General features: G+C 56.0%; 89 protein-coding genes and 2 tRNA genes (2 of these 91 running past the window's edge). 59 read left to right on the plus strand and 32 right to left on the minus strand.

What is annotated here, in order from left to right; all coding sequences use genetic code 11:
- The 18 genes from MID00_RS09615 to MID00_RS09700 all read left to right on the plus strand — a co-directional run.
- Window positions 1–3,402, plus strand: the 3' portion of a protein-coding gene (locus tag MID00_RS09615) for an SDR family NAD(P)-dependent oxidoreductase (protein ID WP_254500238.1). The gene continues 285 nt to the left of window position 1, outside the view; the window shows 3,402 of its 3,687 coding nt (coding positions 286–3,687); its start codon lies beyond the left edge, outside the window; the stop codon is at window positions 3,400–3,402.
- Window positions 3,395–4,735 carry an aminotransferase class I/II-fold pyridoxal phosphate-dependent enzyme gene (locus MID00_RS09620; protein WP_247966317.1) on the plus strand — a complete coding sequence of 447 codons (1,341 nt, stop codon included), beginning with the start codon at window positions 3,395–3,397 and terminating at the stop codon, window positions 4,733–4,735. Before MID00_RS09615 ends, MID00_RS09620 begins: the two co-directional genes overlap by 8 nt.
- A 2-nt stretch (window positions 4,736–4,737) precedes the next feature.
- Window positions 4,738–5,937: a polysaccharide biosynthesis/export family protein gene (locus MID00_RS09625; protein ID WP_240688315.1), complete on the plus strand. Its 1,200-nt coding sequence runs from the start codon at window positions 4,738–4,740 to the stop codon at window positions 5,935–5,937.
- 42 nt (window positions 5,938–5,979) lie between these two features.
- Entirely contained in the window at window positions 5,980–6,768 is a 789-nt protein-coding gene (locus MID00_RS09630) for an ABC transporter permease (RefSeq protein ID WP_250756238.1), read from the plus strand.
- Entirely contained in the window at window positions 6,765–7,427 is a 663-nt protein-coding gene (locus MID00_RS09635; protein WP_250756237.1) for an ABC transporter ATP-binding protein, read from the plus strand. The genes MID00_RS09630 and MID00_RS09635 overlap by 4 nt, the downstream gene beginning before the upstream one ends.
- A gap of 101 nt (window positions 7,428–7,528) precedes the next feature.
- A complete protein-coding gene (locus tag MID00_RS09640; protein WP_254500239.1) occupies window positions 7,529–8,614 on the plus strand; it encodes a chain-length determining protein in 1,086 nt (361 codons plus the stop codon).
- A gap of 25 nt (window positions 8,615–8,639) precedes the next feature.
- Window positions 8,640–11,357, plus strand: coding sequence for a hypothetical protein (locus MID00_RS09645; RefSeq protein ID WP_254500240.1), 2,718 nt, complete (start codon window positions 8,640–8,642; stop codon window positions 11,355–11,357).
- Window positions 11,358–11,361: 4 nt separating this feature from the next.
- Entirely contained in the window at window positions 11,362–12,483 is a 1,122-nt protein-coding gene (wecB, locus tag MID00_RS09650) for a non-hydrolyzing UDP-N-acetylglucosamine 2-epimerase (protein ID WP_137430565.1), read from the plus strand.
- A 14-nt stretch (window positions 12,484–12,497) separates the two neighbouring features.
- Window positions 12,498–13,760: a UDP-N-acetyl-D-mannosamine dehydrogenase gene (wecC, locus tag MID00_RS09655; protein ID WP_254500241.1), complete on the plus strand. Its 1,263-nt coding sequence runs from the start codon at window positions 12,498–12,500 to the stop codon at window positions 13,758–13,760.
- A 69-nt stretch (window positions 13,761–13,829) separates the two neighbouring features.
- Window positions 13,830–15,791 carry a glycosyltransferase family 4 protein gene (locus MID00_RS09660; RefSeq protein ID WP_254500242.1) on the plus strand — a complete coding sequence of 654 codons (1,962 nt, stop codon included), beginning with the start codon at window positions 13,830–13,832 and terminating at the stop codon, window positions 15,789–15,791.
- Between the two features lie 21 nt (window positions 15,792–15,812).
- Window positions 15,813–18,584, plus strand: a complete 2,772-nt coding sequence (locus MID00_RS09665) for a heparinase II/III family protein (RefSeq protein ID WP_254500243.1) — start codon at window positions 15,813–15,815, stop codon at window positions 18,582–18,584.
- A gap of 125 nt (window positions 18,585–18,709) precedes the next feature.
- Complete coding sequence (locus MID00_RS09670; protein WP_254500244.1) at window positions 18,710–19,540, plus strand: polysaccharide deacetylase; 831 nt, start codon at window positions 18,710–18,712, stop codon at window positions 19,538–19,540.
- 14 nt (window positions 19,541–19,554) lie between these two features.
- Window positions 19,555–20,517, plus strand: coding sequence for a polysaccharide deacetylase (locus tag MID00_RS09675; protein ID WP_254500245.1), 963 nt, complete (start codon window positions 19,555–19,557; stop codon window positions 20,515–20,517).
- Between the two features lie 5 nt (window positions 20,518–20,522).
- Window positions 20,523–21,839, plus strand: a complete 1,317-nt coding sequence (locus tag MID00_RS09680; RefSeq protein WP_254500246.1) for a glycosyltransferase family 4 protein — start codon at window positions 20,523–20,525, stop codon at window positions 21,837–21,839.
- Entirely contained in the window at window positions 21,836–22,921 is a 1,086-nt protein-coding gene (locus MID00_RS09685) for a glycosyltransferase (RefSeq protein ID WP_021447224.1), read from the plus strand. Before MID00_RS09680 ends, MID00_RS09685 begins: the two co-directional genes overlap by 4 nt.
- A gap of 15 nt (window positions 22,922–22,936) precedes the next feature.
- Entirely contained in the window at window positions 22,937–24,415 is a 1,479-nt protein-coding gene (locus MID00_RS09690; RefSeq protein WP_254500247.1) for a glycosyltransferase, read from the plus strand.
- On the plus strand, window positions 24,402–25,175 hold the full coding sequence (locus MID00_RS09695; protein ID WP_088451897.1) for an SDR family oxidoreductase: 774 nt from the start codon (window positions 24,402–24,404) through the stop codon (window positions 25,173–25,175). The genes MID00_RS09690 and MID00_RS09695 overlap by 14 nt, the downstream gene beginning before the upstream one ends.
- Window positions 25,165–26,712, plus strand: coding sequence for an LTA synthase family protein (locus MID00_RS09700; RefSeq protein WP_254500248.1), 1,548 nt, complete (start codon window positions 25,165–25,167; stop codon window positions 26,710–26,712). The genes MID00_RS09695 and MID00_RS09700 overlap by 11 nt, the downstream gene beginning before the upstream one ends.
- A 20-nt stretch (window positions 26,713–26,732) precedes the next feature.
- Here the strand turns inward: MID00_RS09700 and MID00_RS09705 are convergent, their stop codons facing one another.
- From MID00_RS09705 to MID00_RS09775, 15 genes are all read right to left on the minus strand, one after another.
- Window positions 26,733–27,113 carry a PIN domain-containing protein gene (locus MID00_RS09705; RefSeq protein ID WP_254500249.1) on the minus strand — a complete coding sequence of 127 codons (381 nt, stop codon included), beginning with the start codon at window positions 27,111–27,113 and terminating at the stop codon, window positions 26,733–26,735.
- 5 nt (window positions 27,114–27,118) lie between these two features.
- Window positions 27,119–27,430 carry an antitoxin gene (locus tag MID00_RS09710; protein WP_254500250.1) on the minus strand — a complete coding sequence of 104 codons (312 nt, stop codon included), beginning with the start codon at window positions 27,428–27,430 and terminating at the stop codon, window positions 27,119–27,121.
- A 118-nt stretch (window positions 27,431–27,548) separates the two neighbouring features.
- Window positions 27,549–29,120: a glucose-6-phosphate isomerase gene (gene pgi / locus MID00_RS09715; protein ID WP_254500251.1), complete on the minus strand. Its 1,572-nt coding sequence runs from the start codon at window positions 29,118–29,120 to the stop codon at window positions 27,549–27,551.
- Window positions 29,121–29,215: 95 nt separating this feature from the next.
- Window positions 29,216–30,223, minus strand: a complete 1,008-nt coding sequence (locus MID00_RS09720) for an FAD:protein FMN transferase (protein ID WP_254500252.1) — start codon at window positions 30,221–30,223, stop codon at window positions 29,216–29,218.
- Window positions 30,224–30,255: 32 nt separating this feature from the next.
- Window positions 30,256–30,771, minus strand: a complete 516-nt coding sequence (locus MID00_RS09725; RefSeq protein ID WP_250756224.1) for a nitrous oxide reductase accessory protein NosL — start codon at window positions 30,769–30,771, stop codon at window positions 30,256–30,258.
- A complete protein-coding gene (locus MID00_RS09730; protein ID WP_009463485.1) occupies window positions 30,768–31,598 on the minus strand; it encodes an ABC transporter permease in 831 nt (276 codons plus the stop codon). Before MID00_RS09730 ends, MID00_RS09725 begins: the two co-directional genes overlap by 4 nt.
- A 3-nt stretch (window positions 31,599–31,601) precedes the next feature.
- Window positions 31,602–32,513 carry an ABC transporter ATP-binding protein gene (locus tag MID00_RS09735; protein WP_254500253.1) on the minus strand — a complete coding sequence of 304 codons (912 nt, stop codon included), beginning with the start codon at window positions 32,511–32,513 and terminating at the stop codon, window positions 31,602–31,604.
- Window positions 32,497–33,837 (minus strand): nitrous oxide reductase family maturation protein NosD, encoded by a 1,341-nt coding sequence (locus MID00_RS09740; RefSeq protein WP_254500254.1) that lies wholly within the window; start codon window positions 33,835–33,837, stop codon window positions 32,497–32,499. Before MID00_RS09740 ends, MID00_RS09735 begins: the two co-directional genes overlap by 17 nt.
- Window positions 33,838–33,844: 7 nt before the next feature.
- Window positions 33,845–35,749: a TAT-dependent nitrous-oxide reductase gene (gene nosZ / locus MID00_RS09745; RefSeq protein WP_021447219.1), complete on the minus strand. Its 1,905-nt coding sequence runs from the start codon at window positions 35,747–35,749 to the stop codon at window positions 33,845–33,847.
- 62 nt (window positions 35,750–35,811) lie between these two features.
- A complete protein-coding gene (locus MID00_RS09750; RefSeq protein ID WP_254500255.1) occupies window positions 35,812–38,073 on the minus strand; it encodes a NosR/NirI family protein in 2,262 nt (753 codons plus the stop codon).
- Between the two features lie 171 nt (window positions 38,074–38,244).
- Window positions 38,245–39,339: a tRNA 2-selenouridine(34) synthase MnmH gene (mnmH, locus tag MID00_RS09755; protein WP_254500256.1), complete on the minus strand. Its 1,095-nt coding sequence runs from the start codon at window positions 39,337–39,339 to the stop codon at window positions 38,245–38,247.
- Window positions 39,339–40,373 carry a selenide, water dikinase SelD gene (gene selD / locus MID00_RS09760; RefSeq protein WP_035270166.1) on the minus strand — a complete coding sequence of 345 codons (1,035 nt, stop codon included), beginning with the start codon at window positions 40,371–40,373 and terminating at the stop codon, window positions 39,339–39,341. Before selD ends, mnmH begins: the two co-directional genes overlap by 1 nt.
- Window positions 40,374–40,442: 69 nt before the next feature.
- A complete protein-coding gene (locus tag MID00_RS09765; RefSeq protein ID WP_254500257.1) occupies window positions 40,443–41,531 on the minus strand; it encodes a hypothetical protein in 1,089 nt (362 codons plus the stop codon).
- A gap of 175 nt (window positions 41,532–41,706) precedes the next feature.
- On the minus strand, window positions 41,707–43,689 hold the full coding sequence (locus MID00_RS09770) for a ligand-gated channel protein (RefSeq protein WP_009463473.1): 1,983 nt from the start codon (window positions 43,687–43,689) through the stop codon (window positions 41,707–41,709).
- A 234-nt stretch (window positions 43,690–43,923) separates the two neighbouring features.
- The gene (locus tag MID00_RS09775; protein WP_254500258.1) at window positions 43,924–46,182 is read right to left on the minus strand and encodes a FepA family TonB-dependent siderophore receptor; all 2,259 of its coding nucleotides are present in this window, start codon (window positions 46,180–46,182) and stop codon (window positions 43,924–43,926) included.
- Between the two features lie 359 nt (window positions 46,183–46,541).
- Between MID00_RS09775 and MID00_RS09780 the strand changes: the two genes are divergently transcribed.
- The 4 genes from MID00_RS09780 to MID00_RS09795 all read left to right on the plus strand — a co-directional run bounded on the left by MID00_RS09780 (window position 46,542) and on the right by MID00_RS09795 (window position 49,615).
- Entirely contained in the window at window positions 46,542–47,513 is a 972-nt protein-coding gene (locus tag MID00_RS09780) for a tripartite tricarboxylate transporter substrate binding protein (protein ID WP_342467175.1), read from the plus strand.
- A gap of 10 nt (window positions 47,514–47,523) precedes the next feature.
- Window positions 47,524–48,135, plus strand: coding sequence for a glutathione S-transferase family protein (locus MID00_RS09785; RefSeq protein WP_009463467.1), 612 nt, complete (start codon window positions 47,524–47,526; stop codon window positions 48,133–48,135).
- 30 nt (window positions 48,136–48,165) lie between these two features.
- Window positions 48,166–48,948, plus strand: a complete 783-nt coding sequence (locus MID00_RS09790; RefSeq protein ID WP_045929518.1) for an aldolase — start codon at window positions 48,166–48,168, stop codon at window positions 48,946–48,948.
- 67 nt (window positions 48,949–49,015) lie between these two features.
- Window positions 49,016–49,615 (plus strand): helix-turn-helix domain-containing protein, encoded by a 600-nt coding sequence (locus MID00_RS09795; protein WP_009463463.1) that lies wholly within the window; start codon window positions 49,016–49,018, stop codon window positions 49,613–49,615.
- 53 nt (window positions 49,616–49,668) lie between these two features.
- On the opposite strand, the gene MID00_RS09800 is transcribed toward MID00_RS09795, so the two are convergent.
- From MID00_RS09800 to fdnG, 7 genes are all read right to left on the minus strand, one after another.
- Window positions 49,669–49,764: transfer RNA gene (locus tag MID00_RS09800), tRNA-Sec, on the minus strand.
- An 87-nt stretch (window positions 49,765–49,851) separates the two neighbouring features.
- Window positions 49,852–51,771, minus strand: a complete 1,920-nt coding sequence (selB, locus tag MID00_RS09805; protein WP_254500259.1) for a selenocysteine-specific translation elongation factor — start codon at window positions 51,769–51,771, stop codon at window positions 49,852–49,854.
- Window positions 51,768–53,186: an L-seryl-tRNA(Sec) selenium transferase gene (selA, locus tag MID00_RS09810; RefSeq protein ID WP_254500297.1), complete on the minus strand. Its 1,419-nt coding sequence runs from the start codon at window positions 53,184–53,186 to the stop codon at window positions 51,768–51,770. The genes selB and selA overlap by 4 nt, the downstream gene beginning before the upstream one ends.
- Window positions 53,187–53,273: 87 nt before the next feature.
- Window positions 53,274–54,200, minus strand: a complete 927-nt coding sequence (gene fdhE, locus MID00_RS09815; RefSeq protein WP_021447215.1) for a formate dehydrogenase accessory protein FdhE — start codon at window positions 54,198–54,200, stop codon at window positions 53,274–53,276.
- Window positions 54,201–54,277: 77 nt separating this feature from the next.
- Window positions 54,278–54,931 carry a formate dehydrogenase subunit gamma gene (locus tag MID00_RS09820; protein WP_009463457.1) on the minus strand — a complete coding sequence of 218 codons (654 nt, stop codon included), beginning with the start codon at window positions 54,929–54,931 and terminating at the stop codon, window positions 54,278–54,280.
- A complete protein-coding gene (gene fdxH, locus MID00_RS09825) occupies window positions 54,924–55,841 on the minus strand; it encodes a formate dehydrogenase subunit beta (RefSeq protein WP_021447214.1) in 918 nt (305 codons plus the stop codon). Before fdxH ends, MID00_RS09820 begins: the two co-directional genes overlap by 8 nt.
- Window positions 55,842–55,844: 3 nt before the next feature.
- Window positions 55,845–58,919, minus strand: a complete 3,075-nt coding sequence (gene fdnG, locus MID00_RS09830; RefSeq protein WP_254500260.1) for a formate dehydrogenase-N subunit alpha — start codon at window positions 58,917–58,919, stop codon at window positions 55,845–55,847.
- A gap of 560 nt (window positions 58,920–59,479) precedes the next feature.
- Here fdnG and MID00_RS09835 point away from each other — a divergent pair.
- Window positions 59,480–59,899 carry a helix-turn-helix transcriptional regulator gene (locus MID00_RS09835; protein ID WP_009463451.1) on the plus strand — a complete coding sequence of 140 codons (420 nt, stop codon included), beginning with the start codon at window positions 59,480–59,482 and terminating at the stop codon, window positions 59,897–59,899.
- Window positions 59,900–60,039: 140 nt separating this feature from the next.
- Here the strand turns inward: MID00_RS09835 and MID00_RS09840 are convergent, their stop codons facing one another.
- Both MID00_RS09840 and MID00_RS09845 read right to left on the minus strand, forming a co-directional pair.
- Window positions 60,040–60,990 (minus strand): carbon-nitrogen hydrolase family protein, encoded by a 951-nt coding sequence (locus MID00_RS09840; RefSeq protein ID WP_021447211.1) that lies wholly within the window; start codon window positions 60,988–60,990, stop codon window positions 60,040–60,042.
- 20 nt (window positions 60,991–61,010) lie between these two features.
- Window positions 61,011–62,333 (minus strand): MFS transporter, encoded by a 1,323-nt coding sequence (locus MID00_RS09845; RefSeq protein ID WP_009463449.1) that lies wholly within the window; start codon window positions 62,331–62,333, stop codon window positions 61,011–61,013.
- Window positions 62,334–62,469: 136 nt separating this feature from the next.
- Between MID00_RS09845 and MID00_RS09850 the strand changes: the two genes are divergently transcribed.
- The 7 genes from MID00_RS09850 (at window position 62,470) to MID00_RS09880 (ending at window position 69,838) form a co-directional block, all read left to right on the plus strand.
- Window positions 62,470–63,369: a LysR family transcriptional regulator gene (locus MID00_RS09850; RefSeq protein WP_021447210.1), complete on the plus strand. Its 900-nt coding sequence runs from the start codon at window positions 62,470–62,472 to the stop codon at window positions 63,367–63,369.
- A 66-nt stretch (window positions 63,370–63,435) separates the two neighbouring features.
- Window positions 63,436–64,119 (plus strand): response regulator, encoded by a 684-nt coding sequence (locus MID00_RS09855; protein ID WP_254500261.1) that lies wholly within the window; start codon window positions 63,436–63,438, stop codon window positions 64,117–64,119.
- Between the two features lie 24 nt (window positions 64,120–64,143).
- The gene (locus MID00_RS09860) at window positions 64,144–65,550 is read left to right on the plus strand and encodes a sensor histidine kinase (protein WP_035270193.1); all 1,407 of its coding nucleotides are present in this window, start codon (window positions 64,144–64,146) and stop codon (window positions 65,548–65,550) included.
- Between the two features lie 123 nt (window positions 65,551–65,673).
- Entirely contained in the window at window positions 65,674–66,666 is a 993-nt protein-coding gene (locus MID00_RS09865; RefSeq protein WP_021447208.1) for a tripartite tricarboxylate transporter substrate binding protein, read from the plus strand.
- A gap of 94 nt (window positions 66,667–66,760) precedes the next feature.
- Window positions 66,761–67,198 (plus strand): tripartite tricarboxylate transporter TctB family protein, encoded by a 438-nt coding sequence (locus tag MID00_RS09870; protein ID WP_031232925.1) that lies wholly within the window; start codon window positions 66,761–66,763, stop codon window positions 67,196–67,198.
- Entirely contained in the window at window positions 67,195–68,718 is a 1,524-nt protein-coding gene (locus tag MID00_RS09875) for a tripartite tricarboxylate transporter permease (RefSeq protein WP_009463441.1), read from the plus strand. The genes MID00_RS09870 and MID00_RS09875 overlap by 4 nt, the downstream gene beginning before the upstream one ends.
- Before the next feature lie 79 nt (window positions 68,719–68,797).
- The gene (locus tag MID00_RS09880) at window positions 68,798–69,838 is read left to right on the plus strand and encodes an AbrB family transcriptional regulator (RefSeq protein ID WP_035270197.1); all 1,041 of its coding nucleotides are present in this window, start codon (window positions 68,798–68,800) and stop codon (window positions 69,836–69,838) included.
- 88 nt (window positions 69,839–69,926) lie between these two features.
- Here MID00_RS09880 and MID00_RS09885 read toward each other — a convergent pair whose 3' ends face one another.
- The 3 genes from MID00_RS09885 to MID00_RS09895 all read right to left on the minus strand — a co-directional run bounded on the left by MID00_RS09885 (window position 69,927) and on the right by MID00_RS09895 (window position 72,079).
- Window positions 69,927–70,454 carry a pyridoxamine 5'-phosphate oxidase family protein gene (locus MID00_RS09885; protein ID WP_026483698.1) on the minus strand — a complete coding sequence of 176 codons (528 nt, stop codon included), beginning with the start codon at window positions 70,452–70,454 and terminating at the stop codon, window positions 69,927–69,929.
- Between the two features lie 36 nt (window positions 70,455–70,490).
- Window positions 70,491–71,039, minus strand: a complete 549-nt coding sequence (gene sodC, locus MID00_RS09890; protein WP_009463437.1) for a superoxide dismutase family protein — start codon at window positions 71,037–71,039, stop codon at window positions 70,491–70,493.
- 275 nt (window positions 71,040–71,314) lie between these two features.
- Complete coding sequence (locus MID00_RS09895) at window positions 71,315–72,079, minus strand: class I SAM-dependent methyltransferase (protein ID WP_254500262.1); 765 nt, start codon at window positions 72,077–72,079, stop codon at window positions 71,315–71,317.
- Between the two features lie 120 nt (window positions 72,080–72,199).
- Between MID00_RS09895 and MID00_RS09900 the strand changes: the two genes are divergently transcribed.
- Window positions 72,200–72,943 carry a methyltransferase gene (locus tag MID00_RS09900; RefSeq protein ID WP_051316297.1) on the plus strand — a complete coding sequence of 248 codons (744 nt, stop codon included), beginning with the start codon at window positions 72,200–72,202 and terminating at the stop codon, window positions 72,941–72,943.
- Between the two features lie 144 nt (window positions 72,944–73,087).
- Here MID00_RS09900 and MID00_RS09905 read toward each other — a convergent pair whose 3' ends face one another.
- Entirely contained in the window at window positions 73,088–73,411 is a 324-nt protein-coding gene (locus MID00_RS09905; protein ID WP_254500263.1) for a hypothetical protein, read from the minus strand.
- A 445-nt stretch (window positions 73,412–73,856) separates the two neighbouring features.
- Here MID00_RS09905 and MID00_RS09910 point away from each other — a divergent pair, with 445 nt between their 5' ends.
- The 14 genes from MID00_RS09910 to MID00_RS09975 all read left to right on the plus strand — a co-directional run bounded on the left by MID00_RS09910 (window position 73,857) and on the right by MID00_RS09975 (window position 99,985).
- Window positions 73,857–75,395, plus strand: a complete 1,539-nt coding sequence (locus MID00_RS09910) for a ShlB/FhaC/HecB family hemolysin secretion/activation protein (protein WP_021447205.1) — start codon at window positions 73,857–73,859, stop codon at window positions 75,393–75,395.
- A gap of 51 nt (window positions 75,396–75,446) precedes the next feature.
- Complete coding sequence (locus MID00_RS09915) at window positions 75,447–77,393, plus strand: DUF2341 domain-containing protein (protein WP_254500264.1); 1,947 nt, start codon at window positions 75,447–75,449, stop codon at window positions 77,391–77,393.
- Between the two features lie 9 nt (window positions 77,394–77,402).
- Complete coding sequence (locus tag MID00_RS09920; protein WP_009461843.1) at window positions 77,403–77,816, plus strand: biopolymer transporter ExbD; 414 nt, start codon at window positions 77,403–77,405, stop codon at window positions 77,814–77,816.
- A gap of 19 nt (window positions 77,817–77,835) precedes the next feature.
- On the plus strand, window positions 77,836–78,555 hold the full coding sequence (locus MID00_RS09925) for a TonB family protein (protein ID WP_254500265.1): 720 nt from the start codon (window positions 77,836–77,838) through the stop codon (window positions 78,553–78,555).
- A 42-nt stretch (window positions 78,556–78,597) separates the two neighbouring features.
- A complete protein-coding gene (locus tag MID00_RS09930; RefSeq protein ID WP_009461847.1) occupies window positions 78,598–80,316 on the plus strand; it encodes a putative porin in 1,719 nt (572 codons plus the stop codon).
- 36 nt (window positions 80,317–80,352) lie between these two features.
- Window positions 80,353–81,033, plus strand: coding sequence for a hypothetical protein (locus MID00_RS09935; protein ID WP_009461849.1), 681 nt, complete (start codon window positions 80,353–80,355; stop codon window positions 81,031–81,033).
- Window positions 81,034–81,065: 32 nt separating this feature from the next.
- Window positions 81,066–81,599 (plus strand): YbjN domain-containing protein, encoded by a 534-nt coding sequence (locus tag MID00_RS09940; RefSeq protein ID WP_115634478.1) that lies wholly within the window; start codon window positions 81,066–81,068, stop codon window positions 81,597–81,599.
- Between the two features lie 14 nt (window positions 81,600–81,613).
- On the plus strand, window positions 81,614–82,594 hold the full coding sequence (locus MID00_RS09945; RefSeq protein WP_254500266.1) for a peptidylprolyl isomerase: 981 nt from the start codon (window positions 81,614–81,616) through the stop codon (window positions 82,592–82,594).
- A 133-nt stretch (window positions 82,595–82,727) separates the two neighbouring features.
- Window positions 82,728–83,198: a hypothetical protein gene (locus MID00_RS09950; RefSeq protein WP_250756209.1), complete on the plus strand. Its 471-nt coding sequence runs from the start codon at window positions 82,728–82,730 to the stop codon at window positions 83,196–83,198.
- A gap of 126 nt (window positions 83,199–83,324) precedes the next feature.
- A complete protein-coding gene (locus MID00_RS09955) occupies window positions 83,325–84,056 on the plus strand; it encodes an STN domain-containing protein (RefSeq protein WP_009461857.1) in 732 nt (243 codons plus the stop codon).
- A 3-nt stretch (window positions 84,057–84,059) separates the two neighbouring features.
- Window positions 84,060–84,614 carry an RNA polymerase sigma factor gene (locus tag MID00_RS09960; protein WP_009461859.1) on the plus strand — a complete coding sequence of 185 codons (555 nt, stop codon included), beginning with the start codon at window positions 84,060–84,062 and terminating at the stop codon, window positions 84,612–84,614.
- Between the two features lie 10 nt (window positions 84,615–84,624).
- Window positions 84,625–85,602 carry a FecR domain-containing protein gene (locus MID00_RS09965; protein WP_009461861.1) on the plus strand — a complete coding sequence of 326 codons (978 nt, stop codon included), beginning with the start codon at window positions 84,625–84,627 and terminating at the stop codon, window positions 85,600–85,602.
- A gap of 102 nt (window positions 85,603–85,704) precedes the next feature.
- Complete coding sequence (locus MID00_RS09970; RefSeq protein ID WP_254500267.1) at window positions 85,705–99,312, plus strand: filamentous haemagglutinin family protein; 13,608 nt, start codon at window positions 85,705–85,707, stop codon at window positions 99,310–99,312.
- Between the two features lie 22 nt (window positions 99,313–99,334).
- Complete coding sequence (locus MID00_RS09975; RefSeq protein WP_128831698.1) at window positions 99,335–99,985, plus strand: RNA polymerase sigma factor; 651 nt, start codon at window positions 99,335–99,337, stop codon at window positions 99,983–99,985.
- A gap of 203 nt (window positions 99,986–100,188) precedes the next feature.
- Here the strand turns inward: MID00_RS09975 and MID00_RS09980 are convergent.
- A tRNA-Phe gene (locus MID00_RS09980) sits at window positions 100,189–100,264 on the minus strand.
- Between the two features lie 295 nt (window positions 100,265–100,559).
- On the opposite strand from MID00_RS09980, the gene hemA reads away from it, so the two are divergent.
- From hemA to MID00_RS10005, 5 genes are all read left to right on the plus strand, one after another.
- A complete protein-coding gene (gene hemA / locus MID00_RS09985; RefSeq protein ID WP_021447198.1) occupies window positions 100,560–101,834 on the plus strand; it encodes a glutamyl-tRNA reductase in 1,275 nt (424 codons plus the stop codon).
- 98 nt (window positions 101,835–101,932) lie between these two features.
- Window positions 101,933–103,012 (plus strand): peptide chain release factor 1, encoded by a 1,080-nt coding sequence (prfA, locus tag MID00_RS09990; protein ID WP_009464100.1) that lies wholly within the window; start codon window positions 101,933–101,935, stop codon window positions 103,010–103,012.
- 2 nt (window positions 103,013–103,014) lie between these two features.
- Window positions 103,015–103,881, plus strand: coding sequence for a peptide chain release factor N(5)-glutamine methyltransferase (gene prmC, locus MID00_RS09995; protein ID WP_009464102.1), 867 nt, complete (start codon window positions 103,015–103,017; stop codon window positions 103,879–103,881).
- A 21-nt stretch (window positions 103,882–103,902) separates the two neighbouring features.
- Window positions 103,903–104,229: a Grx4 family monothiol glutaredoxin gene (gene grxD, locus MID00_RS10000; RefSeq protein ID WP_003804985.1), complete on the plus strand. Its 327-nt coding sequence runs from the start codon at window positions 103,903–103,905 to the stop codon at window positions 104,227–104,229.
- Window positions 104,230–104,255: 26 nt separating this feature from the next.
- Window positions 104,256–104,807 carry a UbiX family flavin prenyltransferase gene (locus MID00_RS10005; RefSeq protein ID WP_031232903.1) on the plus strand — a complete coding sequence of 184 codons (552 nt, stop codon included), beginning with the start codon at window positions 104,256–104,258 and terminating at the stop codon, window positions 104,805–104,807.
- 158 nt (window positions 104,808–104,965) lie between these two features.
- Here MID00_RS10005 and ttcA read toward each other — a convergent pair whose 3' ends face one another.
- The 3 genes from ttcA to MID00_RS10020 are packed head-to-tail and all read right to left on the minus strand — an operon-like array spanning window position 104,966 to window position 108,265.
- Window positions 104,966–106,021, minus strand: a complete 1,056-nt coding sequence (ttcA, locus tag MID00_RS10010; RefSeq protein ID WP_009464107.1) for a tRNA 2-thiocytidine(32) synthetase TtcA — start codon at window positions 106,019–106,021, stop codon at window positions 104,966–104,968.
- 57 nt (window positions 106,022–106,078) lie between these two features.
- On the minus strand, window positions 106,079–106,438 hold the full coding sequence (gene folB, locus MID00_RS10015; protein WP_009464109.1) for a dihydroneopterin aldolase: 360 nt from the start codon (window positions 106,436–106,438) through the stop codon (window positions 106,079–106,081).
- A 51-nt stretch (window positions 106,439–106,489) separates the two neighbouring features.
- Window positions 106,490–108,265 carry a M61 family metallopeptidase gene (locus MID00_RS10020; RefSeq protein WP_254500268.1) on the minus strand — a complete coding sequence of 592 codons (1,776 nt, stop codon included), beginning with the start codon at window positions 108,263–108,265 and terminating at the stop codon, window positions 106,490–106,492.
- A gap of 34 nt (window positions 108,266–108,299) precedes the next feature.
- On the opposite strand from MID00_RS10020, the gene MID00_RS10025 reads away from it, so the two are divergent.
- The 9 genes from MID00_RS10025 to atpD form a co-directional block, all read left to right on the plus strand.
- Complete coding sequence (locus tag MID00_RS10025; protein ID WP_009464111.1) at window positions 108,300–109,076, plus strand: enoyl-CoA hydratase; 777 nt, start codon at window positions 108,300–108,302, stop codon at window positions 109,074–109,076.
- A 282-nt stretch (window positions 109,077–109,358) separates the two neighbouring features.
- Complete coding sequence (locus MID00_RS10030; RefSeq protein ID WP_021447195.1) at window positions 109,359–109,844, plus strand: ATP synthase subunit I; 486 nt, start codon at window positions 109,359–109,361, stop codon at window positions 109,842–109,844.
- 56 nt (window positions 109,845–109,900) lie between these two features.
- Window positions 109,901–110,782: a F0F1 ATP synthase subunit A gene (atpB, locus tag MID00_RS10035; RefSeq protein WP_009464115.1), complete on the plus strand. Its 882-nt coding sequence runs from the start codon at window positions 109,901–109,903 to the stop codon at window positions 110,780–110,782.
- Window positions 110,783–110,886: 104 nt separating this feature from the next.
- Entirely contained in the window at window positions 110,887–111,129 is a 243-nt protein-coding gene (gene atpE, locus MID00_RS10040; protein WP_009464117.1) for a F0F1 ATP synthase subunit C, read from the plus strand.
- A 154-nt stretch (window positions 111,130–111,283) separates the two neighbouring features.
- A complete protein-coding gene (locus tag MID00_RS10045) occupies window positions 111,284–111,754 on the plus strand; it encodes a F0F1 ATP synthase subunit B (protein WP_009464119.1) in 471 nt (156 codons plus the stop codon).
- A 14-nt stretch (window positions 111,755–111,768) separates the two neighbouring features.
- The gene (locus MID00_RS10050; protein ID WP_003805005.1) at window positions 111,769–112,308 is read left to right on the plus strand and encodes a F0F1 ATP synthase subunit delta; all 540 of its coding nucleotides are present in this window, start codon (window positions 111,769–111,771) and stop codon (window positions 112,306–112,308) included.
- A gap of 35 nt (window positions 112,309–112,343) precedes the next feature.
- Window positions 112,344–113,885, plus strand: a complete 1,542-nt coding sequence (atpA, locus tag MID00_RS10055; RefSeq protein WP_003805007.1) for a F0F1 ATP synthase subunit alpha — start codon at window positions 112,344–112,346, stop codon at window positions 113,883–113,885.
- A gap of 94 nt (window positions 113,886–113,979) precedes the next feature.
- Window positions 113,980–114,888, plus strand: a complete 909-nt coding sequence (atpG, locus tag MID00_RS10060) for a F0F1 ATP synthase subunit gamma (protein ID WP_003805009.1) — start codon at window positions 113,980–113,982, stop codon at window positions 114,886–114,888.
- 44 nt (window positions 114,889–114,932) lie between these two features.
- Window positions 114,933–115,343 carry the start of a F0F1 ATP synthase subunit beta gene (atpD, locus tag MID00_RS10065; protein WP_003805012.1) on the plus strand. Its footprint extends 1,011 nt past the window's final position, so the window shows 411 of its 1,422 coding nt (coding positions 1–411); it begins with the start codon at window positions 114,933–114,935; the stop codon falls past the right edge of the window.

Consider the following 115,343-nt stretch of genomic DNA (forward strand, 5'->3'; position numbering starts at 1 on the left):
CCCGCCTCCCAGCGGCTGCGCGTACTGGAAGTCGCCGTAGGCCCAAGCGATTTGCCCAAGACTCTGGCTGCTTGCCTGACCGAAGACCAGTTTGAATACGTATTGGCTTTGCCAGATGCTGATTTGCAGGCTCGTCAGGCGACGCAGCACCATGCTTTGGCCAACGTGCAGGTGCTCGGTTTTGATCTGCAAGACTGGCAACTGGAGCAGGTCGATAAGCCCCAGTTCGATGTCGTGATTTTGCGCCACAGCCTGCACCGTACCGTGCATGTGCCTCCCGCCCTGATGCGGAGCAAGCAATGGCTGGCTACGGATGGAGTATTGCTGGTGGCCGAGTGTCACCCTGACTGGCATGCAGACTTCTTGTCCGGTCTGGACCAAAGCTGGTGGCACGCCGCCGGTGAGTCGCAATCCTCCTCCTTGTTGTCGCCCGAAGGCTGGCACACGGCGTTGGAGCAAGCAGGTTTTGAGCAGGTGCAAACTACGCAAGAGCCTGCCGCACAGGAATTGAGTGAAGGTGCCTATTTGTTGCTGGCCAAGGCCGCCACAACGCAGGCGATTCCAAACCAGGAAGCCGTCGCTGCAGCGAAATGGGTCTTGTTGTTTGATGAGGCTTCTCAAGTTCAAGCCCATTCGTTGCAAGCCCGTTTGGAAGCAGCTGGCCAAACAGTTAACGCTCAAATCTGGCCGCTCAGTGCAGACATTCTGGCTGATGAGAGTCCTCTGAATGTAGTGCAGATGCTGGGTTGGGCCGATACTGCTGCTGCGGTCAGCCAGACCAGCGCGCAACTGCTGAGCCTGACGCAGGACTTGTCCGCCCGTACCGTTGCAAGTCGCCTGTTCCTGGTGACGCAAGGCGGCGCCTTGCCGGCGATGGCAGAGGAATTGGATTGGACGGTGAATCCCGCCCAGTCGGCCTTGTGGGGCTTTGGTCGCGTCGTGATGAACGAGCTGCCCGCCTTGTCCTGCACATTGATTGATCTGGCCGGTGATGTGAATGCCAGCGATGTCGCTCAGCGTCTGGAACTGGAGTTGCTGTGGCCGGATGAAGCAACAGAAATTGTCTTGTCTCAAGACGCACGCCATACCTTGGTACTGGAAGAGGCTACTGCGGCAGCGACCGCCCAGCTAAGCCAGGATGCCCATTTCAAGCTGGACTTTCAGGTGCCCGGACAACTGCGCAATCTGGAATGGCAAGCTGTTCAAGCGCCGAGCCTGGCTGCAGATCAGGTTGAAGTCCGTACCATGGCCGCGGGCCTGAACTTCCGTGACGTGATGTATTTGATGGGCTTGTTGCCGGACGAAGCCGTCGAAAACGGTTTTGCCGGTGCCAGCCTGGGTCTGGAGTTCTCGGGTGTGGTTACACGCGTTGGTGCTGATGTCACCAATTTGATGGTAGGCCAGCCGGTGATGGGCTTTGGTTCCTCCTGCTTTGCCAGCCATGTGGTGACACGTGCGGATGCTATCGCTCCCATGCCTGAAGGCTGGGATTTTGAAGCTGCCGCCACCGTTCCAACGGTGTTCTTCACGGTCTACTACGCCCTGACGCATCTGGCTCATATCCAGCCCGGTGAAAAAGTGTTGATACACGGTGCCGCAGGTGGTGTGGGGATTGCTGCAATCCAGCTGGCCCGTCATTTGGGCGCAGAGATTTATGCCACTGCTGGCACGGACGAGAAACGCGTATTCGCCTCCTTGCTGGGCGCTGACCATGTGTTCGATTCGCGCAGCCTGAGCTTTGCTCAGGACGTGATGGACGCCACTGGCGGTGAAGGTGTGGACGTAGTGCTGAACTCGCTGGCGGGTGAGGCCATGCGCCGCAGTTTGGACGTCCTGAGTCCTTTTGGCCGTTTCCTGGAGTTGGGCAAGCGTGACTTCTTCGAGAACACGCCGATTGGTCTACGTCCCTTCAAGAGCAATATCAGCTACTTCGGTATTGATGCCGACCAACTGCTGACGGGACGCCCAGCTTTGGCGGGACGTTTGTTCAAGGAAGTCATGGAGCTTTTCCATGATGGCGCGCTGTTCCCACTGCCTTACCGCAGCTTCGGTGCCGAGCATGTGGTTGATGCATTCCGCGCCATGCAGCAGGCTCGTCACATCGGCAAGCTGGTGGTCTCCCTGAAGGATGCCCAACCCCGTTTGCCTGCAAAACAAATCGCTGCTCCTCTCGACTTGTCCGAACAGGGCACGTGGTTGGTTACGGGTGGCTTGTCTGGCTTCGGTTTGGCTTCCGCCCAATGGCTGGTCAAGCGTGGCGTGCGCTCTCTGGTCCTGGCTGGTCGCCGCGGTGCCGATACCCCTGGTGCACAAGAGCTGCTGAAGCAGTTCCAGGCACAAGGCTGTCGCGTGCAAATCGTGGCGTGTGACGTTACGGATTTCGCAGCAGTACAAGCTGTTGTCGCGCAGATTCAGGCGGGTGATAGCCCACTGACTGGCGTGCTGCATGCTGCCGCCGTGTTTGATGACCGCCTGATCGCCAATATGGATCAGGACAGCTTGAGCAAGGTGCTGCAAACCAAGTTGGTGGGTGCATGGAATCTGCACCTGGCTACTCAGGATTTGAAGCTGTCCCACTTCGTGCTGTATTCGTCTGTGACGACCTCCATTGGTAACCCCGGACAGGCGAACTATGTGGCCGCCAACGCGGGCCTGGAAGGTTTGACGCGCTTGCGCCAGAGCCTGGGTCTGGCGGCGTCCTGCATTGCCTGGGGACCGATTGGCGACGCAGGTTACCTGACCCGCAATGAAACCGTGAAGGACAGCTTGGGCAAACGTCTGGGCAAGGCGCCGTTGCAGTCGGATCAGGCACTGGATCAACTGGATCGCGTCCTGGCCGTCAATGGCGAAGTGTCCATTGTGGCCAACTTCGACTGGAATGCCTTGGCACGCTTGTTGGCCTCGGCCCAAAGTGAACGCTTTGCCATCTTGAACCGTGCCCGCAAGGATCACGACTCAGGCAGCGATGGCCAGGATATTCACACCTTGATCGCGGGTAAAACGCCCGAGCAAATTCACGCTTTGGTGGCCGAGTGGGTGGCGCAGGAAGTTGCCAACATTCTGCGCACCGAAGTAGACCGTATTGAAACCCAGCGCTCCTTGCATGATCTGGGCATGGACTCCTTGATGGCTGTGGAACTGGCCCTGGGGTTGGAGCAACGCTTTGGCGTGCAGTTGCCCGCCATGGTGCTGAATGATTCTCCCACCGTCTGGAACGTTGCGGCCCGCATTGTGGACAAGCTGACGGCCGGTGGCGAGGACTCGGCAGAGCAGGACGCTGGGCACTTGGTAGCCGATGTCGTACGTCAGCACGGGGACGATATGTCCGAGGCTGACTTGCAAGGCTTGGCAAAAGATGTACAGCGATTGGCAGAAACAGGAACATCACTGATCAATGAGTAAGAACGATCTAGCGCCAGGCAGTAAAGCACAACTGATACAGCGCATTCTGGGACGTAAAACCGGGCAAGCGGCCAGCAATGGCCGCATGGCCGAGCAGTCCGCCACCCATCAGGGGGCGGCCAGCCATATCCCGGAGTCCTACACCCGCTTTGACCGTCATCCCGGTTACGAAAAAATGCTGGTGCCCAAGGCCATGGCTGATCGTATGGGCGTGCGTAACCCCTTTTTCCGCAGCCACGATGGTGTGGCTGCTGCGCACACCCGTATCGACGGGCGTGACTATCTGAACTTTGCCAATTACAACTATCTGGGTCTTTCTGCACACCCGGAAGTGAATGCGGCCGCCAAAGCCGCGATGGATCAGTACGGCACATCGGCTTCGGCCAGCCGTTTGGTAGCAGGCGAGCGCCGCGTCCAGCGTGAGCTGGAAGAAGAGCTGGCGCAGAACTATGAGGTGGATGATTGCGTGGTTTTTGTCAGTGGACATGCCACCAACGTCAGCACCATTGGTTACTTGTTCGGTCCCAAGGATCTGGTGATTCACGATAGCCTGATCCACAACAGTATTTTGCAAGGCATCCAGTTATCGGGTGCCGCCCGCCGTTCCTTCCCTCACAACGACAGCGCCGCCCTGGAGCGCATTCTGGCCGAGATTCGTGGCCAGTTTGAACGCGTGCTGATTGTGATCGAAGGCTTGTACAGCATGGATGGCGACATCCCGAACCTGCCTGCATTTATTGACATAAAACGGCGGTATAAAGCGTTTTTGATGGTCGATGAAGCCCACGCCCTGGGCGTGCTGGGCAAGACAGGCCGCGGCTCGCACGAGCATTTTGGTGTGGCAGGCCGCGATGTCGATATCTGGATGGGCACCTTGAGCAAGACCCTGGCAAGCTGCGGCGGCTATATCGCTGGCGACCGCGCGCTGGTGGAGCTGCTCAAATACGCCGCCTCCGGCTTTGTGTACAGCGTGGGGATTTCTCCCGTGCTGGCGGCTGCTTCGCTTAAAGCCTTGCAGATCATGCGCCGGGAACCCGAGCGTGTGCATACCCTGCAAGAGCGTGGCAGCCAGTTTCTGAATTCGATGCGCTCGATGGGAATCAATACCGGCTTTGCCGAAGGCTACGCCGTGATTCCCGCGATTACAGGCAGTTCTCTTAAAGCAGTCAAACTGTCCGGCCAGTTGTTTGATGCCGGTCTGAATGTGCAACCCATTATCCATCCTGCAGTGGAAGAAAAAGCAGCGCGTTTGCGCTTTTTTCTGTCCTCCACGCATAGCCAGGATGACATAGACCTGGCGTGTGAAACCGTTCACACGCTCATGAAGAAATAAGCATGGCTCAATTACTACACACAGCAGTAAGCAAGATTGCAGCAATGGGACGGCCAGTACTGGCCAGCACCTTGGTCGCCGTACTGGCCGGATGTGCCACGATGCCTGATTGGATGCCTGCAGACGGCCCCAGCCGCCAGCAAGTACAGGAACGACGTGAAGGCCGTATTGAAGGAATCACCCTGGTCAACGTGACAGACGAGTTGACCAAGAAGTTGGCCGCTAAAAAGCGCATGGGTGACTTTGCCGCCCAGTTCCCCAGCACAGGTTCGAACAACTACCTGATTGGCCCTGGCGATGTGCTGGAAGTGTCAGTTTGGGAAGCACCGCCTGCCATGCTGTTTGGCAGCATTTCCCTGGATCCCAAGGCAACGGCAGCAACCACCAATGCCGTCGCTTTCCCCCAGCAAATGGTCACGCCCGACGGCATGATCAGCATGCCTTTCGCTGGCCGTATTGCCGTCAAAGGCCGCAACACCCAACAGATTGAAGAAAGCATTGCCAAGCGTTTGCAAGGCAAGGCCAATAATCCGCAGGTTCTGGTGCGTGTCATTCAGAACAACACCTCGAACGTGACGGTCGTGGGGGAGGTCAATCAAAGCGTCTTGATGCCCTTGACGCCTAAAGGTGAGCGTTTGCTGGATGCCCTGGCCGCAGGCGGTGGCGTCAAGCAAGCAGTCAACCGCATTGCCATTCAGCTCTCGCGAGAGCTGAACACATCCACCATGGCGCTGGATACGATCATCCGTAATCCAAACCAGAACATCATGTTGAAACCGGGCGATGTGATCACGGCGCTGTATCAGAACCAGAGCTTCTCCATTTTGGGTGCCACCGGCAAGAACGAAGAAATCCCATTTGAAGCTCAGGGCATTTCCCTGGTACAGGCCCTGGCCCGTTCGGGTGGCCTGGATACGTCACGAGCTGATGCCCGCGGTGTGTTTGTCTTCCGCTTTGAGGATGCTGCGTTGGTGGACGGTGCACCTGAATCGACACTGCTGGACAAGAAGGGCGTCGTGCCCGTGGTGTATGAAATCGACCTCCGTGACCCGGCTTCTTTCTTTGTCACACAGAACTTCCCGGTTCAGGATAAGGACGTGATCTACGTGTCCAACTCGCCAGCGGCGGAGTTCCAGAAGTTCCTGCGTTTGGTGGTGTCGGTGGCTGTGCCTAGTACGACCTTGAACAACATGATGAAGTGATCGTGCGCATGTTTAAGAACAACTCCTTCAACAGAGGCCGAGATGAATAAGCAGGTGCGCAGCCCAATGGCCGTCACTTGGGCGGTCTGGCGGGCGTTAGTTTTGCGAGAGTCCCTGGATCGCTTGTTTGATATGCGGGCTGCCTGGTTCTGGTTGCTGATGGAGCCAGTGCTGCATATCAGTTTCATCACGTTCATCTTCACAGTGATTCGTTTGCGTACAGTCGGTGGCATTGATGTCACTGTCTGGATTGTGGTGGGGATGTTGGCGTTTTTCATGTTTCGCCGTACAGCGATGCAGGTGATGTACGCGGTCGATAGCAATAAGCCTTTATTTGCATACAGACAGGTGCAACCTTTTGATACCTCTATAGCTCGTGGAGTCTTGGAAGCATTTCTAATGACCTTAGTGTCCGCAATTATTTTGACGGGCGCGGCACTGCTCGGGCATGACGTGCGGCCTGACGATCCTTTGCAGGTTGTGGTGACGATGTTCGGGTTATGGCTCTTTGGCGTGGGCTATGGCTTGGTTGCCTCTGTATTGATGGCCTTGGTGCGCGAAACTGAGCACATACTGAAAATCATGATGATGCCTTTGTATTTGATTTCAGGGGTCATCATGCCTATTTCTGCTGTTCCTCAACCTTATCGGGATCTGCTCTTGTTTAATCCTTTAGTGCATGGATTGGAGTTAGTGCGCAAAGGGTTTGCGAATTACTACCACATGGTGCCTGGCGTCAGCATGGGATACCTGTATCTGTGGGGGATCGTCAGTTTATTTCTGGGCCTGGTTTTGTATAGACGCTTTACACAGCAGTTGGTGATGAAATGATCGTCGTCAATGATGTTTATAAGCGCTACAAGACCGCCCATGGCGTGGGCCGTTGGGTATTGGAAGGAGTAAACCTGACAATCCCACCCAAGGTAAATGTGGGTTTGATTGGCTCTAACGGTGCCGGTAAATCTACCTTGCTGCGCTTGATCGGCGGGGTGGATCATCCCAATAAGGGGACTGTGCAGCGTTTGTGCAGGGTTTCCTGGCCTATGGGGAATGGGGGGCTGGAGGGTACCTTAACGGGCCGCCAAAACGCGAAGTTTGTGTGCCGAGTTCATGGGCATCAAGAGGATTTGGCAGATCGGCTCGTTTTCATTAAAGATTTTTCTGAACTGGGCCGAGCTTTTGAGGAGCCAGTCTATACCTATTCCTCTGGCATGCGCTCTCGCCTCCAGTTTGCCTTGTCGTTTGCTTTTAATTTCGATGTGTATATTTCGGACGAGGTGACGGCGGCGGGTGATGCGGCATTCCGTAAGAAAGCAGCTGATGCTTTCAAAACCATGACAAATCGTGCAGGCCTGATCATGGTGGCCCACGACAACAACACCTTAAGACAATTTTGCCAGGCTGGAGTCTGGCTGCATCAAGGGCGAGCGCACTGGTTTGACCAGATTGACGATGCGCTCAATGCCTACAAGGATTCACTTCCAAAATGACAGATACACCTCAAGTCACTACGCAGGCTGCTAGTGCCGCTCCCGATAAGGCTGTTTCAAAGAAACCTTCTTTTGGGGCCCGCCTCCGCTCATGGTTTTCATTGCGCTTATTTGATCATGCCGTACGTGTGATTCTGATCCTGGCTGTTTTGACGTCGGCGTACTGGTTGATCTTTGCCTCGAACCGCTATGTGTCCGAGGCAAACGTCATTATCCGAAAGACAGACTCGGTAGGGGCGCCGTCTTTTGATCTAGGAATGTTGGTATCGGGTGTAGCGACTGTTGATCGCGCGAATCAGCTGTTGTTACGTGATTACTTGCTGTCCGTGGACATGCTCAAGAAGCTTGATGAGTCTTTGGACTTACGTACGCATTACAGCTCCTCGGACCATGATGTTGTGTCGCGGATGTGGTTTCAGGACGCCTCGCTAGAGTGGTTTCATCGTCATTATCTGCGTCGTGTAGAGGTGGAGTTTGATGACTTCTCTGGTGTGTTGCGCATCAAGGTCCAAGCTTATAGCCCCGAGATGGCTCAGGCTATTACCCAGCAGTTGGTCCAGGAAGGCGAGCGTTACATGAACGTGCTTGGCCATGAAATGGCCCAGGTGCAGGTCGACTTCTTGGTTACCCAGGTTGACCAGGCTCAGGAGCGTTTCCAGAAAGCCAGCCAGGATCTGCTGAACTATCAGAATGAAGCCGGTTTATTGTCCCCTCAGGCCACAGCAGAAAGTATTAATGCGATTGTGGCTGCCTTGGAAGGGCAGCGGGCTCAGTTGCAGACCCAATTGGCCTCTTTGCCCAAGTCATTGGATCGTGATCATCCCAATATTCTGATGCTCAAGCAGTCACTGAGAGCAGTGGACCAACAGATCAAGCAGGAAAAGCTGAAGTTGGCGACGCCGTCAGGTGGAACTCTGAATGCCTATGTGGAAGAGTTTTATCGCTTGGATATGAATGTGAAGTTCACACAAGAGCTCTACAAGTCGTCTTTGACTGCTTTGGAGAAAGGCAGGATTGACGCCACTCGCATGTTGGAGAAAGTGTCTGTGCTGCAGTCCGCCACGTTGCCCGAGTATCCGATGGAGCCACGCCGCCTCTACAACACCTTGGTGACCTTGCTGTTGGCGTTGATCCTGGCCGGCATTTTGAAATTGCTCAAGAGCATCGTCCTGGACCATGTGGACTAATAAGAAAGATAGGAAATCTATTTAAATGTCTATGTCACCTGTTGTGCCTTCTGAATTAGGTCATGAGAAGCTGGTAACCACGCATGCACAATGTATGGAAGAGGAGAACCGGCTGTTGTTTGATCAACTGCAAGTCGTGCAGGAAGAGTTAGGGCGCTTGCACGATCATCCTCAAGGAGTTGGGAGTGACTTGAAGCCGACAGTCATTAATGTGGCACCTGTGGATGTGCGGCTTATCGAGGCCCAGGCGGAAAGTGTGCGCTTGGAGTGTTTGCTTAAGGTGCAAACCCAGCTACATGATTTAAAGACTCAATATGCTTTAGCTAAACAGCTTGGCGACATTTTGATTGAGGGTGTGCAGTCTACAGGCTCGTTGATCTCGGTGCCTGGGCGTTTGCGTCAGGCTTGGCGTCAAAGTCGTCGCATCCAGCCTCCTGCTGCATTGGGTGGGAAATCTTTCGACAAAGTTATTCAGGCGTATCAGCAAGGAGGGGACCAGCAGGTAGAGGCCTTGCTGAATCAGGCTTCAGTCTCAAAAAGCGTGCAAGCCAGTGCGTGGACAGCTGTGGCCCGGACGTATATGACGGCTGAGCCAACCTTGGTTGCGGCGATGGCGCGCCGTGCCTTTGCGTTGGAGCCACGTGGGTTCCGCCAAAAATGGTTGGCGTTCCGATTGCATGAGTCTGGTGATTTACTTGAGGCAGAAGCACTCTTGGCGCTCTTGCCCGAAGATGTGTCTTTTACTGACTCTGAGGCGCGTCAGCGTGATCGTTTGCTGAAGCAGGCGAAAGAGTTTCGTTTAGATCAAGTCCGCTCTGTATCTGAGGTTGAGGCGCAGCATGCAGCGGTGCAGCGTCAGTGGGCGGAGTTGGCTGAATCACGCAACGAGATGGTCAGTACTCTTAAACAGCAAGGAATACAGCTGTCTAGCGTGCGCGATGAGGTGCAGCGTCTGAATCAAGAAAAACAAGAGCAATTTGTAGTAGTTGAAGCATTGCGAGTACAGATCCAGCGATTACAGCAGGATCATCAGAAAACCCTTCAAGAGCGAGGCCAGCAAGAAGATCAACAGCGACAGCTCCTGCTTCAGGAGCAGGGCAATACGCAGGCAGCACTCAAACAAGTAGCGGATTTGAAGCGTGAGCTGGAGCAAGAAGAACAGTTGAAGTTACAGAAGCAACGTGAGTGCGTGGGTTTGCAAGCTGATCTGAAACGGATCAGGCAAGCTCTGGAGGGCAAAGAGGCACAAGCAGGGCAATGGTTTGAACAATGTGTCACTGTGCAAGGTGGCTTGGCGGATATGGCCCAGCAATGTGAGCAGCTTAAGGATGAGCTGCAGGTGCATCACCGCGAGAAAGAGGAGGCCTTGTCGCAGCTTCAGATTTTGCGTATCGCTCATGATGAGTCACTTGCAATTGCAGAGCAACGTTTGGAGGAGGTTGAGTCCCTGTTGGTGCAGTTACAGGAATCAGTTGCAGAGTGTGAGGAACTTCGGGTGCAACTGCGGGATACTCAGGAAGCAAGGGACTCTTTGCTTTTGCAAGTGCAGGAGTTGATGGAGGCCCGTGATGGGTTGGATGTGCTTGCTGGCCATCGCTTGGATGAAGTGCACGCGTTGCAATCTCAAGTGCAGGCAATAACGCAGGAACTAGATGAAGCAAGGCAGCAAATCAATGTGGAGCGAACAGACCATAAGTCTTTGCAGGCTCAATTGAATCAAGCTTTTCAAGTTCGTGATGAGTACATTGCTTTAGCCGCACAGCGTCAGGGAGAGTTGTTGCAGCAAGCTAAAGAGCAACTGAGCTTGGAAAAGAGTAAAGCCGCACTGGAGGCACGCCAACTTGAGTTACAGCAATCATTGTCGGCGCAGACTGCGCGTGAAACAGATCTGCTAGAGCGCTTGAGTGCTCAAGTGCAGTCCTTGGTCGCTCGTGACGTGGCAGCTCCGGGGATACAAGAGGAATTGTTTAAAAAACAATCCGAAGAGCTACTCCGTGTTCGTCGCCATCTTGAAACAGCAGTGAAGAAGAATAGTGCTAATGCTGTACGTCAGCTCCAGTCTTTTGTTGGGATGCAAGAGTATTTTGCCACTGGAGTGCTACCTGCATTTAACAGTGAGGCCCACAGTTGGCCAATCTCTGCAGACTTTGCATTATGTTTGATGCGGCAACTGGTGCTTATACCCTACGACCTTGTCATTGAGTTTGGGTCAGGTATGTCCACCGTTATTGTGGCTAAGACATTGGCGTTGATGGCGGAGCGAGGTGATGCCCGGCAGACCCAGTTCGTGTCCTTCGAGCATTTGGAGTCGTATTACGAGCAAACCTTAGCTCATCTCCAACAAGCAGGGTTGGAGCAGGCTGCACAGCTGACACTGGCGCCACTCAAGGACTGGCAGTCTGCGGACGGCCAAGTGTATCCGTATTACAGCTGCCAAAGCACCTTGGTCAAACTGGCCAAACAAAAGCAAGTTACTCGCAAACGCATTTTGGTGATTGTAGATGGCCCTCCAGCGGCTACGGGCCCTCAAGCTCGATACCCCGCAGGCCCTTTGTTGATGGAGCATTTCCCTAATGCCCAGATTGATTTTTTGATGGATGACTATATCCGTGAGGATGAAAAACAAATTGCTCAGCATTGGTTGGCAGATATAGAAGCCCGAGGACTTGCTGGTACATCCACTGAATACAAACTTGAAAAAGATGCCTGTTTATTAACTGTTCACCCTAAAGACACAAAGTAATTTTATGAAGATTTTGACTGTATTTGGCACACGACCGGAGGCCATCAAAATGGCTCCGGTTGTTAAGGCTTTGGCTGCCGACTCTGCATTTGAAGCACGTGTTTGCGTCACGGGTCAGCACCGTCAGATGCTGGATCAGGTTCTGGATATTTTTTCCATCAAACCTGATTTTGACTTGAACCTGATGAAGCCAGGTCAGGACCTGTATGACATCACCAGCAACGTGTTGTTGGGTATGCGTGATGTGTACAAACAATGGCAACCAGACATGATCCTGGTGCATGGTGATACGACCACCACCATGGCCGCAGCTTTGTCGGCCTATTACGCCAAGATCAAGGTTGGGCACGTAGAGGCTGGCTTGCGTACTCACAATAAGTACTCGCCTTGGCCAGAAGAAATGAACCGCCGCCAAGCAGGCGTACTGGCTGATGTGCACTTTGCTCCAACCGAGCAATCACAATCGCATTTGTTGCGTGAAGGTGTAGATCCCAAGACGGTACATATTACGGGCAATACCGTCATCGATGCGCTGCTGGATGTGGCAGCACGCGTACGTCAGGACTCGGAACTGCGCAGCCGTTTTGAGGCTCAGTTCTCTTTTATCAATCCAGCCAAGCGCTTGGTTTTAGTGACGGGGCATCGTCGCGAAAACTTTGGCTCCGGCTTTGAAAACATCTGCCTGGCCTTGCGCCAGATTGCCTCCCGTGGCGATGTGCAGGTGGTGTATCCAGTGCACTTGAATCCAAATGTTCAGGAACCAGTACGTCGTATCTTATCCGACGTTTCCGATGTTCATTTGATCGAACCACTGGATTATTTGCCCTTTGTTTACCTGATGGATCGTTGTGACCTTTTGGTCACCGACTCCGGGGGCATTCAGGAAGAAGCGCCTTCTTTGGGCAAACCGGTATTGGTGATGCGTGACACGACCGAGCGCCCTGAAGCCGTGGATGCAGGAACTGTGCGTTTGGTGGGAACAGAAACACAAGCCATTGTCAGCGCTGCCACGCAGCTGCTGGATGACGCTGCTGAATATGAGCGTATGGCACGGGCGCACAACCCTTATGGGGACGGCAAGGCCGCCACCCGCATTAGTGAAATTTTAAAAACCTTGATCTCTTGATTCGGAAGACCAGCATGTTTGAAACTCTCTCCATGATCGGCCTGGGCTATATCGGCCTGCCTACTGCAACATTATTCGCCTCACGCCGCAAAAAGGTCATTGGCGTTGATGTGAACGCTTACGCGGTTGACACGATCAATCAAGGCCGTATTCATATTGTTGAACCTGAACTGGATATGCTGGTGCAGGCCGCCGTGCACGGTGGTTACTTGCGCGCTACGCTGACCCCAGAACCTGCTGACGCGTTTCTAATCGCCGTCCCGACCCCCTTCCTGGAAGGCAACAAGCCTGACCTGAGCTATATCGCCGACGCCGCTAAAGCCATTGCGCCAGTGCTGGCCAAAGGCAATCTGGTTATTCTGGAGTCGACGTCTCCTGTTGGTACGACCGAGCAATTGGCGCAGTGGCTGGCTGAAGCTCGTCCTGATCTGAGCTTTCCTCAGCAGGCAGGCGAGGAGGCTGATATTCAGGTGGCCTACTGCCCAGAGCGTGTTTTGCCTGGTCGCGTAGTGCATGAACTGGTTAGCAATGACCGTGTTATTGGTGGCATGACTCAAAAAGCTACCGAGATGGCGATTGAACTGTATCGGATTTTTGTGGAAGGTGCCTTGGTACCAACCAATGCTCGCACTGCCGAAATGTGCAAACTGACAGAGAACAGCTTCCGCGACGTGAATATCGCATTTGCCAACGAGCTGTCCCTGATTTGCGATCGCTTGAATATTAATGTGTGGGAACTGATCAGCCTGGCTAACCGTCACCCACGCGTTAATATTTTGCAGCCTGGTGCCGGGGTGGGTGGTCACTGCATCGCCGTGGATCCTTGGTTCATCGTGGATAAGACGCCTGAAGAAGCTCGCATTGTGCGCTTGGCTCGTGAAATTAACGACTACAAACCTGAATGGGTTGTAGAGAAGGTTAAAGCGGCCATATTAGATGTACTAACAGCTAGAGTTGGTTCGAGCATGGGTGCAATTAAAGTAGCTTGCTTAGGGTTGGCATTTAAGCCTGATATTGACGATTTGCGCGAGAGCCCAGCTTTAAAGATTACAAAGAAAATTAGTGAAATTGGATGCCAGGTATTAGCTGTGGAGCCAAATGTAGATGTTTTACCTTCTAGTATAAAGGCTGAAAATATCAAGCTGGCTGCATTGCAAGAGGCTTTGATAGATGCAGATGTTATATGCGTATTGGTGAAGCATAAATCCTTTGTTGAGAACATTGATTTAATTCTTGGCAAGGAAAATATGATCGATGTTGTCGGTTTGGTTGTTTGATCTTGATCTAATATAAAAGGCATTTTTGTTCGGCTACTGAAAAGGTGGCCGAACAATAAAGAGTTGTATATGAACAATTCAAGTAAGCTAGTTTCGGATGCATATAATAAATATAAAAATGGGGATTTCCAAGGGGCTTTAGAGCTTTATCAGGAGGTTTCTGGTTTTTTGGGTGAGGAGTTTTTTAAAGTTAACATTTATTTCTGCAAAAAGAAATTGCAAGAAATTTCGGATTATCGTAAAGAAGAGCCAGATCCCGCTATTGCAGATCTTGTAGAGACGTTAGCTACTTTGAATAATGGATGGGTGAGCGATAGGGTAGAAAAATATAAAGGGTGTCGAAGTGCTGATGAGAAGATCTTGTTTGATTTTTGGACTGCTGCATCAAGTGGTTACGTTGCTGCGCTAAGTTTTTTTAAGTCAAATATAGCTAGTAGAGATAGTGTTAAAGAGCTGTTGTCCTTGGATTTGGTCGAATCTCAAAAATGGCTTAAAGAAAATAATAAAAATGAGTATATCTTTAGTGTTTTGAAATGCGCATATTCAATTCATGGAAATGAAAAGGTTTTAAGGTCGCTGTTTTGGGCTGCTTTAAAAATAGGGCAGTATGAAATAGCTAAGAATGCAGTCAATCTTATTTCAAAAATTGGTAAAAAGAGATTGAGTACTGCGGAGTGGTTGGAAAAAGCAAGGGAGAAAATAAGTGAAAGTTCAGGGGCGTATGATCTAATAAAAAGTAAATTATCAAAAACAGGCGACAAATCCTACACTCCAGTGTCAAAGAAAATAGCCTATTTTCTGCATAATAGTCTTCCTTACTCATCGGGAGGCTATGCTACTCGCGGCCATGGTTTGGCTGTGGCCTTAACTGAGCTAGGATACAACGTTGTCTGTGCTTCTCGACCAGGTTACCCATTTGATATACCAGGTGATCATGAAGGGAAGATATTGCCTTCAGAGGACGTTATTGATGGATTGCGATATCTAAGGATTTTTGATCCATCGCGCAAAGGTTTGAGTGCCGTGGATTATATGTTGTCAGCTTCTGAGAAAATTGTTGATTTTTTGAAGGAACACAGAATTGAAATTGTGGTTGCTGCATCTAATCATTTGAATGCAATTCCAGCGGCAATTGCTGCTAAACAAGTTGGAATTCCATTTATATATGAAGTTCGTGGTTTTTGGGAAATTACCCGGCTTTCTAGAGAGCCGGATTTTAAAAATACTAGATTGTATGTGACTCAAATAGAAAATGAGAAATTAGCAGCTACGTACGCGGATGACGTATTTACATTAACTTCACCGATGCGAGACGAGCTAATTAAAAGAGGGATTAGTCATAATAAAATTACAATCTTGCCTAATTCTTGCGATCCAAAAAAATTCTCTCCTAGAGGGCGGGACAGGGAGTTGGCGGCTAAATTGGGCATTCCAGATGATGTGCCTGTTATTGGATATATAGGAAGTTTTGTACAGTATGAAGGGCTTGATAATCTAGCACAGGCATGTGCGTTGCTGGTGAAAGAAAATATTGACTTTAGGCTATTGCTGGTAGGAAATGAAAATGCATCTGGATCCGAGCGTGGGCCGATAACAGCAGAGATATTGAGAGTTGCCGCTGAGGAAGGGTTGACAGAAAAATTAATTATGCCTGGACGTATTCCACATGAACAAGTTGAGGCATATTATTCATTAATCGATATTGCGCCATTTCCAAGAAAGCCGCAGCCAGTTACAGAAATGGTATCTCCGATGAAGCCTTTGGAGGCTTTGGCGATGCAAAAAGCGATTCTGGTGTCTTCTGTCCAGGCCTTAAGGGAAATGGTGATTGAGAACAAAACAGGCTTGGTTTTTGAGAAGGGAAATATTGAAGATTTAGCGGAAAAATTGAAAATTCTAATTAATAACGATGAGCTTAGAAAAAAACTGGGAGTGAATGGTAGGGCTTGGGTAGAAGATCAAAGAACTTGGGCTAAAACTGCTGAAATTGCTCAAAATATCTTAACTAAATACCATAGGTTTGATTCTTAGTGTTTTTCTAACATAAAAGATATGATTAAATTTTTTTTGGAAAATGGCTTGTTTTTTGTTCAGCCAAAATTAGATGATCGGTGCCAGGTTGCTTATAGGCTTTATAAAGATGGGGTCATAGTAGAAAAAATTGGCTATACAAATGACAAAAAAACCTCTGTTTTTAAAACTTTAGCTTCAATTGGAAGTTGGCGTGTATTGCTATATATTAAAACTACAGAAAGGGTTGAAAAAAAATGGTCCAATGAGATTTCTATAGAAAAATCAGAAATGATTTTCGTAGATAATTTTGATGGTGACTATTTAGATGATCGTCTTTATGAAATTAGAAGGTTTAAAAATGTAGAAGCTGAAATTAAGCGTTATAAGAGGGAGGGTTTTATCGCGATGGGCCGCGAAGATCTTAGGGCTCATAAACTCTCTTTTCCAATTAATTGGCTTGCTGACCCTTATAACGATAGAAATTGGATGTATCAGCTTCAGGCTTGGCGTGTGATTGACCCATTTTTATTGCGATTTGAGCCGCAAGATGTGTCTTATATTTCCCAAGTCATTAATGACTGGGATACTGCTGTTAGCGTTGCTGGTCAGGCTGATGATTGGTTTTGGTACGACATGGCTACCGGTATTAGAGCTTTGAAACTCACCTATTTTGTGTTGCGGTGTAAAGCTTTGCGTGTGTCCCACTGCATCAATAACCTTGATAGCCTTGTTGAGAAGCACATACTGAATTTATCAGACCCCAAGAATCTGAACTATGGAAATCATGGTTTGTTTCAGATTCATGGTCTTATGTCTTTAGTGTGTTTGGTTAAACAGGCGGATTGGCTGAATCTTCAACAGATAAGGGATTATGCAATATCTAGTATGGAGCAGTTGCTAAAGAACCAACTAGGTGAATATGGTGTGCATACAGAGAATTCCCCGGAATACCATTTTTTTGTTTTAAAAAAAATAGTATTTTTAACTAATGCCCCTTGGTGGAAGGGTATCGATAAGTCTAAGATTGATAAAATAATAGACAGAGGTAATCTTGCAAAGCATTGGTTGGTAACTCCAGCACTGGAATGTGTTCCGGTAGGAGATTCGGGGACGGCAAAAAAGCTTATAAATAATCGGTTTATTTACGATTGGGGGCATAATTCTAACGGGCGCTATATTTCTGCTCTATTGGATGGCTATATTGTTGTTAGGTCAAAGCCGACAGTTAAGTTAGATAAGAGCTCTTTTCTTTTCTTTCAAGGATCATTTCATAGTGGTGTGCATAAGCACTCGGATTGTTTATCTTTTATTTGGCAGGAGGGGGGTAAGTACTTGCTAATTGATAGTGGTAAATATGGCTATAAAAGTGATAGATTCAGGGCTTATTTCACTAGCGCGTATGCCCATAATGCTTTAGTTGTCGATAAGAAGAGTTCTAGTCGAAGTCCTAAAGATGTATATGGCTCTGGGTTTTCGGATAAGCCTATTTATTGCTCTGGGTATTGGATATCGAAAGGTACAGTCGATCATAAACGGGATTCATATATTCATACTAGGGTGATATTATTTAAGCCCTCAGTTGAGGTTTATGTGATTGACTGTATATGGAACTACTCAGATGTTAAGAAAGACAGGAAAATTGAGCTATCGTGGAATTTAGATCCGAGATTTAAATTGGAAGCTTCTGAGAAATCTGTTTTCGCCAGAAGTGCCGATGGCCTGGATACGGTTTCAATAAAAAGTGTGGATGAGGGTGGTGATTTAAATTTCCAATGCAATGTTGGATTTGATGATGGGAAGAATCTTTTAGGCTGGGTGTCGCCTTCGTATTTGAATGTTCAGCCTACAGTTAATTCTATTTTTGAATCGAATATGAGTTCAAAGAAGGTTGTTGTTACTAGAATTGTAGCTAATCCTGATGCTAATGACTCTTCGATCGATATGGTGGGGTTTCATGAGGGCAATTTCTATTGCTCTAATGAGGAAATTTCTTTAGAAATTGGCTTTGATGCGAAAAAATTAGCTTTTTTTGAACCTAAAATTGCTAGTCATTATGATGGTTTGAGGTATTTTGTTTTCGATGGATTAAGTCATTCGTTTAAAAATAATAATTCCCATAGCTTATTTGTTTCTTTTCATGGTGCTATTAAACCGCCAGCTTTGGATGATGCAGGAACAGCTTTGCCTGTTTTTAGATTAAATAACTTATCTTTTAATGGTGCTCCTAACATTCTTTGTTTTTCAGATATGCTTTTGGAGTTTTATAGAGACAGCTCTGTTTACCTTGGGTGGTTTTTGGATACAAAAAGGGTTAAGCAAAGAGATTTGATTGAATACGTTGTTTCTTATTATGTTAAAAAATATTCTATAAAAAATATTTTATTTTATGGCAGTAGTGGCGGGGGGCATGTAGCTTTAGATATGGCGGCTAGATTTAATCAAACGGCAATGGTGTCAAATTGTCAGTTTGATCCGAGAAAACACTCTCAGTTTTCTGACTTGGAAAAAGCTGTTTTTGCTAATGGTGATGAATTTGAGGACTTTAGTCTTTTTTCTATGTTTAGTGCTGTTCGAGGACCTAAAGAATGTTTGAGTTATTGTAATTTGGATGATTACACAATTAGCCACCATGTAATGATGGAAGATATTCTTGAGTCTAAGTTTCCAAATGTGTTGAGGAAAATTCATTTTAGTGGAAATGATGTGGCGCTAAAAAAGTCTATTCGGAATCATAGTGTTGGTTTTCCTGATGGTCTTGACGCAAAAGCAGCTATCAGAAAATATTATCAAGATGCTGAGCTCGTCGTTTGATTTCTAATAATCGTTTCCTAATCCTTTCGGTTGATACCGAGGCTCTCCCCAGGCGTGCTGAGGATAGCCATATCCAGCGTCTGGTGTGGGGAGAGTATTCATCGGGATCCGCTGGCATCCGCGAAATGTGTGCCATCAGTGACGAGTTTGGTGTCAAACACGTATTTTTTGTGGACCTGTGTGCCACGCTTGAGCATCAAACACAGATGTTGGATGCTGTCCGCTGGCTGGATCAACAAGGTCAGGATGTTCAGCTACATGCCCATCCTGAAACCTTGCCCAAGTCTTTCTGGGTGGACCACGGTTTGGACCATCGTCCAGCTTTAATGAATGAGTACAAAGACCAAGCCCGCGCCGAATTTGTCTTCCGACACTTCGGCAAGCTGATCTCTGACGTCACTGGCAAACCCATCCTCGCCCACCGCGCAGGCTCGTTTCGCTGGAATGCCCTCACAATCCGTGCTTTGCAGGCCGTTGGCATTCCTTTGTCCTTCAACCAGTCCATGCGGGCCGCCTTGTTAAAGCGTTGCCCAACAGGCCAGCCTGATTGCTTGCCTTACGCCTGGTCGAACGGAACGATTGAAGTACCGGTCACAGAGCGTTTTAAGCCCGGTGGACCGGGGGGTAAACCAGATCGCTGGTCCAGCCTGACTTATCCGGAATCTTCTTATTTTCAATATGGTTCGCGGCCTACGACATTCTGGAAGGACCCCTTGTGGTCCTTGCCCAAGGTCTCAGTGGTGTTGATGCACTCCTGGTCCTTGTTGGATCTGGATGAAAACGGTCATTTCCAGTACACGAACGACCGCTTGCTGGAGGGTTACCGACTGTTCTTGCAACGTGTTGTTAAGGATTACGACGTGATCACCACAGCGGATTTTTTAGATCTGCAGGCGCGGGGTAAAATCCGTCTTTCGCGAACAGTTAACTTAGAGCAGGTAGAAACACAGGTATGAGGGATCGCTACGCAATGATTACGGTCGACACAGAGGCGCTGCCAAAGCGGGCCTCTGACGACCATGTTAATCGTCTGATCTGGGGGCGATTTCCAAAGGGTACGGCCGGGGTGGCCGAAATGTGCAAGATCGGTGACGAGTTCGGTGTCAAGCATGTGTTTTTTACGGACTTGTGCGGGGCTTACTCCCGCCTTGACGAGCTGAAAGAAGTGGTGCGTTGGCTGGATGAGCAAGGTCAAGATGTACAACTGCATACCCACCCGGAGTACTTGCCCGACAGCTTCTGGAAAGAGCATGGTTTGTCGAACCGTCCGCAGTACATGAACCAGTACACCGAGCAGTCCCGTGCGGAGTTTGTGTTCAGGCACTTTGCAGGCGTGATGTCCGGGGTAACAGGCAAGCCGGTTCTGGCTCATCGGGCGGGTTCATTCCGCTGGAATGCGGATACGATTCGTGCTTTGAAGGCAGTGGGTATTCCTCTGTCCTTCAATAATTCTGTATGCGCTGTCCACAATAATCAGTGCGTTTACAGCAAACCCACAAATAATCCTTTTGTTTGGTCCAACGGCGTGATCGAAGTGCCTACGACCGAGAAGCGGATTTTAGGTAAGGTAGGCAAGCCTGAATGGTGGGCTCGCCTTACTTACCCAGAGTCCAGCTATTTCCGCTTCCGCCCCTGGTGGGGGCAGTTGTTGTTGAATACGCTTAGCGGCAACCCTTCATTTGCGGTTTTCTTGCTGCATTCCTGGTCCTTGTTGTTCTGGGACGAGAACGGTCTGGGTGAGTATCGTGACGATAGCCGTATGGAGGGGTATCGCAAATTGCTGGCCCGTCTGACTAAGGACTATGACGTGATTACGACGGCAGAGTTTCTGGATTTGAAGGCTCGCGGAAAAATTGTTGTGCCTGATACGGTGGACTTGTCATTGGCAGAGCTGAAGGCAGAACCGGACAATAAAATTCAGAAAAAGGCCTGAGGAACATGTTCTTTAAGTTATGGCGTGGGCTGGTGCGCGAGCCTTGGATGGCTTTGAGCCGGCGTTTGACCTTGTTTACTGTGCGTCGGCAAACCCGACGCGGTCAGCGTCGCCAGACACCTTACGAACCTGTGCCAGGACGTTTGCTGTATGTGCCGGCTAGTGCCTTGCCGTATCACATCAGTGGCTACACCACCCGAACCCATGAGATTATCCGTGCCATGCAAGCGGCAGGCGGGGATATCTGCGTGCTGACCCGCCCCGGCTATCCATGGGATCGTAAAGACAGACTGGTGGATGCCCAGCAGGATGAAACCTTGGTGGATGGGGTGCGTTACGCACATGCTCGTAATCCTTCCAACAAGCGCCCCGTCATGCAGTTCGCCATAGAAGCTGCCGCCTCCATTGCTCAGGAAGCCATCAAGCAGCGCGTTGCTGTCATTCATGCTGCCTCCAACCACGTCAATGCCTTGCCAGCCTTGATCGCCGCGCGCCAGTTAGGCATTCCGTTCCAATATGAAATGCGTGGCTTGTGGGAGCTGAGCCGAGCCTCCCGCATGCCGGAGTTCCGTGACTCGCAGGGCTTCAAGCAGGGTCTGGAGCTGGAAGGTCTGGTTGCCAGTCAGGCAGACCGCTTATTTGTGATTTCCGAGCAGTTGGGGCAGTACGCTCGCGAGCACTGGAATGTAGATCCTGCACGCATGGGCCTGATGCCCAATTGTGTCGACCCCTCGCGCTTTACCCCTGGCGCTGCCCAGGATGTGCAGCCCAACACGATTGTTTATGCTGGCTCCCTGATTGTTTATGAAGGGCTGGATGTCTTGATCGACGCCGTGGCGGATCTGGTTGGCCGTGGCAAGGATGTCACCCTGACCATTATTGGGGATGGGGAGGCGCGCGCTCAGTTGCAGGCTCAGGTGCAAAGCCTGGGTATGGAAAAGCATGTGCTGTTTGCTGGTCGGGTCTCGCCTGAGGAGGCTCGCGCCTTGCAGGCCAAGGCCGCGCTGGTATGTATTCCTCGCCGTCCCTTTGAGGTGTGCCGTATTGTCCCTCCCATCAAGCTGGTTGAGGCGATGGCGATGGGCAAGCCTGTTCTGGTGCCGGATTTGCCGGTGTTTCAAGACGAAGTTGGGCCATGTCGTTCGGTGCGTTTTTTTAAAGCAGGGGATGTGCAGGACTTGGCTCGTGTGCTGGAGGAAACGTTTCAGGCTGGTCCGGAAGTGTTGGCCCAGGATGGTGCCTTGGCACGTGAAGAGGCCACGCAGCGTCGCAGTTGGGCTGACTTTGTGGTGCATGCTTTGCCGGCCGGGGCTAATTCATGATTGGTCGCGCAATCCGGGCTTTGGGGGCGCGCATCTACACGCACCCAACCGTCAGTGAAGACGGCAAGCCCGCGGGGCAGTTTGGGCAATTGAAAGTAGCCTTGGTGTCGGACTATTTCACGGCAGACTGCCTGTCAGCCGAATGCTCTATCCGTATTCTGAACCCGCGCAATTACGAGGAGGTCATCTCCTCCTGGAAGCCTGATCTGCTTTTTGTGGAGTCCGTGTTCCATGGGCTGGGTGGCGCGTGGCGTTACGAGCTGGCCAAGCAGTCGCGACTGATCCGTTTGCGTACGCCTCGCACGATTTACAAGCTGGTGCAGTTCGCTAAGGATCAGGGTGTGCCCACGGTGTTCTGGAACAAGGACGATGGGGCGTATTTCGAGCACTTCATTGATGTGGCCAAGGCCTTTGATTATGTGTTCACCACGGACAGTGATTGCTTGCCGCGCTATCGCGCTCGCTTGAATCCTGATGTACCTGTGAACACCCTGAGCATGCCGTATCAGCCTGCATTTCATAATTTCACGGGCTTTGATTTCACACGCAAGGAAGGGTGCTTTACGGGCAGTTATTACCGTCGCATCCTGAGTGAACGTAGGCGCTTTCTGGACATGATTTTCGGGGCCTGTGAAGATGCGCAGATGCAGCTTAATGCCTACGACAGAAATCACGACAGATTGTCCCGGCATATCGAATTCCGCTTTCCGCGCTCGACGCATGTGCAGGTTCATGGTCAGGTTCCGCACCGCGAGACGGGGCGTATCTACAAAGAACATGTGATGTGCCTGAACGTGAACTCGGTCACGGATTCTGACACCATGTGCTCGCGCCGCTTGCTGGAGATTCTGGCCAGTGGGGGCATTGCGGTGACTAATCCCGGTCGTGCGGTGGATCGTTATTTCCGCGATTTCTGCCACGTGGTGCATTCCCGTGAGCAGGCCACTGAGTTGTTTGCACGTCTGCGCCAGGGCCCCACCGCGCAGGATTGCGAGCGTGCGGCGGCGGGGGCGGCGTATGTGCGTCAGTTCCACACCTGGGAGCATCGCCTCCAGGAGCTGGCTGATGTGGTCGGCTTCTAGGGTGCGCTTGTTTCCATGATTGTGAGCATTTTTGCGTACCTGATTCAGGCGCTGTTCTTGTTGGTTGTGGGGGCCTTTGCCCTATACGTGGTTCTGGAACTGCGGGTACTGCTGATCTCGCGACGGGTGGAGCGTCGCAAGCTAAGCGAGCTGGTGCAGACGTCCGCCTCCTTGCAGCAGGATTGGTATCCCAAGGTCAGCGTTTTATTACCGATTTATAACGAGGCCGCTGTTGTCGAGCGTTTGATCGATGCGGCTTGTCGTCTGGATTATCCGGTGTCCGCGCTGGAAATTCTGGTGCTGGACGACTCAACAGACAAGACTGCGCTGTTGGCCCAGAACAAGGTGGATCAGTGTGCTCGGCAAGGTGTGCCCATTCGCCGCATTCAGCGTGCTGATCGTGCAGGCTACAAGGCCGGGAATCTGGTGCAGGGCATTCAGCATTCCCAGGGCGAGTTTTTTGCGATCTTCGATGCGGACTTCTTGCCGCCTGCCGATTTTCTGCAGAAAACCATTCCGCCTTTCAAGGACGCGAAGCTGGGTTTTTTGCAGACGGGTATTGGCTATGAAAACCGTGACCACTCTTTTCTGACCCGTTTTCAGGCCATGGAGATGGGCCACCAGCAGTATGTGACGGTGGGGCTGAGTGAAGATGGGGACATGGCCTCGCTAAGTGGCAGTTCCTGTGTCTGGCGACGCGCTTGCGTGGAAGCCCTGGGGGGCTGGAATGCCTCTACCATTACCGAGGACGTGGACCTGGGCTATCGAGCCCAGTTTGGTGACTGGAAGTACGCTTATTTGCGCGATGTGGTGTCCATGTCCACCTTGCCCGAGAACATCAGCGCCTTCCGTGTGCAGCGGGAACGCTGGGGGCGGGGGCTGATTCATAGTGCCTTCAAGCACCTGGGGCAGATGTGGCAGCAGGACATGCCCTTGATGAAGCGCATGCATGCGTTTTCCATGATGTTTTCATCGGTCATGCTGGCGTCGATTTATGCCCTGATCTTGCTAAGCCTGCCGCTGAATTATTTGCTGAATTTTGATCATGTCGTCTTGCAGTGGGGCGCGCCGCTATTCTTTTTGCTGGTCGCTGTCTGGGCGTTGAATAATGCTTTCGGCGCTCGCAAGGGAGCACGTTTTGATGACAGGCCGGGGGTGTTGGGCACCTTGTGGCATACCTACTTGTATGTCGCCATGTTCCCGCCCATGGCTTGGTATTATTTTGTCGGTGGTGTGCGAGCCGCCTTCAAGGTCTACGGGGAATTTAATCGTACCCCCAAAGGGGAAGGTGAGAAGGTGGCAAGGCAGCCCCGCATCAATCTGTATTTGCTGATCGGCGAAGTGTTCACTTTCCTGTATTCGGCATTGGCCTTGTATGTGGCCATACGCATGGGCAATTACTTGTTGATTCCTTTGAATGCGACGGTTTGTGTCGGCTTTGGCATGGTTTTGTACTGGTCCTTCCAAGAAAGGAGAGCGCGTGGGCGTAGCTGAACCAGCAGAGCAGGAACGGATTCTGATTACCGGTGCCACCAGTGCCATTGGTGGCGAGCTGGCGCTTTACTACGCCAAACCCGGTACAGAACTGACTTTGCATGGTCGCAATGCTGCGATTCTGGAGCCTCTGGCCGAGCGCTGCCGTCAGGCGGGTGCGCAGGTACAGACGCATCAGCTGGATTTGCGTGATCTGGATGCCTTGCATGACTGGTTGTCGCAATGCGCAGCCTTTGATTTGGTCATCGTGAATGCGGGTATGAATATCCATGTAGGTCCCAATGGCGAGCCGGAGGCCTGGGAAGATACCGAGCTGCTGCTGGATATCAATGTGAAGGCCTCACTGCGAGTCGTGCAATCTGTGCTGCCCGCCATGCGGGCGAAAGGGCGCGGTCAGATCGCCTTGATGAGCTCCTTGGCCGCTTACTTTGGTCTGCCCACTACGCCGTCCTATAGCGCCAGCAAGGCGGCGGTCAAAGCTTATGGTGAAGGTTTGCGCGGCTGGTTGGCCCCGGAGGGGATCAAGGTCAATGTGGTGATGCCAGGCTACGTTAGCTCGCCCATGTGTGATGCCATGCCAGGCCCCAAACCATTCCTGTGGACCCCGCAAAGAGCAGCCAAGCGTATTGCCCGTGGCCTGAAAGCCAACAAAGCGCGTATCAGCTTTCCGTTTCCTTTAAACCTGGGTTGCTGGTTCCTCGCCGTCCTGCCCGCCCGGGTGTCTGTCTTTATTCTGAGCAAGATTGGCTATGACGCTTGAGCCCGGATTCTGGACTGCAATCCTGGCTGCCGTGTCGGGACTGGCCCTGACAGTCGGTCTGGAGCGTTTTCTGCAAACAGCAGCCAGCTTGCGTCGTCCTGCGGCGGCCTGGGCTCTGCATGTTGGCCTGTATGGTTTGGCGTATGTCGTGCTGGTTTTCGTGTTGGGGCGGCCTATCTTTGCCACGGCCTTGCTGTGCGCATTTTTCCTGCTGCTGGTCGTGGTCAGCAATGCCAAGTTCAAGGCGTTGCGTGAAGCCTTTGTGTTCCAGGATTACGAGTATTTTACGGATGCGATCCGTCATCCTCGGCTCTACATTCCTTTTCTGGGATGGGGAAAGTTCTTCCTGGCGGCAGCGGGTTTTATTGCTGCTCTGACGATTGGCTTATGGCTGGAGGCTGTGCCCGCCTTGCGGGCTGCCTGGACAGGGCAATGGGGAGCCTTGGCTCTGCTTGCTATGTTGAGTCTGGGCTTGCTGCTTTGGGGTAATAGCGCGCGTTTGATGGTGCAGATTGCCCCGGAACAGGACGTGCAGGCCTTGGGGCTGTTAGCCAGCTTCTGGCGATACTGGCAACAAGGCCGAGAGCGTCCAAGCTTGTCGTCCCCTTTTGGAAGTGTTGCCCCAAAGTCTGCGTCTGTTTTGTCTGGCGTGGGTTCCTTGGCTGACCTGCCTCATCTGGTTTCCATACAAAGCGAGTCTTTCTTTGATGCCCGGCGAATTTCTGACGGGATTCGACCAGAAATTCTGGCGGAGTTTGACCGCTTCAAAGCCGAAGCGGTTGCCAGCGGATACTTGCAGGTCCCCGCTTGGGGCGCGAATACCGTGCGCTCGGAGTTTTCCTTCTTAAGCGGTATTGAAAACAGCACTTTGGGCGTGCACCGCTTCAACCCCTATCGTGCAGTATGTGCGGGATGGTCTGTGGCGACTTTGGCTTCCTGGTTGAAGCAGCAGGGTTACCACACGATTTGTATCCACCCTTATCCCGCCAGTTTTTACCAGCGCAACCGTGTATTTCCGCTGTTTGGGTTTGACGAGTTTCTGGACATCAAGGCCTTTGCTGATGTGGAACGTACAGGCCCTTATATTGGCGATCTGGCGGTTGCGGATAAAGTCGCCAGTGTGCTGGAGCAGGCTACAGGGCCGGTATTCATACACGTGATTACGATGGAGAATCACGGGCCTTTGCATCTGGAAAAGGTTGCAGCGGGTGATATCGAGGCCTTGTACCATCAGCCACCTCCACCAGGTTGCGACGATTTGACGATTTACTTGCGCCATATTCGCAATGCCGATGCCATGCTTACACGTCTGCGCGGGGCCTTGATCTCGTCGGACAGGCCTGCCAGCCTGTGCTGGTATGGCGACCACGTTCCCATCATGCCTTCGGTCTACGCGGCGCTAGGTACTCCTTGTGGGGATGTGGATTACTTTATCTGGAACTCTACTCAGGGGCAGGCAAGAACGCCGCGTCGGGATGCGGCGATTCATGATCTGGCACGGGAGTGGATGGGCGCGAGTGGATTGATGAGCCAGTAGACGCTTTGTCTACTGTAGTCCTAGTACCAATCAACAACATTGCTTGCCAGGGCGTTATGCATTCCCGCATCGCTGGACACCAAGATGGCCCCTATTGAATGGGCATGGGCTGCAATCAGCATGTCCATATACGAGAGCGAGCGACCTTTGGCTTCTATGGCTACACGGAAAGCCGGATAAACATCGGAAACGGAATCGTCCCAATCCAGCACAGTCATCGTGCTTAGCAGGGCTTCTGTTGTCGCCTGCAAGGTGGGTCTGGACTTTTTGGCAAACCTATACATCAGCTCAGCGAGCACAATATTAGATACAAAAATATTGCTGGGACTGTGTCCCAGCATAGTTTCTCTTACTTTGCCCCTGTTCATGGCAGCATTGGAAACAGCATTGGTATCTAGCATGTAGATCATTCTTCCCACCCTGCGAAATGATCTTTCTCGGGGGCGGAGTCTTGATCTCTGTTCAGATCTTCCAGGAAACCTTCGAATTCAGCAGGGTCATTATTAGCGGCAACATTAAGGAAGTGATCCCAGCCTCTTGGCTTTGAGGACAGAATGACATCACCAGACTCCTGGTCTCGTCGTATGAAGACTCTTTTCCCTTCGAATCGAAAACCTTCAGGTAGACGAACCGCTTGACTATTTCCACTCATGAACACGCTTGTTGTCTTGCTGGTGGGGTGAACTTTCTTGGCGGGTAGTTTTACGTTTGTACGCATAGTTACCTCCATGGGTTTGGTATATACGGATAGTATACACGTGGAGGCTGATGAGAGAATAGTGCCCTAGGTCTTTGATAGATAATGAGATTGGGCAGGGGCAGCTAAGTGGACAGCCTTAGTTCTTGAAAGCCTCTATCCAATGCCGAGTAGACGCATCATGCTCAGCAGAGGCTTTTTTCTCTCCCGACAGCTCCTGCAAAATCCCGTTCGCCAGTACTTTCCCGTATTCCACCCCCCATTGATCGAAGGGGTTGATCCCCCAGATCAAGGCCTGCACAAATATCTTGTGCTCGTACAAGGCCAGCAGGGCGCCTAGCGAGAAGGGGTTCAGGCGGGGCAATACGATCAGCGTATTAGGGCGGCCGCCCGAGTGCACGCGATGGTAGGCAAGTTCGGCAGCCTGCTCGCCCAGACCTTGTTGTTCGCACTCGGCCAAGGCCTGTTCGTAGGTTTTGCCGCGCATCAAGGCTTCGCGCTGTGCCAGGCAGTTCGCCAGCAGCAGATTATGGTGCTCGGCCTGATTGTGATCTGCCTGCTGGCACACAATAAAATCCACAGGTGCGCCATCGCTGCCCTGGTGTAGCCACTGATAGAAGGTGTGTTGTGCGTCTGTTCCAGCCAGGCCCCAGACGGCTGCGCCGGTAGCGATTCCAACCGGCTCACCGCTGGTGGTGACGGACTTGCCCAACGACTCCATATCCAGTTGCTGAATGTAGGGCACCAGATTGCCCAGGCGGAAGTCGTAGGGGGAAATGTTCAGTGAGCCATAACCCAGCACACTGCGGTTGACCACGCCAGCCAGTGCCATTTGCACGGGCACGTTGGAGGCGATGGGGGCTTCCTGAAAATGCTGGTCCATGGCTGCAGCGCCTGACAACATCCCGGCCACCACGTCACTGCTAACCGCTAAAGCCGTGGTTAAGCTGACTGCCGACCACAGGGAGAAGCGGCCACCTACCCAGTCCCAGAACTGGAAGGTGTTTTTTTGTGGGACCCCCCACTGTGAGGCAGTTTCAGGGCGGGCGGTGACGGCAACGATTTGCTCGTAGGGATTCGCAACGCCAGCGGCTTGCAGCCATTCCAGGGCGCGCTGGCCGTTCTTCAGGGTTTCGGTTGTGGTGAAGGATTTGGAGGCGATCACGATCAGGGTGTCGTGAGGGTCCATACCCGACAAGGCATGCTCCAGCGCATGGCCGTCGATATTGGCCAGGAAGCGTACATTGCGCCAGCTGTGGCGATAACCAAAGGCCGCCAGGGACAGGCGTACGCCCCAGTCGCTGCCACCAATACCGATATGAATGATGTTGCGCCAGCGGCGTTCGGAGTCGGCGACACGTACAAAGTGGTTCATCCGTTCGCGCTCTTTCGCGACATCAGCGATGGGGGCAGGGGCACGCAGAGCGCTATGCCAGGCAGCACGTTGTTCTGTGCGGTTGACTAGGCCCCCCTCTAGCAGCTGTTTACGTGATTCGTCAAAATTACGTGCCATCAACAGCGCTTCACCTGCCTGCTGTAATTCAAGTGAGTGACGTTGGCCACTGAGGTCTACTTGCAGCCCAGCTGTTTTCAAGCAATGCAAATCCAGCGTATATCGATCGGCACTTAGTGCTGCCTCACAGAAGCGAGTCCATTCTGGTAGGCCTGTCAGGGGAGACGCAAGAGGCAGAGAGTGGGAACTGGTGGACATAGGGAGTGCTCAACATACAGTAGACTAGGGCGCCATTGTACGAGTCTTTAGACACACTTGAGCAGACTGGTCCGTAACTGATTCTGTCTTTGCCCTTATGAATGTATTGGGATCAGATTGTGTTCACCATAAGGCAGCACCCATGCTTGCAAACTGGGATCGCTAGCTAGCACCCGCGTAATCTCTTGTGGCGACATCCAGGAGAAGGCTGTGGACAGAGCGTCGGCTATCGTGGCGTTTCCAGCCACGACAGAGACACTGCGATACAAAGGCCGAGCCTGACCATTAGCGGGATTGAACAAATGGGTAATTGAACCGTCCCGACTAAGCACAGTTCCTGCGCCTGATGACGTACTGATGGCCTGGTTATGGACATTTAGATTCAGCAGGCTGGTGGTGTGGCTGGGATCGCCTGCCAGACCGACACGCCAGGGGCGGTTGCCCGGAGCCACGCCTAGACTGCGTATTTCTCCCATGTCGACCAAGGCGTGCTCCAGCCCAGCTTGTTTCAGCTGTTCGGTAATGCGATCGGTGATGTAGCCTTGGGCAATCCCGTTCAGGGTCAGGGCCATACCGGGATGCTGTAGCTGGATCGTGTCGTCCTGAATGTGGATGGCTTGATACCCGACTTGTTGCAGCGTTTGGCTAATCTCGGCGGCATCAGGAATGGATGTTTGAGTGTTGCGTTGAGCCGCTTGGCTATACAGCTCCCAGAGTACCTGCACGGTTGGATCAAAGGCCCCGTTCGTTAATTCACTCAGGCGCTGTGATTCCAGCAGCAGCCGCGTCAGATCGCCGGGGGCTTGCTTCAGATAGCCATCGCGATTCAGGCGGCGCAAGGCGCTGTCTTGTTCATACAGACTGAATATTCGCTCCAGCCGTCGCACTTCGGATAGGGCCTGATCAATCAGGGTTTGTGCGAAAACCGGGTCGGGATGGTGGATATGCAGTTGTGCGTCCGCACCTAAAGCCACCCCTTGCCAGGAGCTGAGCGGGGTAGTGGCTGCTTGCATCGCTTTGACGGCCCAGGGCACGCAAGTCAGGGCGCTGGTCGCGGCCACGATACCGATAAAACGACGGCGGGAAACAGGAGTAGAAGTCATGGCGAATACCTGGGATCAGGAAGATAAGCGTTTCAAGGCAGCGCGACCGCACCAAAGATGTAGTTCTCCGGCATCTCGGCAAAACGAACTACTTGGCCGCCATGTTGTTGCTGGAAGTCCTTGGCGGCCTGCTCCTGGCTAAAGGGCAGGGCATCGATGGTGCCCATACCGCCGGTATAGCGGCTATAGATCAGATACCAGGCATCTTGTGCTGGTATCCAGGCTTGTTCGGGGAACTGGCCGTCCTGATTGCGTTGGGCCATGTCTTGCACATAGGTGGCGGCAATGGCCTTGGATTCTTCAGGCAGCATGGTGTAGGCAAAGACCTCGCGTATGGTGGTGAACCAGAGCGGCGCTTCGCGTTCGCGCAGAAGGATTTGCCCTTTGGGGCCTTGATGCTCGAACAGGTACATGCCGCAGTAGTGGCCTACAGCCGTTTGCGGGATCTGGACGACGGGAGGCGGCGGGGCTTGCACCTGTTCCGGTTGGCCGCAGGCAGCCAGTATCAGACCCAGGCACAGCAACAGAAGAGTGCGCAGTTTTTTCATAGTGCTTTTCTTTTGAATACCAGGCTTGCCAGACCAAAAGGCACGGCGATCCACAGCAGCAGAACGCTCATCAACACACTGGCAGGCAGACGAGCCTGTTCGCTTAAACCGGCCATACCAGCAAACATGGCGACATTCTCGTAGCCGGTCAGATTCAGCAGGCGGTACACGTCGGTGGGGTTGAACAGCAGGATGATGTTCAGCCAGGAAGCGGTGATCATGGCACCTTGGTCAGCGACCAGAATACCCAGCAGAGCCATGTCATAAATCACCACGAAAAACAGCCAGATACCGATGGCCAGTCCGGCCGCAGTGGCACGCTCTCTGACCAGGGTGCTGATGAAATAGCCCATGGACAGGAAGCTGGCGCCGAGCAGAACGCTGGCACCCATCATGGCCAGAAAGGGCGTCCAGACGCTGAAGTCCAGGCCGCCATGTGCTACTTGCAAGGTAACGCCTGCCAAACCGTAGCCCACTACGGTAGATAAGCTCAGGATCAGGGCATGGCCCAGGAACTTACCAACCAGAACTTGCCAGCGATGGACGGGGTAACTGAGCAGCAAGGACATGGTGCCGCGTTCTATTTCACCCACAATGGCGTCGTAGGACAGCAGCATGGCTATTAGCGGGATCAGGAAAATAGACAGGCTGGACAGGCTGACAACCGTGACTGTCAAAGGATCTACCTTGACGCTGCCGGTGGGGGCGCTGCCCAGAAAACCCAAGGACAAAGCCAGTGCGGCCAGCAAGAGGGTGACGGCCAGTACCCAACGATTGCGCAATCCGTCGCGCACTTCCTTTTGGATGATGATCAGGACAGGGTTCATGGCTTAGTAATCCTCGCGCTTCAAAAAATGCGCATACAACTCGTCCAGACCGGGGGATTCCAGCTCCAGGTCGGTTAATCCTTGAATGGCATGCGCTTCGCGCAGAATCTGGATTTTTTCGGCTTCGGTGCAATGACGTTCCAGGCGATTGGCACCGATGACATTCCAGTGCTGTGGAACAGAGTCGGGGATTTGCTCTACGGTCAGGCGAATACGTACCGGCAAGCCAGCGTGTTGTCGCAGTTCGGATAAGGTGCCATCGGCAATCTTGCGCCCTTGCTGCATCACGATGATGCGGTCCGCCAGACGTTCCATCTCCGCCAGAGCGTGGGTACTGAGCAGGATGGTGGCCCCGGCATCGCGCAGTTCTTGGACGATCGCGTAGAACAGCAGACGGGAGGCCGGGTCCAGTCCAGTGGTGGGCTCATCCAGTAACAGCACACGAGGTTTGCCCAACAGGGTTTGAGCCAGTGCCAAGCGTTGGCGCATGCCTTTGGAATAGGTGCCCACGCGCTTGTGAGCCGCTTGTGCAATGCCGACACGTGCCAGCAAGGCTTGGTTGTCTTTAAGTGGCAGCCCTTTTAATCGAGCATAAAAGGCCAGCGTTTCCGTGCCTGTCAGTGCCGGGTGCAGGGCGACCGTTTCGGGCAAATAGCCGATGTGGGCGCGCAGGCGGGCAGCCTGGGGCGAACCGGCGTCATGGTCCAGCAACATGACCTTGCCTTCGTCGGCGCGGATCAGGCCCAGAATCAGTTTGATGACAGTACTTTTGCCTGCGCCATTGTGGCCAGCCAGTACCGTGCATTGACCAGGGTAAAGCTCGAAGTTCACCGCGTTGGCGGCACGCTGCTGGCCATACAGCTTGCTGACATTGGCCAGCGCGACAGGGGCCGTGCAGTTATTGGATGGAGTCATGATTGGCCTTGTAGCGCTCCCAGACGGGATTGTCGGGCGCACGCATCAGCGGTGCGCTATCGATGATGCCGCCGGGCAAAATGGCGGGAAATTGGGTTTGCGCCCAGCGCACAATGGAAACGGCGGGGCTGTTCAAGAGCACGCGGGCCGAAGGGGCTCGCCACACCAGTTGTTCAATCAGGCCATTGGGGCGATAAGCGGTGTCGCCAATGCCGTCACCGTTCAGGTCAAAGGCGCTGTGATCGCTCCAGTAATTGCCCCGGTCCTTGCTGGACCACTCCAGGTAGCGGGTACCCACATACTTCACCTGATTCTGGTTCTGGATGAAGGCGTTTTCCGTGATCTCATTGCCTTCGGAGCCGGCGGTGTAGTGCACCCCGATCTGGGTGTTCTGAATCAGGTTGCCGGAGATCTTGTTGAAGTTGGCGTTGTAGAGAAAGACGCCTTTTTCGGCACCGTCCACGATGTTGTCAGTAATGGTCGATTGCTGAGCGGCATTGAGCATCAAGCCTTGATGCGTGCTGTTGATGCTGATGTTTTCACGTACTGTCAGGAACTGCGAAAACATCAAGGCATAGGCAATGTCATTGCCTATGGAGACATTGCTGCTGACTTCGCTGTTATTGGTGTACATGTAGTGCACCGCATAGCGCAGCTGGGTAAAGCGGTTGTGGCTGAAAACATTGTCGCGGCTGGTATTGGAAAAAATGCCGTCGCGACCCCAAGAAATATCGTTGTACAAGATGCGTGAGCCGGGGGAGTTCCAGACGGTCACGCCATTGCCGCGCTCATTCAGACGCAGCTCTTTATTGCCTACGATGGTGTTGTGTTGCACCAGCGCGTTGTGGGGCCCCCAGACATATACCCCCACCAGATTGTCGAGGATGTCGTTGTTTTCAATCAGGGCGTTATGGGCGGGTTTATCCAGGAATATGCCTGCATCCATGTCGGGCAGGCTCAAGCCGGAATTACGCACGGTAATCTGACGTATCTGCACATCTTCCGCCTGCACCCACACCGTGCGGCCTTCACGTTCGCCCATCAATACGGCTTGCCGATTGCTGGGGCCTTGAAGCGTCAAGGGCTTGTTCACGATGATATTGCCCTGATAGGTGCCGGGAGCCAGCATCAGGATGTCGCCGGGCAGGGCGGCATCGATAACGGCTTGCAGCGATGTATCGGCAGGCACTTCAATGGTGGCCGCTTGCGCAGCCAGACCACTGGCCGTAAGGGCCAGGACCGTAAGCGGTTTGAGGGCCAGCCTCAGCACCAGGGTTGGGCTGAGGCAGCGTGCACGGGCGGGGAGCAGGCAGAAAGGCGTCATGTCACCGTCAGGCTTTGGGTTTCACGTTCATCTGACCGGACATTTCCATGTGCAAGGCGTGGCAGAACCACTGGCAGTAGTACCAATGCACACCGGGACGAGAGGCCGTGAAGGTGACCGAGCTGGTTTGCTGCGGTCCAATTTCCATGGCCACGCCGTAGCCGGACAAGGTAAAGCCGTGGGTCAAGTCCTCGATCATCTCCATATTGGTGACGACGACGGTGACCTCATCGCCCTGGTTGACCTCGAAGCTGGGCACGGAGAACACGGGTGCCACAGCGGTCATGTAGACCCGCACCTTGTTGCCATCCCGAATGACTTTGGACGCCCCCTCCAGGGTGACGCCGTCTTTTTCAGCCATTTTCCGTGCGCCGTCCCACCATGGGTCGTCACGAGTCCAGACGCGCTTGGGTCGTACTTTGTCAGCTGCAACCAGCAGCATGTCGTGTGGTTCGGCAAAGCTTGGGCCATCGTGGACCAGCTTCATCACGTCGCCCGAAATATCGATCAGCTGATCGTTTTCTGGTTTGAGCGGGCCTACGTTCAGGAAACGGTCTTTGGAGAACTTGTTCAGCGAGACCAGCCATTTACCATCGGCCTCTTTGGTCTCGCCCATGGTGGTGTGGTTGTGGCCGGGCTGGTAGTGCACGTCCAGTTTCTGGATGATGGGGTCTACGTCCTTGCCCTGGTAAGCCTCAATGGCTTTGGCCATATTCCACTTCACGATCTGGCTGTCGATAAACAGCGTGGTGTAGGCATTGCCGCGGCCGTCATAGGCCGTGTGCAGTGGGCCAAGACCCAGTTGAGGCTCTGCCACTACGCAGTCGCGTGGTTTGATCTTGTCGGCGAACAAGTCGTCCAGGCGGCGCACGTCAATCATGGTGACGGTGGGCGAGAGCTTGCCGTTAAACACCACGTGGATGCCATCGGGGCTGGCATTGCAACCGTGCGGGGAGTTGGGCACAGGAATGTAGCGGGTATAGCGCGAACCTTTGCGGCCATCCAGCACTTTGACGCCCTGCATCTCTTTGAAGTCGCCTTTCTTGACGCCGTCTTCAATGGCCTTCAGGTTGAACACCACGGCCCAGTCCTGCTCGTTGGCGCTCATCTCGCCGACGTCCAGCCCCTTTTCGGAGTTGTAGCAGGTGGAGAAGGCGTACTTGCCCTGGTAGTCGGCGTCGCAGTTGTCCAGGTTGCCATCCACGATCACCTGCCAGGCGATTTCCATGGTGTCGCCATCAATGGCGGTAAAGACAGAGAAGTAGTTCTCTTTGGGGTTGCCGAAGATGGTGCCGTTATTGGGCAGGGGGACAATGTGCTCGCCGTTGCAGAACACATAGCCGGTGCGGGGGTAACGTTGGGGGCGCAGGCCGTGGATGCCGTCGGCATTGGGGATCTCGATGATCTTGTCGCACTTCATGACATCGCAACGCACGCGAGCCACGCGGTTATTAGCCTTGTCGTTGATGTAGATGAAGCGCCCGTCGTAAGTCCCGTCGGTAAAGGACATATGGGGGTGGTGAGCATCGCCGTTAGGCAGGATGCCGCCCAAGGAGTCAGCAAAGGCCAGGGTTTCAGGCGTCAGGTTGGCGCGCATGATCTGGCGGCTTTCGTTGGTAATGCCCCAGCCCGTCGCGCTGCAAATGTTGAAAATCGGGATGCGCATCAGCTCGCGCATGGAGGGCAGGCCCATGATGCGGATTTCGCCGGACTGACCGCCGGAGTTGAAGGCGTAGTACTGGTCCAGTTCACCTGGCTCGATATGGGCGTTTTGCCCGTCCGGTGCTTTTTTCGTATCGGCCAGGGCATTGCCAATATGGGTGGCGCTGACGACTGCGGCACCTGACAAGGCGGCGGTGCCCAGAAAGGCGCGGCGACTCAAGCCGTGTTTATCCTGTGTGTTCTCGGACATGGTGTGATCTTCCTTTTGTGTGATGACGTGACCGACTTGGCGCTGGGGCGCGCCCAGCCGTCTCACGGCGTGGCTGGCGTGGAATCGGTACTGTCTACGCTGCGTGGACGCACGGTAGGGCGGGCAGCAGCATCGTCTTGCAGCGAGCTGGCAACGGCGACGGGGGCCGGTTTATCTCGCTTGCGCTTGGCGATCTTTTGAATCAGGTGCGGGCATTTTTTCTCGTGGTGATACAGCATCTGGCAATTCAGACACTGGATACATTCGTTGGGGTTGATGGGGCCTTCGGGCTCGATGGCTTGTACGGGACAGTCGGTCGCACAGCGCTGACAGGGGTTGCCACACATGGGGTAGCGACGCAGCCAGTCAAAAATGCGCAGGCGGGCGGGGATGGCCAGGGCAGCGCCCAGGGCACAGAGATAGCGGCAGTAAAAACGCTCGATGAACAGGCTGGCAATCAGCAGCAGTACGGCAAAGATCGTGAAGGGCCAGTCGCGGATGAATTTCAGGATGATGGCGGTCTTGAAGGGTTCGACTTCGGCCATCTTTTCCGCCACGGCCATGTCGTACAGGGCAAAGCCAAACAGCAGAATGAAGATCACGTATTTGATGGACACCAGGCGCTTATGGGCGCTGTAGGCTACCTTGATTTGCGGAATGCGCAGGAAGCGGGCCAGCTTGTTGGCTAGTTCTTGCAGTGCTCCAAAGGGGCAGAGCCAGCCACAGAAGGCACCTCGGTTCCAGAAGATCAGGGAGATGGCGGTGGCGATCCACAGAATGAAGACCAGCGGATCCATCAGGAAGTACTCCCAGCGGAAATCGGTGCGCAGTGCGTGGGAGAAAGTCAGTACGTTCACCACGGACAACTGGGCCGAGGCGTACCAGCCAATCCAGACCAGGGAGAACAGCAGAAAGCCGATGCGAAAGCGCTGGTAGAACACTTCGTGCTTGGTTAGCGTGTCCTGAAAGAAGAAGACTCCACCCAAGATCAGCAAGGACAGCAGCAGCACGGCAATCTGCACTTTCTTGCCCGCCCAGATTTGCTTGTACAAAGGCTTGCCGGCGGTGTCCAGGTCATGGTGCTCTGCGGTATCGGGGGCCGCTGCAACTGCTGCTGAAGGGGGCGCTGTCAAATAGGCATCAGGAAGCTGGTAATTCAGGTTCAGCGTGACAAAGGCTTTATCCTTGACGCTCAGCACGCGCTGAACCAGCAGTTGCAGCCGCCAGGGCTGGACCGGATCAAAGGTAGCAGTAGCCGGAATCTTGAACAGGGCGGCTTCTTTGAAGTCAGGGGCATTGGCGGCTTTCACGCCGGGCAGACGCTGGTGGTCCAGATCGGTGAAGTGAAAGCTGTCCAGATCCTGGACGATCTCGATACGGTCAAAAATCCCGCCGCGTACATAGCCTGATCCTTTGAAGGAATACAGCCCGTTCCCGACGACCAGCATGGCTTGCTGACCGGGTTTCAGCTCTTGTTGCAGGTACGTGTAGTCAGATTCGCCCAGCAGGCTTTTTCCAATGCTGGGCACGCTGACCAGGGCGGCGTACAGATCAATAAAAGTGTCTTGTGGGTCGCCTTCCTGCGGATGGGCGGCGGCTTCCGTGCGACCACTGTCGATGAAAGCCTGGTTGATGTCGGCCACGCTGACGTGCAGGCGTTGGATGGCACCGCTTTGGAGCAACTCATCCCAGCTGGCAATGGTTTGATTGCTGCTGTCTATGCTGCGTTTGACTGCCGCCGGTGCTGTGGCGGGGGCGGCAGGCTGGCCTATGCCTTCTTGCCGGGCCACCAGCTGGGAAGAGCGCATGATGCTGTCACCGACCACCATCAAGGTCACGGTGGCACCACTGATAATGTCGACAGGTGGTGGTGCGCCGGGTTTGGGACGGTTCTTGATGTAATTCTGGCCCACATAGCCCTGAATGAAGGCTTCTACCCGCGATTCGGGGATGCCGATCAAGACAATGGGTTCATGGTGTTCCAGCAGCTTGGCAGCGACGATGCTGCCATCCATGCTCATGGCGACCAGGGTGTCGATGGGGAAGCTGGAGTAACCACGGGTGTTAACGATGTCGGTCGTCACATACACATATCCTAGCTGTTCCTGATCCTTAAAGACCTTGGCAACAGGTAAGGTGCCCGCGGGCTCGCTGGTGTGGGTGGCGGTGGGAAAGATCTCGTTAAGGGCAATGTCCGGCAAGAAATGGGCAATGCGCGAACTGGAGTGTGCCGTAGGACTGCTCAGACAGGCTGCCAGTACAAAAAGCAGGAGCCAGATAATACGGAACTGAACATGCCGGGCAACGCGATTGAGGGACGTCATTTCTTACCACCTGCAACAAGATTCTTGCGAGATGGTAGGGGTTACCCTTTGTTTACTCTTTGTGTCAGAGCAAGGACAGATTCTGACAAGAGTGGATATGGGTCGGCGTCAGTCAGCCCTTGATCTGTGAGGAACGATGGCAGGCTTTGCTGGCCGGGCTTTAGATGAGGGTCAGCCTTGCTGATGCAAATAATTCAGGACCGCGTCGGCATCACCCTGAAAAATGATCCGTTCCGCTTTTTGTTCGCGTTGATAGGCGTACATGGGGTCGTAGTATTGCGTCAGCAAACCACCGATCCAGTCCCGGTGACCCTCCAGCGCGCCGCTGCGCTCCTGCTCCTTCAAGGCCTCGTCCATGATGGTGGCCAGTTGCTGGTAGCGTTGATGGCCCAGGCGCTTGGTAATGCGGGCCAGGCTTTGACGCAGTTGTTCGGCAAAGAGCGCAAAGCCTGTTTGCGGCTCGTATTGGGCTGTGTATTCCGCGTGCAGGTTCTGGACGTAATCGCGCACGATGCGCGTAATGCGGTTTTCCAGGCTATCTTCCAGCCAGATGATGGACCACTGCTGCATCCCCCGGTACAGGCCCAGTGGCAGGCTGCAACGGCCTATGGTTTGGCTTTCATCTTCCAGGACGAAGCGCTGGTGCCCTTGGGCCGTTTTTTTGAGCATGGCGATCGATAGCCTGTGCTCGAAGTCGATCTGGCTGGGTTGGCTGGTGGCGTGTTTGCCAAAGCTGGAACCACGATGATGTGCGTAGCCTTCCAGGTCCAGACTGTTATCAAGCTGCTGCAGGACATCGGTTTTGCCCGTGCCTGTCATGCCGCCCAGAACCTGAAAACGGGCGCTGCCGACGGTTTGTTCCAGATTATTCAGCAAAAAGCCACGCATAGCCTTGTAGCCGCCCACTACGCGGGGATAGGGAATGCCTGCCTCTTCGCGCAGCCAGGTTTGTGTGATCTGGCTGCGCAGGCCACCTCGAAAGCAATACAGGTAGCCGTCGGGATGGTCTTGCGTAAATTGTGCCCAGGCCTGCAGGCGAGCTTGCTTGAGTTGGCCACTGACCAGCTTGTTACCCAAGGCAATGGCGGCATCCTGGCCATGTTGCTTGTAGCAGATCCCCACCAGGTGACGCTCCTCGTCGTTCATCAGTGGCAGGTTCAATGCGCCGGGAAAGGCGCCTTTACTGAATTCGATGGGAGCGCGAGCGTCCATCAAAGGCACATCGTTCAGGAACAGCTCGCGGTAGTGGTGGGTATCAGGACGCATCAAGCGATTTCGACGGCGTGGGTTTTGGCGGGGATGAATTCCCCGATGGCTTCCAGGGTAAGGCCCAATTCCTGTGCTGTTGCCAGAAACTCGGCAGTGGCAGCAGGCTCTACGGCGATCAGCAAACCGCCGCTGGTTTGTGGGTCGCACAGAATGTTGATCTGATCCTGGCTGATAGGAGCGATGCGATGGCCGTAGCTGTCGAAGTTGCGTTGCGTGCCGCCGGGTACACAGCCTTCTTGCAGGTAGTATTCAATGCCGGGCAACAGGGGCACACGGTCCAGATTCAGGCGGGCGGTCAGGCCGCTGCCATCTGCCATTTCGATCAGGTGTCCCAGCAGACCAAAGCCGGTCACATCGGTCATGGCTTTAACACCGGGCAGCTGTGCAAAGCGGCTGCCGGGTTTGTTTAGCGTGCACATCCAGTCGCGGGCCAGGTTTTGATCTTCAGGACGAAGCTTGGCTTTTTTCTCGGCCGTGGTCAGCACGCCAATACCCAGAGGTTTGGTCAGATAGAGCTGGCAGCCTTCAGTTGCGGTGTCGTTGCGTTTTAACTGGCCTTTATCAACTACGCCAGTTACAGCCAGACCAAAAATAGGCTCGGGGGCATCAATGGAGTGACCACCGGCCAGGGTGATGCCAGCAGCATCGCAAGCAGCACGCCCACCACGCACGACCTCGCGGGCAACTTCAGGGGACAGGACATTGATGGGCCAGCCCAAAATGGCGATGGCCATGATCGGTTTACCACCCATGGCGTAGATGTCGCTGATGGCGTTGGTCGCAGCAATGCGCCCAAAGTCATACGGATCGTCCACGATGGGCATGAAAAAGTCGGTGGTCGAGACGACGCCTGTTTCCTCATTCAAACCGTACACAGCCGCATCATCACGTGATGTATTGCCTACCCACAGGTTCGGGTCCACGTTCTGGGCTCCGCTTCCCGCCAAGATAATGTCCAATACTTTGGGGGAAATCTTGCAGCCGCAACCGGCTCCATGACTGTATTGGGTCAGACGAATGGGAGTATCCATGAGCGCGTACCAAGAAAGAGGTTGAAGATGAAATGATACTAAATTGCCCCTATGCCCTGCAGGCTTTTGCTACGGAAAGGGCAGGGGTTGAACACGCTGGGCCAACTGGTCGGTGGCCACCCACTGTGCAAATTGCTCGCCCAGTCGCTGGCTTTGTTCGACGGAGTTTTGCCAGGCAATACGCCGGTCTGCGTCGGGCAGACGCTTGTAGTCGGAACGATCGGGGATTTTGCGGTCTTTTAGACGCCGATAGAAACGTTCGGTCGGGCACAGCAAAATCAGATTGTCCAGGTTGTGACGGCGGCGAGCCTTTTGCCAACGGGGCAGGTATTTGTCGAACCAGCTGGCGCTGATCTTTTGAGTGAAATGCGGAAACAAGGTCAAGCCTGGGCTATCCAGATCCAGAGCGCAGAAGTTGTAGTCGACTAGACCTCCATCCCGGTATAGACCGGCAGGCCAGTTATGGGCGGCATTCACACCGTCAATCACGAGTGGAATAGCGGTGCTGGCGGCCAAGGTCTCGAACAGATTGTGCTGATCCAGTGCGGCGTAGCGAGCCAGGTCTTGATGTCTGCCGTGAATGGGCAAGGGGCTGCGGGTGTCGTGCACAATAACCCGTTCGAAGAACCAATGCGGGATAGCAGGGTGCACATAATTGCCGACCATGCAGCTGAGCAGGGCTGCACCAAGCTGTTTGGGGTTGCGGGAACCCGCCCAGCCCTTGCTGCGTGCCACGGTAATGGCGAAGCGATAGCGTGGATGGTTCAGGATCGCAGCCTGTGAGTCGGCGTCCCCCAGCAAGGTTTTCAGCATGGTCTGGGTAGACCGGGTAATGTCAGCTACCGTGGATTTGGGAAGAAAGGGGCTGTGTATATAAAGCTGCGCAAAGTCCGCAAAGGCTTTGTGCGGATCGCTCTGGGCCGCACAGGCAAAGCGCCAGGAAGCGATGGAGCTGCCAAACAACCATAACGGCTCGTCATGCGTGTTGAGCCAGTCGCCAAACAAATACTGATCCAGCCCGGTTAGCGCCAAAGCCTTGGGCCCACCCGCGCTGCCAATCAGCGTGCTGATGTCCTTGGCATGCAAGCCATTGCTTTGAATATGACGATAAGCACGAGGCCCGGCATAGATCGCGAGATCAGACTCGGTGGACGACAAGATCAGCTCCCGAATGAGGTGATTCTGTAGCCAGAAAGCTGGCTAACCAGGCTTTAGTCTAGCGCTGTTATGGCTGAAGGAAGAGCCTATCGGTCAGGTGAGGTGGACGAATGCAGTGGAGAAATAAAAATGGCCGGCTCTAGAGGCGCCGGCCATTTGAAGGGACTATAGGTGTTTAGAAACGCAAACCTACACCCAGCCAGTAGCGACGACCATCTTCGACGTAGCCGTAATCATCGTAGCGGATTTGCTTATCCAAAATATTGTAGATACCCGCGTACAGGTCTACGTTTTTGTTCAGTTTGTAGGTGCCACCCAGATCTACAAAGGTGTAGGACGGAGCTCGTGTTGTCGAGGAAGAGGCAGAGGTGACTGGTTCACTTTCTTTGCCACGGTAGTTCACGCGAGCCCATGTGTTGATTTTTTCTGTAGGGTGCCAATCCAGACTGACATTTGCCATGTGCTTGGGCATTTGATTCAGAGGCTGACCCTCGTTAGGACCGCTCTTTTGCTTGGAATGGGTGTAGGTGTAATTGGCCTTCAAGGTCCAGTCTTGAGCCAGATCCCAGCTGAAGTTGGTTTCAATACCACGGGTTACCGCCTTGTCCACGTTCTCGTAAGTAGTGGGGTCGGAACCAAACTGGTTAGGGCCGTCGGTACATTTGCTGGCCGGACATGCAACGCGAGTGATCTTGTCCTTGAAGTCGTTATTAAACAAAGTCACGCCAGCGGAGAAGCCCTCCAGACTGTCATACATGACGCCGAGTTCTTGCGACAGCGATTTTTCTGGCTTCAGGTCAGGGTTACCGTACATATTGCCACCACGGCTGACTTGGCCCCAACCAGGGATGGTTTGACGCAGGTCAGGTGCACGGAAGCCGGTGGATACACCGCCTTTGATAGTCCAGTTGTCTGTGGCAGACCACACGCCATAGATACGTGGACTGAAGTGTTTGCCGAAGTTCTCGTCGTGGTCGTAGCGCAGGCCGCCGGTCAGGGCGAAGCTGTTGGTCAGGCTCCACTCGTCTTCCATGAATAGCGACCATTGGGTGCGTTTGATACGGTTGATTCCAGTTGTGAGCTGGTTACCAGTTTCGTCGTTCAGTTTTTGATGCTGGTAGGAGGCACCCAGCGTCAGCAGATGATCGCCCAGGGGGGCAACCCATGCAGTACGTGCATCGGTATTTTTGATACGCATGTCACGCGACTTGTTGTTGAAGTCTTCCTGTTGCACGTAGGTGTCAGAGGTTGCAAATCCCCAGTTGCCACTGTGAGTCAAAGAGACCTTTTCACCGCGGTAATCTGTCTCGGAACTGGCAGGGCAACCGGAGCGTCCGCAAGCAGTGCCGGGAGCAATTGGCTCAACGGTCTTGCCCAAGGTGGAATTGTATTTTTGACGCTTTGTGCTGCCTTCGAGCACAAAGCTGTGGTTTTCCGACGGGGTTAGGCTCAGCTTGGCACCGACTTCAAAGGACTCACGCTTGCGATAACCGTTGTAGATATCGTCTTCTTTGCGATTGGTTTGTTGTCCATAGACTTGCAAGCCCAGCACGCCATCCTTGATCGGGCCACCCAGCATGAAATTGCCCTGGAAAATATCGCCCGAGCGGCTGTGCGATTGCAAGGTGCTATCCAGGCGAATGGAACCGCCCCATTCCTTGGGCACTTTGCGGGTAATGATGTTGATCACACCGCCCATGGCGTCGGAGCCATACAGCGAGGACATGGGGCCGCGCACCACTTCGATACGTTCAATTTCGGACAGGGGAGGGGTCCAGCCGCCTTCCACACCGGAGGAGTCCGAGTTGGTGCGGGTTTCTGTCGAGCTTTGGCGTTTGCCGTCGATCAGGATCAGTGTGTATTTGGAGCTCATGCCGCGAATGGTGATGTCGCGACGGTCACCACCGCCAGTCACAATGACGCCAGGCACATCTTGCAGAGCGTCGTAGGCATCACGGTAGAACTTGTTTTCCAGGTCTTCGCGGGTAATGACGGTAATCGACGCAGGAGCTTCTTTAATGTCTTGCTCAAAGCCCGAGGCGGTAACAACCACTGGGCTGAGTTGGACGGGTGTGCTTTCTTGAGCAACGGCACCACTAGCAGCAAAAGCGCCTGCCAGAACGAGCGGCAAGCGCTTTACGGTAAATAGAGATTTCATTGACGACTTCCAATTTGTGTCTGTTTTTAGCGTGTGCTGCGGTTGCGTTGCTCTTGGCGGCAGTATTTTCCTTACAGCGGAAATAATGATACCGATTCTCATTATCGGTTCAAGCGTGAAACCTTATAACTCGAATAGAAATGAGAGTAATTATTATGTTGGTTGTGAAAAAGCGACGTTATGGCGTGCCAGACCTCCAGACTTCGGAGCAAGCCCGGAGGTCGGCAAGATGCATTAGAAGCTGGCAGTCAACGTTGCGTAGTATTGGCGACCAGGTTCGTTATAGGTGTTGGCACCTTGGCCGCTACCCGAGTCTTCACGGTACAAGCGTTTGTCGAACAGGTTGTTCACGCCAAGACGGATGTTGGTGGACTTGGTGACCTGGTAAGCGCCGCTCAGACCGAAGATGGCATATGAACCACGTTCACGCAGACCATCACCTTTCACTTCCGAGTTATTGGACAGGTTGTGCGAGCGTGGCTTTTGTTTGCCATACAGCGTGGCGGTAGCCAGCAAGGACAGCTTGTCGTTGACGCGCCAGTCCAGCGTACTGTTCAGGGTGTAGCGGGGGATGACAGTCAAAGGCTGATTGGTTTCCTTGGACTTGTTGGTGATCATGTAAGTCAGGTTGTTGCTCAGGCTCAGCGTGTCACCGTTCTCGCCCAGAATCGGGATAGTCAGGTTGCCTTCCAGACCACGGATCACTGCCTTGCCGGAGTTCACCCACTGGAATGGGCGGACCAGGGAGCCGCCAATGTACACCGCATCCGGAATGGTCTGGTCGCCCATATCGGCCACAATCTTGTTGCTGTAGTCGTTCTGGAAGTAAGTCAGACCTGCTGCCCAGCTCGCGTTGTCGTAGGCCAGACCGATTTCCTTGTTGATGCTGCGCTCGGGCGACAGATTGTCGTTACCGAAGATGTAGCAAGGACCGCTTACGCGTTGACCAGTTACCGGGTCGTACGGGCAACCGTTGCCGCGTGTCTGATACAGGTAGTTGGGGTTGGATTGATACAGGTTAGGTGCTTTGAAAGCGCGGGCGATACCGCCTTTCAGGGTGATGCTGTCGGTGATGAAGTAGGAGGCGTTCAGGCTGGGGCTCCAGTTGTCACCGAACTTGCTGTGATGGTCGAACCGCACTCCTGGTGTCACGGTCAAGGCGTCGGTCAGCTCGATATTGCCTTCCACATAGGCGGCTGTTGTACGGGCCTTGCTTTTGGAATCCGTGTTTTTGTTGATGGTTTGGCCAGAGCGAGTGGCGTAGTCATCATCCAGGCTTTGATCGCGGTGCTCGAACCCGACCGTCATCAAGACGTGCTTGCTAGCGATCTGCAGGGGTGTGTTGTATTCGCCTGAGATGTTCAGGGAACGCAGCTCGGAAACCGAGCCGGCACCGGGGTTGGAGATGCTGCCCTCAACGGCACCGGCCAGGCCCTCATTCAAACGTGAGTTGGTCGTGCCTTCATATGCAAAGGTCAGGCGGGAGCGGCTGCCCTGGCCGTAGTCACCATAGTGGCTGAGCGAGCCGGCGCGACGATACATGATGTTCGTTTCAGCCCCATCTTCGGCAAGTGATGCAATGGTTTGCGTGCTGCGGCTAAACAGACGCTCTCCTGAGTAGATATTGCCTTGGCGGCTGAATGAGCCTTCCAGCTCCAGACGGTGGTCCCGGTTGATATCCAGGCGCAGCAAGCCGTTAACGTCTTTATTGCGTACCCCCTCGCGGCCCGCTGGTGGCACGGTGGTCTCGTTCACCTCCATGCCGGAAGCCTGGGAGTTCAACGCGGGTTTGTCGGCATCTGTCTTGGCGATATTGCCGTAGACGCGGAAAGACAGCTTGTCGGCAATGGGACCGGACAGGTTAAAGCCGGTACGACGTGTGGAGCCGTAGTCGCTGTCCTCAGGAATCAGACCGTAGGCGGTTACCGAGCCGGAAAAAGTATCGGTAGGCGCTTTTGTGATGATGTTCACGACACCACCGGCAGCACCGGAGCCATAGCGAGCAGCAGCCGGGCCACGCAGCACTTCAATGCGTTCGATGGCGTTGACGGGCACCCAGTTGCTGTCACCACGGGTATTACGTTCACCGTCGCGCCCCATGCGAATGGAGTCGCGCGAGCTGACAGGTTTGCCGTCAATCAGGATCAGGGTGTTTTCCGGGCCCATGCCGCGCAAGTCGATCTGGCGGCTATTGCCGTAGGAACCGGATGGGCTGTTACCGGTCAGGTTCACGCCGGGCATGGTGCGGATCAGTTCGGACAGGTCGTTGGCGGGAGGGCGTTTTTCAATATCCTTGGCAGTAATTGTGGACACGCCAGGAGCCTGTTTGACGGCTTCTTCTGCCGAAGGCAAGACGCGAATTTCTTCCAGCGAGGTGACCCCACCACGGACGTTGGAAGTTTGTGCCTGAGCACTGAAACTGGCTGCCAAAGCCGTGGCGAGCAGGCCCAATGCAAAGATCGGGCGGCGAGCCGGAGGCGCCAATAAATTCATAATCACTTTCCTAGTAAACGATAAACAGAATGAGAATTGTTCGCGATAAGGATTGTGTTTAAAAATGTGACGGCTGTCGAGAAAGCTGACGAATGTGTGGTTTTTGAAACACGGGCAGAGAAGAGGGGCATTGAAAATGATCTGGACAGGATTTGTTCTATAGGAAAAGTTATTGAGTTCTCCTATGAAAATCAGAGGAGAAAAATAGTCTGAACCTTGTAGATGGTCGTCTTGATGTATTCATTCAGCGCCGCAAATAAAACTTTTAGGACAATAGTTTCTTTGTTTGACACGATGGGTCATTTTTGATGAGAATGTGTCCTGAACAATTCAAACTTAAAAAGTTCAGGAGACATCCAGTGAAAAAGACGCTTGGTTTGATGATGGCCGGGTGGGCGGCCTTGACGATGATGGCGGGTCCGGTACAGGCAACAACGTTCCCGGCACAGCCCGTACGTTTGATCGTGCCCTTTGGTGCAGGGGGGATTACCGATCTGGTGGCGCGCCTCCTTGCCCAGCAGTTGGGCAAGGAGTTGGGCCAGACTGTCATTGTTGAAAACAAGGCAGGAGCCGGGGGCATGATCGCCGCTCAGGCTGCACAAAATGCGAAAGCGGACGGTTACACCGTGTTCATGGGGACAGTAGGCACACAGGTGGTCAACCCGTTGATTCTTTCCAAAATCAACTACGACCCGCAGGCTTTTGTGCCTATCGGCATGGTGACGGGGTCTCCGTATGTTCTGGCGGTTCGTTCGGATTTGGGTACGGAGAACTATGCCCAACTGGTTGCCCATGCCCGTCAGGAGCCAGGGCTCCTTAACTTCGGATCGGCAGGGATAGGGAGTGCTCCGCACTTGGGGGTAGAGCTTTTCAAGTTGACCGAGAAACTTGATGTGCGACATATCCCTTTCAAGAGTGGAGGGGAGGCTGTCAGTGCCGTTGTGGGCCGTCATGCCGACATGGTGATGGATGCCATTCCCGTGATCATGCCGCAGGTGAAGGCAGGCAAGCTTCAGGCCCTGGTTCTGGCTGATAGCCAACGCTCCCCAGCTGCTCCCGACGTGCCTTCCAGCGCAGAGCTGGGGGCTGCTGAGCTACGCATCAGTTCCTGGAACGTGCTGTTGGCCCCGCCGGGCACTCCACAGGTGGTGACTGCGGTATTGGAGACGGCATTGCAAAAGACACTGGCCAACCCGGAGTTCAAAACCCATCTGGAGCAGCAGGGCAGCCAGGTCTACACCGGCACCCAAGATGAATATCAAACCTTCATCGCGGCTGAGCGCAGCAAGTGGCAGCGTATTGTTCAGACCGCAGAAATCAGCCTTGAGTGAGGTAACGATAATGAACCACGCCGCTCTGGAGCTTATCGACACGGTGCATACCGGCAATGGCTGGAAGGTACGATTGTTGTGCGGTTATTTGGGTATAGCGCTACAGCGGCGCAGCCTGTCTATTGTGGAGGGGGATCTGGATACCGAGGTGTTCCGGCAAATCAACCCCTGGGGACAGGTTCCGGTATTGCGAACCCGGGAAGGGCCCTGGCTGGCAGAGTCGGCCGCTATTTTGTGGTACCTGGCGCAGGGCACAGACTTTCTGCCCGCGGACCCGCTTGCGCAGGCTCAAGTGCTGCAGTGGCTGTCTTTTGAGCAGACTCAGCATATGACCAATCTTGCGCAGCCCAGACTGTGGGTGGCGTTGCGGGGGACGATGACGGTGGATGATCCTGCGGTGCTGGCGTGGCGCGAACAGGGCGATAAAGCTCTGGCCCAGATGGAGGTGCATTTGCAGTTGCATCGCTATTTCGTTGGGGGCAGACCCAGCATCGCCGATGTGGCCTTGTTTCCCTATACCTGCATGGCAGAGCAGGGAGGGTACGACCTGCGCCCCTATCCATCAGTACGACATTGGCTCGAGTGTATGCAGGCCCTGGCGGGCTATGTCCCGCTGTTGTGAGCAGGATATTAATTTACAAAAGGAGTTGTTATGAGTGACACCATGAGCTTGTCCAAGTCCGTGCTGATTGAACAGGCGCAAAGCCAGATGCAGGCCCTCTTCGAAATCCCTGAGCGCAGTGTTCCCGAGAAGCTCGCACTGACTTGCCGTATTCTTTTTGATGGCGGCCATGACTCTGGTTTGGCTGGCCAGATCACAGCACGCGGCGAACAGGAAGGCACGTATTTTACGCAGCAGCTGGGGCTTGGGTTTGATGAAATTACGTCGACCAACGTCTTGCTGGTAGATGAAGATTTAACGGTTTTGAAGGGATATGGGATGCCTAATCCAGCAAACCGTTTTCATTCCTGGGTGTATCGTGCCCGGCCGGATGTGAACTGCATCATTCATACACATCCCTTGCACGTGGCCGCCCTGTCCATGCTGGAGGTGCCCTTGATCGTATCCCATATGGACAACTGCCCCTTGTATGAGGACTGCGCGTTCCTGAAGGATTGGCCGGGTGTCCCTGTGGGCAATGAAGAGGGACAGATCATTTCTGAGGCCTTGGGTGACAAGCGCGCTATTCTTTTATCGCACCATGGAATGTTGGTGGCGGCGGCCTCAGTAGAAGAAGCCTGCGTATTGGCGTTGCAATTTGAGCGCACAGCGCGCATGCAATTGTTGGCGATGTCAGCCGGAACGATCAAGCCTATTGCGCCGGAACTGGGCCGGGAGGCACATGACTGGATTCTGAGACCTCGCCGCTCCCAGATCGGCTTTGAATACTATGCCCGCAAAGCGCTGAAACGCCATACGGATGTTTTTGAGTAGAATAAGAGGCCGCTTTTTTATATGCGCTCCGAGGCTGACCTCGGGCGCTACACCTCTTGTTTAACCCATGACCCATCTTCCCTTTCGCTTGCGCGCCCTGCGTCGCCAACATGGCTTGTCGCTGGAGCAGTTGGCCCAGCGCACCGGTCTGACTAAAAGTTATCTGTCCAAGCTGGAGCGGGCAGTCAGTGCGCCGTCCATCTCTACCGTGGTCAAGCTGGCCCAGGCTTATGGCATGGGGGTGTCGCAGTTGATTGGAGAGGGGGAACTGGATCAGGACGAAAGTGTGTGTGTCGTGCGTCGACACGAACGCATGCCCTTGCCCAGTGTGGCAGGTCATAGCGCCTACCGTTACGAGAGCATGGCCGGGCGGCGGCGCTTTCGTTTGATGGACCCCTTTGTTATCTACCCTCCACACGAACAACAGCAGCCAGCGCCAACTTTCCCGCATGGGGGAGAAGAGTTCTTGTTTGTGATCCAAGGGCAAGTGCAAGTCACCATTGCAGAGCACAGCATGACCTTGGAGACGGGTGATTCCGTGTATTTTGATTCGGAGCTACCCCACAGCGTGCTTAGCCTGGGGGATCAACAGGCGCAGGTATTGGCGGTGACTTGCTCTGACTCGGGGCCAACAGCAGGGCGTCCAACGTCCGATACGCCGGTTTAGTCAGTGAATACGTGCCTCTGGCATGTGTGTGGGGAGATTTTCTGCCAGCAAAGTGGCGGAAAGCAGCAGGAGTCGAACCTACCTGGGAACGTCTGACGCCCCCAACCGGGTTTGAAGCCCGGCCGTGCCACCGGGCACGGATGCTTTCCTTCAAGAGGCCCTATCATACGTTAGGGCCGGTGACGCTTCAACGATCAGGGCGTTGCCTGTTCTGGTTCCCGCATGAAGCTCCGGGTTCAATCCGCCGCTGCCCAGGCTTCACCTCGTAATACATGGCGATCACGCACACGTCGTGTATAGCCGACGCGATCAAAGAACTCCAGAATCTGAATGGCCCGTTTGCGGCCCAGTCCCGTTGCGTCCCGGAACTGCGCGGCGCTGACGCCTTGGCCGCTGTGCAGCTCCTTGACGATATTGGCTAGCACCGCGATTTGGCGGCGGTGATAGAACAGATCATGCACGATCTGAAACAGCTCGCCCTGGCGCACCAGTCTGCGCAGTACGTTGCGGGTCTGCTCTTCCGGGGCTTCGGTTTCTTTGGCCAGATCACGTGTCCATGGAGGATCGAAGCGGCCTGCCTCGATCAGGGGCAGAAGGGCGGTGGCCAGAGCTTGGTCTTCGGGGCTCAGGGTAACGCGGTGGCCTGGCGTATGCAGCCAGGCTCCTTGTTGGGCCAGGCGCTGTTCTGACAGCAGATATTCGGTCAGGAGCTGCCAGATTGCGTCGGGCATGGTGGGGGCGGCCATGCGTCGCAAGCGGCTGATGGACAGGCCCGGCTCGTCCGGATTGCGCTCGTGGAACTGCAGCATCACGCTTTCTATGTGCTGACACAGCGCTTCCAGGCGTGCATCGCTCAACAAGATAGGCTGACTTTGTGGGCGAGATCCGGTGTGCCAGCGGGCATTGGCGGGGGCGCTCAAGCCTTGTTGAGATCCTCCTGACAGACGCAGCAGTGTTGCTTCGTCCAGACCGTAAGGTGCTTGGGCCAGCAGGCCCTCCAACGGTCCGCCGCGCGTCCATTGTGCCAAGGCATCCAGCCAGGCAAGGCGTGTCGTAGAGCGTCGTTTGCGGTCCGGCGCATTTGGGTCCAGCACAATCCCGCCGCCGACGGTCTCGCTGGCCTGGGCGTTGCGCAAGATAAAGCGCTCGCCCGTCATGGAGCAGATCGGGCGGTCAAAGACCAACTGGACCTTGCCGGTCTGGCCGGGCTGCAAGGACTCGCCATCCAAAGGTACGGCATGGGCCGTCAGGTGCGCGGCACCCATGTGGATATGCCAGGGCGACCAGGTGCGTAGGGCGGGAATATCTTTGTCCAGCAGGCTCAGTTCCACATCGATACGAGTGGAGGAGATGAAGCAGCGGGCGTCGGCCAGCCAGTCGCCACGCTCGATATCCTGTACATCAATTCCGCCCAGGTTCAGGGCACAACGCTGGCCGGCACGGGCCTGGCGTGATGCCTGATTCTGGGCGTGAATGCTGCGCACTCGTACGGGTGTACCGCGTGGCATCAGGCGCAAGTCCATCGCCGGGCCATCCAGATCCAGCACGCCATCGTGCACTGTGCCGGTCACGACGGTGCCGTGACCTTGCAAGGTGAAGACACGGTCAATGGCCAGGCGGAAATAGCCTTGGCCATCCTGTTTGGTGGATTGCATGGCCTGTGCATGCAGATGCTGGCGCAGTGCTTCCAGGCCGGGTTTGTCGTCGGACAGGGCATCAACAACGAAGGTGGGGGCATTGTCCAGAAAGCTTCCTTGGACGAGTGCTTGCAGCTCGGCTTTGACGGATTCAATTCTGGCAGCATCAGCGCGATCCGCCTTGCTCAGGACGATGGCTCCCGCCTGCAAACCCAGCAATTGCAGTACGGCCAGATGCTCGTGGGTTTGCGGCATGACGCCGTCATCTGCGGCCACGATCAGCAGGCCAAAATCAATGCCGGTCGCACCTGCGACCATGGTGTGCACCAGACGCTCGTGACCGGGCACATCAATAAAGCCCAGGATCTGTCCGTCGGGCAAAGGCGTATAGGCATAGCCCAGCTGGATGGAGATGCCGCGCTTTTTTTCCTCTTCCAGACGATCGGTATCCACGCCGGTCAAGGCGCGGATCAAGGTGGTTTTGCCGTGATCGATATGTCCTGCGGTGCCAACAATCATGCTTGCTCGGGAATCAGTTGTGCGCTGAAGGCGGCCTCAAAGGGCTCTTCCAGGCAGCGCAAGTCCAGCCAAAAGGCATCTTGCGCAATGCGCCCGATGACGGGCTGGGGCAAAGTGCGCAGGCGTTTTTCCAGTTGAGTCAGATGGCGGCCCGGACGGCCTGTGCCTTGGTAGGCAAAGCGCAGTCCAAAGCTGGGTAGTACGTCTTCGGGCAACGCACCGCTGCCGATCTGGCTCAGCATGGCAGTGGGTTCTACAGCAAATTGTGTCCCCACCCATTGCTGCAAGACAGGGGCCAAACGTAGTGCTTGGGCACGCATTTCAGCCGAAGGTCGAGTCAGCAGACGCAAGGTAGTCAGGTGCTCGGGCAGGCGCTCTGGCGAACGGTACAAGGCCAGCACAGGCTCCAGTGCGGCCAGCGTAATTTTGCCCACGCGCAGGGCGCGTTTGAGCGGGTTCTTTTTGATCTTGGCGATCAGGTCTGCACGGCCTACGATCAGACCGGCCTGGGGGCCACCCAGCAGCTTGTCGCCGCTGAAGGTCACTATATCGGCACCGGCTTCGATGGTCTCGCGCACGGTGGGTTCAGGCGCCAGGCCCCATTGGCTCAGGTCCACCAAGGTGCCGCTGCCTAGATCCACGCTGGTGGGCAGGCCGTGTTTTTTGGCTATCTGTGCAACTTCTTCGACTGAAACGCTTTTGGTGAAGCCTTTGACGGCGTAGTTGCTGCAATGCACCTTCATCAACATGGCGCTGCGCTCGTTGATGGCGTTCTCGTAATCAGCTGCGTGGGTACGGTTGGTCGTGCCTACCTCATGCAGACGAGCACCGGCACGCTTCATGATGTCGGGAATACGAAAGGCCCCGCCAATTTCAACCAGCTCGCCGCGTGACACCACGGTCTCACGGCGGGGGCTCAGGGTGCTGAGCATCAGCAGCACGGCGGCGGCATTATTGTTGACGACTGTGGCGGCTTCAGCGCCGGTCAGTTCGCAGAGCAAGGGGTTGATCAGGTCATCGCGGTCGCCTCGGCCGCCGGTTTCCAGGTCAAACTCCAGATTGGCGGGCGAGCGCATGGCCTGGACGACAGCCTGTATGGCTTCATCCGGTAGCATTGCTCGCCCAAGATTGGTGTGCAGCACGGTGCCAGTCAGATTGAAGACCGGGCGCAGCTGCAAGCGGGATTCTTCTTGCAGCTTGGCCTGCAGTGCATTGGCGAGCTGAGCGGGCTCCAGGTCCTGAGGGCTTAGTGCTCCCTTCAACACGGCCTCCCGCAGTGCCTGCAAATGGGCACGAGTGCGTTGACTCAGGCGTGTGTGACCGAACTGGCTTAGCAAGGGCTCGAACTCTGGCGAGCGCAGCAAGCGATCCAGGGAAGGGATGTGGGCGGGGGAGAGTTCAGGCGTAGGGCTCATCATTCAAAGGCAGGCGTTTGAGTCTATGGGCAGGGTCCGTCAGCTACGCCTTGTGCTCGGGGCAGCAAGGCGTAGGGGAATCTTAGCTTAAGACTGGTGCCAAAGAAGTGGATTGCCGCTGGCGCGGGAATAGCCTTCTTCACCCATCAGAACGTCCAGAGCCAGACTGGCCAGGTCGTCTGCAACTGGATCAAGACCCAGCTGCTTTTCCTGATAGAAGATTTTGCGGTAGGTGTGGCAGTTGTCGCAGGACTCGGCCTTGATCCCTTCCGGGCCATCTTCAATGGCGTGATACGCCACGCTTTTGGTGCTCTCGCAGTGCGAGCAGGTGACGCGCACCAGATGCCATTCCACGCTACAACGCGGGCAGCACATGTAGCGGCAACCATCTTCACGACCACCCACACGCACCACACTGGATACGGGCAGGCTGCCGCAGGATGGGCATACGCCAAAGGGGCTGGTCACAGACAATTGGCCTTCGGTCAGCGAGCAGGCCAGATGTGTCCAGTAAACCTGCAAGGCGGCCATGACAAAAGGTGCCGCGGCACCGTCTTGCTCAGGCAATTGCTCGGCCAGAATCGCGTCAGCCAGATCTTCCAGTTTTTGTGGGTCAGACTCGGCTTTCTTGAGCAGGTCCTGACAGACTTCTTGGGCGGCTGCAGGCACGTCCGAAGTGTTGATCATGTGATTGAGCAGGCTGCTCAAAATGCTGAGCCACTGTGGATCGCGCTTCCAGCCCGATGCCAGCAGGGGCGGCATACCGTGTCTTTGCGCTGTTTCCAGCACCTCGGCGGGCAGTTCGGTCGGGGGCAGGGCATTGAGTTGTTTGTGCTGCCCATCTACCAGATGTGCCAGCAAGAGCAGGTAGGCACCAACGGGATTGCCGTCAGCCAATTGACGCAGACGTGCTGCCCGGTCAGCAAAGACGCTGGCTCGCACAGGCAGGCGCAGTCGGGGGATGGAGGTGTGGTCCAGACTTTCGATTTCGCCGCGCGGAAGGATGCGTTGCAAGACAGACTCCTGAAAACAAGGCTGCCATGCCCGAAATGGTGCATGGCAGCCGGGTTGCTTATGTACCAGAGCCCCGCTTATTCGGCAGGACGGCTGGGACCTTTTTCCATTTCTTCACGGAACCAGGCGCGGTGGTGCTTCCAGGCCCAGGCACGGGTAACCGTACCGCGGGTCATGGCTTTGACTGAACCTTTTACCCAGATACCGGCGTAGATGTGCACGATAATCGCGCAAATCATCAGCAGGGCGCAGACCGCGTGCAGCACGGAGGCCAGACGGATAGCCCAGATGGGGAAGAAGGCGGAAAAGTATTCGCGCCACATCACCACACCGGTTGCCAGCAGGCCGATCATGAAGATCACCAAAGCAAAAAACAGGATTTTTTGCCCGGCGTTATAGCGGCCTACTTCGGGAATGCGCTCGTCCTTGGCATTGAGCACGTCCTTGAAGTGACGCAGCCAGGCCGCGTCACCCTTGGAGAACATATTGTGCCGTACCATGCGAGCCGCAAACAGGAAAAAGCACACAAACATCACCACACCAATGAACGGGTGCAGAATGCGTGTCCACGGACCGCCGCCAAACAGATTGGTCAGCCAGAACATTGACGGATGAAACAGCGCCAGCCCGGACAAGGCCAGGAGCACAAAGCTCATGGCAATGATCCAGTGATTAATGCGCTGACTGGTGGTGTAGCGCTGAATCAAGCCCTTGCGGTTGTGATCAGTCATGGTGAGCCTCCTGGATCTTGCGTGCGTCCTCGTCGGCGCGGCGCTCGTCTTCCTCGTCAGTCTCGTTAGGACCGGTTCGGATGTAGTGGAAGAAACCAATCAGGGCGGTCAGTGCCATGGCAGCAACCCCCAGCGGCTTGGCCACTCCCTTCCAGAGCGAGACCATCGGACTGATTTGCGGGTCCTTGGGCAGGTCGCTGTACAGCTCAGGCTTGTCGGCGTGGTGCAGCACGTACATGACGTGGGTGCCACCCACTCCAGCCGGGTCGTACAAACCTGCGTTTTCAAAGCCGCGCGATTTCAGGTCTTCGATACGCTCTGCAGCGTGGTGCTGCATGTCTTCTTTGGTACCGAACACAATCGCGCCGGTAGGACAGGTCTTGGCACAGGCCGGTTCCTGTCCGACCGCCACACGGTCCGAACACAAGGTGCACTTGTAGGCTTTCTTGTCCTTTTCCGAAATGCGAGGTACATCGAAAGGACAGCCGGTAACGCAGTAGCCGCAGCCAATGCAGTTTTCCTCGTGAAAATCCACAATGCCGTTGGTGTACTGCACGATGGCGCCTGGCGAGGGACAGGCCTTCAGGCAGCCCGGGTCCTCGCAGTGCATGCAGCCGTCTTTGCGAATCAGCCATTCCAGATCGCCAGCGGGGTTTTCATACTCCGCAAAACGCATGATGGTCCAGGACTTGTCGGTCAGGTCGGCCGGGTTGTCATACACCCCGACGTTGTGACCGATTTCGTCGCGCGTATCGTTCCATTCCATGCAGGCGACCTGACAGGCCTTACAGCCAATGCACTTACTGGTGTCGATCAGCTTGGCCACTTCCCCGCCCACGGGCTCGCGCACGCTGGGCGATGGGGTGGTGGTTGCGGAGCGCCGTTTGATATCAAGTGATTGCAAGGCCATGGCTTACTCCTTAACCTTTTCAAGTTGAACCAGGAAGGCCTTGGTCTCCGGCGTTTGCGAGTTGCCATCGCCTACCGGCGGGGTCAGCGCATTGATCAGGAAACCAGGTCGGGCCAGACCCACAAATCCCCAGTGCAGCGGGATACCCACTTGGTGGACAACTTTGCCATCCACGTTCAGGGCTTTGATGCGCTTGGTCACCACCGCCACGGCCTTGATATAGCCACGGTTGGAGGACACCTTGACGCGGTCACCTTGCACAATGCCCACTTCCTTGGCCAGCTCCTCGCCAATTTCCACAAACTGTTCGGGCTGCACGATGGCGTTCAACTTCACGTGCTTGGTCCAGTAGTGGAAGTGCTCGGTCAGGCGGTAGGTGGTGCCCACATAGGGGAACTTGTCTACCGTACCCATGGCTGCCAGGTCGTCCTTGAAGATACGGGCTGCCGGGTTGGTCATGGCACGTGGTTCGTCAGGACTGAGCGGGTTGTAGCTCAGAGGGCTTTCAAAAGGCTCGTAGTGCTCGGGGAAGGGGCCTTCTGCCATGCCTTTACGGGCAAAGAAGCGGGCGACACCTTCAGGGTTCATGATGAACGGGCCCATGCCATCAGCCGGATTTTCATCGGCCTTGTAGTCAGGGATATCCGCACCACCCCAGCGCTTGCCATCCCAGTGAACCAGGCTGCGACGTGGGTCAAAGGGTTTGCCGGTCAGGTCACAGGAAGCACGGTTGTAGAGCACGCGGCGGTTTGCTGGCCAGGCCCAGGCCCAGTTCAGCGTCTGGCCGATTCCGGTTGGATCGCTATTGTCGCGGCGAGCCATCAGGTTGCCTTGCTGCGTCCAGGCACCGGCATAGATCCAGCAACCGCTTAGCGTGGTGCCGTCGTCGCGCAATTCGGCAAAGCCATCCAGCTGCTCGCCTGCCTTACGCGTGATCTTGCTTGGATCTTTGGGATCATGCAGATCCACCAGTGCGCGGCCCGAATATTCCTTGGCCAGTTCAGCGGCGGTTGGATCATCCGGGTTGGAGTAGGGCCAGGACAGGTTCAGGATTGGATCAGGGAAGGCACCGCCTTCTTTCTGGTACAGCGAGCGAATACGCGTGAACAGCGTACTCATGATCTCAATGTCGCTCTTGGCCTCGCCCGGAGGATTGGCGGCCTTCCAGTGCCATTGCAACCAGCGACCCGAGTTCACCAGTGCGCCTTCTTCCTCGGCGAAACAGGTGGTGGGCAGACGGAAGACTTCAGTCTGGATGGAAGCGGAATCGACATCATTGTGCTCGCCATAGTTCTTCCAGAACTCTGACGTTTCCGTAACCAGCGGGTCCATGATGACCATGTACTTGAGCTTGGAGAAACCACGCAGCAGCTTGGCCTTGTACGGTGCCGCCGCCAGGGGGTTGAAGCCCTGACAGATGTAGCCCGTCATCTTGCCTTCGTCCATCAGCTCGAACACTTGCAGCATGTCGTAGAGCTTGTCCAGCTTGGGCAGATAGTCGTAGGCCCAGTTGTTCTCGGCCTGGGCGGCATCACCAAACCAGGCTTTCATCAGGCTGACGTGGAACTTCTTGTAGTTGCGCCAGTAGCTGAGCTGGTTGGGGCGTAGCGGCTGTTGGGCACGTGCGCCGATGTAGCCGTCAAACTCTTTCTCGGCCTGGTTGGGCAAAGTCAGATAGCCGGGCAGCAGGTTGGACATCAAACCCAGGTCAGTCAGACCCTGAATGTTGGAGTGTCCGCGCAGCGCGTTCATGCCACCGCCGGCAATACCAATATTGCCCAGCAGCAGCTGGACCATGGCGCCGGTACGGATGATCTGCGAACCAATACTGTGTTGCGTCCAGCCCAGCGCATACAGGATGGTACCCGCGCGACCCGGTTCAGCGGTCGAGGCCAGCATTTCACAGACTTTCAGGAACTTGTCCTTGGGCGTGCCACAGACGCGTTCCACCATCTCGGGCGTGTAGCGCTCGTAGTGCTTGCGCAGCAGTTGGTAGACCGAGCGTGGGTGTTGCAAGGTGGGGTCCGTCTTGACGTAGCCGTCCTCGCCCAGCTCGTAGTCCCAGGAGGACTTGTCGTAGCTGCGTTTTTCTTCGTTGTAGCCCGAATACAGCCCTTGCTCGAAGTCAAAGTCTTCGCGCACGATAAAGGGCATATCGGTGTAGTTGCGCACGTATTCGTGCTGGATCTTGTCGTTGTCCAGCAGGTATTTGATGACGCCACCCAGGAAGGTGATGTCACTACCAGTACGTATAGGCGCGTAAAAGTCCGCTACGGATGCCGAACGCGTAAAGCGTGGATCCACAACGATCAGTTTTGCATTGTTGTGTGCTTTGGCCTCGGTCACCCATTTGAAACCACAGGGGTGCGCCTCGGCTGCGTTGCCGCCCATAATCAGCACAATATCCGCGTTCTTGATGTCGACCCAATGGTTCGTCATCGCTCCACGGCCAAACGTCGGGGCAAGACCTGCCACCGTCGGGCCGTGTCAGACACGTGCTTGGTTATCGAACGCCAGTACACCCATGCTGCGGATGACTTTATGGGTGACATAGCCCACTTCGTTACTACTTGCCGAAGCAGCCAGCATGCCGGTGGTCAGCCAACGGTTGACGACGGTGCCGTCTTCAGCAGTGGTCTGGAAGTTGGCGTCGCGGTCTTCTTTCATCAGCTTGGCAATACGCGTGAAAGCGTCTTCCCAGGAGATGCGTTCCCACTTGTCCGAGCCAGCGGCACGGTATTCAGGGTATTTGAGTCGGTTGGGGCTCTTGATGAAATCCACCAAGCCTGCGCCCTTGGGACAGAGTGTGCCGCGGTTCACGGGGTGGTCGGCATCGCCTTCAATGTGAACCACGCTGGGCTCGGCATTCATGGCGCCGTCACCACGGGAGTACAGCAGCACCCCACAGGCTACGGAACAGTAAGGACAGGTATTGCGCGTCTCTGTCATGCGGGTCAGTTTGTACTGCCTGACTTCCGCCATGGCGGGGGTGGGCGCAGCGCCCAGCAAGACCATGCTGGAACTGGCCAGCGAGGCCCCCGTCACTTTGAAGAACTGACGCCGATTCATGTTCACCATGCGGCTCTCCAATAGGATTGTGTTTTCGTGTTTGAAATCGTCAGGGGAGGCGCCTTGTGAGCTCTGCCCCTGTTTTATAGTTGAACAGTATAAGCGTTGAACTTATGGGCTACTGCCAAGAGGGCGTGTCTAATTGATCAAGGACAATCTTGATTCTATTGAGGTTTTCACGCCGGAGCCGCAAGTGTAGTCGGTGATGCGGGTATTCACCTACTATTTGCAAGGGATTTTTTCAATTTAGCGGGCTTGTTTGAAGTATTCGATCTGAAAGCTGCCGGGCAGTTCGAACTCCACGTGATGCAAAATTTGGGGTTCACAAAGTATTCATGCGTGAGTTGTAGTCGCAGATACGAATGTAAATATGCCCAATGCTGTGTTTTGAAAGCGCGCCTCTGACGTGTTCAGGGGCTTTTTTTATGGTCTGTTTGGATGTGTGTCTTGATCAGGATCAGCCGATAGGGCGGTCAGGGAGCACTTTCAGAATTATCTGACAGACCGGGATGGAACGGGACGGTAAGTTCAGGGTTCTCCGTTCTCTTACATCCTTAGGTTTGTCAGCCATGATGAATACATACTTGTTGACCACTGAAGATACTGATCCTCGTACCTTGCCCGAGCAGGCCGTGCTGTATGCCCATCTGTTGACACGAGATGCCATGAATGATGAGTGCGTGCGCAAGTTGATGGCCGCACCGCGTTTTGTGCGTTCGGACAAGGGGATTCCGTATGTGGTGCTCAAGGATATGCGAACGCATCGTTGGACCCTGATTCGTGCCTGGCGCGAGTATCTGGAAATCAAGCGCGAGCGTTTGGCCAGTCGCTTGGGAATCAGTGTGGCGGAATACAACGTGATTGAGAAAGGTCTTGTTCCATTGAGCCTGACGATGTTGGCTCTGTTGGCGCAGGGAATGGGTCTGGACGAGACGCAGTTGCAGATGTCTCCGTATCAGCCCGTGCTGGAACCTTTGGCTTTGAGCTAGTGCCAAGGGATCAAAAACAAAGCTACGACAGGAAAGAGCAGGTGCAGGCAGCAGCTTGTGCCAGGCTCGAAAGCAGTTCCGGCCCCATCACGTTTATCGCGTGATGGGGCTGGCTTTTTAAGTGCAGGATTTGGCTGGTTTTACTCGGCCGAGTCTTCGGTTTGCAGTTTCACTACCTGCTTGGCTCGGGTGTCGACATGCAGAGAGAAGATGTCGGGGCGCGAGTAGTGGCCGTAGACGTCAAAGTCCAGATTGGCCTGTTTGAGCAGGTCCATATCCAGTTCGGCGTACAGCTCGGTTTCTTCATCAAACACCGGGCCGGCCAGCACTTCGCCGGTGGGGCTGACGATCATGCTGCCGCCGTGCATCACGTAGCTGTCCGGAGCAAATTCGCCGGGCAGAGCAAATTCTTTCTGGAAGGACTCGGGGTAATTGTTCAGGCGGATGGCCTGGCAGGCGGACAGCACGAACACACGGCCTTCAACGGCGATGTGAATCATGGACGAGGCCCAGGTTGGGCGGTCGTCTGCCGTGGGGGCGCAGTACAGTTCGGTGCCTTGGGCATACATGGTCTGACGCAGGGTGGGCATGTAGTTTTCCCAGCAGATCACGTTGCCGATACGACCCATGGGAGTATCGACAGTGCCCATGGTGGAGCCATCGCCAAAGCCCCAGACCAGACGTTCCTGGCCGGTAGGCATCAGCTTGCGGTGGATGCCCACCACGCCTTTGCCGGGAGCCAGTGTCAGAGCGGTGCAGTACAGGGTGCGACCCATTTTTTCGATTACGCCCATGACGGTGTACACACCGGTTTGGGTGACTGCATCGGCCAGTGCTTCCAGTTCAGGGCCACCCAGGGTGACAGCGCCTTCCACATACATCTGGTACAGGGCACGGCCTTCGGGGCGGCGGTTGCCGATGACGCTGCCAAAGCTGATGCCTTTGGGATACCCGCCCAAAAAGGCTTCGGGAAAGACAGCCAGGGTGGCGCCATTGGCAGCCACACGCTGCAAGATGGCGGCGGCTTTTTCTACACTGCTGGCAGAGTCAAACGGGATGGATGCCGCTTGTATAACTGCAACTTTGCTCATAACTAGGTCTCCTTTAAAGGTCAGCCTGCGGACAAGTCCACGTTTTTGGTTTCAGGCAGGCGGGTATACAGGATCAGGAAGCACACCAGGGATACCGCAGCCAGGTACCAGGCCGGTACGTTGGGGTTACCTGTGTACTGGATCAGGGCAGCAGCAATGAAGGGGCCAGGGCCAGCCAGCAGTGCTGACGAGACGTTGTGGCCCAGTGCGGCGCCGGTCGAGCGAATCGAGGCGGGGAACACTTCCACCAGCAGCACCACGTTCATGACGGCAGAGATGGCCACCAGGAAAGCCATGATGATCAGGCCCAGCAGGATCAGCGCGGGTTTGCCGGAGTTCATCATGATGAAGATCGGGTAGGCCATGATGGTCAGACCCGCAGCGGCAAACAGCGCCAGTTTGCGACGACCGTAGTGGTCCGAGAAGCGGCCAACCAGCGGGTGCAAGATGCAATACACCACCAACGAGGCACTGCACAGCCACAGGGCCGAGGTCTTGCTCATGCCCAGGATGGAAACCAGGTGGTTATTGGCGTAGGTGATGAAGTAGTACAGCGACACCAGGAACAGGGCGGAGAACGCAAAGGACAGAACAAAGGCGTTGAACTTGTCCTTGGACGAGACGCGCTCCAGCGTGTTGTTGGCTTTCTTTTCCTGCAGCTCGTGGTAGACGGGGGTGTCGTTCAGTTTGCGGCGGATAAAGACCGCAATGAAGGTCATCACAATCGACAGCACGAAGGGCACACGCCAGCCCCAGCTGTAGACCTGGGCTTCGGTCAGCGTGGCGTTGATGGCGGCAGCCGTGGCCGTACCCATCAGGAAAGCGATACCGGCGGTAAAGGTCACCACGCTGGCGGCCGAGGCACGACGGTTGGAGGGGGCGCTTTCCACCAGGAAAATACCGGCAGCGGACCACTCGCCACCCACCATCATGCCTTGCAGGAAGCGCAGCACAACCAGCAAGATAGGAGCCGTAATGCCGATGGTGTCATAGCCAGGCAGCAGGCCAATCAGAGTAGTGAACACACCCATGCCAAAGACGGTAATCATCAGCACGGTCTTGCGGCCAAAGCGGTCGCCAATGGGGCCCAGAATCAGGGCGCCAAAGGGGCGCGAAACAAAGCCCACGGCAAACACGGCCAGGGACGAGAGCAGGGAAACGCCAGCGGCGTCGGATGGAAAGTAGATGCTGCCGATAATGGCTGCAAAGTAGCCATAAATCGCGAAGTCAAACCATTCCATAAAGTTGCCAATACCAACGGCAACAACTTGTTTTTTACTTAAGCCCGGCTGGCCTGGGGGGGCCGATTTGGCATGCGAAGGGGCGACGGTAGCAGTGCCCATAAAGATCTCCTCGAGCAGGGCAGGTGAATACCTGACCCTTATTGTGGTTGTGGCTGATTTTTAGTCTAATCAAGCCAAATAATTATTCAAACTAATTAGAAAAATGGCTTCCATTAATATTGCTAATATCAGGCGGATGGATCTGAACTTGCTGCTGGTGTTCCAGTGCTTGATGAACGAGCGCAGCGTGACCAAGGCCGCCAATGCCCTATTTCTGACCCAGGGCGCGGTCAGCGCGTCCTTGCGCAAGTTGCGGGTGGTATTCAATGACGAGCTGTTTACCCGTGGTTCGCACGGAATGACGCCTACGCATCGGGCCTTGGAGATTGCCCCGCAGATATCCGAGGCCCTGAAAAGCATCTCGGCGCTGGTCACATCCGAGCAGGAGTTCGATCCAGCTCGCTCCAGCCGGGTTTTTCGCATCGCTTTGTCCGACGATCTGGAAAATATGCTGGCCAAACGCATGATTCGCATGGCTGACGAGCAGGGCTGGACGATCAGTTTTTCCTTCTACCAAACCAATAGCTATTTGTGGCCGCAAAGCATGGTGGAGCATGGGGCGGATCTGGCGATTTGCTCCAGCCCTAAATTTCTGAGCACCATGCACAAGTCGCAAGTGCTGTTTTCCGCTTCCTATATCTGCATTTACGATAAGCAGTCCATTGCGTTTTCAACCCCCATCAGCAAGCAGGAGTATCTGCATGCTCATCATGGGCGGGTGTCCTTTGACGGCTTGCGCGGCTTTGTCGATGAACTCTTTGATGCCGAGCGACTGCAGCGCAAGGTCAAGGCCTCATTCACGCATTTTTCCGGGGCAATCAACGCCATTATTGGCAGCCCTTTGGTGCTGACCATGCCCGATTACGCCGCCCGCTCCTTTGTGGAATGCAATAGTCGATTAGCCGTCTCGCCGGTGCCATTGCGGGTGCCGTCTTTTGTGGTGTCCATGATTTGGGACATCAACAAGGAACATGATGAAGAAAGCCGCTGGTTGCGGCGTTTTGTGCTGGAGCTGACCGAGTCTGTCAGCCAGTGACGTGCTGCTGATACGATCCGGCGGCGTACTATTGCCCCTGTTCTGTTTTCTTTTCTACTATCCGCCATGCGAATTTTATTGATTGAAGACGAGCCTGATTTGGCCCTGTGGCTGACACGCAGCATGCAAAAGAAAGGGTTTGCAGTCGAGTGGTCCAACGACGGGATGGTGGCCTACCATCGTTTGCAGATCGAGGAATTTGATGCGCTCGTCCTGGACCTGGGCTTGCCGGGCATGGACGGACGTGCCTTGCTGGCACGTCTGCGTTCGGAGGATAACCGGACTCCCGTGTTGATCTTGACGGCTCGCGACTCCTTGCAGGAGCGAGTGGAAGCCCTGGAGTGTGGGGCGGACGATTTTTTGCCCAAACCTTTTCGTATTGAAGAGCTGGTGGCGCGCGTTAATGCCCTGATTCGTCGTAGCCGGGGCAAGGACAAACCGCGTATGGCGTGTGGCAGCCTGGTCTATGACTTGTCCACGCAGCGCTTTACGCTGGATTCGACGCTTCTGTCCGTGTCACCGCGCGAGGCCGAGGTGCTGCGTATTCTGGTGCAGCGTAGCGGAGAGCCAGTGAACAAGCAGTTCATCCTGGATCGGCTCAATGACAAGGATGAGGATGAAATCAATATCGAAGCTATCGAGGTATTGGTGCATCGCTTGCGCAAGAAACTGCAGTCCTCGGATGTCCATATCGTCACTTTGCGCGGCGTAGGTTATTGCCTGGAGCCTGTAAGCGATGACGAGCCTTAGCGTATTGCCTTATTGGGGGCAAATATGGCCTTAAGCAGTTTGCGTCGTACTTTGTTGTTCATGCTGATTCCTGCGGCCTTGCTGACCTCGGGCGTGTCCCTGTTTGTTTCCAGCATGACCCTGAAAGATCAGGTCAACGCCGCGTTTGACCGGGCCTTGGCCGGTGCCTTGAAATCAATGTCGTCCAATGTCTTGACCATCAGTGGCGGGCTGGCGATGGAGCAGTCTTACTACATGATGGAGTTCATGGAGTACACCATCAGCAGTCAGGTGTATTTCAGGGTGGCTACTGAAGATGGTTTATCGGAAATTGGCTTTACCGGTATGCCGCTGCCAGTGCGGCGTCTGCTCAGTAATCAGCCCGTTTTCTATGACGCTGAATATCTGGGAGAGCCCTTGCGCATCGCAGCAGTGGCGCTGGAATCGGATGGGCGCCTGCAGACTTATCAAGACAGCCGAATTCTGATTCAGGCTGGTGAAAACCTGAGCGAGCGCCATGCTTTCATACGCAAAGTCATTATCCAGAATTTGATTCAGGACGTGGCGGTGCTCAGCCTTTTCATTATTCTGATTCTGGTTGGCACCTTGCTGGCGCTACGCCCTTTGCGCAAGTTGAGCGCCGAGGTCCGGCATCGTTCCCCCGACAACCTGGAGCCGATCAGCGAGGCCAGCCTGCCGCGAGAGGTCCGGCCTTTGGTACAGACCATCAATTTGCATATGGATCGTTATGCACGCAAATCACGCGAGCAACAGCAGTTTCTGGACGATGCCTCGCACCAGTTGAAAACCCCCTTGGCTGTTTTGCTGACCCAGGTGGATTTTGCCCTGTCTCTGGCCAAGACCGATGAGATGAAGGAGGTGCTGGAGGCAATTCAATTACGCTTGAACAACACGGCTCAGATGACGCATCAAATGGTGGCCTTGTCCAGGGTTCGCGATGCTGCTGACCAGCTACGCACCCGCGCGGCCTTGGGCACAGTCGACTTGTGCCAGCAAGCCGGGCTGGTGGTGGATGAGCTCTGGAGCCTGGCGAGGTCCAAGCGTCAGGACCTGGGCCTGGACGCGCCCTCCACCCCTGTTCGGGTAGCCGGGGAGGCTTGGCTCTTGCAACAGGCTTTAAGCAATATGGTCAGCAATGCCATCAAGTACTGCCCACGTGCTGCATGCATTACGGTAACGGTGCGCAAGGAAGGGCCGGTGTGCAGCATTCAGGTTGAAGACGATGGTCCGGGTATGAGTGCTGATGATATGGCCAAGGCAGGCCATCGTTTCAGGCGCGGCGAGGCGGGGAAGGCCTTGCAGGGCTCCGGTTTGGGGCTGGCGATCGTACAGGCTATTGCACAGATTCATGGCGCCCGCATGAGCTTGCGGACAGGACCGCAGCAGCGTGGTTTGATCGTGCGTTTGGAGTTTGATTCGCTTGAACACTGATTGGATTTTCAGGGTATACCCTTGAAAATCGTGTTTTTTGGCGAAATTGAAAGGTAGGCGAAAGCTTCTCTCCGGTAAGGTCGCATCCATTACAACGACTAAGATCCTCCTGGAGGCGAATCAATGACTATCCACATGAAACTACGGGTGCTACTGGCCAGCAGTATTCTGGGCTTGAGCAGCCTGAGTGGCGTACAGGCTCAGCAACCCTCCAAGCCTGAGTGTATTGCTCCAGCACAGCCAGGCGGCGGGTTTGACCTGACCTGTCGTGTGGCCGTGAACGGTTTTCTGGAAACCAAGCTGCTGGAAAATCCCATGCGCACCGTCTATATGCCCGGCGGTGTAGGGGCGGTGGCCTATAACCATATCGTGGCGCAGCGTCCGGGCGACGGCAATGCGATTGCTGCTTTCTCGGGTGGCTCCCTGCTGAATCTGGCACAGGGCAAATTTGGCAAATATTCGGTAGAGGACGTGCGCTGGCTGGCGTCGATTGGCAGTGATTATGGCGTGACCATTGTGCGTGCGGACTCGCCTTATCAGGACCTGAAATCCCTGATGGAGGCCTTCAAGGCCGACCCGACCAAGATTGTTCTGGGCGCGGGTGGTTCCGTGGGTGGGCAGGACTGGATGAAGGCTGCGCTGACAGCCCGTGCTGCAGATGTGGATTTCCGCAAAATGCGCTTTGTTGCCTTTGAGGGCGGTGGCGAGGCGATGACGGCCCTGCGCGGTGGTCATATTCAGGCCTATATGGGCGATGCAGCCGAAGCTCACACCATGCTGGAGGGTGGGGCGCCTATTCGTATTCTGGCTGTCTTTAACGACAAGCGACTGGACGGTGCACTGGCCGAGATTCCCACGGCCAAAGAGCAGGGCTTTGATATTGAGTGGCCTATTATTCGCGGCTTTTATGTGGGCCCCAAAGTCTCTGACGAACAATATCAGTGGTGGGTTCAGGCGTTCGAGCAGCTGATGAAAACGCCCGAGTTTGCTCGCATGCAAACTCAGCAGGGCCTGTTTCCCTTCAATATGAGCGGCCAGGAACTGGATGCTTACGTAAAACAACAAGTACTTCAGTATCGAGAATTGGCTGACTCGTTTGGCCTGATCAAGAAGTAAGTTTTTACGCTACTCCCGGCCAGTTTGTGCCGGGAGTGCCGCCTGTCTGCCCCGTCGTCCATGGCGGGTGAATCCGGAGATTCCAATCATGACGCTGAATGATCGCGTACTAGGCGTGGGCGCGCTGGTGCTCGCTGCCTTGATCACCGCTTTTGGCTACGACCTAGAGCCCCCATTTTCCTATGAACCTGTTGGGCCCAAGGCCTTTCCCTTATTGCTGGCCTTGATCATTGCTTTATGCGGGCTGCGCCTGACTATCAAAGGTGGTGGTACTGTGCCTGCCAACCCCAATGGAGCCAATGGCCGCATCTTGATGATGGTGGCTTATCTGGCGGCCTATGCCTGGCTGTTTCAGTGGCTGGGTTTCATCATTGCCACCACGCTGATGGCTACTTTGGTAGGCCGTCTGTTTGGCGGTAGCTGGAAGCAGGCCCTGATTGGCGGGCTGGCGATGGGAGTGGGGCTGTTTCTGCTATTTGATTTGGGCCTGGATGTGGTTCTGCCCTACGGCATCCTGGGAGAGTGGTTATGAGCTCGATTCTTGATTATTTGAGCGTAGGCTTTGGTGTTGCTTTTTCTGCCCAGAATCTGCTGGTCGCCGCGATTGGCGCTTTTATCGGCACCATTGTGGGCGTGTTGCCTGGGCTGGGGCCGATTAATGGTGTAGCCATGCTTGTGCCCATTGCCTTTGCCATGAAGCTGCCCCCGGAGTCTGCTCTGATCCTGCTGGCCGCTGTGTATGTGGGTGCGGAGTATGGTGGTCGTATTACCTCCATTCTGATCAATGTGCCCGGTGAAGCGGCAGCGGTCATGACGACGCTGGATGGTTATCCGCTGGCGCGCAAAGGTTTGGCCAGCGTGGCTTTGTCCTTGTCGGCTTTTTCCTCGTTCATCGGGTCCACCATTGCCATCTGCGGCATTGTGCTGTTGGCTCCCATGCTGGCGGGTTGGGCGGTTGCCTTTGGCCCGGCCGAGTATTTTGTGCTGATGGTGTTTGCCTTTTGTGCGCTGACCAGTTTGTTGGGGGATGAGCCAGTCAAAGGTATCCTGGCCGCCATGCTGGGCCTGTTCATTTCTACGGTGGGAGTGGACGCCAACTCGGGGGTATATCGGTACAGCTTTGATATTCCGAACCTGGCTGATGGCATTGATTTTGTTGTTGTCGTGATTGGTTTGTTTGCTGTGGCAGAGATGTTGCAGATGCTGGAAAACCTGTTGGGTGGCGTGTCGATCGAAGTACCTAAAAGCAAGCGCAAGCTCTTTAACCTGAAAGAGCTGGGCATGACCTGGTGGAGCACCGTGCGTGGTGGCGTGATGGGTTTTTTCATCGGTATCCTGCCCGGTGCCGGGGCCAGTGTGGCCTCTGCAGTAGCCTACGCCAATGAGAAAAAATATATCGAAGGCAAAGATCCCAATGCCATGTTTGGCCAGGGCGATATGCGTGGCCTGGCTGCGCCAGAGGCGGCCAATAACAGTGCTGCAACCGGCTCCTTTATTCCCATGCTGACACTGGGCGTGCCAGGCTCTGGAACAACGGCGGTCATGATGGGTGCCCTGACGCTGTACAACATCACGCCGGGGCCGGTACTGTTTGAGTCGCAGCCACAGATTGTGTGGGGCTTGATCGCCTCCTTGATGGTCGCCAACGTCATGCTGTTCTTGATGAACGTGCCCATGGTGCGGGTCTTTGCCTCCATGCTGGCTATTCCTCCGCGCCTGTTGGTGCCTGGTATTTTGGCGATCAGCTATATCGGGGTCTATGCCATCAATGGCACGAGCTTTGATCTGCTGCTGGTCGTTGGTATCGGCGTTCTGGGCTACTTCCTGCGCAAGATGAACGTGCCCATGGCACCGATGGTGCTGGGAGTGGTTCTGGGCAATATGATGGAGCAGAATCTGCGTCGCGCGCTGTCCATCACGAACGGTGAAATCGGTATTCTGTTCGAGAGCAAAGTTTCAATTGCCTTGTGGATCGCGGCCGTTTTGGTTAGTGTAGGTCCGATCGTGCTGCGTCGTATTGCAGGGCGCAAGCAACTGCACGACGAGACATAAATAGGGAGACCCCACCGCTTCGGTGGGGCTTTTATCCGGAGAAAGTGCCAGGCTGCGGCCTGGCCTTGTTGTTTTTGTTATGGCTATCTGGTTTCGAATTGCCCTGGGTTTTGGGGTAGCCCTGCTTGGTGCCCTGGTGGCCAGTTGGCTAAGTATGCCTTTGCCCTGGATGTTGGGTGCCCTGATCTTGACGGCAGCTACCAAAATGGCAGGCAGTCCGGGGGCCTGCATGCCGCTGGCGCGCAACGCAGGTCAATGGGTTATTGGGACATCCCTGGGGCTGTATTTCACTCCGGCCATGGTGCATCTGATTGGCAGTAATGCTCTGTTTATAGTGATGGGCATGGTGTTTGCGCTGGTCTTGTGCTGCATAGGTACATTCATGCTGACCCGTTATGCCGGTACGGATCTGCGTACTGCCTGGTTTGCCAGTGCAGTAGGAGGAGCCAGCGAGATGACGGGGCTGGCGGAGCGTTATGGCGCACGTCCGGATCTGGTCGCCTCTGCACATGGTTTGCGGGTGCTGATGGTCGTAGTGATTATTCCCTTCGCGTTCGAGGCTTTGGGCTTTTCGGGGGAGCAGGCGGGAGCTGTCGTACGGCCTGATTTTTTGAACCTTCCTGGCCTGGCTCTGCTGGTGCTGTTAAGCAGTGTGGCCGGCTTCCTCTTTCAAATCTTGCGTTTGCCCAACCCTTGGGTGCTAGGCCCTTTGTTGGTGGTGGCCATTCTTACGTATAACGACATTATTTTGTCGGGCCTGCCGATACAAATTTCCAACTTGGGGCAGCTGTGCATTGGCTGGGCTCTGGGCGACAAGTTCGGGCCGGACTTTTTCCGTCGTGCTCCCAGGTATTTGGGGGTAGCTGCCATCAGTAACCTGATCAATCTGTGCTTGGCGTTTGCCTTCGCCTATGGCCTGTATAGGCTTTCCGATATTGCCTATCCCACGTTGGTGCTTGGCGTCAGCCCAGGCGGCATTGCAGAGATGGCGATTACCGCCAAAGTGCTGCAACTGGGAGCGCCGATGGTGACCTCCTTTCAGGTGGCGCGCATGGTTTGCGTGTTGGTGTTGACCGGACCTTTATATACCCGTCTTGCCCGCTACTTAAAACTGAGTTGAGGGCTGTTCGTATCAGCCTGATGAAAAAAGCCCGGTGTCTGACCGGGCTTTTTTTTTGCATCAAGAAAGGGTGGCTTGCGGCAGAGGGTTAGCGGCCTGGCGTGACTTTGCCATGCTCGCCGATCTCGGTCAGGCGCTCGCCCATCAGGGTGGCTTTCAGCATTTTTCCGGCTTGTGCCAGCTTGCCTTCGCGCACGCTCCAGTACTCCGCACTATCAATATGCACGCACACCAGCGCCAGATCGGGGTCGGTAATACCCTCGGCAAACCAGGCTTCAGTCATGGTGTTCCAGAAGCGTTCTTTCTGGTTCATGGAGTCGACCACGCGGGCCATACCGGACACCGACACATAGGTGTCGCTTTTAGGATCGGCATAGCTGACGTTCACATGCGGATTGGCGGTCAGATTACTGACCGGGTCACTGCTGCGCGACATGAAGAACCATAGCTTGTCATGCTCATAGTCCTCTTGGGTCGACCCCATTTTTGCCTTCTGGGTTGTCATGGGCCAGGCATGAAGTTCGCCATTGGCCGCATGGGTGACGAACATCGCAAAGCGGATGTCCTTGATAATCTCTTGCAGATGTTCAAAGGAAGATTCAATTGTTTCGTTCATGGCATCTCCTTGAGAAGGTTGAAGAGTTAAGACTGCTTACTTAATCACCCCGCAAGCAAAGCGTCCGCCACCGCCGCCCAGGGGCGCGGGGTGGTCGGAGTGGTTGTCACCGCCTTCGTGAATCATCAGGGAGCGGCCCTTGATCTGATCCAAGGACTTCAGGCGTGGGGCCAGAACGGGTGTGCTGGCGGTACCGTCAGCCTGTACATACAGGGCGGGCAGGTCGCCCAAGTGGCCGTTGCCCCATGGGAAGCCGTGCTTGCCGGTTTTTGCAGGATCCAGGTGGCCGCCCGCTGCTCCGGCAGGCGTTACCTTGCCGTCTTTTTCGCTGGGGGCGCAGCTGGCGTTCTCATGCACATGGAAGCCATGTACACCGGGTTTCAGGTTTTTCAGGTCTGGCGTGAAAACCAAACCATGCTCTGTCTGACGGACGCTAACCTGGCCGATCTGTTCGCCAGCACCGCTTTCGGTAGCCATATTCATGGGAATGATGACATCGGCCAGCGAGGGGGCGGATAAAGCAAGGGTGGCGCCTGCGGTGGCCAAGACCATTGCGCATCGCGCTTTGAAGGAAGAAAAACGCATAAGGCTGATTCCTTTGCTGAAATAAAACAGAAGGTTAGATCAGCCTAGCATTGCAGCCGCGCCATACAGTTAAGAGACGTTTCTCTTTGTCAGTAAAGTCGGCTCGGAAAAGAGATCAACCGTGGGCGGTACGCTGGTGGTTCCGAACGTGTCGACAAGCTGTGTCTTGGATTCCGTCATGCTGAAAAATATTTTGACGATTAGATGCCAGTTCCAAGCCGTTGCCCTGACTTCGTGCCAAAGCGATACAGTATGAAGAAAAAGGCCAGCCGGAATCAGTACTCTGCTTCCACCTCTTCCACGGACAGCAGTTCCTGGTGGTCGAAGTACAGATGGGAGCTGATTACGGGCGAGGATTCGTCGGCCTGCGCACTTAGTTCCAGGCAATCGCCGGACAGATAAAGATCAGTCAGCCGAGCGGGCTTGCCATTCATCCAGATTTTCCCGCTGACATCCTGATACCGCTGCTTGAGCTGCAAGCGATAGTCCGTCCCGTCCAGACCTTCCCATTCCCATTCGCCTGCCACCTGCGCGGGCACAATCCATTTGTAGATTTTGATGCCGCCTACATGCAGGATTTCGTCGGCTTCCCAGTCTCCCATATCAAAGGCGTGCGACACAATGCGCGCACCGGGTCGCAGCTCCTGCAACAAGCGCGGGCGCAGGATGGCATTGATGGTGTCCATCAAGTACAGCGTCACGATGGTGGCCTGGCTGAAGTCTGCGGTAAACAGATCCTCTTCCACAAAGTCCACCAGATACTCCACGCCGGCATGGCCGGCTTGCTCCATGGCATCGGCAACGCGCAGCGGGTCCAGTTCGACGCCTATGCTGGTGCAGTGGTATTTTTTGGCGGCCGCAATAACAATGCGCCCATCGCCACAGCCCAGGTCATACAAGACGTCCTTGCGCCCGGTTTGAGCCAGTTGCAGCATGGTGTCGATGACGCGGTCGTCGCTGGGGACGAAGGGTACGTCCAGAAAAATGTCAGGTTCCACGATGGAATGGTCGTCAAGGTCTTTAATCAGGTCTTTGAACAATAGCGGTCCTTATCAATGGTGTTGGGCGAAAATTCGTTTAAATTCGGCTATCTATAGTTTAAACCACAGCAAATTAAGCCAAAATTCGCTTTTTGTGTGGATATGGACGATCATCAGTCTATGTCAGACTTATATGGCTCGACCTCATCCACGCCCGCCAAGTTAAAAACCCGTCTCCAGCATATACGAATCTCGCCCAGAGAATCGTTACGTATTCGTTCCTTGGCCGATCACATGCAATATGCTGACCCGTTGGGACATGCACAGTCTCTGGGCATAGGCCCGGCTGTCTGGCCCTTGTTTGGCCTGGTATGGCCGTCCAGCATCCAGCTGGCGCGCAAACTGAAAAACCGCCCCATTCGTGCGGATGAAAGCATTCTGGAACTGGGCTGCGGATTGGGCCTGACCAGTCTGGTGATGCATAAACGTGGCGCGCAAATCCACGCCAGCGATTGCCATCCCATGGTGCCGCATTTCCTGAAGCTGAATCAGGCTTTGAATGGCTTGTCCGATCTGCCGTATGTCCATGCCCAGTGGGGGGAGCAATCTTGCCCTGATTTATTGGCTTCTTTGGGGCTGAAACCCGCCCGGCAGCGTTATGACCTGATCGTGGGCAGTGACCTGTTGTATGAAGGGAATACGCCCGCCCAATTAGCCCAACTGGTAGACCAGCGTGCGAAGAAACAGGCCGAAGTCTGGGTGGTAGACCCGGACCGGGGGCATCGCAACAAATTTACTCAGGAAATGTCGCGCTACGGTTTTGAGCTGGTACGACAGGTCTGCTTGCGCGATCGCCCCATTTTGATGCCCGAAGGCAAGGAGGTGTCTTACAAGGGGCGTTGTTTGCAGTATCAGCGCAGTTAGAAAAAACACATCATCTCAGGCTTTTTTACCTGAGGGGCTGGAGTCAGTCAGCGCTAGCAGAAGCCCCACACAAATCGGACAGGGGACCGATTTGTGTGGGGCTTTTTTATATTCAAACAGGTTTGCTTGAGGCCGGCTGCTTTCTCAGGGATTCGGCGGCGCAAAAGGCGAGGGGGCTGATGGCCGTGGCGGTCGTTGCGGATAAGCCGAGGTCCCGAAGTTCGAGCCCATGCGATTGCTGCTTGTTGCCGGATTGACCAAACCCATTGCATTCGGGCCTTTCTGGATGATGGCTTCAGACCCTAGTCCTGGCGCGCCGGGTGTTGTGCCTGCTTTGGGCTGCATTTGCTGGCTCAAGCAATCGTAGGACAGGGCCGCCTGTCCATCCACTACTACACTGACACAGCCGGGAGACACATCGGACGGGGGCCTTTTTGCGCCTTCAGTCTGCGTGTTTTCCTGGGCCATGCTGCCTGCCTGAACCAAAAACAATAAGAACAAAAGGAGAGGGCGCATAGGGTGGTGCCAATGAAAAGAAGTCACACCATAACGGCGTTCGGGTTCCACACACCCTAGCGCAAGCCTTCACTTTTCTGGGTGAAGTTTTCATGACAAAGGCGGCGTATTTTGCCGCTGTCATGGGGGCAGGCACCTCGTGCCGTTGGGGACGAGTCTTCCTGTTTGGCCCCCGCCGTCCAGAAAGAATTATGAAGTTTTTGTTACAAACGAAAGTTTTCGATTTCTGCTGCGTCTAGATGTCAACGAGTCGCGCGGCGTGTCGTCCCAGCAGGGGCACACCGAAACAGCGCTCATCAGATTGAGGATCGGAAGCATCGTGATGCCAGCAGAAATTTCAGGGCGCAACGTCCGTTTGTCCGGGTGGAGGGGCCACCCCTTTTGTGCTGCGCCAGTGATGGCGCTGGCTTTGTTGCTGCCTCATAGTGCCTTTGCGCAGGCTCAGGGCAAGGTCAACATCAATGAATACATTGTGCGTGGCAATACCGTGCTGGATGCCCGCAGCATTGAAAAAGCGGTCTACCCCTTTTTAGGCCCCGAACGCAGCCTTGAGGATATTGAAAAAGCGCGCGACGCCTTGCAGGAAGTCTATAACGCGCAGGGCTATCAGTCGGTTTACGTGGACTTGCCCGAGCAGGCGGTGGCCGATGGCGTGGTGTTTTTCCAGGTCACGGAAACCAAGGTAGGCCGTGTGCGCGTGGTCGGTGCTGAACACTATTCGCCGCTGGCCATTCGTGACGGCGTGCCGTCCTTGCAAGAAGGTCAGGTGCCGGATTTCAGCAAGGCGCAGGCGGAACTGGCGGAGCTCAATCGCGGCGCCAGTCGTCAGGTCATGCCGATGGTGAAAGAGGGGCGTGTGCCCGGCACCATGGACGTGGATCTGCGCGTTGACGACAAAAGCCCCTGGAGTGCCAGTGTGGGCTTGAACAATGATTACAGCGCCGACACCAGCAAGCTGCGCGGCATGGTCACTCTTGGCCACGACAATCTTTGGCAAAGCGGCCATACCTTCTCCCTGACCTACTTCACAGCTCCGCGTGATATGCAGGATGCCAAGGTCTGGTCGGCGGCCTACACCATGCCTTTGTCCCCGCGCTGGAGCCTGGCGTTCTCTGGCTACAAGTCTGACAGCGACGTCTCGACTGTTGGCGGTACCAATGTGCTGGGCAAGGGCCAGTCTTACGGCATTCATGCCACCTACACCTTTCCGCAGTCCGGCTCCTGGTATCACACCGCCTCGATTGGCATGGACTACAAGGATTTTGAAGAGCAAACCCGTTTTGGTGAGACCAGTGACCGCGTGCCGCTGACGTATCTGCCCTTCACGTTGGCCTACAACGGCTACCGCTATACCGAAGACTCGCAAACCAGTGTCGGCCTGACCTTGACGGGCGCCAGCCGCAGCCTGTTTGGCCTGAACAGCGAGTGGGAAGAGTTCGACTACAAGCGCTGGATGGCCAGCCCCAGTTTCATGGTGTTCAAGGGCGATCTGAACCACACCGAAACTTTTGCCAAAGACTGGCAGGCCTATGGCCGAGTGGGCTTTCAGATTGGTTCAGGTGCTCTGGTTTCCAACGAACAGTTTTCGGCCGGTGGCGCGACCAGCGTGCGCGGTTATCTGGCCGCTGAGCGCAGTGCAGACGATGGCTGGATGGCCAGCGTCGAACTGCGCACCCCCTCGCTGGCCCGCTGGATTGGCCCCTCGGTTAACGAGTGGCGCTTCTACGCCTTCAGCGACGTTGCGCGTTTGCGCTTGCGTGACCCCTTGCCTGAGCAGGAGTCCAGCTTTCATCTGGCCAGTGTGGGCATCGGTACGCGTCTGCAAATGTTTGACTGGCTGTCCCTGCATGCCGACTGGGCTTATCCCCTGACGCAAGGCGTCAACACCGAACGACACGATCCGCGTGTGCACTTCAGCCTGCGCGCCTCCTTCTGACCCCCTTAGCCAGAACAATCTGCCTGATTTTGTTCCCGGAGTAATTCGATCATGAAACGCCTTCTTCTTTTGATGCTTGCCATGATGGTGGGCTGGCTGCCCGCCGTGGCGCAGGCCTGGTGGCAGCCTGACTGGCAGTACCGCAAGCAAATCTCTGTTGATACTACGCCTGAAGGCGCGGCCATCAGCGAAAACGTAGGTCGCACCCCCTTGCTGGTGCGTCTGCATACTGGCAATTTTTCCTTTGATGGCACCAATGAAAATGGCTCGGACCTGCGCTTTGTGTTCGGTGATGATCAGACCGTGCTGAACCACCAGATCGAGAGCTTTGACCCCTTGATGGGCATGGCGCTGATCTGGGTGGATATTCCTGAGGTGATGGCCAGCCAGAAGCAGGATATCTGGATGTACTACGGCAACGAGAAAGCCCCGGTGGCTTCCAATGGCCAGATTACCTTCGATCCCAACTACACCCTGGTCTATCATTTTGATGGCGCTGCTGGTGCACCTTCGCGTGACAGTACGGCGTACACCAACCACGCTCAAACAGCCCCAGCGGGCGTGATTGACGGCGTGTCCGGACGTGCCGCCCAGTTTGTGGGTACAGCGCCCTTGATGCTGCCTGCCAGTCCTTCCCTGGCCGTGCCAGCAACCGGTGCTTTTTCGTTCAGCGCCTGGGTGCGTGCAGATCAGCCCCAAGGCCAGCAATTGGTCTATGCCCGTCGTGATGGTGCCAACAGCTTTCTGATCGGTCTGGACCAGGGCGTGCCCTTTGTTGAGATCAATGGCCAACGCAGTCCTGCCGGTGCCCCCTTGTCGCCCAGCACCTGGCAGCACCTGGCCGTGACAGCCGATGGCAGCCAAGTGATTCTGTACGTCCAGGGCCGTGCCACGGCTTCCCTGAATGCCAGCCTGCCACCACTGAACACGGTTGCCGCTTTGGGTGGTGATGTCCCCGGCACCTTGCTGGCCGCGCCTGCTCCTGTGGCGGCTGAAGTAGCTGACGGGGCCACGCCCGGTGTCGCTGCCTCTGCCGGTGCCGAGGCCACAGCGCCTGTCGCCGCTCCAGTCGCTAACTATGCTCCCTTTGTTGGCGCGATCGACGAGCTGCGCTTGTCCAAGATTGCTCGACCTGCTGCCCTGATCTACGCCGATGCCCTGGCACAAGGAGCCGAGTCTCGCCTGATTGCGTACGGTGCGGATGAAGAGCAGTCCGGCTTCGGTTTTGGTGCTCTGGGCTTTCTGTTGAAAGCTGTCCCGATGGACGCCTGGATTGTGATCGCCGTGCTGGTCTTCATGATGTTCCAGTCCTGGGTCATCATGTACCGCAAGAGCCGTCAGGTGGGCCGTGTGCAAGAAGCCAACCGTCAGTTCCGTGCTGCATTTGGTGAGTCCGGCGGCAAGCTGGATGCGGTACAGACCGACGCCAAGGCCGAACAGAACTTTGCCCATTCCTCTTTGTGGCGTCTGTACCGCATGGGGGTGAAAGAGCTGCACAACCGTCAGGCCCAGGGCATGAAGGCCTTGTCTCCCAACACCATCGAAGCCATCCGCGCTTCCATGGACGGTGTTCGCACACAAGAAAATCAGGCACTGGGTGCACGTCTGGGCATTTTGTCCAACGCGATTGCCGGTGGCCCTTACATCGGTCTGCTTGGCACGGTGCTGGGGATCATGGTGGTGTTCCTGGGAACCGCGATGGCGGGTGATGTGAACATCAATGCAATTGCTCCCGGTATGGCTGCTGCCTTGCTGGCGACTGCAATGGGTCTGTTCGTCGCGATTCCGGCCCTGTTTGGCTACAACCGCCTGATTGGCCGCAATAAAGACGTCAGCGCGGATATGCGTGTGTTTGTGGACGAGTTTGTGACTCGCCTGGCTGAAATTCATGGCCAGAACAGCGCGCCCGGCAAAACCAAACACGACAAGCACGAGGCGGCATTGGCTCAAGGCGCTGACCTTGATCTGGCCCACGCCCAGGCTGCTGGCTCGGCATAAGGAACGGACATGGCAGCCCTACGAGACGACGACGATGACGGCGCAGCCGTTGACGGCATCAACATTACCCCGCTGGTTGATGTGCTGATGGTGGTGCTGGTCATGTTCATCCTGACCGCCACCGCACAAATTTCCGGCATTCAGGTGAATTTGCCCAAGGCCAGTTCCACCGTATCCCTGGTTCAACCCAAAACCAAAGCCATCTCCGTGAACGAAGCGGGCCAGGTGTTTCTGGATGCCTATCCGGTGACCCTGCCCGAGCTGGAAGACCGCCTGCGTACCGAGAAAGCCCTGAACCCGGATTTCCCGGTCATTGTGCGCGGCGACAGCATTGTGCAGTACCAGAAAGTGGTGGAAGTGCTGGATGTGTTGCGGCGCTTGGAACTGTCCCAGGTCGGTCTGGTGACCGGCAAACCTCAGTAAGTTAATTGGTGTTCTAACGATGTTGCCAAACTCATCCAAACCGCAAGCCAACCAACGCGCACGCTGGCGTCGGCTGGCCATCAGGGGGCTGGTTGTGGTGCTGGTGGCGCTGCTGGGCTGGTGGGTCTGGAAATGGGCCAACGACATGGCAGGGATCAAGCGCCAGGTGCCCAAAGAGCCCATGTTGATTCCTTTGCCGCCACCGCCTCCTCCGCCGCCCGAACCCGAGCCGCCACCGGAGCCTGAAGAGCCCAAAGAAGAGGAAGTGGTCGAGCCGGAGCCTGAACCCGAGCCTACGCCGGTTGAAGAGCCCCAACCGCAGGATGAAGCGCCACCTACGCCATCGGACGATTTGTCAGACCCAATGCAGATGGACAGCGACGCCCAGGCCGGTACTGACAGTTTCAACATCAGTGCCGGACAGGGACGAGGCATGGGCGGCAGTGGCGGTGGCCGTGCAGGCAATGCCACCTATAGCCAGTACCTGGCCTATGCGCTGCAAAAAATCCTGCGTGAGGACAGCCGCACCCGCAACTTGCTCTACCGCGTTCAGGTGCAGTTGTGGTTGACCGAAGACGGGTCCATTACCCGTGTCGCCCTGGCGCAGTCCTCGGGCGATACCGAGATTGATGAGGCCTTGGTAGCTGCCTTGCGTGAAGTCGGGCGCTTGAGCGAGCGGCCACCGGCGTCGGTAAGCATGCCTATCCGAGCCCAGGTAACGGGTCGTAGGCCCAGTTGATTGTCTGCCTTTTTTGACCGAATGATTTGGAGTGCGCTTTTCATGAAAACCCATCCTAGTCGGCTGGCTTGCGCGGTGGCGCTGGCCTTGACCTGCACCGCTGGCCCTGTGCTGGCTCAGGCTCCATCCCAGAACGCCACCGTTAACCTGATTCGTCTGCTGGTGCAGCAAGGCGTCTTGCCCCAGGCTCAGGCCGATGCCCTGGTGGCTCAGGCCGAGGCGGAAGCGGCCCAGGCTCGTAAAGCCGATATTGGTGCAGCAGGTGCCGCCCAGGCCCGGCCAGGTGATGTGCGTGTCACGTACATCCCGGAGACGGTGCGTGAGCAGATCCGCGAAGAAGTGAAGAATGAAGTGATGTCGCAAGCCAAGGCCGAGAACTGGGCCCAGCCCAACACCTTCCCGGACTGGGTGTCGCGCATCACGGTTGAAGGCGATGTACGCGTGCGTAACGAGTCGCGCCTGATGGATGGCGCGAACAGTAACGAGTTGATCAACTTTGCGAAGTGGAACGACAACGGCCCCATTCCTACCGTGGTCGAAAACAAGCCCTATGGTTTGAAGATTCCTTATCTGAACAGTCGCCAGGACCGCCGCAACCTGTGGCGTATCCGTGCTCGTCTGGGTGTGAAAGCGACGCTGTCCGAGCGTTGGGAGGCCGGTATCCGCCTGGCTACGGGCAGCGATGACAATCCGGTGTCCACTTCCGATACGTTGGGCAACGGCATGGGCAAGAAGCACCTGTGGCTGGATCAGGCCTACTTGTCTTACCGTCCTGCCGATTGGGCCACCATTGTGGCGGGTCGTGCCTCCAGTCCCTTTGATTCCACGGATCTGCTGTGGTCGTCTGACTTGAATGTCGATGGGATTTCTGCTGCCTTCAAGCACGCGATGTCGGATCGTCCAGTGACCGTCTTTGGCAATCTGGGTGCCTATGCGCTGGAATACGCCAACACGCCATGGGATCGCAACAGCCTGTCCGAAGGCTCCAGCGAAAACAAATGGCTGCTGGGTGCGCAGATCGGTGCCGAATGGAAGATCAACCAGCGCAACAATCTGCGCGGCAGCGTAGCGTACTACCACTTTGACAATATCGCCGGCCAGCGCTCCAGCGCGTGTACTTTGTACTCGTCCAGCGATGTGTGTGACACAGACTGGTCGCGTCCGGCCTTCATGCAAAAGGGCAATACCGTCTTCCTCTTGCGTGACATCCGTCAGTGGTCGGCAGATCCCAAGAACTGGAACGAATGGCAATACGTGGGCCTGGCCTCCAAGTTCAACTTGCTGGACGTGAACATGCGCTGGGATACCGAAGTCATGAATGGCTTGAACCTGCGTTTGGCCGGTAATTACGTGCGTAACCTGGCTTACGACAGCAACAAGATGGCGGATCGTGCCGGTGGTTTGTACAACATTGCCTCCAACGGTACTTACGATGCCTCCGGTAACCCGACCGGTATCGAAAGCGGCGGCAATGCCTGGATGGTTCAAGCGACCTTGGGCAGCAGCCTGGGCTTGAAGGACAAGGGCGATTGGCTGGCTTTTGCGGGCTACAAGTACATCGAACCGGATGCCATGCCCGATGGCTATAACGATTCTTCCTTCCACTTGGGTGGCACCAATGCACGTGGCTACTTCCTAGGTGCAGGTTATGCCTTCGAGAAGAACGTAACCGGCCATCTGCGCTGGAGCAGCTCCAAGGAAGTCTATGGCGCACCGCTGTCTATCGACATCATCCAGCTTGAACTTAACGCCAGGTTCTAAGCCATGAAGATATTGAACTCATCCTGGAAGCCGTGTGTGCAGCCAAGTGGGCGCAAGCCTTTTCTCATGACGCTGGGCGCGCTGCTGCTGGCGGGCCTGGGCCAATGGGCTGGCCCAGCCATGGCACAAAAATCGGATATGGAGGAGCGGCTGCGCACGCAGTTGCGCTCCAGCACGCAGCAATTGCAGCAGTTGCAAAGCCAGCAAGCGCAGCTGACGGCCGCCAAGACGGCTGCAGAAACCGAACGTGATGCGGCCCGCAAGGAGGTCGAGCAACTGAAGGCCCGTTTGGACAAGGCCAGCAAGCAGGCGCAAAGCTTGCAAGACGAGCAGGAGGGCATCAAGACCTCTGCGCGTCAGCAAGTGGCGGCAGCGCAATCGCAATTAGGCCGTGCGCGTAACGAGTTTGAAACCTTGCAGGTGCAAGCTCGTGCCACTGAAACGCAGCGTGCCAGCCTGGCGTCCAGTCTGGCCCAGCGCGAAGAGGAACTGGGACTGTGCACGGCAAAAAACAAGGAATTGTATGCAGCCGGGAAAGAAATCCTGGCGGCGTATGAGCAGTTCAGCACGGGCGACTTGCTCAAGATCCGACAACCGCTGGCCGGCTCTGCACGCGTGAAGTTCGACGAGCACGCGCAGGCGCTGGGCGACAAGCTTTATGACGGCTTGTACACGCCCGGTGCCACGTCGTCGGAACAGCCGCCTGTCGCGCCCTGAGCCTTATTGATTGATACCCACAAGGAATATGTATGACTGACTCCCAAACCATCCAATCCGTCTCCTTGAAGCAATTGCAGGAGTTGTTGCAACAGATGGGCTATCGCGTGACCGAGTCCGAGCAGGCTGGGAATCGCCAGCTCTTGTCGGCTTCGCAAGGCATTGGTTTTGCGCTGCGCCTGGGTAATCCTGCGCATGAGGCGGACCAGGCACTGGATTACACCTTGAGCTGCGCTTTGCGCGTTCAAGGCGAGATGCCTGCCGGTATCGAATCGGCCTGGAATATTGGCAAGCGTTTTGCTCGCCTAGCGGTACAAGGCGAGTTTCTGGTGCTGGAAATGGACGTTATCGTGGCCGGTGGCGTTGCACCAAGCTACCTGCAAGCTACCGCTGAATTGTGGGACCGCTTGTTGCAGGAATTCCTGCTGTTTTTGCGTCAGCATGCGGCGGCGAATAATGAAGCCCAGAGTGCCGACAAGGGTGAAGCGGTTGCTGTTCAGCCAGAAGTAGCCCAAGAGACTACTGCGCCTGTCGACGCTGAACAAACTGAAGCGGCACAAGCTTGAATCAGGTGAGCACGATGACACACCCCAAATTTCTGCTGCAAAGTGTGCTGGCTCTGAGCCTGTCGGCCCTCTTGGTGGGTTGTGGGAAAAATGGCGATGCTCAAGCCCAGCAGCCGCAAGCTGCCGGGCAACAAAGCAGCGCTCCGGCATCGACGGCAAAAAGCAGTGCTGCGACGCCTGCGGTCGCCACGCTGGGACAGGTGGTGGTCAGCCAGGACGAGTTACAGCAGTTCCTGCAGGTTTTGCCCGCAGCACAGCGTGAAGCCATGCGTAATGATCGCGTGGTGCTGGAGCAGTGGCTGCGCAGCCGCCTGGCCGAGAAAGCCGTGGTAGAGCAGGCCAAGGCTCAGGAATGGGACAAGAAGCCCGAGATACGCAGTGCCATTGAAGAAGCGCAGAATCAGGTGATCCTGCGCAGCTATCTGCAATCCGTGTCTGAACCTGCAGCGGATTACCCGTCCGAGCAGGATCTGCAAACGGCTTATCAGGCCAATCAGGATCAGTTCCAGTTGCCGGCCATGTATCGCTTGAGCCAGATCTTTTTAAGCGTGCCGGACAAGGACGAACAGGCTTTGGCGCAAGCGAAGAAACGGGCCGATGCCTGGGTCAAGCAAATGCGCGAAGGCAAGGCGGATTTTGCGGCGCTGGCCAAAGAGCATTCGGACGAGAAAATCAGTGCCGAGCGGGGTGGCGACAATGGCTTTTTACCGATGAGCCAGCTAGTGCCTGCCATGCGTGCCACGGTTGCCAAGCTGGAACCGGGCCAGCTGAGTGATCCGATTGTGCAGGCCGATGGTGTGCATATTCTGCAATTGACTGATCTGCGCCCGGCCAGCGTGCGTTCGCTGGAGGAAGTGAAGCCGGCGCTACGCGATGCCTTGCGTCGTCAGCGACAGCAGGAAGCAACGCAGGCCTATGTGGCTGGCATGCTGGATGCCGATACGGTAAGCGTGGATGGCAAGGTGTTGAGTCAGTTGTTGCAGCAGACCCCATAGTCTTGAACCCTGGGGGTGATGCTGGCTGTTTGTACCGGGAAAAATGTTGCAGGCAGCAGGCAGCAGGCAGCAGGCAGCAGGCAGCAGGCAGCAGGCAGCAGGCCCAGGGGCAGGGCGGGTGAAGGAGAATGGCATGCGATTGTGGCGGATCAGCAGTACGCATTGGGAAAAGCAGCATGAAGCCACGCCGTGGTTCAGTGCCAAAACTTCTTCCATCGCCATCTACCATGCCTCCCCTCTGGCGGCAGTGTGCGCGTATTTATTGCGCCACTGCCTGCCTCATCCAGACCTGATCCCCAGCCACCAGGCCCTGCACTCAGTCGGTGTCAGCCAGAATTTGATACGCCGTGCGCAGGTCTCGCGCCACTGGCATTTCAACCTGAAAGAAACGCGCGACCTGACCTTGCGCTGGCGCTTGCTGGCCGACCGGCCTGTGCTGTGTGTGCCCGCCTTGAACGGGGCGAATCAATATTTGATTGATACCCGCTCGCCGCTGATTTCCTTGATTCATCTGTACCGCCAGGATGCTCAGGCGCTGGAGCGCAGCCTGGAACAGATGCGTGAACACCTGCAGGGCGCTACGCCCTGGCTGGTGCTGCGCTAAGGTGGCTTGGCACGTAAAGCGGGCGGGAACTGTCACTATGTTGTCATTGGGGACTTCTACAATCGCCTCGCCTCACCCCTTTTCGTTTCACTGTCCGACGCCGCGGCTAGACCTATTAACGTGCGCATGACCATGACTCAGGTGGCGATCAGTGTGGCGGTGTTACTCGGCGCTTTCTTGTTATTTGCCTGTGCAAGTCTCGCAGTTGCCCGGTCTGATGCTGACACCCTGCTAAATTCTTCCGAACGTTTGTCTTTCGACATTGCGGCTCAGCCTTTGGCTCAGGCCCTGAAAGCGTATGGTCAACGTTCTGATCTCTCTGTGCTGCTGGACGGTGCCGATCCGCAGCGACCCATGCCAGCTGTGCGCGGCGAAATGACGCGCAAGCAAGCCCTGTCCTCCTTGCTGCATGGTTCGGGCTTGCAAGCCTATTACGTGGATAACCGCTCTATTGTGATCCGCTTGCCCGATAGCAGGCCGGGCAAAGCGGCCACCGGCCAGCGCCCCTTGAATCTGAATCACATCTCGGGCGTGCGTGATGGTGCCCATGATTACAGTGCCTATGTCACCCGAGTCCAGCAGACCGTGCGTAATGCCTTGTGCCTATCGTCTCAGACCCGTCCCGGCGCGTACCGGCTGGCCATGCAGCTGTGGCTGAACCCACAGGGGCAAGTGGAGCGCGTGCACCTGTTGGGCTCGACCGGGCAGGCCAGCCGCGATCAGGCGATCAGTCAGGTGCTGGACTCACTGGCAATGGGCGTGGCCCCGGATGCCAGTCTGCCGCAACCCTTGGTCCTGTTGCTGGCTCCCGTTTCGGGCCATGTGCGTGACGACTGCCCTGTGCAGGCCGGGAAGTAGATCATGTCCGAAGCTCTGCGTAGTCGTTTGCGCCAAAGTCTGATTGCCCGTTACACGCATTTGCGTCGGCGGCTGGAGCGCACGATAGGTTCGCGTGAAGATGCGGCGGATGCCTTGCAGGAAACCTGGATACGGATAGGGGGAGTAGGCAACGGAGTATCGGTGAACAATGACGAAGCCTACTTGCTGCGCATGGCCACCCATATCGCCATTGATTCCTACAAACAGCGCAACAGCTTGCTGACTGCCATGGATCTGGACGCCTTGAGCCATATTGCCGATGACACCTACGATACCCAGCGTTGTGCCTGGGCGCGCATCACGACGGCGCAATTGCTGGCTGTGCTGCAGGACATGCCGATTCGTCAGCGCACGATTTTGATGGCTTCGCGGGTGGATGGTCTGACCTATGCCCAGATCGCCAAACAGTACAATATTTCGGTTTCCCTGGTGAACAAGGAAATGATGCGCGCGTTGGACTATTTGCGACTGCGTTGCGCGGAACAATTCAATGATGCTGTGGGTGTCAGCGTCTCCGACAGCCTTACCGACGCTTAAGTTTTGCCCCATGAGTCCTTCTTCCTCCTTCCCGTCTGACGCCGTGCGTACCCAAGCCAATCAATGGTGGGTGCGGCTGCATTCGGGCAGTGCCCGGCAGTCCGATGCGCAGAGCTTTCAGCAATGGCTGGAGCAAAGTCCCGAACATCGTGTGGCCTGGCAGGAGCTGACGGTAACGATGGACACGGTAACGCCGGGTTTGCAGGCCGCCAGAGACTTGTTGCCGGAATGGAAAGCTCCCGCTGCCCCACCTGTATTTACGGCCCGGCGCGCCTTCATGGGGGGAGCTTTTGCAGTCTCGGCCCTGGCGGTGGTGGGAGTGGTACATCCGCCCTGGGGCTTGTGGCCATCGTTCACGGAACTGACAGCGGATTTTCGAACAGGGGTGGGCGAGCAGCGTGAGATTCAACTGGGGCAGGCCGTTGCCATTCAGATGAACACGCAAACTTGCATCAACCGTCGTGATACTGCCCAGGGGGCAGGCATTGAGCTTGTTGAAGGTGAAGTCGAAATCCGGGTGCTGGATGGAGCGGCCAGCCACCTCCACGTTCAGGCTGGGCCAGGGCGCATGCAAGCGCAACAGGCGCAGTTCAACGTGCGCTACACGGGGAAGAACGTAACGGTGACGTGCCTGCAAGGGCAGGTCCAGGTGCAGGCGAATCAAACCGTCACTTTGCAGGCGGGCCAGCAAACGGTTTACGACTATGAGCGCATCCACGCGGTGCAGCGCCCTAACCTGGACCAGGTCAGTTCCTGGCGACGTGGTTATCTGGCTTTTGAAGGTCAGCCTCTGGCCGATGTAGTGGAAGAATTGAACCGCTATCGGCCCGGAAAAATCGTGATTTACAGCGATAGTTTGAAGAGCCGCCCGGTGTACTTGAGCTTGTCCATCAGCGATATGGATTTGGCCCTGGATATGCTGCGCGCCATGTCCGGCATACGGGTGCAAGAGTTGGCGGGTGGTATTGCTCTGGTAAGGCAGGCGTAGTTACATAAAGTAACAAAATAGGCATGATTGATTTCTCGCCAGAACCAGTCTTGTAGATATGGATACGAAATCCCTCCAGTCTTAAGCCGGGAAACTCAAGCAATGTCGCCACGCCTACGCAGTTTGTCTTCCAAGTCATCTGATCCTAGAAACCCTGTCGATAGAGCTTCTCGCGACAAGACCCGAAATCGCCTGACGCCGGTGGCCCGAGCCATAGCGACCTTGCTGCTTACAGGGGGGGTAAGTGCGCAGGCTTATGCGCAAACCCAGCCCGTATCAGGCGCGTGGTTCGCGTCGCGGGGAGCGGTAGAGCGCAATGTCTCCGGCGCACAAGGTGGAATGGTTGATCCGGGCAATGGCCTTTTGAACTCGGCGGCACGCCAACATGCCGAAGCACGTCAGCAATTGGCCCGTTCGGTCGAGAACCTGGGTCGTACCGCCAGTGCGATTGCTGCTCAGCAAGCTGCACAAAAAGCCGCGCGCGAGGCTGCTGCCAAAGAAGCCGGTGTGCCGGACGGTTATGTGCAAGGCGGGGTGTGGGATCGTGATGCTGCAGGCAATCTGCACGTCTGGACCGGCGCAGAGCGTCCGGTGCACACACAAGACAATGGTCAGCACACCGTTGCCATCAAGCAGACCGAAAGCAAAGCCGTACTGAATTGGGAAAGCTTTAACGTGGGCCGCAACACCACGGTGCAGTTCCAGCAAAAAGCGTCCGATGCGGTGTTGAACCGTGTTGTGGGGGCAGAGACGGCCCCGAGCCAGATTCAAGGCGCCATCAAGGGTGATGGCACCGTGATGGTGGTGAACCAGAACGGGGTGGTGTTCAGTGGCACGTCTCAAGTGAACGTGCGCAATCTGGTGACAGCCGCCGCCAAGATCACGGACCAGCAATTCAAGGAAGGTTTGTATGGCAAGGATGCCAACACGGCGTCCTTCACTAATGCGCAAGGCAAGATCGAGATACACGCCGGTGCACGTATCGGCACACACGCATCCGAGACCGTGAACCAGGGCGGGGGCTATGTGCTCTTGCTGGGGCAGGAAGTGCACAATGCAGGCAGTATCTCGACCCCGGGCGGGCAGGCTGCCTTGGCCGCTGGCGAGAACTTCATCATCCGCAAGGGGATGGGGACAGAGGAAAACGTCAATTCCACCACCCGTGGCAACACGGTGGTAGCTCAGGCAGGGGCATCCGACAAGGCGGGCCTGGTTCGCAATACGGGCGTGATTCAAGCCGCAACGGGCGACATCACCTTGGCCGGGCGCACGATCAGCCAGGACGGCGTGCTGGTGGCCAGCACCTCGGTTCACAACCGAGGCACGATTCATCTGCAGAACAACAAGACGGATGCTCAATCCAGCGTGACCTTGGGCAAGGATAGCGTCACAGCCATTGTGCTGGACGAAAGCGCTGCTACCGCCCTGGATGTGCAACGCGAAGCTCTGATCAAGGAATCGGACAAGGAAGGCGACGGCCTGCGTCATCGCCGTGATCAGTCGCTGGTACAGATTGCCAGCGGTGGCGATGTGGTTTTTGACGCCGACAGCCTTACGCTGGCGACGGGTGGTCAGGTCTTTGTGGACGCGGCCAGGAACAGCGAGGTACGTCAGGACGCCGTGATTGATGTGTCCGGCCATGTGGGTGTTCGCGTGGCGATGGAAGCCAACAACCTGATGATCAACATTCAGGGTAATGAGCAACGCGATGCTCCGGTCAACCGCGAGGGCGACAATCTGCGCAGCAGCGATGTCTGGCTGGATCGCCGCAACCTGGTGTTTGTTCCTGCTGGCACCAATGGCTATGAAAAGGACCGTTGGTACACCGCGGGCGGGCTACTGGAGGTGGGTGGTTATCTGGGGGTCGCCAGCCACGGTATCGGCGAGTGGGCCGCCCAGGGCGGCACCGTGCAGTTCAGCGGTGCCAGCGTGGTGACGCGTCCCGGTTCCTTGATCAACTTGTCGGGCGGCACGCTGGATGTACAAAGCGGTTATCTGCGCCAAAGCTGGCTGCGGGGTGTGGATGGCCGTCTATACACGGTCGATAGTGCACCGGGCGATTTGCTCTACACCGGCTTGTACAAGGGTTACGAGCAGACCAGTGCGCGCTGGGGTCAAACCCGCAGCTTCTATAACCCGATTCTGGCTCCTACCCAGCGTTACGAAGAAGGCTATACGGTAGGACGTGATGCGGGCCGCCTGGTTATTTCGACCAAGGCGGCGGACCTGCAAGGGCATATCGAATCCGAGGTTTACCAGGGCCCGCGCCAGATTCAGGCACCGGCTCCCAAGCTGGATGGCTATCAGCAGTCACAAACGGCTGTAGCGCGTCGGGCCGAGCTGATTCTGGGTGGCTGGACGCCGGCTTATGACAAGGACACGCAGAATCTGAGCTATAGCCCCAGTGCAGTGGTTGAGCAGATTGTGATTGGCAAGGCTCAGGCGCAGGAGGGGGGGGAGCAGTCCGACGCGACGTCCGGCCCTTCTCGCATCAGCCTGGATTCCGATTGGTTGACGCAAATGGGTCTGGGGGCTCTACGTGCCTATGCCAGCCAAAGTGTGGAAGTCAACGACGCGCTGGAGCTTGCTCTGGGTGGCGAGATCGCGCTGCATGCCAATCAGGTCGATGTGAAGGCTGACCTGACGGCGCGCGGTGGCCGTATTTTGCTGGGTGATATGGTGGATAAATGGACCAGCGCCAGTTTGGGCTGGCAATCCAGCAAGATTGCCGATGTGGCAGCCGGCGCTATTGCTGCCACACGAATTGACTCAGGTGTCACCCTGGATACCAGAGGCTTCTGGAGCAATCAGGAGATGGATAGCCGCGCGATGCGCTATCTGCCGTGGCGTAATGGTGGTGAAATCATTTTGCGCAGCAGCGGTGATGTGACTGTGGCCGAACACGCGCTGCTGGACGTCTCTTCGGCGGCGGCCTATATGGCCGATGGCTCGGTGCTAGGTGGCAAGGGTGGCAATATCACTCTGGCCGCTGATGCGTATATATCCGGCGTATCCGGCATAGGTGGACGACTGGTCTTCGAAGGTGAAATCCGTGGTCATGGTGTGGCTGGTGGTGGCACCTTGCGCTTGCAGACCGGGGAGACTGTCGTGTTGGGTGGCACGGTGCAGGGCAGTGATGGCGTCCTGCAGGCGGGTCAAAGCTCTCTGGCCGATTTGCTGACGACCGAGGCCTTTACCATTGCTGCTGGTGCGATTTTGCCGGTGGATTTCCACTACATGCGTACCCATGCCGCCGCTGGCGAGGTTATTGGCGGGGCGCCCAAGGTTGAGCAGGCCAATCAGTCCAGCTGGATTCATTTGACGACCCCCTGGACCTTGCCCAAGCCAAGCAACGAGAACTCCAGTTATTCGGTTTGGCTGTCCAATGGCCAGCAGTTGCGGGTAGACGGTTATAGCTGGAGCGTGGCGCCAACCTTACCAGCGGGAACGGTGATCATGGAGATCATGAATCCCGCCGGCTTCCCGACCAACTATGTGGTGCCGGCAGATATCCTGCCTGATGGCATTGCCATTGCGCCATCCCCCGGTGTTTACAAGGCTGGCACGGTCGCTCATGCCGATTTGAGCTATAGCGCAGGCACCTTGCTGCGTGCCGGAACGCGCTTGACGCAGGATGTGGCCGTGGGGACCATGCTGCATCTGGACAGCAGCCTGTTCCAGAAAGGGTTTGCGAATTACGACGTGATAGGCGGTTACGGCGTGGCCGTGGCAGAAGGGGCCAATCTGGCGCTGAACATGCCCGTCATGCAGCTGGATCTGCCCGCTGCACGTCAACTGGCCAATGGTGGGGATCTGAGCCAGGTTGCCTCCCTGTGGTTGCCACCCGAGTTCAGCGAATCGCCCGAAAAAGGCTCGATCAGCCAGCGCGGCGGTGCCGATCTGAGCTTGACGGCAGGTTTTGAGTACAAGCAGCAAGATGTGGACCCCAGTGGCCCCACCCTGTCCGTGGGCAAGGCGGCGCATATTAGCGTAGATGATGGTCGCAACATTATCTTGCAAGGCAGCGGTCAGATTACGGTGGATGGCTCCTTGCGAGCCTCGGGTGGCAAGATCGGTATCTATGGCCTGAGTGCTGGTAGCGAGGACGTGCGCCACCTCAAAGGACACGACGGTTCAATCTGGTTGGGCAGCAATGCCGTGCTGGATGTGTCGGGCAAGGCCATGACGGCTGTCGATACCCAGGGTCAACGCTACGGCAAGGTGCTCAATGGTGGCCGTATCGAAATTGGTAGCAAGTACCAGCAGGCTGCGACGCAGGTCAAGGCTATCGACAGCTTTGTCATTGTGCGCGAAGGCGCGCGCCTGCTGGCATCCGGAGCCGCAGCGACTTTGGACATGCCTGGTCAGGGCGCGCAAACCATCGCTTCCAATGGCGGTGTCATTCATCTGGCCAGCTTCAACGGACTGTATCTGGATGGCGATATGCAGGCCTGGGCCGGTGGTGCCAATGCGGCAGGCGGAACCTTGTCGGTCGCCCTGGAGTCGCCGAACTATGAAATGTCAGGTGGGCCGGGTGATCGCGTGCTGGCACACCGTGAAATGACCTTGGTGCAAGAGCAGCAACTGGAGAATCTGCCGCTTGATCTGCAAGCTGGTCGTGCTGATGCGGGTTTGGTCTACGGCCATGCTCGTTTGGGTGTGGACCGCATTCAGGCGGGGGGCTTTGATAATCTGGCCCTGCTGTCCAACGGCATTTTGTCGATTGAAAACGGTGTGGATTTGCAGATGGGCCAAAGCCTGCATCTGGCCACCCCCAAGATTGCCTTGGCCCCTGGCTCAATGCCCGGTGCTACGGTCAAGCTGGCCGCGCCTCATGTCCGTTTGGCAGGGGCAACGCATCCCACCCGCGACAAGTATGTGACTCCGCTGATTCAGGCTCTGAACAGTAATGAAGGCCGATTGCCCGAGCTGCTGCCAGACTCCTATCTGCGTATCGACGCCAATGTGCTGGACATAGCCAACCAGATCGCCTTCGGTGCATTGGGCCGGTCCTTGCAAAGTGGCAAGGCCGAGGTATCGCGTGCCGGCTTTGATACGGTGGATTTGCGTGCGCAGAACGATCTGCGTTTCCTGAAGCATTCGGTCGGTGATCGTACACAGCTGCTGACCGAAGGGGATCTGGTGCTGGCGGCTGGCCGCATCTATCCGGGAACTGGCGTGACGGCGGAGGTGATTTCCGGCCGTTATATCCAGCGCGATCAGTGGAATAACCCGCTGACACAGTATGACCCGCAGCGCAGCTTGCGTATCGAGCGCATTGGCAGTGGCCCTGTCGCCCAGCCTTATTCTGCCTTGGGTGTCTTGCGCCTGATGTCGGGCAATATTGATCAGGGCGGTGTGTTGCTGGCTCCCTTGGGGCAGTTGGAGTTGGGTGTGGGTGTAGGTGGTGCCTCGCAAGCCCCAACCTCCATGGTGATGCGCCCTGGCAGCATTACCTCGGTCAGTGCCGCGGGTTTGATCATGCCCTACGGCGGGACGGTGGATGGGCTGACCTATAACTATGCAGGTAGCGATGCGCCTTATGTGGGCCTGGGCGGTCTGCTGGGTAATCTCAGCCTGAAAGCCACCAGCGTGGACGTGCAAGAAGGTGCCTTGCTGGATCTGTCGGGTGGTGGAGAACTGACAGGAGCAGGTTTCCTGCCTGGGCGGGGTGGTTCTACGGATGCCCGTCTGCACCCCCTGATTCAGAGCACCAATAACGGCTTCATGCTGCCCGAGCTTTCTGGCAACCCGGTCTATGCCGTCGTGCCAGGTGTACAGCAAGTGGTGGCGCCATTGGCGGCCGACAATGGTGCAGGCGATCCTATGGTGGGACGCCAGATTCATATCGGAGAGGGCGTGCCGGGCCTGGCCGCAGGTACGTATACCTTGCTGCCCTCTACCTACGCCTTGTTGCCTGGTGCTTACCGCGTTGAAATCAGTGGTTCGGGCAGTGCCAGTGCGGCTATGGGTGGCACCATTGCCATGCGTAATGGTTCCTACAATGTGGCCGCCCGTTTGGGGATCGCCAATACCCATGTCATGGACGCCATGCCCTCGCGCGTGGTGCTGACCTCGGCAGACACCCTGCGCCAGTATTCCCAGTACAACGAAACGTCTTACTCGCAGTTTGGGCTGGACTGGGCCATGCGTGATAGCGTCCCGCGCCCTCAACTGGAGCGAGATGCCCGCCAACTGCAGCTGGAGGCGAACCGTTTGCAGGTGGCGTCCGGTGTTGCCAAGTTTGAACCGGCCCAGAATGGCCGTGGGGGCAATGTGGTGCTGACTGGTCAGCGCATTGAAGTGCTGGCTGATGGGGCAGCGCCGACCGCAGGCTTTGATGGTATGTCGGTAGAGTCCGGTGTGCTCAATCGCCTGGGGGCGGCAGGCATCAGTATCGGGGGTTCACCTACCTCTACGTTTGCCTTGCAAGGTTATGGTTCGACCCGCGATGCCTGGCGTGTCAGTCTGGGCAACACGCGCACAGATGAAATCTATATTCGCGGCGGCGCCGTGCTGGAAGCTGCGCAGGTATTTCTGGTGGTGGGTAATCGTGAAAAGGGCCTGACAGTTGAGCAGGGCGCCACGATCAACACCTTGGGCAAAGGCGCCGCGCCCTGGGACTCCAGCGAAGGCTATGTGCTGCAGCCCGGTCAGAAAGGGGTTCTGGCCTTGAGCAATGGCTGGCTGGATGTCACTGCACCCAGCAACGACGATAGTTGGGGCACGGTAGGGGCGGGCTTTCTGCATATAGGGACTTGTGCCGTCGGTAGCAGTTGTTCGGGTGAAACCCGCTTGTATTCTGAAGGCACGATTACTGCTGCCACCAATAAAACCTTTGAGCTGGATGAGTCGGTGCGCTATGGCACACGCAATCTGGTGCTGGCTATGGGTGGCATCAATGTGGGCGGAGCGCAGGCCCTGTCCGACGCGTCTGCTGCGGGTATCTTGCCCTCCGGTCTGACGCTGAATCAAAGTGTGCTGGAGCGCTTGCTGCGCGGCGATACCCAGATGGGGGCGCCTGCATTGGAGAACCTGGTGTTGACGGCGCGTGACTCCGTCAACTTCTATGGTGATGTCAATTTGAGCACGCTGGACCCGGTGACAGGCAAGTCGGCACTGGAGCGCCTGGTGTTAAGCGCAGCTGCCATTTATGGCTATGGCGACGCAAATAGTGAAGCACGTATCGAAACCGGAATTCTGGTCTGGAACGGAGCCACGACACCGGCGGGCAACATCGTGGAAGGCGGCGCGGGCACGGGGAATGGCCATCTGGTATTTGATGCTCAGCAGATTGAGTTTGGTTACGGCCCGAAAAGCCAGCCCGATACCGTGGGTATGCACGACCGTCTGGCCTTGGGCTTTAGCAGCGTGAACCTGAATGCTTCCGAGCGCATCACAGCCAATCACAAGGGCAGCTTGTCCGTGTACCACAGTCGTGGTGCCTGGGATGCAGCCAGCAATGGCTGGACCTATCAGGGCGGCAATCTGAACTTCAGCACCCCCTTGTTTACCGGACAGGCCGGTTCGGTCAACAACATCCGTGCAGGTGGCAACATTGCGGTGACTCGTCCGCAGGGGAGCAGCACGGTGCAGCCTGATCTGGCCACAGCGGTGCACGCCTTGGGAGCCGAGTTGAGCCTGGATGCTGCCAGGTCCCTGGTCTGGGACAGTGCGGCCTTGCTGCCTAGCGGCAAGCTGAAGCTGTCTGCTCAGGACGATGTGGTTCTGCAAGAGGGTGCGCAACTGGATCTGGCAGGGCGTCCGATCGGCTTCTTTGATGTGAACAAGTACAGCTGGGGTGGCGAGGTTGTGCTGGAGAGTCGCGGCGGCAATGTGACCCAAGCGGCGGAGTCCCTGATTGATGTATCGGCCCAGCACAATCGTGCAGGCAAACTGACGGCCCTGGCCTTGAACGGCTTGGTGGACTTGCGTGGCCGTATGTCGGGAGCTGGAACAGGGCATTACGATGCGGGCGGTACCTTGGTGCCTTTTGCCTCCGGCTTTATTGAGCTGCGTGGACAACAGATTGCGGACTTTGCGGGACTTAACGCCCGTCTGAATGAAGGATCGGTGTGGGGTGGTCGCAGCTTCCAACTGCGCCAGGGGGATCTGCTCATTGGCAACGAGCTTAAAGCGCGTGAAATCAATGTCTCCGTGGACAATGGCAGCCTGACGGTCAACGGCACCATTGATGCCAGCGGTGAGCAGGCGGGCAGCATTCGCCTGGCTGCCAAGCGAGGGGTGACCCTGACTGGCAGCGCCGTGCTGGATGCCAGTGCCAGTGTGCTGCGTCGGGACAGTTACGGCCAAGTGATTGAAGCACCTAACCGGGCCATCATTGAAATTGATTCGGGCCAGGGTCGTCTGGTTCTGGCCGATGGCATGCGCATGAATCTGAGTGTGGCTGGTTCCCATGCGAATTACGGCACTGTCGCTCTGAACGCACCGCGCCTGGGTGGCGCGACGGGCAACGATGTCGATATTGATGCACGCGGTGCACTCAACATTACCGGGGCGAGGTCGATTGCCGTCAATGCTTTCCAGCAATACGACGATGCGCAGCTCGGCCTCGATGAAACGGTAGATGGTCGCAGCTACCAGCGTATCGATCAGGACTACTTGCGTCAGAAGCATCTGGATAGTGAAACCTTCATCAACAAGGCTCTGGCGAATCAGGCCTTGATGCAAGGCAAGCTGGCCGGGCTGCGTGCTTATGGTGATCAATTCCACCTGCGCCCTGGTGTGGAGATTGTCAGCAATGCCGCCACGAATCCAGATGGTGATCTGCATGTAGATGGGGATATTGATCTGTCGGGCTACCGCTATGCCAGCGTAAATCCTCATGCTCAGAAAAGCTCGGTATATGGCTCGGGCGAGGCCGGGGCCCTGGTGTTGCGCGCCGCTGGAGATCTGACGATTTTTGGCAGTTTGACGGATGGCTTCAATACCTCCGTGCTGGGTGTCACGGCTGATGATGGTGGCTGGGTTCTGCCCGCAGGGCGTATGCCTTTTGGCGGTGATCTCGTCATCCCTCATGGCGGCATGGCCACGCTGGACGTGGGGACCCAGTTCGCGGCCGGTCGTACCGTTAACTATGACCTGCCCGTGGAGGGCATGAGCTTGCCACGCGGCACCGTAATCCCCAGCCTGATGAGTCTGGCGCAAGGCCTGTCCTTGCAGGCAGGAACGGTGCTGTCAGCGGCCGTGCTGGATGCGTCCGGGCAAGTGGTTTATGCCGCTGGCACGGTCTTGAAAGAGGCAGTGACACTACAAGCCAATATGCAGTTGGCCGCGGGCTTCCGTTTGCCGGAGGATGCGCAAATGGCGGCTACTCTGTGGCCCAAAGGCGTGCCCTTGCCGGTGCTTATGAAATTGAACCAGCAGGTTGCCTTGAAGAAAGGGGCGCTGGTGCCTTCCGAGACGGACGTGGTATTGCCGGGCGGGGCCGTGATGGTCGATCTTCGTCCTCGAGATGGGGATGACGCGCAAGGTCGCATGCTGGCTCTGGCCCCCATGTTGGCCGCTGGCTCGCAGTCCTGGGATTTGCGTCTGGTTGCCGGGGCGGATACCTCGGCAGCGGATAATCGCTTGACGTTGATTGATACCGAGCGTCGCTTGATGCTGGCGGATACGCACTTTGGCCTTGGCGTGAAATCAACCGAAATTCCAGGAACGGGTAAACCAGCGGTGTATGGCTGGGGAGAGGTCAGCCGCTTTGAAGAGCTGATTGAGTTGCTGGCGGGGGGCTATTGGTTGAGCTTTGTGCCTGTCTCTGGTGAGCAGGTGACACAGGCGCAGATCGAAGAGCTGCAAGCGTACGGCATTATCGGCACCGATATCACTGAACTGAATATTTTTGGCATGGGCGATATGGCCGCCGAGCTCTCGCCCGCTACACCGCCCGAGATGCAAGACGTGAAACAGCCCGCCCGTGAACAACTGTTCAGTGTCCTGCGTACGGGCGTGGGTGATCTGGATCTGGTGTCTGGTGGCGACATCGAGATGAGTTCGCTGTATGGGGTCTACACCGCAGGCACGCCGTCGGCATCGATGGGGGCGGCCTATAACCAGGCGCGTGGCAAGTTGTTCGATGGCACGATCTTGCGCGCGGAAGGCAAGCGTTTCGAGTCGCTGGTCGACGGTGGTGCGGACAGCCTGTATCAGGCCTGGTATCCCGAAAAGGGCGGCAATGTGTTGCTGCGTGCTCAAGGCAGTGTGAAGGGGGATCTGGTCGGCAATAACGACGGCAAGAATGATCAGAGCTACACCTTCTACAACACGCGTCAGCAGATTGCTTCTACGGCAGTGGGTAACTGGTTGTGGCGCCAGGGAACGGGTAGTGCAGTGTCAGCCTCGGAAGGGACTCCCAGTGCCTGGTGGGTCAACTTCGGGACATATGTGGCGGGTACCGCAAATGGCGGGTATAGCGAGTACGACACCTGGTTGTTTGCCAACGATCCTTTCCTGGCCGGCTTTACCGGTGTGGGTACTTTGGGTGGTGGCAACTTGACCGTGGAGGCCGGGGCGGATGCCGGCATGTTGAACCAGCGCGGTATTCGCAGCAGCTGGAATCAGCAGACGCATACGCCGCGCAGCCAGGGCTTGCATCTGGTGGTGGGCAGCACAGGCCGAATCACCCCGGGGGGCGAACTGGTACAGACAGGTGGCGGGGACCTGGTCCTGCGCCTGGGTGGCACACTGAACCCGAACCCCGATGTGCGCTTGAACGAGCATGACCTGAACAGCACTTTGGTGAATTTGCGAGGAGCGATTGCTCTGGATGCCGGCGCGGTTGGTGGGGTAAAGCTGGGCTTTGGTGGAACAGATCAAATGGATACGCGTCCTGGCAATATTTATGCCAGCGGCGGAGGGACCGCAACAGGTGGTCCGATTCTGGTCTTGGGTGACTCCGCAGTACGCATGCAAACGCGGGGCGATCTGGTGCTGGGCAGTACGGTAGACCCAGGGCGTACCTTGTCCTTAAGCTCAACGCCTTTCTCCGTAGATGGCCAGCACTATGACGGCAATGGTTGGTCCTGGTTCTCCTTGTGGACACCGGCGACGGCGATTGATTTGTTGAGTGTGGGGGGCAACCTGACGCCCACCACGTCCTGGGATGAGCGCAATGCGTATGAGGATACGCGTTGGGGCGACCCAGGCCGCAACCAGTCCCATAACGCAGATGGTCATTTCTATCCTTCTATCCTGCGTGCGGCGGCCGCTAACGGCAATATTCAGTATGGAGCCAGTGCCAGCGATGCCACTGTACCCAGCAATTCAATATTGCGTTATGGCTTTGGTACGGTACTGGCCCCTTCGCCAATGGGCGAGCAGTTTGTCAACGCAACAGGGCGTGGTGAACTGCAGTTCCTGGCGGGGGGCTCCATTCAGGCGGCCGGCTACGTTTTCTCGGCTTCGGCGGCAGACGCAGCGGCCATGTCCAGCCCCTTCCGTCCTGCTTTTGTAGGCTTGCTATCGCAGACAGGGGGCGGCGAGTACGGCTATAACCCTCGCATAATTCATAACGTGGATGGCGAGGCCGTCAAGCTCAACGACTGGTTCACCGTCAGCAGCAAGGCGATCACTTCGCTGTACGGAGGCCGTCAAAATACAGGTTCCTTGTTTGTGTTTGGTACGCCGGTCAATATCGGTACTGCCGCAGCTCAACGTCAGCCCGCTCGTTACTACGCCGTCAACGGCGACATTGTTGGCTTGCGCGTCGGTCAGGAAGTGTTGTTGGGATACCCACCGGGCTCGCAGGGCTCACGTATGGAAGGCTCGGTTCCTGTGGCGATTCGGGCCGGGCGTGACATTACTGACTCGGGCACACGCCTGGGGCAGAAAGATGCCGTGGCAGGGGCCAAGAGTGCCACTGCGACGACACGCGGTAATTTGATTACCCATGCCTGGGCAGACGATATTTCCATTGTTGAAGCGGGTCGGGACGTGCGTAACAGCAGCTTCTACATCTTGGGGCCAGGTTTGCTGGACGTGTCGGCCGGGCGTCATGTGTATCTGGCTGACAAGGGCGAGATCAAGAGTCTGGGGCCCTTGAGCAGTGCCTTGTCCGATAGTCGTGGTGGCGGCGCCAGTATTTCGGTCTCGGCCGGAATGGGCGAAGGAGCGCATTGGAACGACTTTGCGGCGCGCTATCTGAACCCCGAGAATCAGGCTGATCTGGAGCTGCCGTTTGCAGATCAACAGGGCAAGGCGCTGTACATCTATAGCGGTGGCCTGACGCTGGGGCAATGGCTGCAACGCGAGTTTGGCTACACAGGCGATGAAGCCGGCGCACAAGCCTTCCTGCAGGAGAAGCAGGGAGAGCTGGACCAAGTACGCGATCAGGCCAGGGCTGAAGGCCGCAATGCCTCCAGTCGTCCCTTGGCGCGAGAGTACAAGCTGGAGAGCCAGCTGCACCTGGTCAATTGGTTGAGCACCCGCTTTGGCGACAAGAACGGCCTGGGCCTGCATTTTGATGCGGCCAGCATGGACGCCCGCAGCTTCTTCGAGGCCTTGCCGCCCGAGCAGCAACGCAGCTATTTGCGTAATGTGTACTACGCAGAGCTGAAGGCATCGGGCCGTGAGTACAACGATAGTGACAGCAAGCGCGCAGGCAGCTATTTGCGTGGTCGTGAAGCGATTGCCACCTTGTTCCCCGAACAGGATGCTCAAGGCAAGGCCTTGAGCTACACGGGTGATTTGACGATGTACAGCAGTGCGCTGTATTACGACGCGGATTACGTGAACAACACGACGGGCAAGAGTCGACCCACTCCCAAACTGGATTACATCACCAAGGCCGAGTGGGAGGCCTTGGGCAGTCCGGGTTACAACGTGTCGTTCTACGACGTGCTGGATGCGGGTATTCACACCAACTTTGGTGGTGACATCAGCATCCTGACTCCCGGCGGGCGTGCCCTGGTGGGGATTGATGGTGGCTTTAACCCTGGTCCGGGATCGGGTGTGATCACGCAAGGGGAAGGGGACATCAACTTCTTCTCGCAAAGCGACATTCTGATGGGACAGAGCCGGGTCTTCACGACCTTTGGCGGCAATATTCTGGCCTGGTCGGCAGCAGGGGACATTAACGCGGGTCGGGGTAGCAAGACCACGGTGGTCTACACTCCGCAACGTCGTGTTTACGATCTGTTTGGCAATGTGGCCTTGTCACCATCAACGCCTAATACCGGTGCAGGTATCGCTACCTTGAACCCGGTTCCCGAGGTCCCGCCAGGTTATATCGATCTGATTGCGCCATTGGGAACGGTGGACGCGGGCGAGGCAGGGATTCGCGTGTCGGGCGACATCAATATCGCCGCCTTGCGTGTGGTCAATGCAGACAATATTCAGGTACAGGGCGAGTCCAAGGGAATTCCGGTGGTGGCGACCGTCAACACAGGCGCCTTGAGTAACGCCAGCGCGACAGCATCGTCGGCCGCATCGGCGGCGCAGGATACGGTCAACCGCGCTCGTGCACAGGCTCGTCAGAATCTGCCTTCGGTCATTACTGTGCAGATTCTGGGATTTGGGGATGCAGGGCAGTCAGGGGGCGGGGCCACATCATCAGGAGCAGGCCCAGCGACTTCCAGGATAGATGCCTCTGCGTATCGCCAAGACAGTACGGTGCAGGTCCTGGGACTGGGCGCCAATCCGCAATCCGCTCTGGATCGGTTGACGCCCGAGGAGCGGCGGCGGATGACACTGTAGCTTGAGCCTGGGAGATCTGATCATGCTGTCCACTTGCCTGCCCTTGCCTACACGCAAGCGTAATGAAGAGTGTGTGACGCCGCAGTATTCACTGTGCTTGTATCTGAAGGTGCACTACGAAGAGCTGCTGCGTCAATTGACCATCCGCCTGCGCTGCCGCGACCGCGCAGCGGATGCCTTGCACGACACCTGGCTGCGTCTGCATGGCAGCCGGGAGATCGGGCCGGTCGCCAACCCCCGCCTGTATTTACTGCGTATGGCCAGCAATCTGGCGATCGATGAATGGCGAGCCGAGTCCGGCAGAGGGACGCTGGTGCCCCTGGAGGAACTGGAAGAGCATCAGCAGATTTCCCCCATGCCGGGGCCAGAGTCCAGCCTGATCGGCCGATCTTTGCTGTCCGTCCTGATCTACGCCATCGAGCTGCTGCCCCGCCAACGTCGCGCCATCTTTCTGGCGGCCCGGCTGGAAGAACAGAGCCTGAGTGTGGTGGCCGAACGCTTCGGCGTCACCACCAGCAAGGCACGCAACGAGCTGCGCCGGGCAGAGGCGCATTGCGAACAGGCCTTGCTTGGAAACTGGACAGAACTGCGGCAGGGGCGCAATTCCTGTCTGAAACCACCACCGACCATGACGGCCGGGTTTGGCTGGATGGCGGAGCCGGTGGGGTTTTGAGGGCGACGGGGGGCTGGAACAGCAAGTATCGAGATTATCGATACTTCCGTTATATCGAGAATCTCGATATTGGCCCAGCAAAGAGGTGTTCGCTTGAGCCATGCGCATATGGGTAATCCAGTTGCTCTGGCTGTTTGATGCGCATCTGGCAAGTAGAAAAACAAAAAGCCCAGTCGTTTGACTGGGCTTTTTGCTTGAATTCTTGGTGGCCTGGGGCGGAATCGAACCACCGACACAAGGATTTTCAATCCTCTGCTCTACCGACTGAGCTACCAGGCCAACGTGTACTGCTCGGTAAAAATAGAACTATACCACGTTTTTTAATTTGTGCGCATAGTACAACAAAAAATTTATGCATCTTTTCGACTTCAAATTTGCCGTACCCCTAGGGGGAGGCCCTTTTCAGCGAAAAGAGGGCTGCATAAAGGAGTGCAATTGTAATCACAAAAGGGCAATTCAAGTAACATTTTTGGCAAAATTGCGGCTTGCGGCGTAAAATCACTTAAATTTCATGCGTTTTGCCTTTGCAAAATTGCCAGTCTTGGTCTTTTCAGGGCTATAGCCTGTACTGCTCATGTCTGTAGATGTTCTAACCTTCGGTCTGAATCATGTGTCCGCGCCCGTTGCCGTGCGCGAGCGCGTTGCGTTTCCGATCGATGTGTTAAAGCCTGCGCTTGATACCTTGCGTGCCACGTTCGGCACCGGTGTCCGTGAAGCAGCCATTCTGTCTACCTGTAATCGTACCGAGATCTACTGTGCGGCCGAGCCCCATGTGGCTGAGCGTCTGCCCGAATGGATGGCAGACTTCAACAGTCTGCGCTCTGCCGAGCTGACCCCCCATCTGTACCGCTACAACCAGAACGAGGCCGTGCGCCATGCGTTCCGTGTTGCCAGCGGTCTGGACTCCATGGTCTTGGGTGAGCCCCAGATTCTGGGTCAGATGAAAGATGCCGTGCGTGCCGCCAACGAGGCCGGCTCGCTGGGCACCTTGTTGCATCAATTGTTCCAGCGCACCTTCTCGGTGGCCAAGGAAGTCCGTACGCAAACCGCTATTGGCGCCCATTCGGTGTCCATGGCTGCCGCGGCTGTCCGTTTGGCCGAGCGTGTGTTTGGTGACCTGAGCCAGGCCAAAGTGCTGTTTATTGGTGCTGGGGAAATGATCGAGCTGTGTGCCACGCACTTTGCGGCAGTGAACCCCTGTAGCATCGTGGTCGCCAACCGTACTCAGGAACGGGCTGAAAGCCTGGCCTCGCGCTTCATGGCCAGCACCATGAAGCTGGCTGATGTGCCTGATCGTCTGGCAGATTTTGACGTGGTGGTGTCCTGTACGGCCAGTACCTTGCCCATTCTGGGTCTGGGTATGGTGGAACGAGCTGTGCGTTCGCGTCGTCACCGCCCTGTGGTCATGGTTGATCTGGCCGTGCCACGCGATATTGAAACCGAAGTAGGTCGCCTGGACGACGTGTACCTGTATACCGTCGATGATCTGGGCCGCTTTGTACAACGGGGTGCCGATGCCCGTCAGGCCGCTGTGGTGCAGGCTGAAGCCATTATTGACACCCAGGTGCAGCATTACATGCACTGGCTGAGTACCCGTGCGATTGTGCCGGCCATTCTGGATGTGCAGCAGTCGGTCGAAAAAGTACGTCAACACGAGCTGGAGCGCGCGCGCCGCATGTTGGCCCGTGGCGATGATCCAGCAGAAGTCATCGAAATGCTGGCGCATGGCCTGACTCAAAAGTACATGCACGGCCCGATGGCTGAATTGACGCGCAGTGAGGGTTCCGAGCGCGAGCAATTGTTGAATCTGCTGCCTCGTCTGTTGCCCTCGACCACCCGTCGACGTTAGCGTTTGGGCTGTTGTCTGTTCACCGACTCTCCTGCGGTGCAGCCCGATAGCTTTGAACTGCGCCCAGACCCTCTGATTTTCCCTTTAGGCTGTTCCCTATGAAAGACTCTATGCGCAGTCGGCTTGAGCAATTGGCTCGCCGTCTGCATGAAGTTGATGCCATGCTTGCCGAGCCTGAAATTGCCAGCAATATGGACGAGTTTCGCAAACTGTCGCGCGAGCGCTCCGAGCTGGACCCTGTTGTAGCAGCCTTCAAAAGCTATGAGGCTGCCGAAGGGGATCTGCAAGCGGCCCAGGACATGATGTCCGACCCTGAATTGAAGGAAATGGGCGAAGAAGAATACAAGTTGGGCAAGGAACGTATCGCTCAACTGGAGGATGAACTGCAAATCCTGCTCCTGCCGCGCGACCCGGACGACACCCGTAACGTGTTCATTGAAATCCGCGCCGGTGCCGGTGGGGACGAAAGCGCTTTGTTTGCCGGGGATTTGCTGCGCATGTACATGCGCTATGCTGAAAACTGCGGCTGGCGTACGGAGATCATGTCTGCCAGCGATTCGGAAGTGGGTGGTTACAAGGAAGTGATCGTTCGAATTGAAGGCCAGGATGTGTACGGGCGTCTGAAGTTCGAGTCCGGTGCGCACCGTGTGCAGCGTGTGCCTGAGACTGAAGCCCAGGGTCGCATCCATACCTCTACGTGTACCGTGGCCGTGTTGCCCGAAGCCGAAGGCCTGGCTGAAATCACCATCAATCCTGCTGATTTGCGTGTGGACACCTTCCGCGCCAGTGGTGCCGGGGGTCAGCACGTGAACAAGACGGACTCTGCCGTTCGTCTGACTCACTTGCCTACAGGTTTGGTGGTGGAGTGTCAGGACGACCGTTCCCAGCACCGTAACCGCGAAAAGGCCTTGCAGGTGCTGGCCGCTCGTCTGAAAGACAAGCAGCAGCGTGAGCAATCTGACAAAGAAGCCGCCGAGCGTAAAAGCCTGGTCGGTACGGGAGACCGCTCCGAGCGCATCCGTACCTACAACTTCCCGCAAGGCCGCATGACGGATCACCGTATCAATCTGACCTTGTACAAGCTGGGCTACATCATGGACGGCGATCTGGACGAGCTGATCAAGGCCTTGCTGTCCGAGCATCAGGCCGGTTTGCTGGCTGATCTGGCGCAGGCGTGAGCATGAACCTATCCGGTGAGCAGGCCGTGTCCTCAATGGCCACGCCTGCCGACTATCCCCGTACCTTGCGAGCCTTGCAGCCGTTAAGTCCCTTGCCGCGCCTGGAGCGCGACATGCTGTGGATGCAGGTGCTGGGCGTCGGTCGTTCCTGGCTGATTGCGCACGACACGGACGAGTTGCCGCTGGACAAGATCCAAGCCTATCAAGCTCTGGAAGCCCGCCGTGTGGCGGGCGAGCCCATGGCGTATATCGTCGGTGTGCGGGAATTCATGGGCCATGAGTTTCTGGTGTCGCCCTCGGTGCTGATTCCTCGCCCGGATACCGAAACCCTGGTTGAGCGTGCCTTGGAGCGTGTGCAGAACATCCAATCTCCCCGCATTCTGGATATGGGCTGTGGCAGCGGCGCCATTGCGGTTTCTCTGGCGCTGGCACGTCCTGATGCCCATGTGGTCGCCAGTGACATCAGCACACTGGTATTGGCGCAGGCGGGCTTAAATGCTCAGCGTTTGTGTGGGAAAGTCGAGTTTTGCCTGGGGAGTTGGTACGATGCCGTGGCAGGCCAGGAACCTTTTGACCTGATCGTGTCCAACCCTCCATACATTGCAGTGGATGATGAACATCTGGCGCAGGGCGATGTGCGGTTCGAGCCGCGTCAGGCACTGACCGATGGCTCTGACGGCTTGACGGATTTGCGTACAATAGTTCAGGGAGCCGGGCCGTATCTGCGTCCTGGTGCTAGTCTTCTCATGGAGCACGGCTGGGATCAGGCCGACCATGTGCAAAATATGCTGCGGCAGGCAGGGTTCAAACAGGTCATCAGTTATGAGGATCTGGCAGGAATCCGGCGGGTCACAGGTGGACAGTGTTAATTCTTTTCTTAAGAGAACATCATGAGTGAAGTTCAAGATTTCATCCGCGAAACCGTAACGGAAAACCCCGTTGTGCTGTTTATGAAGGGCACAGCTCAAGCTCCTCAGTGTGGTTTCTCCGCACGCACCGTGCAGATTCTGCGCGCTGTTGGCCTGAGCCAGGTGGTTGTGGTCAACGTGCTGGACGACGCCGAAGTGCGTCAGGGCATCAAGGACTTCTCCAACTGGCCCACCATCCCCCAGCTGTACATCAAGGGCGAATTCGTCGGCGGTTCGGACATCGTGTCTGAAATGTACGAAAACGGCGAACTGGAAACCATGCTGCGCGAGGCTGGGGCTCTGGAGTGAGCACCAAGCGACGCCTGGTCATCGGCATGACCGGGGCCACCGGGGCGGTCTACACCGTGCGCCTGCTGCAAGTGCTGCAGTCCTGTCCGGATGTGGAAACTCATTTGGTGATCTCGCCCTCCGGGGTGCTGAACATCAAATATGAGCTGGATATCGGCAGGCACGAGATTCAGGCTCTGGCCGATCAGGTGCACAGCTTCCGCGATGTGGGTGCAACCTTGGCCAGTGGCAGTTTTCCTACGGCGGGCATGGTGATTGTGCCGTGCTCGATGCGTACGCTGGCCGCCGTGGCGCATGGTTTGTCTGACAACCTGATTACCCGGGCTGCCGACGTTACCTTGAAAGAGCGTCGTCGTTTGGTGATGATGGTGCGTGAAACGCCATTCAATCTGGCGCATTTGCGCAATATGACGGCCGTGACGGAGATGGGCGGGATCATCTTCCCGCCTATGCCCGCGTTTTACCTGCGACCCAAAAACATCGATGATATTGTCGATCACACGGTGATGCGGGTGTTGGAATTGTTCGATATTCAGGTGTCCGGTGAACGCTGGGATGGTTCGCAAAAACCGAGCTAAGGCCTGATAGTCGTTCAGCGGGCGCAAAAAAAGCCCCGATATAAACCTCCACAATCTGGATATCATTCCAGACACTAGCGGTTTATATCGGGGCTTTTTATTGTCTGTCGCTTGTGTATTTGCAGGCGGCAAGCGCTACGCTAAGCCGCGTGTCATGTTTATTGGCCGGAACGACGCTTGCTCATGAACACAATCTGCTGTTCACCGGAAGCGGCAGGCTGAGCAGGTGTGAAGGCATCCTGACGCACGCCCGGAGTAGCGTCGTCGTTATCTTCCTCAAAGCCTGCGGCCAGCAAGCTTTCGGGCAGGTGATCGTCAAAATAATCCTGATCAAAGCCTTTATCGCCTTCCGGATCGGCCTGGCCTGTGACCTTCAGGTCTGCAAAGTTATGCAGCTTGGGGTCCATCAGGTGCGAAGGCACCACGCGTGTCAGAGCTCCAAACACGTTCCAGGAACGGTGCGGGAATTTCTTGTCCCATTCCGCAATCATGCGGTTGATCTCCTGGCGCTTCAGGTTTTCCTGCGAACCGCACAAGTTACAGGGGATGATGGGGAATTCTTTCAGCTTGGCGTAGGCGATCAGGTCCTTCTCGGGTACATAGGCCAGAGGGCGGATCACGATGTGTTCGCCATTGTCCGACATCAGCTTGGGTGGCATGCCTTTCATGCGGCCACCGTAAAACAGGTTCAGGAAGAAGGTAGCCAGAATGTCATCTCGATGATGGCCTAGGGCGATCTTGGTGGCACCCAGTTCCTTGGCGACACGGTACAAGATGCCGCGACGCAAACGCGAGCACAGCGAGCACATGGTCTTGCCTTCGGCAATCACGCGCGTCACCACCGAGTACGTGTCCTGAGTTTCGATGTGATAGGGCACGCCCAGCTTTTCCAGATACTCGGGCAGGATGTGGTCAGGGAAACCGGGCTGTTTCTGGTCCAGGTTCACGGCCACGATGTCGAACTTGATCGGAGCGCGCTTTTGCAAAGTCATCAGCACGTCCAGCAGGCCGTAGGAATCCTTGCCGCCAGACAGGCAGACCATGATCTTGTCGCCTTCCTCGATCATGTTGAAGTCACCGATGGCGCGGCCCACCTCACGCATGATGCGTTTGCTCAGCTTGTTGTCATTGACGCGCTGCTTGCGTTCAGCTTTGCTGGCAAACACGGGAGTCTCGGTTTCGGAAGGAGGGAGGGTGCTGGTGTCTTGGGACATAAGGAAAAGCGGAAAGAAGTGTCGTCGTAGCCCCAGCCAGAGGCGGGGCAGGGGGCTTTAGCGGCTGCGTTCAATCTCGATGCCGACGGCATCACAGTCGGCAAAGGCCTCGGGTTTGCTGGCGCGGATTTTAACGCGTTCCACGGTCGGGAAATCATTCTGGATGCGCTCAGCCAAGCGCTCTACCAGTGTTTCCAGCAGATTCGTGTGTTCCGTGGTGCTGACGTCGATCAGTGCCTCGCGCAGCTGACGGTAGTCCAACACGGTCCCGATGTCCTCGTCCTGAACGTCCTGCGTAATGGTGGTGTCGAATTCGGCATCAATATGCAGGGGCTGGCGGTGAACCAGTTCGTGGTCCAGCATGCCGATAGAGGCTTGCACCACCAGATTGTTGATGAATATACGGCGTGTAGTCATGGCAAAAACAAAGTAGCAGGCCCGCCATGGTTGGCGGGCCTGGAAAGAAGATCAGGACAGGCGGCTCAGGACGCATTCGTCCAGAGCAGGGCGCGCCAGTTGTAGCGTGAAGCAGTGTAGTTCATCGCGGCGGAAGGCGTGAACTTGTACGGTCTGGCCGGGTTCATAGGCTGCCAGCAGGCGCTCCAGGCTGGCGGTGTCACTGACACGCAAGCCGTCAATAGCGACCAGGGCATCACCGGCAGACAGCCCGGCTTGATGTGCTGCGCCATCAGTAAATACCGTGGCCAGTTGGCATTGGCCTGCGCTTTGGCGCAAGCGGGCGTTCAGACTGGGCAGCTTGGAGGAGGCTTGCCATTCCAGCTTCAGGCCTTGTTCGGCCAGCCAGGGCTTCAGGGGCAGGTCCTCGCAGCCTTCCACATAGCGGGCAATGAAGTCTGTGGCGTCATAGCCAGTTGCCTCCAGAATCAGCGCTGGCATGGCGTCCTCTGGGATGCCGCGAGGCTTGCCTTGATAGAAGTCGCGCCCATAGCGTTCCCACATCAAGAGCATCACATCGTCCAACCCCTTGGCCTGCTGGGTATGGCTGCGAATGCACAGGTCCAGGCCCAGGGCGATCAGTGCGCCCTTGCTGTAATAGCTGACCAGTGCGTTGGGGGAGTTCTCGTCCTGCTTGTAATAGCGCGTCCAGGCGTCAAAAGAGCTTTGTGCGGCGGACTGCTTGAAGCGCCCGGGGCCACGCTCAACGGCATTGATGTTCTTGGCCAGCAGCTTCAGGTAGTCGGCTTCGCTCAGCACGCCCGAGCGCAGCAGCATCAAATCGTCGTAGTACGAGGTGAAGCCTTCAAACACCCATAGCAAGCGGGTGTGGTTTTCACGGCTCAGGTCGTAGGGTGCGAAGACGGCGGGCTTGATGCGTTTGACGTTCCAGGTATGGAAGTACTCATGGCTGACCAGGCCCAAAAAGGTCTGGTAGCCCGCGCTTTTCACCGATTTGTCCTGGCCCTGAGTAGGCAGGTCTCGACGCGAAGCCATCAGGGCGGTCGAGGCGCGATGCTCCAGTCCGCCGTAACCGTCATCGGTCACCATGGTCATGAACACGTAGCGCGAGCTGCAATCCAGGAAGGGCGCGCGACGGGTTTCAGGTTCGAAAAAGGCGATTTGCTCGGCACAGATTTTCTCTACGTCACGGGCAATGCGGGGCAGGTCCAGGTTCGGGATGACGCCAGTAAAGACCAGTTCGTGTTCAGCGCCGTGGGCAAAGAAGCTGATGACCTGGGGAGTGCCCATTTCAATGGGGTGGTCGATCAACTCGTCGTAATTGCTGGCGCGGTACAGGCCAAAACCATAGCGCTCTGCCGCGCCTGGAATGCCGGTGGCCTCGGGCAGGCTGGTGTAAACCTGCCAGTCTTCCATGTCCTCGTTGGACACCAGTTCCAGCAGGCAAGGCTGTTCAGTCTGGCCCTCAACGGCCAGCAGGGCGCTGGTGCCATTAAAGAAAGCATGGGTCTGATCAATATGCGCGCCTCGTACGGACAGGTCCCAGGCATAGACCTGGTACTGAATGCTCAAGGGGCCCTCGCAGGGTTCGCACTGCCAGCGATGGTTGTCCAGCTTGCGGATGGAAACCGGCTTTTCGCCGGAGAAGGCGGCTATGCTTTCGATCTGACGCGAGAAGTCGCGGATCAGGTAGCTGCCAGGGATCCAGGCCGGAAGGCTCAAGATCTGGCCATCTGTTTGGGGGGAAGTGATCTGTATCTGGACAGTCAGGCGGTGGCCGGCGAGATCTGTCGGCTCGGCACGGTAAAGTACGGGTGTAGGTTCCATTCCCCTATTCTATTTAATTTTTCTGGGAGTCAGCATGAACGAACCCTTAGTCAAAGCAGAGGTGCATGGTCGTGTTGCTTTATTGACATTAAATCGGCCCAAGGCTTTGAATGCGCTCAATAACGAGCTGATCGCCGAGTTGTATGCCCTGTTAAAGAAATACGATGCCGACAACGAAATCGGTTGTATCGTGCTGACCGGTAACGAAAAAGCCTTTGCCGCCGGTGCCGATATCGGCGCCATGAAAGACTGGAATTACCACGATGTCAGCTCCCAGGACTATCTGGGTGGCCAGTGGGAAGAACTGCGCCGTTTCCGCAAGCCCATTATTGCCGCCGTCGCTGGCTATGCCTTGGGCGGTGGCTGCGAACTGGCCATGCTGTGCGACTTCATCATTGCCGCTGATTCGGCTCGTTTCGGTCAGCCAGAAATCAAGCTGGGCGTCATCCCCGGTTTCGGTGGTACGCAGCGTCTGCCCCGCGCCGTGGGCAAGGCCAAGGCCATGGATCTGATCCTGACTTCGCGCATGATGAATGCCGAAGAGGCCGAGCGCTCTGGTCTGGTGTCGCGCGTGGTGCCTGCCGACAAGCTGATTGAAGAGGCATTGGACGCCGCCACGGTTATTTCCAGCATGTCCCTGCCGTCTGTCCTGATGGCCAAGGAGTGCGTGAACCGTGCTTTTGAATCGTCGCTGGAAGAAGGTCTGCTGTTCGAGCGCCGCAACTTCCATGGCTTGTTTGCCACAGAGGATCAGAAGGAAGGCATGCGTGCCTTTGTCGAGAAGCGCAAGCCCGAGTTCAAGCACCGCTAAGTTTCTCAATCGCTGATAAAACAAGGGGTGTGTTGTAAAATTGCTGCACTGCAATGTTACAAAATAAGCTTACCCCTTGATGCCATTGAGATTGCGTAAATCAGCCTTGCATTAAGTATCAAACAAGCAAGGCTGAATTTGCTTACAACAAAAAAAAGACGCTATACTTTATGGGTTTGACGACACCGGCTTTTGAAAGGGGCCGATAATATTGCGCGGATGGATTGGCCAAGGCCTTTGCAGTACATCCACCCACACAACGTTATCTGATTGTTTCCTACTATGAATCAGCCGATTTATCAGCAGACAGGCACCACAGCCACGGTGCAGGCAGCAGGGGACAAGCCACCATTTCCGGAACCCGTAGTACTTACGCCCGAGCAACGTAGCCGCATGGCTCGCCGGGCAGGGCAAGGAATTGTGCGCGCACTTGTTGCCCAGGCTTTTATGGGTCTGGTGGCAATTGGCCTGTCGGCATGGATTTCCGGCGCATATGCAGCAGCCTCAGCACTGATTGGTGCGGCTGCTTATTTTGTGCCTAACGCATTGTTCGCATTGCGTCTTTTGCTGGGTTTGATGGGCGGCGGCAACGCCGGGGCGCTTTCCTTCTTCTGGGGGGAGGCGTTCAAACTCGGTTTTGCGGTATTGACACTGGCAACGGCTGCCATGGCAAACACGGGCTGGTTAGTTTGGCCTGCCTTGCTCTTTGGCCTGCTGTGTGTCTTGAAGGGATATGTGCTGCTGCTGTTTTTCCGCAAGCTGCCATAACGAATTTTTGTTTCACGGGCTCGTCCCATAACGTATACATCACAGGGTAAATACAGATGGCTGCTGCTAGTGATATTTCGCCTCAGTCAGGGTACATCCAGCATCACTTGGTTCACTTGAACAACTTGGGTGAAAAACAGGATGTTCTGGCCAACTTCGGTGTCATTAACTACGACTCCATGTTCTGGTCCCTGCTGATGGGTCTGGTTGTGGTTTTCTTTCTGTGGCGCGCCGCTTCGGCCGCAACAGCCGGCGTACCAGGCCGCTTGCAGTCTTTTGTAGAAATGCTGGTCGATTGGGTTGAAGACCAGGCCAAATCCATCGTTCCTAACGCTGAGTCCCGGAAGTTCGTCTCGCCCCTGGCGCTGACCGTGTTCCTGTGGATCGTCATGATGAACGTGCTGGACTTGCTGCCCGTTGATGGTCTGGGCTGGATCTTCATCCAGACCGGTCTGGCCGCCGAACATGGCGACCCTCTGTACTACCACCGTATTTTGCCAACCGCTGACTTGAACGTGCCTATGGGCATGTCCATGGGCGTGCTGCTGCTGATGTTCTACTACGGCATCAAGATCAAGCACCCCGGCGGCTTCGTCAAAGAGCTGTTTACTGCACCGTTCACTGCCACAGGCCTGATGGCTGTTGTGCTGGCACCTTTCAACTTCTTGCTGAACTGCATCGAATACGCGGCCAAGTCCGTGTCCTTGGGCATGCGGTTGTTCGGCAATATGTTTGCCGGTGAACTGGTTTTCATGTTGATCGCTCTGCTGGGTGGCGCATGGACAGGGTTTAATGGCGCCAGCCTGGGACTGGGTATCGGTCACATTCTGGCCGGTTCTGTGTGGGCAATCTTCCACATTCTGATTGTGTTGCTCCAGGCGTTCATCTTCATGATGCTCACCCTTGTCTATATTGGACAAGCACACGAAGGCCATTAATCCGATTCCGACTGGACAATGGTGTCTGGTTGGGGGGAGCAGGCCTGGCCTGCTAACGCTTTGATTTTTTTGAATTACACCTGATTTTTAACCAAGGAGTTGTCATGACCAACGTAGCTCTCGTTGCTCTTGCTTGCGGTATCATCATCGGTCTGGGCGCTTTTGGCGCTTGCATTGGTATCGCCCTGATGGGTGGTAAATATCTGGAAGCATCGGCTCGTCAGCCTGAACTGATGAACGCTCTGCAAACCAAGATGTTCCTGTTGGCCGGTCTGATCGATGCTGCTTTCCTGATCGGTGTCGGTATCGCCATGTTGTTTGCATTCGCCAACCCATTCGTTGGGTAATAAGGCGAGTCCGTTGCCGCTTTTGGCAGACGGGCAGGCAGTCGTCGTTAGCGGTGTGTTGCTCGGTTTGATCATGCACCGCTTGTCGACTTGAACATACATGTGTCAGGACGCATACCGCTTCCTACACACGTGGTATTGAAGGGATACGACCGTGAATTTAAACGCGACTCTCTTTTTTCAGATGATCGTGTTTTTCGTTTTGGCCTGGTTTACGATGAAATTCGTATGGCCGCCACTGACGAAAGCAATCGATGATCGTCGTCAGAAAATCGCTGATGGTTTGGCTGCTGCCGATAAAGGCAAGGCCGATCTGGCACAGGCCCAAGCGCGTATCAGCCTGATGGACGCTTCGGCCAAGTCCGAAAACCATCAACGCATTGTCGACGCTGAAAAACAAGCGACTGCTCTTTTGGAGCAAGCTCGTCGTGAAGCCGAAGCCGAAAAAGCCCGCATTATTGCGCAGGCCCAGCAAGACGCTAACCAGGAAGTGCAACGCGTACGTGAAGGTCTGCGTAGCGAAGTGGCTGCCTTGGCTGTCAAGGGTGCCGAGCAAATCTTGCGACGCGAAGTTGACGCGAATGCGCACGCCCAGCTGCTCGAGCAGCTCAAGGCAGAACTTTAACATCAAGGCAGGCCATGGCTGAACTATCGACTATTGCCAGACCTTACGCCGAAGCCCTGTTCGCCGCCGTACGCGACGACAGCCAGGGCCTCGAATCGTGGTCGGCCCTGTTGTCCGAAATGGCTCAGGTGGCCGGTCTCCACGATGTGCGCGAGGCACTGAACGATCCGCGCCTGAATAACGGGCAGCGACTCGAACTCTTTACGGGCCTGGTTAAGTCACAGGTCACCGAAAAGGCTCGCAACTTTCTTCAATTGTTGGTGGATAACCAGCGCATCTTGCTGTTGCCACAAATTGCAGAACAGTTTGATCTATTGAAACACCAACTCGAAGGCACGGCGCAGGCACAGATTATCAGTGCTTTCCCGATGGCTGAGGCTCAGGTTGCTGAGCTGACCGCTGGGCTGGAGAAAAAGTTTGGCCTGAAGCTAAAACCGACTGTGACCGTCGACGCTGACCTTATCGGCGGTATTCGGGTGATTGTTGGTGACCAGGTGCTCGACACTTCCGTGCAGGCCCGGCTGGCCAGCATGCGCGATACGCTGACCGCATAGCGCGAGTCAGTAAACAGGATTTCAGGAGTCTGAACATGCAACTTAATCCGTCCGAGATCAGCGAACTGCTCAAGAGCCGCATCGAAGGCCTGGGTGCGTCGACTGACGTTCGTACACAAGGCACGGTCGTATCCGTGACCGACGGTATTACGCGCATCCACGGTTTGTCCGATGTGATGCAGGGCGAAATGCTCGAATTTCCGAACAACACGTTCGGTCTGGCCCTTAACCTCGAGCGCGACTCTGTCGGCGCCGTGATTCTGGGTGAATACACCGGTGTTTCCGAAGGCGACGCAGTTAAAACAACTGGCCGTATTCTGGAAGTACCCGTTGGCCCCGAACTGCTGGGTCGTGTGGTTGATACTCTGGGTATGCCTATCGACGGCAAGGGCCCGATCAACGCCAAGATGACTGACGTCATCGAGAAAGTGGCTCCTGGCGTTATCGCCCGTGAGTCCGTCTCCCAGCCCATGCAGACCGGCACGAAAGCCGTGGACTCCATGGTGCCAATCGGCCGTGGTCAGCGCGAACTGATCATTGGTGACCGTCAGACCGGTAAAACTGCCGTGGCTGTGGACACCATCATTGCTCAAAAGGGCAATGGCGTTAAATGTATCTACGTTGCCGTGGGCCAAAAAGCTTCCACGATCAACAACGTGGTGCGCAAGCTCGAAGAGCACGGTGCTCTGGAGTACACGATTGTTGTGGCCGCCTCGGCTTCCGAGTCCGCCGCCATGCAATACCTGGCTCCTTACTCCGGTTGCACCATGGGTGAATACTTCCGTGATCGTGGCGAAGACGCCCTGATCATTTATGACGACTTGACCAAGCAAGCTTGGGCCTACCGTCAAGTATCCCTGTTGCTGCGTCGCCCACCAGGCCGTGAAGCCTACCCCGGTGACGTGTTCTACCTGCACTCCCGTCTGCTCGAGCGCGCTGCTCGTGTGAACGCCGAGTACGTAGAAAAATTCACTAACGGTGAAGTGAAAGGCAAGACCGGTTCGTTGACCGCACTGCCTATCATTGAAACGCAAGCCGGTGACGTTTCCGCTTTCGTTCCAACCAACGTGATTTCGATTACTGACGGTCAGATCTTCCTGGAGTCCGACCTGTTCAACGCTGGTGTTCGTCCCGCTATTAACGCCGGTATTTCGGTGTCCCGCGTGGGTGGCGCTGCTCAAACCAAGGTCATCAAGAAGCTGTCCGGCGGTATTCGTACCGACTTGGCTCAGTACCGTGAATTGGCTGCGTTTGCTCAGTTCGCTTCTGACCTGGATGACGCAACCCGTCGCCAGCTGGAACGTGGTAAGCGGGTGGTCGAACTGCTCAAGCAACCCCAGTACCAGCCTCTGGCTGTGTGGGAACTGGCCGTGAGCCTGTACGCTGTGAACAACGGTTACTTCGACGATCTGGAAGTCGCTCAGGTTCTGCCTTTCGAGAAAGGCCTGAAAGACCACCTGCGCAGCAAGTTCGCTGCCCTGGTTGAGCGTATCGAAAGCAAGAAGGAACTGGTTAAAGAAGACGAGGCTGAGTTGGTTACAGCCATCCAGGACTTCAAAAAGCACGGCGCTTTCTAATCATTGTTGGCAGGCGCCGGAAACCCCGGCGTCATGATTAGCGGGAGTCGACAGCCTAGTCTGGCTCCCGATAATGCCCTTACAGGAAAGTGTGATGGCCGGAATCAAGGAAATTCGTACTAAGATCAAGAGCGTGCAAAACACGTCCAAGATCACCAAAGCCATGGAGATGGTGGCGGCATCCAAGATGCGCAAGGCGCAAGAGCGGATGCGTGCTGGCCGTCCCTATGCAGACAAGGTGCGCGAGATTGCTTCGCATCTGATGCAGGCGCACCCCGACTACACTCACCCCTACATGGTTGAGCCTGCCGAAGTCAAATCGGTAGGCATCGTGGTTGTCAGCACGGACAAAGGTCTGTGTGGCGGCCTGAACACCAATATTCTGCGTCTGGTACTTGCGCGTGTTCGCGAGTTTGAGGACAAGGGTATTAAGGTTCAGACGACGGCTCTGGGTGGTAAAGCTGCTGGAACATTGGCGCGTGTTGGTGCCAATCTGGTTTCTCAGGAAGTGGGTTTGGGCGACGCGCCTAACCTGGAACGTCTGATTGGCGCCATCAAGGTGCAGATCGACGACTTCGTGGAAGGCCGCATTGATGCTGTTTATCTGGCGACCAGCCGCTTTGTCAATACGATGAAGCAGGACCCAACATTTATTCGCTTGCTGCCTCTGCCTTCCGGTCTGAAAGATCCTTTCCAGGCTGGTGATCAGGTAGTCGCGCAAGAAAGCGTCAACTCTTCCGAATACGGTTGGGATTACATCTACGAACCCGATGCCAAGTCGGTTATTGATGACTTGTTGCTGCGTTACGTAGAGGGTCTGGTGTATCAGGCCGTTGCCGAGAACATGGCCTCCGAGCAGTCTGCTCGTATGGTGGCGATGAAAGCCGCTTCGGACAACGCCAAGACCGTTATTGCCGATCTTCAGCTGGTCTATAACAAGACCCGCCAGGCAGCGATTACGAAAGAAATCTCTGAAATCGTGGGGGGTGCCGCCGCTGTGTAATCACGGCAAGGCACACCATCAAAGTTATATTGCAAGGACTCAACATGAGCAACGGTACCATCGTTCAGTGCATCGGCGCCGTGGTGGATATTCAGTTCCCCCGCGACAGCATCCCTAAAGTCTACGAAGCATTGACGCTCGTTGACGAAAGTTCGGCTTTCGCAGAAAAAGGCCTGACTTTTGAAGTACAGCAACAATTGGGTGACGGTGTAGTTCGCACCATCGCCATGGGTTCCAGCGACGGCCTGCGCCGCGGTATGGAAGTGGCCGGTTCGGGCGCTCCCATCTCCGTTCCCGTGGGTGTCGGCACCCTGGGTCGCATTATGGACGTTCTGGGTCGCCCCATTGACGAAGTCGGTCCTATCCAGTCCGACGAGCGTCGCGCCATTCACCAGCCTGCGCCTACTTTCGACGAACTGTCGCCTTCCGTAGAGCTGCTGGAAACCGGCATTAAA

Origin of the sequence: Alcaligenes sp. NLF5-7 (assembly GCF_024266725.1) — a bacterium.
Taxonomy (GTDB): domain Bacteria; phylum Pseudomonadota; class Gammaproteobacteria; order Burkholderiales; family Burkholderiaceae_B; genus Alcaligenes; species Alcaligenes phenolicus.

Coding starts and splice junctions, on each gene's coding strand:
- MID00_RS10025 (WP_009464111.1), top strand. CDS start 108,300: ATGAACGAACCCTTAGTCAAAGCAGAGGTGCATGGTCGTGTTGCTTTA.
- MID00_RS09685 (WP_021447224.1), top strand. CDS start 21,836: ATGATTGGTCGCGCAATCCGGGCTTTGGGGGCGCGCATCTACACGCAC.
- MID00_RS09630 (WP_250756238.1), top strand. CDS start 5,980: ATGAATAAGCAGGTGCGCAGCCCAATGGCCGTCACTTGGGCGGTCTGG.
- MID00_RS09660 (WP_254500242.1), top strand. CDS start 13,830: ATGAACAATTCAAGTAAGCTAGTTTCGGATGCATATAATAAATATAAA.
- MID00_RS09955 (WP_009461857.1), top strand. CDS start 83,325: ATGACCATGACTCAGGTGGCGATCAGTGTGGCGGTGTTACTCGGCGCT.
- MID00_RS09790 (WP_045929518.1), top strand. CDS start 48,166: ATGAGTGACACCATGAGCTTGTCCAAGTCCGTGCTGATTGAACAGGCG.
- MID00_RS09620 (WP_247966317.1), top strand. CDS start 3,395: ATGAGTAAGAACGATCTAGCGCCAGGCAGTAAAGCACAACTGATACAG.
- MID00_RS09970 (WP_254500267.1), top strand. CDS start 85,705: ATGTCGCCACGCCTACGCAGTTTGTCTTCCAAGTCATCTGATCCTAGA.
- atpE (WP_009464117.1), top strand. CDS start 110,887: ATGACCAACGTAGCTCTCGTTGCTCTTGCTTGCGGTATCATCATCGGT.
- MID00_RS09680 (WP_254500246.1), top strand. CDS start 20,523: ATGTTCTTTAAGTTATGGCGTGGGCTGGTGCGCGAGCCTTGGATGGCT.
- pgi (WP_254500251.1), bottom strand. CDS start 29,120: ATGTCCACCAGTTCCCACTCTCTGCCTCTTGCGTCTCCCCTGACAGGC.
- MID00_RS09850 (WP_021447210.1), top strand. CDS start 62,470: ATGGATCTGAACTTGCTGCTGGTGTTCCAGTGCTTGATGAACGAGCGC.
- MID00_RS09910 (WP_021447205.1), top strand. CDS start 73,857: ATGGCGCTGGCTTTGTTGCTGCCTCATAGTGCCTTTGCGCAGGCTCAG.
- MID00_RS09905 (WP_254500263.1), bottom strand. CDS start 73,411: ATGGCCCAGGAAAACACGCAGACTGAAGGCGCAAAAAGGCCCCCGTCC.
- MID00_RS09740 (WP_254500254.1), bottom strand. CDS start 33,837: ATGACGCCTTTCTGCCTGCTCCCCGCCCGTGCACGCTGCCTCAGCCCA.
- MID00_RS09770 (WP_009463473.1), bottom strand. CDS start 43,689: ATGAAATCTCTATTTACCGTAAAGCGCTTGCCGCTCGTTCTGGCAGGC.
- MID00_RS09700 (WP_254500248.1), top strand. CDS start 25,165: ATGACGCTTGAGCCCGGATTCTGGACTGCAATCCTGGCTGCCGTGTCG.
- atpA (WP_003805007.1), top strand. CDS start 112,344: ATGCAACTTAATCCGTCCGAGATCAGCGAACTGCTCAAGAGCCGCATC.
- MID00_RS09965 (WP_009461861.1), top strand. CDS start 84,625: ATGAGTCCTTCTTCCTCCTTCCCGTCTGACGCCGTGCGTACCCAAGCC.
- MID00_RS09665 (WP_254500243.1), top strand. CDS start 15,813: ATGATTAAATTTTTTTTGGAAAATGGCTTGTTTTTTGTTCAGCCAAAA.
- MID00_RS09785 (WP_009463467.1), top strand. CDS start 47,524: ATGAACCACGCCGCTCTGGAGCTTATCGACACGGTGCATACCGGCAAT.
- MID00_RS09975 (WP_128831698.1), top strand. CDS start 99,335: ATGCTGTCCACTTGCCTGCCCTTGCCTACACGCAAGCGTAATGAAGAG.
- MID00_RS09865 (WP_021447208.1), top strand. CDS start 65,674: ATGACTATCCACATGAAACTACGGGTGCTACTGGCCAGCAGTATTCTG.
- selB (WP_254500259.1), bottom strand. CDS start 51,771: ATGATTGTTGGCACCGCAGGACATATCGATCACGGCAAAACCACCTTG.
- MID00_RS09720 (WP_254500252.1), bottom strand. CDS start 30,223: ATGACTTCTACTCCTGTTTCCCGCCGTCGTTTTATCGGTATCGTGGCC.
- MID00_RS10005 (WP_031232903.1), top strand. CDS start 104,256: ATGACCGGGGCCACCGGGGCGGTCTACACCGTGCGCCTGCTGCAAGTG.
- MID00_RS09940 (WP_115634478.1), top strand. CDS start 81,066: ATGACTGACTCCCAAACCATCCAATCCGTCTCCTTGAAGCAATTGCAG.
- wecC (WP_254500241.1), top strand. CDS start 12,498: ATGTTTGAAACTCTCTCCATGATCGGCCTGGGCTATATCGGCCTGCCT.
- MID00_RS09930 (WP_009461847.1), top strand. CDS start 78,598: ATGAAAACCCATCCTAGTCGGCTGGCTTGCGCGGTGGCGCTGGCCTTG.
- MID00_RS09820 (WP_009463457.1), bottom strand. CDS start 54,931: ATGACTGATCACAACCGCAAGGGCTTGATTCAGCGCTACACCACCAGT.
- MID00_RS09775 (WP_254500258.1), bottom strand. CDS start 46,182: ATGAATTTATTGGCGCCTCCGGCTCGCCGCCCGATCTTTGCATTGGGC.
- grxD (WP_003804985.1), top strand. CDS start 103,903: ATGAGTGAAGTTCAAGATTTCATCCGCGAAACCGTAACGGAAAACCCC.
- MID00_RS09690 (WP_254500247.1), top strand. CDS start 22,937: ATGATTGTGAGCATTTTTGCGTACCTGATTCAGGCGCTGTTCTTGTTG.
- MID00_RS09840 (WP_021447211.1), bottom strand. CDS start 60,990: ATGAGCAAAGTTGCAGTTATACAAGCGGCATCCATCCCGTTTGACTCT.
- MID00_RS09845 (WP_009463449.1), bottom strand. CDS start 62,333: ATGGGCACTGCTACCGTCGCCCCTTCGCATGCCAAATCGGCCCCCCCA.
- MID00_RS09710 (WP_254500250.1), bottom strand. CDS start 27,430: ATGCGTACAAACGTAAAACTACCCGCCAAGAAAGTTCACCCCACCAGC.
- MID00_RS09675 (WP_254500245.1), top strand. CDS start 19,555: ATGATTACGGTCGACACAGAGGCGCTGCCAAAGCGGGCCTCTGACGAC.
- MID00_RS09900 (WP_051316297.1), top strand. CDS start 72,200: ATGTCAGACTTATATGGCTCGACCTCATCCACGCCCGCCAAGTTAAAA.
- MID00_RS10020 (WP_254500268.1), bottom strand. CDS start 108,265: ATGGAACCTACACCCGTACTTTACCGTGCCGAGCCGACAGATCTCGCC.
- MID00_RS09795 (WP_009463463.1), top strand. CDS start 49,016: ATGACCCATCTTCCCTTTCGCTTGCGCGCCCTGCGTCGCCAACATGGC.
- MID00_RS09835 (WP_009463451.1), top strand. CDS start 59,480: ATGATGAATACATACTTGTTGACCACTGAAGATACTGATCCTCGTACC.
- hemA (WP_021447198.1), top strand. CDS start 100,560: ATGTCTGTAGATGTTCTAACCTTCGGTCTGAATCATGTGTCCGCGCCC.
- MID00_RS09920 (WP_009461843.1), top strand. CDS start 77,403: ATGGCAGCCCTACGAGACGACGACGATGACGGCGCAGCCGTTGACGGC.
- wecB (WP_137430565.1), top strand. CDS start 11,362: ATGAAGATTTTGACTGTATTTGGCACACGACCGGAGGCCATCAAAATG.
- MID00_RS09860 (WP_035270193.1), top strand. CDS start 64,144: ATGGCCTTAAGCAGTTTGCGTCGTACTTTGTTGTTCATGCTGATTCCT.
- nosZ (WP_021447219.1), bottom strand. CDS start 35,749: ATGTCCGAGAACACACAGGATAAACACGGCTTGAGTCGCCGCGCCTTT.
- fdxH (WP_021447214.1), bottom strand. CDS start 55,841: ATGGCCTTGCAATCACTTGATATCAAACGGCGCTCCGCAACCACCACC.
- MID00_RS09735 (WP_254500253.1), bottom strand. CDS start 32,513: ATGACTCCATCCAATAACTGCACGGCCCCTGTCGCGCTGGCCAATGTC.
- MID00_RS09950 (WP_250756209.1), top strand. CDS start 82,728: ATGCGATTGTGGCGGATCAGCAGTACGCATTGGGAAAAGCAGCATGAA.
- MID00_RS09730 (WP_009463485.1), bottom strand. CDS start 31,598: ATGAACCCTGTCCTGATCATCATCCAAAAGGAAGTGCGCGACGGATTG.
- prfA (WP_009464100.1), top strand. CDS start 101,933: ATGAAAGACTCTATGCGCAGTCGGCTTGAGCAATTGGCTCGCCGTCTG.
- MID00_RS09670 (WP_254500244.1), top strand. CDS start 18,710: ATGTGTGCCATCAGTGACGAGTTTGGTGTCAAACACGTATTTTTTGTG.
- MID00_RS09945 (WP_254500266.1), top strand. CDS start 81,614: ATGACACACCCCAAATTTCTGCTGCAAAGTGTGCTGGCTCTGAGCCTG.
- atpB (WP_009464115.1), top strand. CDS start 109,901: ATGGCTGCTGCTAGTGATATTTCGCCTCAGTCAGGGTACATCCAGCAT.
- MID00_RS09880 (WP_035270197.1), top strand. CDS start 68,798: ATGGCTATCTGGTTTCGAATTGCCCTGGGTTTTGGGGTAGCCCTGCTT.
- MID00_RS09725 (WP_250756224.1), bottom strand. CDS start 30,771: ATGAAAAAACTGCGCACTCTTCTGTTGCTGTGCCTGGGTCTGATACTG.
- selD (WP_035270166.1), bottom strand. CDS start 40,373: ATGGATACTCCCATTCGTCTGACCCAATACAGTCATGGAGCCGGTTGC.
- folB (WP_009464109.1), bottom strand. CDS start 106,438: ATGACTACACGCCGTATATTCATCAACAATCTGGTGGTGCAAGCCTCT.
- atpG (WP_003805009.1), top strand. CDS start 113,980: ATGGCCGGAATCAAGGAAATTCGTACTAAGATCAAGAGCGTGCAAAAC.
- MID00_RS09875 (WP_009463441.1), top strand. CDS start 67,195: ATGAGCTCGATTCTTGATTATTTGAGCGTAGGCTTTGGTGTTGCTTTT.
- MID00_RS09855 (WP_254500261.1), top strand. CDS start 63,436: ATGCGAATTTTATTGATTGAAGACGAGCCTGATTTGGCCCTGTGGCTG.
- selA (WP_254500297.1), bottom strand. CDS start 53,186: ATGAGCCCTACGCCTGAACTCTCCCCCGCCCACATCCCTTCCCTGGAT.
- MID00_RS09915 (WP_254500264.1), top strand. CDS start 75,447: ATGAAACGCCTTCTTCTTTTGATGCTTGCCATGATGGTGGGCTGGCTG.
- MID00_RS09645 (WP_254500240.1), top strand. CDS start 8,640: ATGTCTATGTCACCTGTTGTGCCTTCTGAATTAGGTCATGAGAAGCTG.
- MID00_RS09705 (WP_254500249.1), bottom strand. CDS start 27,113: ATGCTAGATACCAATGCTGTTTCCAATGCTGCCATGAACAGGGGCAAA.
- MID00_RS09925 (WP_254500265.1), top strand. CDS start 77,836: ATGTTGCCAAACTCATCCAAACCGCAAGCCAACCAACGCGCACGCTGG.
- prmC (WP_009464102.1), top strand. CDS start 103,015: ATGAACCTATCCGGTGAGCAGGCCGTGTCCTCAATGGCCACGCCTGCC.
- MID00_RS09635 (WP_250756237.1), top strand. CDS start 6,765: ATGATCGTCGTCAATGATGTTTATAAGCGCTACAAGACCGCCCATGGC.
- MID00_RS09960 (WP_009461859.1), top strand. CDS start 84,060: ATGTCCGAAGCTCTGCGTAGTCGTTTGCGCCAAAGTCTGATTGCCCGT.
- MID00_RS10050 (WP_003805005.1), top strand. CDS start 111,769: ATGGCTGAACTATCGACTATTGCCAGACCTTACGCCGAAGCCCTGTTC.
- ttcA (WP_009464107.1), bottom strand. CDS start 106,021: ATGTCCCAAGACACCAGCACCCTCCCTCCTTCCGAAACCGAGACTCCC.
- MID00_RS09885 (WP_026483698.1), bottom strand. CDS start 70,454: ATGAACGAAACAATTGAATCTTCCTTTGAACATCTGCAAGAGATTATC.
- MID00_RS10030 (WP_021447195.1), top strand. CDS start 109,359: ATGAATCAGCCGATTTATCAGCAGACAGGCACCACAGCCACGGTGCAG.
- MID00_RS09750 (WP_254500255.1), bottom strand. CDS start 38,073: ATGACGTCCCTCAATCGCGTTGCCCGGCATGTTCAGTTCCGTATTATC.
- mnmH (WP_254500256.1), bottom strand. CDS start 39,339: ATGCGTCCTGATACCCACCACTACCGCGAGCTGTTCCTGAACGATGTG.
- sodC (WP_009463437.1), bottom strand. CDS start 71,039: ATGCGTTTTTCTTCCTTCAAAGCGCGATGCGCAATGGTCTTGGCCACC.
- MID00_RS09625 (WP_240688315.1), top strand. CDS start 4,738: ATGGCTCAATTACTACACACAGCAGTAAGCAAGATTGCAGCAATGGGA.